This is a genomic window from Albibacterium sp., from assembly GCF_035514885.1.
In the GTDB taxonomy this organism is placed as follows: domain Bacteria; phylum Bacteroidota; class Bacteroidia; order Sphingobacteriales; family Sphingobacteriaceae; genus Albibacterium.
Genome location: NZ_DATJCH010000024.1, coordinates 115,155 through 230,497, shown reverse-complemented (window position 1 = coordinate 230,497; position 115,343 = coordinate 115,155). Strand labels below are relative to the sequence as shown.

Sequence of the window (115,343 nt, the reverse complement as noted above, 5' to 3'; positions counted from 1 at the left end):
GCTTGGTTAAAAATATCTTATCCAAGTTCTCATTGATAATAAAAGAAAGATTGGCAACTAAGATGGGCAAGGAATACCATAACATTTCCTTCATCAATTTCTTATTCGCCTGTAGTTTCAGCTTAGATATTTCCGGAATTAAAAGTATCAAAGTAACCATGCTTGCAATCAGGTTAGCTAAAAACACATAGCCAATCCACTTAGGTCGCAACCATCCACTAAGCCATTCAGCACCCGGAAGATTATTTTTTATTATAAATGGAAATACAAGAATGAGCAGAACGGTAAAAAACACATAAATTAAAATATTTGCCAACTTTATCAAACCAAAGCGCAAAGGCTTTTCCTGAGCGCGTAACTGCGCAAAAGGAATAACAGCCAATGCATCTGCGGTTAAAATAAATGCAAAGTAATAGATATAAATAGTACGTTCCGGACCCTTTTCAGCAAATAACCAATAGGAGATATCGCCAGCAAATAATAATGTTCCAACAATAAAAACGACTGAGGTTAATACTATAAAAAAGAAGGTTGTATTATAAACTCGCTCTTTATTGTCTTCATGCTTTTGCAGGTAACGAAAAAAGGTGGTTTCCATCCCGAAAGCCAGAATAGCATTTAAAATGGCTGCCCAACTATAAAGATTGGTTAAGATTCCATAAACAGAAGTGGGATAAACCTTAACGAGTATTGGTGTTAGAACAAAGTTAAGTAATCGAGCAATTACGGTACTAAGTCCATAAATCAGGGTTTGTCCGGCAAATTTCTTTAATGTAGACAAGCTTTAAGGTTTGAGATTATCTATTTCTTTATAACCTCAAAGTTACGATAGTTTTTGAGTTCAGATTCACTTTGCACAACATTTTCAACGACTGCATTTTCAGGTCCTTCCTTGCACCAATCCAGAAAACTATCAATCGCATAAGGACTTCCTTCTGCCTCAGCATATACTGTTCCATCAGGCATATTTTTAATAATTCCTTTTATGCCAAGCAGATCGGCAACTGCTTTAGTAGATACACGAAAGGATACACGCTGTACTTTGCCGGAAATCACAATATCTAAATGCTTCATCTTTTAATTAAGTTTAACAACGGCCGATTCCTCAGTCAAATTTAAGCCTTCTGTTTTTGTAAGCAAATTTAATCCCGGCTTTTTACCAACCTCTAAACTGCCATACATAGCATCAATACCTAAATACTTTGCACCATTTAAGGTAGCCCACTCAATACTCTTTTCAAGTGGCAAATGTGAAAAATGTGCTAAAAGAGTTTGTATTTCAGACAAGATGCAGAGTTTATCGTTCGAAGCAAGGCTATCTGTTCCAAGTACGATCGGCAGTCTCGAACTCATAAATAAATCAATCTTTGGCAGTCGATCTTCGATATACAGATTGGCATTCGGACATAAACACCAGGTAACATCCCTTTTATAGCGTTCAACAAAATTAATATCTTTAAAAGTAGTATACGTGTTATGCACCAATAAGATATGTTGTGATTGAGGAAGTAACGGAAGTACCGAACGCAAAGAATTTCGCGCCTGCGCTTTAAAAAAATCAATATTCTTATTCAGAAAAGCATAAAAATCTAAGAAATCGCCCGTTTTATAACGGAAGAACTTATTTTCCTCCTCAGATTCCTGATTATGAATGCTTAATAAATGTCTATCCTTATCTTCAAGTACTCGTATATATCGAAATAACTCTTTGGAAACTGAGTAAGGAGCATGGGGAGTAACAGAACTCGGCAAGGGAGAAAACTCTTCACACAATTCAACACCTTTTTTAAAAGCATCTTTCGCAATTTCGGGCTCAAAGCCAAATATTTCTGAAAAGGTATGATAATATATCTTACTGCTAAGTTTCCTCTCCCGTGTATGAATGGTATTAGCAATATCTGCCACCGCAACAATTCCCGCATTATACATCGCTTCATCTGCCTTTTCTATTTCATCGGTGATCAAATCCAAGGTATATTTCGGGCCTCTTGCAACGGCCTTTATAAACTCGATCAAACCCGTCTTCTTAGCAATTTTACCATGTAGGTGGGATAATTCTAAATGGCAATGGCAATTTATAAAGCCCGGTACAATAATGCCTTCATACTTCTCAACAGAGCTATCTTCAGGAACATCATGCTCATCCGAAAGAATGTTAACGATCTCGTCCTTATTATCTAAAACGATAATCCCATTCTTCAGAGGAGCCGAATTTACAGGGATAAGATAATCAGCAGATATATACCTAAACATTTAACGCCATTATTAAATAATAATTCAATTTATTACGAAATTAGCAATTTAATACTCTAAATGAAATACACAAGCTAAATAAGGCACTTCTTTATTTATTTATAATGTTAATAGAAAAGCCGTAACTTTGCCGAAGTGGATAAAATTAATAAAAAATTAGACATTCGTTCTCTGAGCCTCAACGAATTAAAGAATCAACTGGAGAGCTTGGGCGAAAAGTCCTTTAGAGCCAAACAAATCTATGAATGGCTTTGGGAAAAGTCGTGTACCGACTTCGATGAGATGAGCAACCTGAGCAAATCTCTTCGTGAAGTGCTAAAAGAGAAATTCTGCATAAATGCTGTAAAGATTAATACATCCCAGCTTAGTGAAGATAGAACTATTAAGAACGCATTCAAATTATACGATTCTAATATCATTGAAGGAGTATTAATTCCAACAACCGAAAGAATGACCGCTTGCGTCAGCTCTCAGGTTGGTTGTAGTTTGTCCTGTAAATTCTGTGCTACAGGATATATGGATAGAAAGAGGAATGTTAATGCCGATGAGATTTACGATCAAGTAGTTTTAATTAACCGTCAGGCGGAAGAAAATTATAAAAAACCGCTTACTAATATCGTTTATATGGGTATGGGTGAGCCGCTACTGAATTACTCCAATGTATTGCGATCCATTGACCGGATTACTGCACCTGATGGATTAAATATTGCATCCCGCCGAATAACTGTTTCAACGGCTGGTATTGCTAAAATGATTAAAAAGCTGGGAGATGATGAAGTTCGATTCAATTTAGCTCTCTCTCTTCATGCTGCTAATGATAAGAAGCGGAATAAAATTATGCCCATCAATGAGCAGAATACGCTGGAAGCTTTGGCCGAAGCCTTAAAATATTATTACGCTAAAACCAACAATCCGGTTACTTACGAATACATTGTTTTCAATGACTTTAACGACGAACTAAGCGATGCCGCCGAACTTGCAGCTTTCTGTAAGCATGTACCTTGTAAGGTTAATATCATTGAATATAACCCAATCTCTTTTGCGAGTTATACAAATGCCAACGTAGATAAAGTAGAAGTATTTGCAGAATTCTTACGTAAGAAAGGTATTAATACCTATGTTAGGAAAAGTCGCGGGAAAGATATTGACGCTGCCTGCGGACAACTAGCTGTTAAGGAAAAAGCCTAATTATTGATTTATGCAATTCGTTCAGTTTGTAAGAGACGCTTTTGCGCTCTTATTTCCCGAGCTATGTGCTGCCTGCAACCAATCCCTCGTACATCAGGAGAGATGCCTCTGTACTCATTGCATTTATAATTTACCAATTACTCATTTTTATTTAGATAAGGACAATTTAGCGGCCCGACAATTAATGGGACATGCAGCTATTGAAGAGGTTGACTCCTTTCTATATTTCAGTTCAGGCTCCAGTATTCAAAGAATCATCCATCAGATTAAATATAAAAATGGCTATCCAACCGCCGAATTTCTGGGTGAACTATATGGTCTGCAATTAAAAGAAACGTCCATTTTTGAATCGTGTGATCTGATTATTCCTGTTCCACTTCATAAAAAACGTTTACGATCAAGAGGTTATAATCAAAGTGATTATTTCGCGAAAGGCTTAAGTAAAATCATAAATATCCCAACAGATTGCAAGAACTTGATTCGAGCATCCCACAATGAAAGCCAAACCAACAAAAGCCGTTCTCAACGCTTCGAGAATGTTAAAGACATTTTCAAATTAAACCATCCTGAATCTCTAACCGATAAGCATATTTTACTGGTGGATGATGTGTTAACCACAGGTGCAACTCTGGAAGCTTGCTCAGCCGCACTTTTAAAAATTCCTGGTGTAAAAGTCAGCATTGCCACCTTGGCTTTCACAAAATAACCCCTCTAAAACTTATAATACTATTCATCGGATTTCGCACGAATCTTCAAGGGACCTTCTAGGGACTTTAAAGGGATTTGCCCCTATGAAGTCCCTAGAAAGTCCCTAGGAAGTCCGAAGAATATCCCTTTAATTATTGTTCAATAATCATACAATTTATAGCGAAGTAACTTTCAAGTAAGATATAACGGCACGGATTAAACTTATCAGGAAATTTCAACATGCTTGTTAAAGTATGTTAAAACACGAGTATTTAGAGGCTTATTTATTAGGTTCGGGTTTTAATTGCAAAGAAGATACCCTAAACCTAACACAAACTATGACACTTTATCTTAATATGAAAGTTCCACGCATGCTTAATTATATTACGTTGATTTTTCTACTTGGCACCTTAAGTTTTCAAGCGAAAGCACAGGAAAAAACAATTAAAGGCAAAGTTTATGATGATCATGGGAATGTTCTATCATGGGTGAATATTGGCATAAGAAATATGGATGTGGGTACCGTTTCCAAAGAGGACGGAAGCTTTCAGCTTTTGATTCCTGATAGTCTTAAGGATAAATCTTTAACGTTCAGCTTTGTAGGTTTTGAAGAAAACGTAATCCCTGTTAAAAAATTAAACCCTTCTATGAATATGGAGGTTGTTTTGCATGAGAAGACTACTGAACTTCAGGAAGTTACAATTACCAATAAAGAACTTAAACCAAAAACTCTGGGGACAAAACTATATGCACCTTTACTTTGGTTTAATCTGACGGTCAGAGAGCAGGAAGGTTATCTGGAGCCGGCAAAATTAATCAAGATTAAAGAACCGGCTAAACTGCTCAACGCTAACATACGGGTTGCAGGTAATAAGAAAAGCAAAGATTCCATAACATTCCGATTAAACATCTACAAAATAGAAGATGGTTTGCCGGAAGATCGCTTAATAGAAAAGAACATCATTAAAACCTTCCCGCTTTCAACCAAGTTGCTCACGTTCGATTTGAAAGATGAAGATATTATCTTGAATGAAGATTGTGCGATAGCATTTGAGTACATCCCGAAGAACACTGAAAACCCAATACCACTTTATAGTTTCAGAGCAGTTTTGGGATCAACGGATGCTTTTATCAGAAGCTTTAGTACTGGCAAATGGTATCCCATTGATACGGGAAGTCTATCGCTTTTTCTAGAAGTACTTCAGTAATTACTTTAAAACTCTAGCCGTTATTTTACAACATTAAATCGATAACGGGTTTCAGAGCTAAATACATCGCCAACTTTGAGTAAACTGCTAGGGAAAGACTGCTGATTAGGAGCGTCTGGGAATGCTTGTGTTTCTAAACAAAAGGCTCCGTGTTTATGATACAGTTTCCCACTTTTCCCGGTATCATTCCCGGCAAGGAAATTACCGGTGTAGAGCTGTATACCTGGCTGATCGGTATAAACCTCCATCTGGATACCGGTTAAGGGTGATAAGATATAAGCTACAGGTTTTTCCAATTGTTGGGTAGCGTTGTTTAAAACGTAGTTATGATCAAATCCGTCTGCAGCTCGTACTTGTTCATCGTCTTTGACAATCTGTTCTTGGATGGATTTTTCAGACAGGAAGTCGAAGGCGCTATCTTTACATGGCCGTAATTCACCTGTTGGAATCTGAACAGAATCGACTGGTAAATAACTATCGGCATCGATGAATAACCGATGATTGTATATTGGTTCATTTCCCTCACCATTCAAATTGAAGTAAGTATGGTTGGTTAAATTAATAACTGTGTCTTTATCTGCGTGAGCGCGATAATGAATCCTCAATTCATTATCATCGGTTAAAGAATACTGAACAACAACTGTCAAGGTTCCTGGAAATCCATCTTCTCCATCTGGCGATACCAGATGGAAATCAACCTGATGCCTGTTATTTACTCGACGAGACCAAACACGATCATGAAATCCAACTGTGCCTCCATGCAATGCATTTGTACCATTATTGGCTTCAAGTTGATAGGAATTTTCGCCAATCTTAAATTTAGCATTTGCAATACGATTGGCGAAACGACCGATTGTGGCACCGTGATATCGTTCATTTGAATTAACATATTTGTCAATATGATCGTAACCTAATGCTACGTCTACCTTGTTACCGTCTTTATCGGGCACTAATATGCTCACTACCCTTGCTCCAAAATCGCTTAATGCTACTTTCATACCTCGCTTATTTTCCAAAACGACAAGATGAGACTTCGAGTTTTCAAACCATTTCTCAAAGTTCTGCTCCGAGGGAAGGGTATAATTATTCATTCAAAATTAATTTAAATAGGTTGTTGAATTAGTTAATTGACTTAGGTGCTAAAGTTATCAAAAAAGAATATGATAGAGAAAAACAGGTAGCTGATTTATAATTTAAAAAATTCATTGAAAATTATCTCGCTGTTTATCAGTCCTTTATAAAATATTTTGCCTATACATACAACTATGTATTGCATACTACCGTCCTAAACCTATATCTTTGTAATATGATTGCTGAAAATACCCAAACCCAAATGAGGAAAGGAATACTTGATTACTGTATTCTTTCAATAATTTCGCAGGGCGAGATTTATGCCTCAGATATTCTGAGTGAGCTCAAGAAAGCTCGCTTATTAGTAGTCGAAGGCACGCTGTATCCGCTACTTACCCGTCTAAAGAACAATGGTTTGCTCAGTTACAACTGGCGCGAGTCGACCTCAGGCCCTCCAAGAAAGTACTATGAAATTACACCTGCTGGGCTCGATGTACTCAATAAGCTTGATAAAACTTGGAATGAACTGGCCTTTGCAGTCGATACGGCAATGGAACACCGTAGAAATAAATCAACAACAGAAAATCCTTTAACAGAACAATAGCTAAATATCATGAATAAGACAATTATTATAAACATCAACGGTATCATCTTCCATATTGAAGAAGATGCATATGAGGTACTGCAAACCTACATGACGGCGGTAAAAAGACATTTTGGCTATTCTCCTGATAGCAATGAAATTGTAAGCGATATAGAGAACCGTATTGCAGAAATGTTTAGCGAACGCATTAACCAGCAAAAAGCCGTTATCACCATGCAGGATGTTACGGAAGTAACGGCACAAATGGGAGATATCAGTGATTTTGAAGAGTTTGGTGAAGAGGGCGAAGAAAACAGCGATTCTTCTTACCACTATCAAACTTATAGTGGTAGCCGTACCTTATTTCGTGATCCAGACGATAAGGTAATTGGAGGTGTGTGTTCGGGCTTAGGGCATTATTTTGATATCGAAGCGAAATGGATACGCGTAGCATTTATCCTATTATTTGTATTGGGAGGATCAGGCTTTCTGCTATACATTATTCTATGGATATTAACACCTTTAGCACGAACTCGTGCAGATAAAATGTCGATGAGAGGCGAAGAAGCAAACCTGCATAATTTTAAACGAAATTTCGATGAAGAGATGGAGGGTCTTCGGAAAAATTTTTCCGAGGCCGGTCAAAGAATAAAACCCGGCCTAAGAAATACCGCTAGAAGAACAGGCGATGCTGTTGGAGGATTCGTAAATATCATTGTAAAAATCATCGGGATATTAGTAATTATTATTTCGATTATAATAATGATTGGTGCTCTCATAGCTTTACTTGGCTTCTTAGGCAGTCCGGGCAATAGTTTCTTTATTGATAATATTCAACCCACTCGCTTTATAGATCCTGCCTATTATACACTTTTTGTTTGGCTTGTATTTTTAGCTATTTTCATTCCTTTGCTGTCTCTGATCATGCTTTCTATACGAATCATTACAGGATCTAGGATTAATAAATACTTCGGTTATTCGTTATTAATTGTTTGGATAGCATCGGTAGGTTTCTTAGCTTATTACGGCTCGCTTATGGGCATGGACCATTCTATTGATAGTTCTGTAGTAGAAACGACTCCATTAGTGCCCGAAAAGGTATATCATCTTTCCATAAATGATGTGAGAAGCGTAGCTCAACAACGCGATTCAGTTTATAAAAACGGACAAACATACTCTAATCGGATTATTATGAAACGAAGCGGGTCATTCATGGATGTTCGTCCGAGAATCTACATTAATAGATTAATTAATGGAGAAACAGCTAACATATCAAAAGAATATAGCGCAGTAGGAAGAAACTTTGACATTGCGAGTAAGCGTGCACAAAACATGACCTATCATATTAAGCAAGATAGTACAGAACTGTCCTTTGATAGCCATGCTTTAATAGGGGCAAACGATTTATATCGTGATCAGGAAATACGGGTAGATCTGAATATACCGGTTGGTACTCGTTTAATTATTGATAATGAAGTGCGGTACCGTCTTTATAACGTTTCTTTCGACAAATTTAATGATGCTTTTGATGATATGCCAACGCCTGAACAAAGTGAATGGGTTATGACAGATAATGGTCTTGAATATATCTCAGATAGACCAGGACAAGTTGGTTTGGGCAGTGCAGATTCTAGTACCGTTCTCACAGATTCAATAAACCTTAAAATCGATACGACTTTAAAAAAATAGAATTACTTTTACCAGCATAATAGTAATTCTACACTAGCTATGCATTTGAATGAGATTTACAAGGTTTATTTAAGACATCCTATTATATCGACTGACACAAGGAAGATTGAGAAAAACTCAATCTTCCTTGCATTAAAGGGGAGTAACTTTAACGGAAATGAATTTGCAGATAAGGCTCTTGAATTGGGTGCTGCTTATGCAATCATCGATGAAGTCTCTTATAAAAAAGATGATCGTTTTATTTTAGTTCAAGACGTTCTCAGCAGCTTGCAAGAGCTGGCAAAGCATCATCGCGATCAACTTACTATTCCTATTATAGGTATTACAGGATCTAACGGTAAAACTACCAGTAAAGAATTAATACAGGCCGTTTTAAAACAGAAATTCAACGTTTTTGCTACTAAAGGAAACCTGAACAATCACATAGGTGTGCCTTTATCTATTCTTTCGATCAACAAGAAAACGGAGATCGCAGTAATAGAAATGGGTGCAAACCACCAGCAAGAAATCGCCTTTCTATGTACTATTGCCAAGCCAGGATATGGCCTGATAACCAATGTAGGGAAAGCTCATCTGGAAGGTTTTGGAGGTTATGAAGGAGTGAAAAAAGCAAAAGGAGAGCTTTACGCCTGGTTGTCTGAAAATGCAGGGACTCTATTTCTCCAGAAAGATAATCGGGAATTGGTGACAATGGCAAATGCATTTAGATTTAAAGAGATTATCAGCTATGGCTTCAATCCTCAGCATTCCATTTCAGGCAGATTGGTAGAGGATAATCCGCTTTTAGGCTTAGAGTGGACTTTCAATCATGAAAAAACTGTGGTTACAAGTCAGCTAACAGGGTCTTATAACGCTGAAAACATATTGGCAGCAATTGCAATTGGAGTTTATTTTGGATTAAATGGGAATGAAATTAATACCGGTATCGCAAATTATCATCCTGAAAACAATCGCTCTCAAATTATACAAAGTAAGAAGAATACGATTATTTGCGATTATTATAATGCAAATGTTAGCAGCATGGAAGCCGCCTTGCAGAATATTAGCTCCATCAAAACACCTTTAAAAAAGACTCTTATTCTTGGAGATATGTTTGAACTGGGTAAAGAGTCTTTGAAAGAACACAGACTTCTGGTTGAGAAAGCTTTATTACTAAAGGATTGTGACTGCATTTTTATAGGAAAAGACTTTTACGAGTTAAAAAATGATAAAGCTGCATTCTATAAAACAACCGACGAAGCCGTAGATGCCTTAAGAAAGGAAGCTTTAGAAGGCCGGCTTATATTACTAAAGGCTTCACGGGGTATGACCTTTGAAAAGATTTTAGCAGTTATTGAATAAGCACTTGATATTACATAAAGAAAAGCCCGACAAGATTTGATCTTGCCGGGCTTTTTATGTTTTAAATAGGATTAAATAATCGCTACTTTAATCATATTTGTCTTTCCCTTATTCTCAATTGGAATAGAAGCTGTATTAACTACTAATTCTCCTGTTTTTAAAAGACCTTTTTCCTTTAGAATACCATTCACATCTTTAATGCTGTTATCAGTACTTTCAAAGCTATCATAGAAGAATCCGCTTACACCCCAAACAATACTTAACGTATTTAATAGAGATGGTTTGTTTGTAAAGATGTAAATATCAGCATCTGGTCTATGGCTTGAAATCTCAAAGGCCGTATAGCCGGAAGATGTCATTGCAGCAATTGCTTTCGCACCTGTTTTCTGAGTAAGGAATACAGAAGATGCACAGATATGATCAGAAACAAGTGTTTCAGAATCAAAGCTGCTTTTCTTTTCTGCGAAATAAGGATAGGATGTTTTCTCTACATGGGTGATTACCTTAGACATTGTTTCGATTACAATCTCCGGAAACTCCCCTACAGATGTTTCACCACTTAACATTACCGCATCAGCACCATCCAATACAGAGTTAGCTACGTCATTAACTTCTGCACGTGTTGGACGAGGAGTTGTTATCATGCTTTCAAGCATTTGAGTGGCAATAACAACTGGTTTAGCTGCATCTCGGCATTTCTTAACAATCATTTTTTGCAAAACAGGAACTTCTTCCATTGGCATTTCTACTCCCAGGTCTCCTCTTGCAACCATAATAGCATCAGAAGCAGCAATAATCTCATCGATATTAGCAATGGCTTCTGGTTTTTCTATTTTAGCAATAATCCTTGCTGTTTTATTTTGTGTAGCAATATGATCTCTAAGTCGTACAATATCTGCAGCTGAACGCACAAATGACATGGCAACCCACTCTACATCATAAGAGAGAGCAAAGTTTACGTTATCAATGTCTTCATCTGTTAAGCTTGGAATGGAGATTTTAGTGTTTGGAAGGTTCACTCCTTTTCTAGAAGTAAGGACGCCTCCATGAACAACTTCACACTCTACAGTATCTTGACGGTTTGAAGAAAGGACTCTCAATTGGATTTTTCCGTCATCTAATAGAATAATTTCATTTGAGGACACATCATTCGGAAAGTTTTCATAAGTGATATAAATATTATTTTCATCACCTATTAATTCTTTGGTTGTAATAGTAACCTTTTTACCATTTAATAATAGGGCACCTCCTTCTTTCATTTTCCCTATCCGGATTTTTGGTCCTTGTAAATCGGCTAAAATTCCGATCGGGACCTGATTTTCCTCGCTAATTTCACGAATTGTTTTAATAGCGATTAAATGATCCTCCTGGCTACCATGAGAAAAATTAAGCCTGCAAACATCTACACCAAGAGCCACCATGTTTGTAAGCGTTATCTTGTTAATAGATGCAGGGCCCAATGTGGCAACTATTTTGGTCCTTTTTTGAACTTTATTCATATACTTATATTCTACGTTTAATGCGGTTTATTGTATTCTTTTATTGAGTTTTTGTCGTTTCTACTGATAGTGTTCTATATACACTTGAAAATAGTGCGCTAAAATACAAGATTTTCTTTGGATTTCAATTTTTGAGGGTCAATTTCTGTTGCGACTACAATATATGGAATTTCATTGAGTGCTTTATAAAAAGCTTTTAAATCTATATCATCAATAAACTCCTTTATAATTAAAAAATAATCTGATCCACGAAGCTCCGGCAGCAAATACCCTGTATCGCAACCCTTATTCCCAATTAAGTAAAATTCCGTTTCTTCAGTGGTATTTATATAGCTATATTTGGGGAAATATAATGAAGTATTATCCCCAATCCAAGTTTCATGGTCTTCCGTTTTACGTAAATCAAGCGATGTTAGCTTATTTATGTAATAACAAAGGCGATAATCTTTTAAGGGACAGGTGATCGCAATTAGTATAAAATTGAGATCGATTTCATATTTTAAAGTAACTTTATTCAACTATCTTTGCGTTTAATTACGAAGGTAGTAAAACAAAATACATTATTAATTGATTAATTAGATAATATTTCAGACCTATTATTTTTGTTAAAACGTAAAAAGGTTTGATATGTGATTTAATTTATTTTTCTTTGCATTTGATTTATTAAACATTAAACCATAAAAATCATGTCTGATATCGCTTCAAGAGTAAAAGCAATTATCGTTGAAAAATTAGGTGTTGACGAAAACGAAGTTACACCAGAGGCTTCCTTCACTAATGATTTAGGAGCGGATTCATTAGATACCGTAGAACTAATCATGGAATTCGAAAAAGAGTTCAACGTAGCAATCCCTGATGACCAAGCTGAAACTATCAGCACGGTTGGTCAAGCGGTGACCTATTTAGAAAAGAATGTAAAATAACTAATTTAATTAAGCCAAAGATACATGGAGCTTAAAAGAGTAGTTGTAACTGGGCTCGGCGCGCTTACCCCTATTGGGAATACTGTTCCAGAATACTGGGACAGTCTTGTCAAAGGAGTAAGCGGGGCCGCTCCAATCACTCGATTTGATGCAAGTAAATTTAAAACGCGCTTTGCCTGCGAAGTAAAAAACTTCAATCCGGAAGATTTTATGGATCGGAAAGAAGCTCGTAAACTTGACCCATTTGTACATTATGCTCTTGCATCAACTGATGAAGCAGTTAAAGATGCCAATCTTGATTTTGACAAATTAGATACCAATCGTATTGGTGTTATTTGGGGATCAGGAATTGGAGGGCTTAAGACATTCTTGGATGAGGTAACCAACTTCGCGAATAGCGATGGAACACCTCGCTTTAATCCTTTCTTTATTCCAAAGATGATTTTGGATATTGCACCCGGACACATTTCTATGAAATACGGTTTGCATGGTCCAAATTTCTCAACTGTTTCGGCCTGTGCTTCCTCAACCAATGCTCTTATTGATTCTCTGAATTATATCCGTTGCGGATATGCAGACGTCATTGTAAGCGGAGGTTCTGAAGCCATTATCAACGAAGCAGGAATAGGTGGGTTTAATGCAATGCATGCTTTATCAACCAGAAATGATGATCCTGCTACTGCATCTCGTCCTTTTGACAAAGACCGCGATGGTTTTGTTGCCGGCGAGGGCTCAGGTACTATTATTCTGGAAAGCCTGGAACACGCGAAAGCACGAGGCGCAAAAATCTATGCTGAACTGAGCGGAGGGGGAATGAGTGCAGATGCACATCATATCACCGCATCTCACCCAGAAGGTTTAGGTGCCAATCTGGCAATGACCAACGCTATGCGAGACGCTCATATATCTACCGATGATATTGATTACATTAATGTACATGGAACATCGACGCCGGTAGGAGATATTAGTGAAACGAAGGCTATTATGGAATTGTTTGGAAAACACGCTTTCGAATTAAACATTAGTTCAACAAAATCTATGACTGGCCATTTATTAGGTGCAGCAGGTGCTGTTGAATCAATGGCTTGTATTCTAGCTATCAAACACGGAATGGTTCCTCCAACCATTAATCATTTCACAGACGATCCAAATTTAGATCCTCGGTTAAACTTTACATTTAATAAAGCTCAGAAGAGAGATATTAAATTTGCACAAAGTAATACCTTTGGATTTGGTGGACATAATGCCTCTGTTATCTTCAAGAAATACGAAGAATAATGACTTCTTTCTGTGGAAATATTTTAACGTATTGATTTTATTAAAGATTAATGCCTATTTCCAGAATTTATAAACTTTATATTTCTCCCGATCGCAAATACGTTCGGAGTTTAAGAAATCTACTGGGTTTTGTTCCTGGAAATGTGCGTCTCTATCGGATGGCATTTCGTCACAAGTCGGTAGCAGTAAGCATTAAGGAGAATGGCAATGCCAAAAACAGCAACGAACGCTTAGAATTCTTGGGTGATGCTATTTTAGGTTCAGTAATTGCCACTTTACTCTTCAAAAAATATCCATATAAAGGCGAAGGTTTCTTAACAGAAATGCGTTCAAAGATTGTGAGCAGAGCTAATCTTAACATCTTAGCTAAGAAGATGGGTCTAAATGAACTCATTGAATATGATACAAAGATGTTCGGATATAATAGACAAAGTTCGTTACTTGGAGATGCTTTCGAAGCATTAATAGGTGCTATCTATTTAGATAAAGGCTATGCAAAAACCCAAAGTTATATTTTAACTCAAATCATCAATCCTTTAGTAGACATCCATCAGCTTGAGAACACTGAAACTAATTTCAAAAGCAGACTAATTGAATGGTGCCAACATAACAATAAGGAGATCCAATTTCAAAAAGTAAAAAACCAGGAGGATGAGGGTTCCAGATTATTTACCGTTGAAGCATTAATAGATGGCGAAGTAAAGGGCGTAGGGCAAGACTATAACAAAAAGAATGCTGAAAAGATTGCTGCCGAGAAAGCATGCGAAGTATTAAAGGTTCTCTAATACTTATATTTATTTTTCCAATTAGCTCGCAATTTCTCTCTTAATTTATTCTCACTCTGATTGTCTCCCGGATCATATAATTTAGTTCCGCTAATTTGTTCCGGAAGGAACTCCTGCTCTATAAAATTCCCGGTATAGGAATGAGAGTACTTATAATCTTTCCCATAACCAATATTCTTCATTAATTTGGTTGGTGCATTTCTTAAATGCAAGGGTACAGGTAAATCGCCAGTTTGCTTTACCAATGTCTGAGCTTCATTAATTGCCATATATGCTGCATTACTTTTGGCGGATGAAGCCAGATAGGTTACCGTTTGTGATAAAATAATCCTTGACTCAGGCCAGCCGATAACAGATACGGCTTGAAAACAATTGTTTGCTAACAACAATGCATTGGGATTAGCATTTCCGATATCTTCAGAAGCTAAAATCAACAGTCTGCGTGCAATAAATTTAGGATCTTCTCCACCTTCAATCATTCGTGCTAACCAATAAACAGCTGCATTCGGATCGCTGCCTCTTATAGATTTGATAAAAGCCGATATAATATCGTAATGCTGCTCTCCCGATTTATCGTATAAAGCAAGGTTCTGTTGAACTAGCTTTAATACCAATTCATTATCGACTGCCTTTGACTGTAGCTCTTCGCTATTAGAAACCAGCTCTAACAAGTTTAAGAGCTTACGGGCATCTCCTCCAGACAAACGAAGTAACGCTTCATATTCCTTGATTTGAATATTTTTGCCCTTTAATACCAGATCTTCTTGAAGTGATGTATTAATTAATTGGATGAGATCTTCTTTCTCAATAGGTTTTAAGATATATACCTGACAACGTGAAAGTAATGCTGAAATCACCTCAAAAGAAGGATTCTCTGTGGTTGCACCAATCAGAGTAACCAAACCCTTTTCTACAGCACCCAGTAGAGAATCTTGCTGCGATTTAGAAAACCGGTGAATCTCATCTATAAATAGAATGGGTTGCTCTCCTCCTGCACTTTGTACAGCTTGAGCCTTATCGATTACCTCTCGAATATCCTTTACACCAGAATTAATTGCACTTAAACTGAAAAACGGTCTGTTTAAAGAATTTGAAATAATAAATGCCAAGGTAGTTTTTCCGACACCTGGAGGTCCCCAGAAAATCATAGAAGGAATGTTCTTATTGCTGATTGCATTCCGAAGTACTGCATTGGGTCCTACCAGATGCTTTTGTCCGATATAATTATCTAAACTACGCGGGCGCATTCGTTCTGCTAAAGGAGGAAGTGTTGCCATCTAAACAAAAATACGTAATTTTATGTGAAATAGATTTCTGATACGATTAATATGCGATGCTTAATTTTAGCATTTTATAGCATAACATTTAATTACGTAGATTTAATTATATTTGTATAACACAAACAAAAAAGATTGATTAATAAGCGAGTATGAGAAAAGTGTTTCAGATCTGTTCATTACTATTTATAATATCTGCTTTATGGACAAATCACACGCTGGCTCAAACCAATGTCAAACACCCCGTAAAATATAATAAAGAATTTTCGGGAATAGGGCCAGAAGTATATATTCTTCCTCCTCCAAAAACAAAGGAAGAAATTTTACAGGATCAATATTTTATAAAGAAGACAGAACAAGTCACACTTTTACAATTAATAGATAAACAGGAGCTATCTGATAGATTAAAAAGGATCAATAATGCGAATCTGCCACTAGGTACTATTAAGTTATTAAATGGAGATTTTGCTGAAGCGAGAGCTTTGTTCCTTAGCAGTCTAAATACCTCTATGTTAGAGAAAGATCTATACAATCAGCAGATTGTTTTGCAGAATCTGGCTATCCTGGAAGAGCAATCGGGAAATCTACAAACATCTTTAGAGTATTATGATGAATTAGTGAGCTTGGCTAAGAAAGCAAAAGACATACAAAGGGAAGGTTTACTTAATTTATCGATCGCATTGCTTCAAGCTAAATTGGGGAATTATTCTGCCGCACATAACTTAATTATTAAAAGAAGTTTTCCTTTACTGCAAAAAGCCAAATATTTTCCAGATGTTGTCAATGCATTAAATACATTGGCAGCTATCAAAGAATCAGAAGAGAAATTCACTGAAGCAAAATGGATTTATCTGCAAGCTATTGATGTAGCAAAGATTTATAAAGATGAAACGGGCTTAGCTCAAAGTTTATTTAATGTTGCTGAATTGAAGACGCGAATTGGTGACAGCATTTTAGCGATTCCAGATTACAAATTAGCTAAAGACTTAGCTATAAAGTATGGTATGCATACTTTACTGGTAGAAATAGAAGATAGCCTGGGAGATGTATATTTAGATTCTGGTAATTATACGGAAGCTGCCCTTGCTTTAAGTTCCTACAATACGTTAAAGTCAGAATTTATTAACAAACAGATTCTATTGTAAAAAAACTATAGCTTAAAGGATATTTGATCTATACTAAAAGAAGTAATTCATTTTTTTTAGTACATTTAATTCCTTTAATTATTAGGTTTTAATTGTCAAAATTGTCTCTATAAAATTAGGACCCGATAAAGGTTATATTTAACAAGATGAGTTATCAATCGTTCCAAGAAATGTTAAAAAAAGTGTTTTTAGCCCTATTTGTGGCTGCGGCGATTTCATGCAGTGCAGGTCCCCGAGTTAATCTTGATGGAGATGGACCGGGAATGCTAAAGCCTGATGCTGCGCAAAGTGTTATTGTCAAGGATTTAGTGGGTTTGTTTGAAACCGTTCATTACAAGAAAGTTCCATTTAATGATTCTCTTTCTTCTGAAATATATGATAAATATATAAAGACGCTTGATGAAGGGAAAAACTATTTTCTTAAAAGCGACATAGACGATTTTGAATCGTATAGAAACGTGATATTAAGTGACTTAAAAGAAGGTGATTTAAGTTCTATGTTTTATATCTTCAATGTTTATCAAAAAAGATATCTTGAACGCCTAAAATATGCAGAGTCTCAGGTTAAAAGTGATTTCGACTTTACAAAAGATGAAAAATATACCTATAACCGCAAAAATGAGGACTGGTTCTCTTCTAAAGATGAAGCCGATGACAGCTGGAGAAAACGTGTAAAATACGATATGCTTACTTTAAAGCTAAGTCGAACAGGTGAGGAAGTTGAAAATAAGCAAAAGAATATTGAGACCTTAACAAAACGTTACGAGAATCTTATTTCACAAGCTGAAAAGACTAACCATAACGATGCCTTCCAAATTATTATGAACGCCTTTACAGGGGCAATCGATCCACATACTAATTACTTTAACCCTAGTTATGCGCAAGCATTTAATGAGGATATGGCTCGAACCTTTGAAGGTATTGGTGCGCGTTTGGTATTAGATAATGAGGTTGTGAAGATAATGGAAATCCTTCCCGGTGGTCCTGCTTTTAGAGATAAATCTTTACAGGTTGATGATCGTATTGTGGGTGTAGCACAAGGAAATGAAGAATTTGTTGACATTATTGGCTGGCGCTTAGACAATGCCGTAGCCAAAATAAAAGGCCCCAAAGGAACTGTTGTCCGTTTAAAGATTATTCCTGCAGGTCAAGAGCTAACATCACCACCTAAGATCATTTCGCTTACAAGAGATAAAATCGTAATGGAGGAGTCTTCTGCGAAGAAGGAAATTAAAATGGTTACAGGAGATGATGGGAAACAATACAAAATTGGCTTGATTAATATTCCCGGATTTTATCTTGACTTCAAAGCTTATAATGCCAAGGATCCAAACTATAAGAGTACAACACGCGATGTGAAACTTATACTGGATACACTTAAGCAAGAAAAGGTAGATGCTGTGTTAATTGACCTAAGAAGCAATGGTGGTGGCTCCTTAATTGAGGCCATTGAACTTACCGGCCTATTTATTGATTCAGGCCCTGTAGTGCAAGTAAGAGACACTCGTAACCGGATAGAGGTTGATGAAGATGAAGAGCCCGGAACGTCTTATGATGGTCCTTTAGGCATTATGATAGACCGTTTTAGTGCTTCTGCCTCTGAGATCTTTGCAGCTGCGATACAAGACTACGGTCGTGGCATTATTCTTGGCACACAAAGCTATGGAAAGGGAACAGTTCAGTCTGCTATCGATATGTCGCGTGTAATTAGCCCGGCTAACCGCTTGCTCTTAAAAGCACAGAATGTAGATAAGCAAGAAGTAGCTCCCGGTGCACCTGAGTTTGGCCAAATCAATATTACAATGGCAAAATTCTATCGAATTAATGGTAGTAGTACGCAACATAAGGGGGTAACGCCTGATATAGAATTCCCAACGGTTTATCCGGCAGATAAATTTGGAGAAAGCTCAGAGCCTGCTGCATTGCCTTGGGATCACATAAACCCTACGAAGTATTCACCTGTAGCAAATCTATCCAGCTTAATAGCTACATTGGAATCAAAGCATGAGACTAGAATGCAAGCCTCTCCTGAATATAAAAATATGCTGGAAGACATTAAGCTTCTAAACGAAAAAGAGAAGGAGACAGAAGTAACCATTCAAGAGGCTAAGCTTAAAAAAGAACGGGATGAGGCGGAAGCCAGGTCAGTCGCTCGAAATAACCTCAGAAGGAATGCGGTTTTAGCTGGGAAGCTTCCTCTTGAAGCAGAGGATAAAGATTTGGATAAAAATCTGAGAGTCGACTTTGTACAAGATGAAAGCTTGAATGTGATGGCTGACATGATACCTCTTATAAAGAAATAAAGGATAAGGATAAAGAGTGATTATAAATCACTCTTTATCCTTTATTAAAAGCCTAACTGCTCACGCCCTGCAGCAGAAACCTTCTCAACCGTCCATTGAGGATCCCAAACAATATCGATATCAACCTCGCGATCAGGAAAATCTTCATTTAAGACGTTCTTAACTCCAAGACTGATTGCATCACCCATTGGACAACCTGGTGTAGTTAATGTCATCGTTATAATTATTTTACCTTCTGAGGCAAAATCAATATCATACACCAAACCTAAATCCATTATATTAACCATCAATTCGGGGTCTAACACACTATACAGACCATCCATCGCTTTATTCTTTTCCTGAAAAAACGGGTCATTAATTTGCAATTCCATTATTATATTGTTTTTTTATGAAAAAACACCTTTGCTACATTAAATACATAAAGCAAGGCTACTACTATCCATATTAAAAGTCCAAACTTGATAATGATAATCTGCTGAAGTAATATGCCTAGAATTAAGATAATAAAAGCCGCAAGAAAGCTCCAGAACTGATAGAACAAAAGCTTCTCAAAATACAAATCTTTTGGAAGAGGTATATTCTTCCTACCATGCACATCTTTATAATGCATATTCCAAATAATAAATGGAAGAGTTTTAAAGGTTTTTCCGAATATAATTGCGCTTATCCAACCCAAAAATATAAATGTTCCATATAAAACACTCCATTGATTACCAGATACCATTAACACAACCGGAATTAATATTAAAGCTATTAACAAAGATACCATTGATATAAATGTATGTCGCATCTGAATGTCAACTTTCTTTTTTAGCCGCTTCTTATATACATCAACTAAAAAAGCCATCCAAAAAAGAATTCCCATTAAAACCAATATATAATAAATATAGACGCGATCAGATGCACCAATAAAGAAGTCGTCAATAAGAAACCCTAGGAGACCAATGTTCTGGAAAACAAAGGCTACCTTAAGCAGTTTCACGTTATTGGACTTCCCAAATAGAAACATGGGAACGAGTTTAGAACTCACCCCTGTAATCAATTGCAAGAACCATCCTGCAAAACCAATATGTGCATGAAGTTTAAGGATTTCCAGGTGATTAGAAGGTATATATGGATAGTAAAGGTTAATTGCTAATAAAACACCGATGATAACGGTAATAAATAACCAGAACGCTGATACTATCAGAAAAATCTTCTGAATATTAAGAGCCGATTTTACCGCAGTTTTAAAAACATTTAGATTATATAATATTACAGCAATCAAAATAAGACACCCTCCTGTAATCATAAAGAAACCAACTTGAAAGAACCAAAAAGAGGCAATCAGAGTTATTGCTCCTATGAGCAGAAACCAGAAGGAAAGAAATGCCAATCTGGAACTATATAGTTCTTCTTCAAATATTACCGGCATAAGTTGATAAGCAGCCCCAAATATAATCATCGTTCCCCAGCCAAGTGCAGCAGTATGCACCAATGCTAACGTATGCGGTTGAAAGAAATGCTCTTTAAAACTGTCGGCAGCGATAAACATAAGAATCGTTAGACCAAGAAAAAAGATTGTACCCGCTCCATAAAATGGAAGGACAGCAGAATTTCTTGGAGACTTTCCGATACCCAATGTTACCATAACGATCTATTATTTCCAGAACTCATCAGCAAATGTATCCTCTGTAATTTCTGGTTGCAATTGTTTTATTTGTTTCCCTATTTCAATAAGCCTAGGTTCATCAATTGCTTTTTCTAAATGAGGAAAGAGTTCCCTTTCTTCAAACCTAACATGGTTATCAACCAAGTCTGCAATTTTTAAAGCCCAAGAAGAAGCCTTCTCTGCATCTGAAGAATTTAATAGACGAACCGTTTCATTAATCTCGTGGTGTTCATCATAAGCTTTTTTAACAAACGCATCGTTGACTGTCCTAAAAAGAACATCCTCTTCTTTAAAATGAGGAAGAAGATGTTCTTTCCAGAAATAATTAATATAATTTTTAATCCGATCAATTTCTGCTTGGTTCTTGAGACCACTTCTAATTTTCCAACAAAACAATAGACAGAAATGATGCTCTTTTGAAAGTTGAACGATATGTTCGCTTCGCTTGATCGGCTTTCCCATAAATACTAATTACAAGGTAATAATAAAGAATAAAATTTCACTATTTCGTTTCTAAAGCAATCGCCTTAGGAAATAAGATATTGTTCTCTAAATGTATGTGTTTAAAAAGGTCGTCCTCAAATTCCTTTAACTTTTCAAATAAATAATTATATGAATTACAAGCATCTGGAGGTAATGTGTATCCATTTGTTATTTTACGTAAATATTTTAAATCATCACCTGCATGATCATGTTCTATATGCATATTGTCAATGATAGATTTGATGGAAGCTTGGCTTGTTGAACCATTATTTTGATTAGCAACCAAAGATTTAATAGCGGGGAAAAGTACTTTTTCTTCCTTATCTAAATGTGACAGCAAATCATTTAATAATGTATTTGCCCGCTCTGCTAAAGATCCCAATTCGGGATGTTGAGCTCCATGACGTTGAGCAACCTTATCAGCTAAACCTAATATTACAGTTGCATTATCACGAACATATTGGTGATGTGTATTGGCAATAAAATCTGCAAGGAAATCCAATTTCCATTTATTATAATCTTGCGAAGCAGATGCAGTTACAGTATCGGCATTTTCCAATTCTTGTCTCAACTGCTCTTCTGAAATCCCAGCCTCCAAACTAGCATCCTTTAGAGATTTTTCTCCTCCACAGCAAAAATCGATTCCAAACTTTTTAAATACTTCAGCCTTACGATAATCTTTAGCGGCAATAGAACCTACTGTTTCAACATTAACTTCCTCTTCAACTTTGTTCTTAGCAATTTTAACTAAATATGTTCGTGGACCTTCTTCCAAATACTCCCAAGTAAAAATCGCTCCCCTTTCTCCCAATAACTGGTAATAAAGTGGCTTAGGATCATGGTCATTATGGATAACGAAGCTTTCACCCGGTTTAAGTGCATCAAAATGTTCAAAAATTGTAGGATGTTTTAATCTAGGTTCGATTTGAGTAACATCCAAAGTTTCAGTAATAATCATGGTGTTTATATTTAAATAGTTTAATAAATCTATTAATTCAATTCAAAATTAAAGATTATTTAAATAATAAAAGACCATTTTGTCTTTTATTGGAGATGAGGTATAAAAAATGAGCTATTTTTACAAAATATTGATAATAGGCTGATAGTGATTCCTCAGATAAAGGTCTTATAGCAGATTTCTGAAATCGCTATTTTGGTAATGTTTTATTTTTGTTTCAAACATAGTTGCCATTTTATCTGCTCGCCATTTCGCTTCTGATGCAATTCTTCCTTGAAAAAGTTCGTCAACGGTTTGATTGAACAACTTCAACCATGTTTCAAAATGAACATGATCAACAGGAAGCTTTGCATGAGGAACAAAAGGGCTTCCAAAATATGTATGATCTCCTAATAAAACAGTCTGCCAAAAAGTATACATTGTATTTAAATGGCTTTCCCAACGATCTTGTATAATACCGTTAAAAATAGGAGCCAATAATGCATCTTCACGAATTCTATCATAAAAGACATCCACCAACCTCTTAATATCCTCCAGATCTTTAATATCCTTTAAACTCGAAATATCGTTTGAACCTTCCATTATTTTATTATTACCTTATATATCTAAACTTAAAACAACTTTAAATAAGTCAAATTATCTTTCAGGAGCTGACTAAACTCACTAAGTTTCGAGGTATGCAGCATGATTGTAATATCATTACGAATCTTCTTAAAATCATGATGTATCGGACAAGGGCGTTCTTCGGAACAATAACCAAGTCCCAAACCACAGTTTTTGAAAAGTTTATCTCCGTCAATAGCTATAACAATATCGGCTAAAGTAACTTCCGAATCCTTTTCAATAAAGAAGCCTCCATTGGGGCCTTTAAAAGACTGGACTAAATTTTTCCGACCTAAATCTTGCAAAATTTTAGCTATAAAGTGTACGGGGGAATCAATACCACTCGACACTTCTTTTACACCGACTTTAACTCCCTCACTTGATTTTTGAGAAATAAAAATCATTGCACGTATACCATACTCACAGGTTTTTGAAAACATTTTAATCTACAATTCTATCGTTATTCAAAATTAAGAATTTTTTTAACAAAAGAGTTTCTTATCCTCTATTAATCAAACAAATATTCATAAATACAAATAGCTTTCTCGTCTTAAACAATAATAGTTACTTGATTTTAAAAATACTAAAAGTTAAACTCAAACGTTTTGTTAATTGTCTTTTCAGGATAATAATGTACTATTGTATGAGATTAAAAACTTGATTGAATGAAGAAATATATACTTCTGTTATTAATTATTAATGTTGTGCTATTAAGCAGTTGTTCTTCAAAGAAAACTCTTAGTGAAAATAATAATTCCGGAGCTATCAATAACGGAGAATGGAAACCTCATGGTCCTTTATTTTTCATTGCTCCTGCAGGAAAATATAAAGGGGCAATACCCTGCAAAGATTGCCCGGGAATTGAAGTATCCTTAGACTTTAAAGAAGATAATTCAGTAGTTAAAACGATGCGTTATATTCAGAGTACCAACAAGAATTCAAAAAATTTGGGTACATGGGTAGTCACTTCAAATAATATTATTCAAGTTTCATATTCACAGAACTCGACACCTCAAGAATACTATAAAGCTCAAAGCGGAGGACATTTAATTATGCTGAATGATAAAAAGGAACTTAATATTAATCCTTTACAAGCGCAATTCTTTATTTTCAATCCAGACTAGAATCTACCAGAAAACGATTAGAATCTCATTAATCAGATTCTAAAGAAAGCCATATTTCTCTCAATTTGGATTGCTCTGGTGTAACAGTAGCCAAAGGTCGAATAAGATAATCGGCTTTTAAACTTGCGGAAAGAATGACATCCAATTCTTTAATGATTCCATCCCGGGAAACTATTACATGAACTTTGTCTCCAATCTTTGCATTAGATAAAATCCGATCGAGTTCTTTTCCCATATCGTCCATACGATAGCCATTTACAGCAATAAGTTCATCATTAACATTGATCCCTGCATCCCATGCTCCGCTACCTCTATTTACTGACATAATCTTATGGTTTGAAACTCTTACCCCAAATTCAGGAATAGAGTGATCTGCTAATAGATTGACCAATTCCAGACCCACATTATTTAGATATTTATTGTAATTAATAGGTTTAGCTTCATTAACATACTCATATATATCATCTATTGAGACTCCTGAAACTTTCTCGACCATTTGTTTAAATTCCTGATCTGTGAAACCACGATCTAAGCTCTGATAATACTCATCGTACATCGCTTTCATCACATCATCTAAACCCTTAGCCCCTTGGGTAGCATGTAGTGTTTTCAAATCAATCAGCATTCCAATCAACGCACCTTTATTGTAATAAGACACCATTGTATTTATGGAGTTCTCATCCGGGCGGTACTGTCTTATCCAGGCATCAAAACTTGAAAGGCTTAAAGGTTGCACCAAATTACCACCTCTGTTCTCTACAGCTTCTATATCAGCTGCCAAAACTTTCAGATAAGCAGCCTCATTATAAAAGCCACCTCTACGCAATATTAAATTATCATAGTAAGCTGTAAAGCCTTCCGAAACCCAGAGATTCGTAGTATAATTTTCTTTATTATAATTAAAAGGGCCTAAAGCTTCAGGTCTTAATCGTTTTATATTCCAGACATGGAAGTACTCATGAGCAACTAAACCTAAAAAGTTGAGGTAACCGTTTGGATTCTGATAATTAAAACGTGACGCTCCCAAAACTGTTGAGTTTAGATGTTCTAATCCACCCCCACCAGAAGCATAATTATGAACAATGAAAACATAGCGTTTATTCGGATTAACTCCAAAAACCTTTGTTTCATCCTCAATGATTCTTGTCATATCTCTTTTCAACTGCTCTTCATCATAATTACCCTCGCCGACCATGGCAACTTCATGCTTTACTCCTGCAGCTTCGAATCCAAAAATATTCTGATTGCCTACTTCAATAGGAGAGTCAAAAAGTATATCAAAATCTGATGCATAAAAAGTATTTGCCTTTCCTTCAACAGCTTCTAACCCTGTAGAAATTTTCGTCCAGCCTTCATATGGCTTAACTCTCACTTCTACCGGTTGTTTAATAAGGTCATTTACATACATAAAAATTCCAGTCGGAGAAAGAAAAGCATGACTAGCATCTATAAAGCTTGTACGTACAGATATCTCAAAAGCATACACCCGATAATTCACAATTACCCTATTTTCATTATCAGTTTCAACTCTCCAGGTATTTTTGTCAATCTTATGGCTCGCAAGTCCTTTCTTACTTTCAGATTCAGCAGAAAAGCTTTCTACATTTTTAGGAAATTCTCGAACTAAATAAGAGCCCGGTGCCCAAACTGGCATTTTTAAATCCAAATATTTTTCTTTAAATCCGGATAGCTCCATTCTTACTTCAACATAATGCGCCTGAGGTTCTTTAAATGATAGTTCAAACGATATTTTTCTTTGGGCATTCGCTAGCGATACAGTAGTCATCATAGATAGAAGTAAAAAAACAAATCGGATTTTCATAGTCTTTGTTAAAACAGAATAAACAATAAGCTATTCATTGAGTCTCAAATTTAACACTTTCTTATCTAGTATCATTTAAAACCGATATGAATAGACAAAAATAAATCTAAATTAATTCGTAAATTTGATACTCTACTAACATTTATTATGATTATAGTTGTCGATAGCGGTTCTTATAAGTCTGATTGGATGTTTACTCCTCCAAATTCACAACCTTTAACATACAGAACGGTAGGAATCAATCCTTTTTTCACTCCAGAGAAAGAAATCATTAAGATTATACAGCATTTTAAAGAAATAACTCCCTATATCGAAGATGTTACAGAAATATATTTCTTCGGTTCGGGATGTACTTCTCCTGATCGTCGCGAAATCATCTCTAATGCAGTCTCCTTCGTTTTTAAAAATGCATTCGTTTCAGTAGATACCGATTTGATAGGATCTGCCTATGCAACATGCGGAAACATTCCAGGCCTAATAAGCACGATGGGAACAGGGTCTAATATTACATTCTTCGATGGAAAAACTGTACAACCCAACAAACACGGAACGGGATTTATACTTGGCGATCTAGGATCAGGTTCTTGGTTTGGTAAAAAGCTAATTACAAATTACCTATACGACCTGATGCCCTCAGAGCTAGGTATCGACTTTGGTTCTGACTACGAAATAAGTAAAGAAATAGTCATGAATAAGGTTTATCAGGAAGCCAGTTCCAATATCTATTTGGCTTCATTCGCTCCTTTCATGGCTAAACATATTGAACACCCTTTCATCTCCCACTTACTGCATCAAGGTTTTGAAGAGTTCGTAAAAACAAATATTTTCAGCTATCCTGATTTCCATAATCATATCTGTCATTTTGTAGGATCAATAGCCTATTTCTATAAAAGACAATTACGAACGGTGTGCGAAATGAATGGTATAAAAGTGGGTAAAATTATCCGCCAGCCTATTCAAGATTTATATGCGTATGTTTTAGAAAAAGAAGCACAAGAAAAGAACCTAATAATTTAAACAAAAATAAAATGAAAACTTTAATGATTATCCTAAGCTTATTTCTTACCAATCCTCCCGAAAATATCTACCAATTTAAAATGGAAAGTATAGACGGAAGCGTAATTGATTTATCGCAATTCAAAGGGAAAAAGATTCTTGTGGTAAATACTGCATCTAAATGTGGATTTACCCCTCAATACAAAGGCCTGGAAGAATTATCACAGAAGTATAAAAATGATCTTGTTGTAATAGGAGTTCCTGCTAATAACTTCGGCGGACAGGAACCAGGTGCAAATGATGAAATACAAACCTTTTGTGAAGAAAATTACGGAGTGACATTTCTTTTAACAGAAAAAACAAGCGTTAAAGGCGATGATATCAATGCCTTATTTAAGTATTTAACTAGCGCACAAAACCCCGACTTTACTGGTGAGATTAAATGGAACTTCGAAAAGTTCCTAATTGATGAAAATGGCAAGCTAATTCATAGATTCAGGTCAGACGTAGAACCGATGTCTGCAGCAATTCTTGCAAACCTATAAAAAAGAGAAGACCCCTGTGATGAGCAGGGGTCTTTAACTAACCAATTATAAACCTAAATTATTAAAAATACTATAAAAACTTTATCTCAAAAGATGCCTCCTTTTTGATAGTGTAAAAGTAACACTAAGTATCCAACTTTCCAAATCTTTTTTATATTATTATTTTAGGTATATAACTATGCTCTGAACATTAATTAAAATATCATATTAAGATTGAATACAATATGACCATTATTCTCCATAATCAGGTTTCCAGAATAGGTTCTTAAAATCAACCACCTGATCATTTTCTACAACAATCGATTCATTTTCCAATAGCTGTTGCATCATACTTGATGAACCAAAAGCTGACTTACCCGATAACATCCCAACTCTATTTACAACACGATGAGCAGGTATTGGAGGGTAAATTCCCTGAGAAGCACGTAAAGCATAACCCACCATACGCGCAGAGCCTGCCGTTCCTAAAGCTTTAGCTATTGCGCCATAAGACGTAACCCGCCCTTCGGGAATTTGCCTTACTATTTGATAAACCCGATCATAAAATGTCTCCTTTGTTATCATACTATATTTTGTAACATATCATGGATAAATGCGACAAAGGTTTAATGTAAACATAAATTATTTATGTAATATTTAATTTACAATTAAACTTATTTGCTTTAACTGCGTCCTAAAGACTCATAACACAAAAATACAAATGAATATTAGATTCATATATATCATATTACTAGGATTCATATCCTTAAGCGTATCGGCTCAAGAGAATCCCGAAATCATATGGGCAGATTCTATCCACATAGACGGAAATTTAATGGATTGGGAAAACAAAACATATTATACCTTCAAAGATCAAGACTTCAGCTATTCGATTGCAAATGATGCGGATTATTTATATGTAGCAATTCGTATTCCCAATAAAGCTCAACAATTAAAAGCAATCTATAATGGCATCAGTGTCACTATTAATTTAGAAGCCAAAGAAAAATCAGGTCCAACCGTAATCTTTCCTATACCTGATGTTGCTGCCTTAAGAGCACTGAATTCAAAGGAAGAATATGAGAAAGCTGGCAATAGTCTGGAAGCAGGTCTGAACTTAACTCGTGCAATATCTGTAAATGGCTTTCCCTCAATAATCGATGGAAGAATCTCTCTTGAAAATAATTATGGAATAAGAACCTCTGCCAAAATAGATTCAACAGATGGCACTTTAAATTATGAAGCGGCTATCAGTATAAAACAATTAAATATTAATAAAGACACTCCTTTTGCCCTTAATCTTCGAATTAACGATATATCACACACTCGATTTGTGAGTCGAAACAGGGATATGTACGGTCGGTATGTCGGCGAACGTTCGGGTGTAACAACTAAGATTGAACCAGGCGTCTGGAACATTCTCAAACTAGCGAAATCAAACTAAACAAAATCATATAAACTAAATTCTACAATTAAAACAATTATGCGCTCCTATCTAATCCTTTCAATTCTCCTAATCTTAGGAACCTCAGCTTTCGCCCAAACAGGAAAGCAAGTAAGAGGAACCTTACAAGATTCAACGGGCCAAAGTGTAATCTCTGCCTCAATCAAATTAACGTCCACTACAGACGAGCTTACGACGTCTAGTAATTCCGACGGTGGATTTCTATTCAACCAGGTTAAAGGTGATAAATTTACAATTACAGTTACAAGTCTTGGTTATGAAACAAAAGTACTTTCATCTCAATTCACCGAAGGCAACACAAATCTTGATTTAGGAAAAATAATAATTAATGAATCATCACAGCTACTACAAGCAGTAAATATAGACGGAACCCCACTAATCGTAGTAAAGGAAGATACCCTGGAATATAGGGCCAGTAATTATCAGTTAAAAGATGGCGCAATAACTGAAGATTTATTAAAGAAACTAGATGGAGTAGAAGTTGACAAGAATGGTAATGTTACTGCTCAAGGGCAACAAATTACACGTGTTCGAATCAATGGAAAAGATTTCTTTGGTGGAGATGTACAAACAGCAACTAAGAATTTGCCGGCAGATGTCATTGAGAAAATTCAGATAATTGATGATTATGGAGATCAAGCTAATTTAACAGGAAATAGAACAGGAGATCCAGACAGAATATTAAATATAGAGATTGCTCCTTCAAAAAACAAAGGAGATTTCGGCCAGTTCCGTGCAGGTGGAGGAACAGAAGAGCGTTATCAGGCTACTGCTATGTATAACTCCTTTGCAGACACACGTCAATTCTCCGCATTGGCCAACCTAAACAATGTTAATGCCTCACTTTTTGATTTCAATACTCAAGGTGGTGGAGCACGAAGAGGACCTTCAGGTGGAGGCGGTTTTGGCGGAGGCGGTTTTGGTGGAGGTCAGAGTGGCCTAACCAATACCAGCTCAATTGGTCTGAACTACAGAAAATCATTCATGGATGATAAACTTACTACCTATGGTAGCTATAGTTACAGCTATAATGATAATAATACTTTTAGCAACTCTTCTAATCAATATACTTATCCTGGTCAAGAAATCTTTAATCAAGATATTACGAATCAAGGAACTATCCGAAATAATCATCGCTTAGATTGGAACCTGGAGTATCAACCTAATGCTAATAATTATTTCAAGTTTTCTCCATCATTTTCATACAGTGGTTCAGAGGCTTCAACCATACAAAGTTCACAATTCTCAACGAATGATGAATTAACCAACTCTGTTGCAAGAAATAATACTAATAATACTACTACTCCAAATATAGGTTTTAGTGGATTATTTAACCGTAGACTCAATGATAACGGACGAAATATTTTCATGAACTTCTCATTAAATTCCGCAAGTTCCGAAAGCGACCGGGATGAAATTGTAGACACCCATATCTTCGATGTTACACCAAGCAATGAATACCAACGTCAGTTAATTGATTTAACAAATAAACGTTTAAATGGTGGTGCATCCATTTCTTACATTGAACCCTTGGGTGAAAACAGCAATTTAGAAGCTGAATATACCTATGACTTCTCTAATTACGATAATAACCGGATTGCAAATTCGGTAGATACTGATGGGGGCATTACATATAATCCTCTGTTAAGCAATATCTATGACTATTCATTTATTAAAACTAATATTAATTTAAATTACCGTTACAGAACAAGTAAGGTTAATTATACCATAGGAGCCAGCGCTCAACCTTCTACATTAAGAGGAAACACAACAGATACTGATGGAACAGAGATAAACTTTGAAAGAAAAGCTACTAACTTTGCTCCGGTAGCACGTTTCGAATATGTATTCTCAAATTCAAAAAGATTAAGTTTTACCTATAATGGAAGACCTAACGAACCAGGTTATTCACAACTACAACCAGTTAGAGATATCTCTAACCCTCAATTTCCTGTAGTCGGTAACCCAGAGTTAGCAGCAGAATTTTCACATAACTTAAACTTACGTTATAATAACTTTGATTTTGCTTCTGGAAGTTCCCTCTTTGGGATGTTGATGGCAACATTCACAAACGACAAAGTGGTATCTAACAGAATGCAAAGTATGGATCCGGTGAATGGTCTAGTACAAGAAACCAGTTATCTAAACGCAAACGGCTACTATACTGCTCGTGGTTTTTATAACTATTCTAAACCATTCTTAAAACGTAAATACGTAATATCGATAAACGGATCTGCAAATTTCAACAACAATATCTCTTTTGCGAACAACGAAGAAAATATTGCTAAAAACTGGGTATTAAGTCAAGGGTTAAATATTAAAATCACTCCGAACGAATGGTTAGATGTAACCCCGGGTGTACGTTATAGCTACAACACCACACAAAACTCTCTTAGCAATCGCAACAATTCAAACATCAATACGTGGTCATTTGATATAGATAGTAGAGTTTACTTTGTTCCCACTTTGTTATGGGGCTTCGACTTAAGCAAGATGTCTAACACAGGATATGCTCAAAGTGTAGATGCTAACCCATTAATCATCAATACATATATTGAGAAGCAATTTTTGTCTGACAACCGAGGCACAATTCGCTTACAAGCATACGATCTATTAAATCAACAGGTAAATATTTCAAGAAGTATCACAGAAAACAGTCAAATTGATAGCCGTACTAATCGATTAGCTCGATACTTCATGCTAACATTATCTTATAAGTTCCAAAAGTTTGCAGGAGGAAGTACTGCTCCAACCAATCAACAAGGTCCGGGCGGAAGACCGCAAGGCAACTTCAGACCAGGTGGTCAAGGTGGTTTAGGTGGTCCACGAGGCTTTTAGGTTAGGCCAGATATTAAGTCTCAGAATCAGAGATTGCAAGAAACTAATAGGGTCAAATGCGCATAAGTTTTTTGCTACCTTTGCATCCGAATGGATTATCATCTCTTTACTTTATCAAACGGGCTTCGGGTAGTTTTTAAACCCGAAGCCTTGCCTATTGCTCATGCCTGTATTGTAATCAATGCAGGAACACGTGATGAATCAACAGATCAATATGGCATAGCCCATTTTACTGAACATCTTATTTTTAAGAAAACCAACAAAAGGAGCACTAACCAAATATTAAACAGGTTAGAACTAGTAGGGGCTGATCTGAATGCTTATACTACCAAAGAATATACTTGTATCCATGCCTCCTTTTTAAATGAACATCTAAGTAGAACATTAGATCTATTTGAAGATATTGTTTTTCATTCCACCTTTCCGGAGAACGAAATTGAAAAAGAAAAGGGAATTATATTAGATGAAATAGCATCCTATCAAGATAGTCCTGAAGATGCCATCGCAGATGATTTCGAAGATCTTATTTATACAGGCCATGAATTAGGTCATAATATATTAGGAGAAGAAAAGAGCTTGATTGGCTTAGGTAAAAAGGACTTCGAAAATTTTGCCAAGGATTATTATCAACCCGAAAATATGGTGATAGGAATTACAGGTAACTATTCATACAATAAGGTAAAAAAAATTGTTGAAAGATATTATGGTGAACTTACAAACCATAAATCCAATCAAAAAAGAACCGCTCCTTTGGCAAGTTCACCCAATAAATTAATTCTCGACAGGCCTATTAATCAAGTCCATTATATGATGGGAGGTATTGGATATTCCATGCACGATTCTAAGAAAACTGGTCTAATGGTATTAAATAATATGCTTGGCGGAATGGGGATGAGTTCAAGACTAAACCTTGAGATAAGAGAAAAACACGGCATAGCTTATACAATTGAATCAAACTACACCACTTATTCTGACACCGGAATTTTCAGCGTCTATTTCGGTACCGAAACAGATAAAATGGAGAAGGCTCATAAACTCGTTTTAAAAGAATTTAAAAAGCTCCGGGATAAAAAATTAAGTCCGGTTCAACTAAAGCAATCAAAAAACAAATTTATCGGTCAGATCGCATTAGGTGAAGAGAATCGAATTGCATTGATTATAGCAATGGCAAAAAACATCATCGACTATGGTGAAGTTGAAACACTTCCAAAAATCTATGAACGGATAAATAGAGTTACTGCTGAGGATATTTGGGATATTTCAAATGAAATCTTAGACCCTAATAATTTAAACTCGTTAGTTTTCCAACCTGACTTGGATGAAAATTTGTAATTTTGCAATTACTTAGGAATACGACATAAATGAAATTACCAATAATTGCTTACGGAGATCCGGTATTACGTCAAAAAGCTAAAGAAATAGATGCAAGCTATCCTAATTTAGATAGCCTTATCAAGGATATGTTTGAAACCATGTATGCGGCTTCAGGTGTAGGTATAGCAGCACCACAAGTAGGCTTACCTATCCGCTTATTTGTAATAGATGCCTCTCCGTATGAAGAAGATGAACCTATCTTAAAGAACTTTAAAAAAGTATTCATCAATGCTGAAATCGTTGAAGAAAGTGGCGAAAACTGGCTATCAAACGAAGGTTGCTTAAGCATACCTGATATTCGCGAAGATATAGCCCGACATCCCACAATCACCATTAATTATTTGGATGAGAATTGGGAGGAACACGAAGAAACCTACAGTGGTTTAGGTGCCAGAATTATACAACACGAATACGATCACATTGAAGGTAAACTATTTACCGATAAATTAAGTCCGTTAAAAAAAGCCTTAATCAAAGGAAAACTAGATGCAATCACCAAAGGTAAAGTAAACGTGGATTATAAAATGAAGTTCCCAAATCTTAAGCGAAAAAAAAGGTTCTGATCACTCAGAACCTTCTATAAACTATTCGTCTTCCGATTGCTTATCTTTATTTATTTCTTCAAAAATCTTATCCATGTGTTCGACATAATCATTGCTATCGTCTACATAAAATTCCAATACAGGAATGCTCTTTGTCTGGTTCCTGATACGAGTGCCTAATTTATAGCGGACCTCATTCCCATGATGTCTTATTTTCTCAAGAGCTTCTTGAGGATCTTTTACCGGCAAGAAGCTTAGATAAACTCTTGCAATCCCTAAATCTGAGGTAATGCGAACCCGTGTAACAGTTATCATTACCCCCGGCAGCCATATATTTCCTTCGCGCAAAAAGATCTCTGCTAAATCCTTTTGAATAATTCCTGCAAAACGTTGCTGTCTTTTACTTTCTATGCCCATAATGATTCTATTATAATCCTTAATATATATAAATACCTTCTGCGAACCTAATACAATAAACTATCATATGGATACCGCTCTGTATGAATCGCTAATACATGTTTATAAATCAACTTCTTAAGTTCTTCTAAATTCTCTTTCTCCGTAGCAGAAATAAATATTGCCGGACTTTGGTGCTTCTTCATCCAACTGTTTTCGAAATCATCGATCGTAAAAAATTGATCCTCTTCCTCTTCGCTATCTTTCGTTCCTTCATAAGCATCAATCTTATTAAATACTGTAATAATCGTTTTTTCAAGAACTCCAAGTTCCTTCAATGTTTCATTAACAGTGGCAATCTGATCTTCAAAGTTATGATGAGAAACATCTACAACATGAAGTAATATATCTGCTTCCCTTACCTCATCCAATGTTGATTTAAAACATTCTACCAAATGATGGGGCAACTTCCTGATAAAACCAACCGTATCCGATAGTAAGAATGGAAGATTATCAATAACGACTTTTCTAACAGTCGTATCTAATGTTGCAAATAGTTTATTCTCTGCAAAAACATCCGATTTAGAAAGCATGTTCATAATAGTTGATTTACCAACATTGGTATATCCTACTAATGCCACTCGAACCAATTGACCTCTATTCTTACGTTGAGTTTCATTTTGGCGATCAATACTTTTTAACTTTTCTTTCAATAAGGAAACCTTGTTCAATATCAATCGTCTATCTGTTTCTATCTGACTCTCTCCTGGACCACGCATTCCAATTCCTCCTCGCTGCCGCTCAAGGTGAGTCCATAAGCGCGTCAAACGAGGTAATAGATATTGAAGCTGCGCCAATTCAACCTGTGTTTTTGCTTGCGCGCTTTGTGCGCGGCGGGCAAATATATCCAGAATCAAATTGCTTCTATCCAAGATTTTGACCTGTAACTCCCGCTCAATATTTCTTAATTGAGTAGGAGATAGTTCATCATCAAAAACAACAATATCAATCTCCTCAGCATCAACATATGCTTTAATCTCATCCAATTTGCCACTTCCCACAAAAGTCGCCCTATCAGGCTTCTGCATTTTCTGAACAAAAGTATGTATAGTCTCCCCACCGGCTGTGTCTACCAGGAAAGCCAATTCCTCCAAATATTCACGTTCCTGCTCTTCATTCTCACCAGATATAATAATCCCTACCAAAACTGCACGCTCAGGCTTAAGTGCTGTATCAAAAAATTTCTTTATTGCCATTATTTGTTTTTAAAATCTATCCCATAAAGCCAAACTCTAAGGGCTTGCAATATTATACATAGTCTTAACAAAAAGTAAAGATAGGTGTTTGTCAGGAAATTTTTTCCCATCCAATCCCAAACGCGTTTTTAGATAAAAAGTCCCTTAGGAGTCTGTTCTTCTCTAATTCTAAAACCGGGTCTTCTTCGAAAATATCGATTACCTCATTTCTTGCCAATTGTAACAAAGCCTGGTCAGTAGCCAAATTTGCCAATTTAAGCTCCAGAACCCCGCTTTGTTGAGTTCCGGACAAATCACCTGGCCCGCGTAATTTCAAATCAGTTTCGGCAATTTCAAACCCATCTGTCGTCCTTACCATTGTTTCCATCCTGATTTTACTCTCTTTACTTAACTTTTCCTTACTCATTAAAATACAGAACGACTGTTCAGCACCACGGCCAACCCGGCCACGTAATTGATGAAGCTGCGAAAGACCAAAACGTTCAGCATTCTCAATTACCATCACCGAAGCATTCGGAACATTTACACCAACCTCTATTACCGTGGTAGCAACCAATATCTGTGTTTCACCTTTAACAAATCGATTCATTTCAAACTCCTTCTCCTTTGGACTCAATTTACCATGCAAAATACCAATCTTAAACACGGGCAGTGGGAATTCTTGCTCTAAAAACTCTTTCCCCGCGGTTAGATGCAAAAGATCCAACTTTTCACTTTCTTCAATCAATGGATATACGACGTAAACCTGCCTTCCCTTAGCAATTTCTTCACGCAACATACCAAACATCCTCAACCTGCTTCTTTCATGAAAATGCAGAGTAGCAATGGGTTTTCTGCCAACCGGCAATTCATCAATCACAGAAATATCAAGATCGCCATATAAAGTCATCGCTAAAGTTCGTGGAATAGGCGTGGCAGTCATTACAAGCATATGTGGCGGTACGGAATTCTTCTTCCATAACTTTGAACGTTGTTCAACGCCGAAACGGTGTTGCTCATCTATAATCGCCAATCCTAAATTTTTAAACTTTACTTTTTCCTCTAACAACGCATGTGTACCTATCAAAATATTCAAGTCTCCATTCAATAAACCTTCATGGATTCCTTTTCTATCCTTCTGTTTAATAGAACCCGTCAGAAGGTCAATACTAATCCTTTCTTCTCCCAACAATTCCTTTAATCCAGCATAATGCTGTTGAGCTAAAATCTCGGTGGGTGCCATCAGGCAAGCCTGATATCCATTATCAATCGCTAGCAGCATGCTCATTAAAGCAACAATCGTTTTTCCACTGCCAACATCCCCTTGTAACAAACGGTTCATTTGTGCACCATGCAACGTATCTTTCCTAATTTCCCTAATAACTCTTTTTTGTGCATTTGTTAATTGAAAAGGAAGCTTTTTCTCATAAAAATCAGTAAAGTGCTCGCCAACTTTCTTAAAAATAGGGCCTTTAAACTTTTGACTATGAGCTATTTTAGTCTTTAATATCTTCAATTGTAGGAAAAAGAACTCCTCAAATTTTAACCGATGCTGAGATCTTTGGATTGAACCACCGTCATTTGGAAAATGAATACCCCATAAAGCTGAAGGTAAATCTATTAAGTTATATTTAGCTATTATATAATCTGGTAGCGTTTCATAAATATTACCCTTTAAAGAGCTAAATAGTGAAGAAACCAAGCGTTGAATTCCTTTACTATCCAAAGATAGCTTCTTCAACTTCTCTGTAGAAGCATAGACAGGTTGAAATTTAAGCCCTTGTTTGCTCCCCCCGTATGGTTCCATTTCCGGATGAGAGATAGAAATCTGATTATTAAACAAACTTGGACTTCCATAAATAACATAGGCATTGCCTATTGTTAGATTCTTCTCAACCCACTTTATACTCTGAAACCAAACAAGCTGTACAATCCCTGTGTCATCCTTTACGTGTGCTACTAAACGCCGCGACCTACGTTCACCCTGAATGCCAAAATCCAATAGTCTGGCAATAAATTGAACACCCGGTTTGCTAGGATCGATTTGATTAATCTTAGAAAAAACGCTTCGGTCATTATATCGAAAAGGGTAATAATATAGTAAATCCTCAAAAGTGAATATGGCTAATTCTTTATTTAAAACTTCAGCACGTTGCGGGCCAACGCCTTTCAAATAGCCAATAGGGGTTCTCAAGCTGAATTCCTGCACAATTAATCTCTATAAAATTAAATAGGGTCACGTTTAGCTAATTTACTAAAAATTTGACGAATGAAAGCTGAGTTATAAAGTACAATAGCGAATAGTAATAACAAGTAAGCAAGAAATTGACCGATAGAAATAACCTCATTAAAATAGAAAACAGCAACAGCAAATGAAATTATCGGATTAATATAAATTAAAACTCCCATCGTGGCCGATGCAACGCCGTTCAATGCATACATACTTAGAAACAGAGGTATTATGGTAAACAAAATAGCTACCAGTGCAATAATACCCCAAAACAAAATTGAGGATGGGATAGGAGCATTGTTCATCAAAGAAAGTGGCAAAACAATAAGTGAGCAAATAATCAGCTGAACGGCTAAGAAATTAAATTTATCAATCTCTCTTAAAATACGCTGAATAATCATATAAAATGCGTAGAATGAAGCAATTAAAATTGCCCAAAAAACTTCAATCAAAGATGTCTGGGCTAACATAATCACACTCACTAAAGCTAAGCACAGGCTAATCCATTTAATTCCGGATAACCCTTCCTTTAGAATAATGCAACCTGCAAGTGTAGTAATCAAAGGACATATTAAATAAGCAAAAGCAGCTGATTTGATACTTATATTATTTACCGCATAGATAAAGGTAAACCAGTTACCCATAATTAGAATGGAAGAAAGGAAAAGTAGAAAAATTATACGTTTTCTTTCCCTTGGTTGCATTTGCCTAATTCCTTTCCAATCGCGTTTCCAGTCTGAGTATCTAAACAGAATCAGAAATACCCACACAAAAATTAATGAAAAGAAGATTCTGAAATATAGAATTGTATCAGCGGGCCATGCAGATATTAAACGAAGAGGTATAGCAAAAAAGCCCCATATAATATTCGCTGATAATCCGGCAATAAAGTAATTAAGTCGTGAATTACTTGCAGATGCAGTTACGCTCATCTACGATTTATACGCTATCACTGAAATTTCAACACGTACTTTTTTAGGTAATTCCTTAACAGCAACAGTCTCACGTGCAGGTGCATCTTCTTTAAAATACTCTCCGTATACTGCATTAACTTCCGCAAACAGATCCATATCCGATAAAAAAATGGTTGTTTTCACAACATCCTTATAATCATATCCTGCTTGCTTAAGAATAAAACCCAGGTTCTTCATCACTTCCTTGGTCTCTAATGCAATATCTCCCGATACAAGCTCCCCACTAGCGGCTTCCAAAGGTATTTGTCCAGAAACATAAAGTGTATTGCCTGCTTTTACCGCTTGATTATAAGGACCGATAGGTGCTGGTGCAAGGCTGGTATTAATTATTTCTTTCATTAGTTGATTTGAGAAATTAAAATATAAATGATTTAACGAGCTTATAAATAATTGCAAGAACAAAAATAACAATAGCAATCTTGTTAAAGGTATGCATAACCTTTAAATTAAAGCTTTTAGGACGATCGGCGTCTTTTTTTCCAAAGAAATACATATACCAAAGTTACGGTTGATTCATTAATATTCCAATTCACAAAAAATAAAAAGGTCCGATGGAATAACCACCGGACCTTTTTATTTTTTGATCAAAATTTAATCAAATATTATTTTGTGAACTCAACACGACGGTTTTGAATACGTCCTGCTTCTGTTGCGTTAGAAGCAACTGGATTAGCTTCACCATGACCTACTGCATTTACATTGCTAGCAGCAACACCAGAGTTAACTAAGTAGTTCTTAACTGCATTAGCACGGTCTTTAGATAATTGTAAGTTGTAAGCATCACTTCCTTCAGCAGAAGCATATCCTTCTACATTGATTGAACCGTTTGAGTTACGTAAGTCTTGAGAAACTTTATCTAAAGTTGGGTAAGAAGAAGTTTTCAAAACATAGCTATCAAATTCAAATTGAATTGGAGCATAATCTCCTACAGATGCAGAAGCTACTGGCTCAGGAAATTTAATTGGACAACCTGATCCATCAACAACTGTTCCAGCTGGAGTGTTAGGGCATTTGTCAAACTTATCAGCAACACCGTCACCATCAGTATCTTTACCTAATTCAGCAACTGTTCCTTCTAAAGTAGTAACACGTTGTTTTAAAGCTTCAACTTCGTTTCTCAATGCTGGGTCTTTCAACTCGTCATAAAGATTAGCAACTGGGTTGTTCCACTCTAATGTTGGTTTAGATTTGCTTCCTAAGTTAAACTCTAATCCAGCATATCCGTAGCTATATTTATCTAAAGCATGAGGATTAGTATCATAGTTATTATCTAGGTTATCTGCATCTAAGAAGTTCATTTTGTAACCTAAATCTAAGTTAACAACACTACCTAGTTTGAATTTAACACCAGCTCCTACAGGAATAACTTGTTCTGTTCTTGATTCACCATCTACACTTCCACCTGCTGTTGAAGAAGTTACCTCATAATTAGCTAAGTTATAACCAGCTGATAAGTAGAATCCAACAACGTTTTCACGACGTAAGAAATCGATAGCACCGAAATGGTAATTACCAGTTAAACCTGTTTGCCAGTTTAAATCAGTTTCGAATGTATTACCGTAACTTGCATTTTCATTATTTGGAGATTCTTCGTTAGAACCTTTAATCGTTCCTTTTAAGAAATCTGCTTGAACTGAGAAATGTGGTGAAAATTGTTTACGGATATTTGCACCATAACCCAATGAAACTTCAGGTTTTGATTGATCATTATAACCACCAAGGATAACACTTGGAGTTAATGCACCTGCGTTAATACCGATTGACCAAGTTCTGTATTGGCTTCTTCCTCCAAATACCTTAGCAGGCTCTTGTGCGTTAGCTACGTCAGCATAACCAACTGCGGCTACCAACGATAAAGCTAAGGCTGCTTTTTTGATTGTAGAATAATTCATACTCTGTTTTTTTTTAAGGTTAAAATTTTAATTGTATAATTTTTATACAAAAATAGTTAATAGTTTGATTTACGCAACTAAAACAAATTCCGTACCAATATTCGACTCAGCACAAAAAACTTTTACAAATAGTCGAAAGTAGTCATTTCTCTTTTACCTAGCTTTAAATTTACTCCCCTAAACGACTAATTAATAGCTAGTTAAATGTAATATTCAATTAAATAACAGTATCTGCTTTTTAGTACAGTTGGACAGATAAGACATAAAAGAGATTATTAATACTACATTTAAATTCGAAATAAAGCTTAAATATAGTACAATCTGTCCCCATTTAACCCCATTTACGTCTCTATAACTATACTTTCGACCAATATTGTTAATAGTTTTCATTAATAAAGCGGTACAGATTAAAGGAATTTCCCTTCTTCTGTTCCTCCAAAAGATTCTTTAAAGCAGTTTTATCAATATTTCTCATACGCTTCTTCTGAATTAATCGCCAAGCCTTTTCAACTAATAAATTGAGATTTAATATCTTATTTGGAGAAGATGCCTGAGACTCCAGTAATTGAAGCAAATTCTGTACACCTGTTGACCTATCTGCAATTACCTTCAATACAGGAATATCAAGATGCTTCATCTTTAGCATACGCTTCAACTTAGAAGCAAACAGATCCGCTCCTTCTCTATCCGCTTTATTAACAACATATATATCCGCTATTTCCATTAGGCCTGACTTTACATGTTGAATCTCATCGCCACTTTCAGGAACCAATACCACAATGGTTTGATCTGCCAAGCCGATAATGTCTATTTCAGATTGGCCCACCCCAACCGTTTCAATAAGTATGATATCAAAAGGCGCTGCCCTAAGAATATCTGATATCTCTATTGTTTTTTCGGACAAGCCTCCCAAAGCTCCTCTGCTTGCTACTGACCGAATATAGATTTTAGAGTCATTAAATTGAGCATTCATCCGAATGCGATCCCCCAATAAAGAACCTCTATTAAAAGGAGAACTTGGGTCAATCGCCAAAATAGCTACTCGCTTTCCTGCTCTACTAAATTCCTCAGCTATTGCATTTACGAGCGTACTTTTCCCTGCACCGGGAGGACCAGTAATACCTATTATTGGAATATTCTGATTTGAATGCAGTGAACGAAGGATCTCTCCAGAAGAAGCATGCTCATTTTCAACCAAACTAATAATACGTGCCAGCGCTTTATAATCTCCAGCTTGTAATTGTTTTAATAAAGTTGAAACATCTTGCTGCACGTTGAAATGATTACTGCTTCTTAATATTCTTCACTTGTTGTAATATCTTGATCTTTAAATAAACCAATACAATAACAAGTAAGATTGCTCCCGCAAGAATTCCATATTCCATTTTATTATAGGCAATAAAAGCATAATAAAGCGAAACAATAATCCCCAGATTAAGAAGGGTGCTGAATAATAGTCTTTTTAACATATTAATAAACGTCCATATCAGGATCAATATCTTCTTTCCACGCTAAAATACCACCTACAAGATTCGAAAGATTATCATATCCCTCTTTTTCCAAAAGCATAATAGCTTGAGCACTACGCTTACCACTTCTGCAGTGTACAATAACTGGTTTATCCTTCGAAATCTTATCCTTCTCTAAAAGGACAGATGCTAACGGGATATTCTCTCCATCTAAATTAGAAACTTCATATTCAAAAGTTTCCCGGACATCTATTAATTGAAAATCTTCGTTATTATCAATTTTGCTTTTTAGCTCTTCTACTGATATTTCTTTCATTACTATTGATTTTATACCCAAAGATAATATTTTGTATGTATTAATCGTAGTACAAACCATCTTTAAGACAAGCACTCCGTTCTTATTAAGCCTCCATAATTACCAGGCAATATCAAATAATTAAACAAATAAGGTTCAGACGAGGATCAAACAGGGACCAAACAGGAGTAATATGCGAATCTTACTCCTGTTTGGTCCCTGTTTGATCCCTGTTTGGCCCTTGTTTAGTTTATCACAATTATTGAGAATAATTGTATCTGTATTATTCCAGAATGGGAAGCGAATGCATTTTTTATATTTTTTAAAAAACAACGTTTAAATTGTTAATTTTGCAATTAGCAATTGGTTTCTATAATAGATTATGGAAAAATTGCAGACAATTGTTAAAACCATTGCAGATAATAAAAAATAATATGGAAAAGAGAAATCTTAACATTGATCTTGACAGTCTAGATATTCAGATCTTATCAATTCTTATGAACGATGCTTCGGTACCTTATACCGAGATAGCAAAAAAACTAGTTGTTTCAGGGGGGACGATTCATGTACGAATGAAAAAAATGGAGGATCTGGGAATCATAAAAAGCGCGAACTTAACCATTAATCCTCAAAAAATAGGCTTTGATATTTGTGCATTCTTAGGAATCTATCTTGAAAAAGGATCCCAATACAATCACGCAGTTGAAGAGCTTAGAAAGGTTAAAGAGGTAGTAGAGCTTCACTATTGTACAGGTTCTTATAGTATGTTTGCAAAAATTATTTGCAGAGATACCGATCATTTACGTCAAGTACTAAATGAGGGAATTCAGGGCATTAAAGGAATTCAGCGAACAGAGACAATCATATCTTTGGAAGAAAGCATCAGAAGGCAAATCAGCTTATTGGATTAACTCCAACTAAAATTAAAACGTAAAAAAAAGAATAAACAAAAAGGGCGAAATGATCATTTCGCCCTTTTTGTTTATTTATATTATCTATTGACAATTGTATTATTTAACCTTATACAATACATCCTTTACTGCTTTCACTACCCGTTTAACTGATGGCAATGCAGCTTCAAGCAAGGTTGGTGCATAAGGAATAGGCACATCAGCAGAGGTAATACGAGTTACCGGTGCATCTAAATAATCAAATGCTTCACTTTGAATTTTATAAGCAATTTCAGAAGAGATAGATGCTAAAGGCCAGGCTTCCTCAACAATGACCAAGCGATTAGTTTTCTTAACAGAATTAATAATCGTTGCATAATCGATAGGTCTTACAGTACGCAGATCTATTAATTCAGCGTCGATTCCTTCTTTCTGAAGTTCTTCTAAAGCAGGTAGCACAACGCGCGGAACCATTTTACCGAAACTTACAATAGTAACATCCTTTCCTTCTTTAACAACATGTGCCTTTCCGATTTCAAGATAATATTCCTCTTCAGGCACCTGTCCTTTATCCCCATACATAACCTCAGATTCCATAAAGATAACAGGATCCGGATCAAGGATAGATTGTTTAAGAAGCCCTTTGGCATCGTATGGGTTGGATGGAACTACAACCTTTAGACCTGGTGTATTAGCATACCAGTTTTCAAAGTTTTGTGAGTGCTGAGCTCCTAATTGTCCGGCATTCCCTGTAGGTCCTCTAAAAACGATGGGGATAGAATATTGTCCGCCACTCATGGAATACATTTTAGCAGCTGAATTGATCACTTGGTCAATGGCAACTAAAGAAAAGTTAAAGGTCATAAACTCAATGATTGGCTTTAATCCATTCATCGCAGCACCTATACCTATTCCTGTAAATCCAAGTTCTGATATTGGCGTATCAATGATACGTTTTTCACCAAACTCTTCAAGCATTCCTTGGCTTACTTTATAAGCACCGTTATACTCGGCGACTTCCTCGCCCATTAAGAAAATCTTATCATCTTTACGCATTTCTTCGTTCATTGCTTCACGAAGCGCTTCTCTGAATTGTATTTCTCTCATATTCATTAAGGATGTAAAAATCGAAATTATGGAAGGCAAATATAATGTTTATTTATTAAGTTTCACTTGCTTAAAGGAAATTTGACTGCATTGTTAATGTCAAAAAACGATCTCCTTTATGTTAGATCCGACACTTTCATTTTTTAGTCGGTCTAAACTTGTGATTACATAGATATAGGAATGATTCTTTATTACAGAATCATCGGTATAGGTTGTATAGCTGTTATTATAGCTAATTTGAAGGATTTTACGTGCGTCTTCCAAGTCAATTTTATCGCCTGCATTAAACCTATAAATTACATAACCATAAGGCATATCTCCATCGCTGGCGGCATCGGATTTTTGCCAGTGTAGGGTAATTGCTCTATCATTGGTTACCCGAACCGTTAACCCGCGAGGAGGCAGGGGAGAAACATTATCTTTCCAAGACATTGCAGGAGGTAAGGTTTTATAACGATAGAAGTTATATTGCAATGAATCCCTAAAACCACCTAAGTTATTTGTCAATGATTTAGAACTAAAAAATACACTACCCTGCGTATTTATATTTTGTCTTAAAGCTCTTATTTGTCGTGAAAGCTGATCGCGCTCACGCCAACCTTGCCCTTTTTCAAGAGCTCTGTATACTGCCTGTCCGATGTACAAATGCTTACCGAAGCTATTTTTACTCCACCAGTCTAAAAGCACTTCAAATGCTGCCGCCGGATAGTTAAAAGGAAAGTATATCTGAGGATTTATATAGTCTACCCAACCTTCTTGAGTCCATTTTCGGGCGTCTGCATAAAGTTGTCGATAGCCACTAAAGCCTGCTGTCTCCGATCCTTCGGGATGGTTCCTTTTATTATCCCATATTCCAAAAGGACTGATGCCAAACTTAATATAGGGTTTTTCAGCATAAATGCTATCAGAGATAGTTTTTATCAGAATGTTCACATTATCTCTCCTCCAATCATCAATGGATGAAAAACCACTTCCATATTGACGAAATGTAGCGGCATCCGGGATGGGGTTACTTTCAGGATAGGGATAGAAATAATCATCAAAATGAACTCCATCAATGTCATAATTCTTCACGACATCCATCACGACTGAGGTAATGTAAGTACGCACTTGAGGTAAACCCGGATTAAATAACTTTTTACCTCCATAGGTAAAAAACCACTCTGGGTTGGTACGGGTTATGTGATTCGATGCTACCGTATTTCCAGAATCAAAGGTAGCGCGATAGGGATTAAACCAGGCATGCAGCTCCATGCCACGGTCATGAGCTTCTTTTATAACGAACTCTAAAGGATCATAAAAAGGGGAGGGTGCCTGTCCTTGAATTCCTGTAAGGAAACGACTCCAGGGTTCACGAGATTTGGCATAAAAAGCATCTGCAGCAGGTCTGATTTGAAACATAATTGCATTAATGCCGGCTCTTTGATGTGCATCAAGAATAGAAATTAATTCTGCCTTTTGCTGTTCAGTACTTAAGCCCTGCTTAGAAGGCCAGTCAATATTTGCAACCGTTGCAATCCACACGCCACGAAACTCCCTTTTTGGAGCTTCATTCTGCCCTCTCGCAAATGGTATTATACAAAACAGTAAGATTCCTATACAAAGAAAACGCACAAAGTATCTTTCAATCATAATCACTTTTCTACCGGCGATAAAGATAGGTAACCGTAATAATTTAACGAGCATTAAAGTAAATTAAATTTGGAACAATAATTGCTTTGCAATAGGTTTATTATGAGCATACAAGTTTACGAACCATACAAATGGATATAGAAAATGGCGGCTTAGGTGGTGATGATCCACAAATCGAAAAGGCAAAGCCATCTAGCAAAATTTATTTTTTTATAATTGCCATAGCTGCCCTATTGGCTACTAATATATATTATGCTGTTCGATACAAGAACTTAGGCAATCAGGTAGAAGTATTGAATTCTCAAAAGAATCAACTGGAAATTGAAGTTGATCGGATAGAAGCTGAACTAAATAGGGTAACAGGCGAAAACATTGATTTGGCTGCTAATTTTAAATTAGAGCATGATTCAGCGCGTATTTTAATTGCAGATTTACGAAGCAAAATTAATCAGCATGCTGAAATTAGCCCAGAAGAGTTGCAGCATGCACAGCAAGAGATACAGAAATTAAGAGCTGTAGTTGAAAGATACAGTAATGATCTGAAAGACCTTCGAGAAGAAATCAATTTGCTCAAAAATGAGAGAGACCAACTAAAAGAATCTGTAAACACGGTAAACAAACGTGCTAGTTCATTGGAAGAAGATAAGGCAAAGCTACAGGAAATGATTAAAATAGCTTCGCATCTAAAAATATCAGAGATAAACATCAATGCTCTCCGAGTTAGAAGTGAAGATCGGGTAAATATAGAAAGTAAAGCTTCGCGCATTGATCGATTGCAAATTGCCTTTACCCTTGCAGATAATACCTTAACGAAAGTTGGCAAACATACTATTTACTTACGGATTACTGAACCCAGTGGTAATCTTATTACAAACGGTAATGTATTTGAAGTAAACAATGAGGAGATTCAGTATACTGATATGAAAGAAATAGACTTCAAGAACGATGGCAAGCAATATACTTTTGATTGGTCTCCAATCGATTATAAATTCAAAAAAGGCTCCTATACTGTCATCTTGTATACGAATGAGAGTACCATGGGACGGTCAACCATTACTTTAAAGTAAGCAATTATTTACTTCTGGTTTTTAACGGCAATAGAATAAAGAAGGTTGTCCCTTTTGATCTTTCCGTTTTGAAACTAATAGTTCCATTCATGCTTTCGACCGTTTGCTTTACAAAAGCTAGACCCAGGCCAGTTCCGGAACTCTTGGTTGTAAAGTTAGGCTGAAATATCTTTGATCTAACAATCTCATCAATACCCTTCCCATAATCCTGAATGGATATTAAAATATAATCAACTGAATGGGGTTTTACTGTAATTATAATTGTACTTTTTTTATGATGTATTCTGGCTTCAATTCCATTCTTGATCAGATTATTAAAAGTTCGCAATAACTGATCTCTGTCGCCATGTACAATTATTGTTTTATCAACGTAAACCTCCAGTTTTATAGAGAGTTGCGAATCATTACTATAGATACTTATTGCTTGTTCAATTACATCTATGATTTCAACATCATCCAGCTTGGTATCCGGCATTTTAGCAAAATTAGAGAATTCAGAAGCAATATGATCCAGACTTTCTATTTGTTCAATGAAAGATTTACTAAAGCGTTCAAACTTTTCATCAAAGCGAGGGTCTTTTTCTCGCCATGAGCGTTCTAATAACTGTACACCCAAACGTAAAGGAGTTAACGGGTTTTTGATTTCATGAGCCACTTGCTTAGCCATTTCTCTCCAGGCAGATTCGCGCTCGGATCGCATAATCCTATTGGCACTGTTATCAAGAGCTACAATCATATTATTATATTCTTTGATAAGGGAGCCTATTTCATCGTTGCGCTTCCAAAAGATAGGCTCATTCTTCTTACCAATCGTAGTACGAGCCAGGCTTCTTTGTACAAGAGTAAGTGGTGATGTAATTTTATTTGCAATAAATACAGCAAATAGTCCCAGAGCAACCAGCACTAATGCGTATATGTTAATAATTGTATTTAATAGCAAGCCTACTTGCTGATCTAACTCCTTTTGATTAGAAAAATAGGGAAGACTTGCATAGGCAATGGTTTCATTATTATCATTTTTTAAGGGAGCATAGGATACAAGATACTCTAGCCCGCCAATTCTCTCTCGTTGGAAGAACTCTTCACGAGAATAATCATTCAGATTTAACCAGGCATTGGCATTCATAAATCTTGATATGAGACCTAAATCATATATCTTACCCTGGGTACTGTAAATCAACTCACCTTTATTATTGTACAGGTTAAGATCGGAGGCATTTATCTCCGAAGCGTCTTTAAACTGTTGTTCGTTCTCCAATTCTTCTATATTTCCAGAATTTTGTGATAAGCGCATTTCTAACCCTCGGGCAATCTGACTTATTTGTTTGGTTGCTGCTTTCTCCTGTTGAATACTATATTGATTATTCAGACTAAAGAAAGTTATTATACCAGCAATAAACAGAGTTCCTACTACCGCGAATACAACAAAGGCCTGTATCCTTGTACTATAAAGTATGCGATTCTGTAAAATCATTAATGACCATCGCAGGTTCCGAAGGTTAAAATCGTAATCGTTTAATGTAACAAATATCCATCGGATACTGTAGATAACGATAGAGAAGAACAAAAACACCAAAAATAAAAAAGACAAGGATGCAAGCTGTTCCCAGCTGCTTTGAGTTTTAGCACTTATAATAAGTAAATCTGCTTGGTTTGGCCGGTATGCAATATGATTATAAGCTCCATTGTCATTAAACCAAACATATTGACGGACACTAGAAGGGTGAAATAAAGGCTCTACCGGATATACGAAACTTCCTTGCTGCCCCTTTAGTTCACCATTCTGATAATAGACATAAGAGTAGTTTTCATAGTCATCCTGACTATCTATTGTACCACTAAAAAGAATTTCGGGCGAGGATACATATCGTCCTAATGATCTGTTTTTAAGTTCAATCACATAGGTACCAACCAACTCGTCGTTTATTTCTATAGGAAGTAAAGCGAAATAATTAATATATCCGATGTTATTATTTAAACGATAGAAATTAGCAGAGACCTTTCGCGAACCACTTATTACTTTATCTTTAAAATACGATAATCTTGCGAGCGCTATTTCCGTATTTTTTGAACTATCCGTATTTAATATATAGGCACTAAGATCATATTTTGCCAAATAACCGCTGAAATAGGTTTTTCTTAATTCTTCTTTTAATAATGTTGGGTTTTGATATCCAGGATATTTAAAATAATCTAATAATGCTTCGTCATTAACAATTTCCTTCTCTATTTCTAGAAAAAGCAACACAGCATTTGGATCTTCTGAAGACTCTAGTTCCTGCAAAGCAAAGAGCTGATTATTCTGTTGCTTTTTTTCTTGGTACTTGCTTTGTTTAAGAGATGCAATTCCAGCAAATAAAAAAAGGAGAGCAACATAGGCTGCTAAGTTAAATCCTTTATCCGGACTCGCATACCAGCCTTTGATGAAGATAATTATTATAAATAGACCAAAAGAAACAGAAATTCCACCAAACAGACCTTTGATTAAACAACAAACCAGTACAGTTACTATAAACCATATTAATTGTGATTTTTTCGACAGGCCGAGTCCTTCAATAACGGCAAACAATATTTCTATTGCCAAATAAAGTATAAATACAACCATGCACAGCAGCAGAATGCCCACCCAGCTGTAAATATTTAAATTCAATAAATTATTAACCTCAAAGCTTATACTTGAGTCTATTATCAGACTTTTAAAAATATTAATTGCAATGTCACATAGGTAATATAGCAGAATCGCAGAAAGGAAATACACTGCAAATTGAATAACTTTAGAAGATGTCTTTCCGACTATCTTAAGCTCGGAGCGGCAATGATAAATATAACAGATAAGCCATGTTGCCGAAATGATATGCAGTATGAGGGAGCCTAAAGAAGGAAGTATGAAGCTGGAAGCATAAACCCTTGGATCAAAAAAACCGGAGAAGAAATTGTCTGCCAACCATTGGGTTTCAACCCCAACATATCTGAAAGACATCAGAAATAAAGCAAAGGTTAAAACAGACAGTTTTACCCATCCTTTTTTAGCAATCCACAAACATAGGTTATTAATAAATATCGTAAATGTCAGCCCTGCTAAAAGCCACATTATCAATTCAATAGTTGAATAAAATGTTTTAAAATTATTTGTCCTAAGTTTTAAGGAAAGCAAATAAGTGCCATCGCTATTGCGCAGATTATAAACCGAAATATCGTTAAAATTTGCAACCTCTAAATTAGGTGATTTGATAAGGTCTTGCGAAAAATCATTGTTTAAATAACGATTTGTAATTGGATAGTTTGATTTGATAGGAATAAGACAAACCACAGAGAAACCACCTGAACTCTTTTTATAAGATTCGTACCAGCCATTATCCCATGTTATAATACTGCTTCCCTCAGAGATGCCCGCATCAGATCGAGGAACGATTTGTTCTGACCCCCAGAAAACTAAATCATTGTTTGAGTATGCATATATGTATATATCTTTCTCCTCACCGAATGATTCAATAATGTATTTCTTAAATTCAGGATCGTCGTCAATATTTCTGATTCTTTCAAATAAGGCCTTATCATTTAAGAACTCCTTAACAATTGCTTCCTTTTTATGTAAGTTTTCCTCAACCTTATGTCCATCGATGAGGAGGATTTCTTTTTCCTGGTAGGTGAGCCTTACAGTAATAGCTGTTCCAGCAAAACACAGGGTTAGGAGGAGAAGTAAAATACGTATCTTTAATGTATTACTCAAATTCATAAATCAGCTTACGTAAAAGTAATAAAAAACCCCACAGCTTTTCAATCTATGGGGTTTTCTATAAGAGGGAGCCTTTATAGCTTAGCAGCAGATGTTTCCATCTTTCGATCAACCTTTTTGACTAACCCCTGAAGTACATTGCCCGGACCAACCTCTATAAAAGAGGTAGCTCCATCTTCAATCATAGCTTGCATTATCTGCGACCATTTTACAGATCCTGTGAGTTGCTCTATTAGATTTATTTTGATTTGTTCAGGATCTATATGTGCCTTTGCATCAATATTCTGATAAACCGGACAAAGAGGCTTGTTAAATGTAGTGGAATCAATCGCAGATTGAAGCTCAACACGAGCAAGTTCCATCAGTGGTGAATGAAAAGCCCCGCCAACATTCAGCTTTAAGACACGTTTTGCTCCCGCTTCAATTAAAAGCTCGCAAGCACGATCTATCCCTTCAATTGTACCTGAAATCACTAATTGACCTGGGCAATTGTAATTAGCAGGTACAACCACATCACTTATACGCTGACAAACATCTTCTACAGTGAAATCATCCAAACCAAGTACAGCAGCCATAGTAGAAGGCCTGATCTCACAAGCTTTTTGCATGGCATTGGCTCTTGCTGAAACTAATTTTAGTCCGGACTCAAAATCAAGTACCCCTACTGCTACTAATGCGGAAAACTCACCTAATGAATGACCAGCAACCATCTGAGGGTTAAAGCTATCACCTAAAGCCTGTGCTAAAACTACAGAATGTAAAAATATAGCCGGTTGAGTTACATTTGTTTGTTTAAGATCTTCTTCACTACCGTTAAACATAACATCTGTAATACGAAAACCAAGAATTTCATTCGCTCTCTCAAATAACTCTCTACTTTCGTTATTATAATTGTAAACATCTAAACCCATGCCTACAAACTGAGCACCCTGCCCGGGAAAAAGATATGCATTCTTCATTATTAATATTTTTATTTAAGAAGGATATTATTAATCTAAATTAGCTGTAATTAGTCGTAAGAATTCGTTACGAGTCCTTTCTTGAGCAAATTCGCCTGTAAAAGCAGATGTAGTTGTAACAGAGTTCTGTTTTTGAACTCCTCGCATAGCCATACACAAATGCCTGCATTCAATAACTACTGCTACACCCAAAGGTTTTAAAGTATCATGGATGCAATCACGAATTTCATTGGTTAAACGCTCTTGTACTTGTAATCTTCTGGCAAAGGCGTCAACAACTCTTGGTATTTTACTTAACCCTACAATTTGTCCATCAGGAATATATGCAATATGGGCTTTTCCGAAAAATGGCAACATATGATGCTCACATAAAGAATATACCTCAATATCTTTGACTACAACCATTTGGCTATATTCTTCTTTAAACATTGCACTTTTTAAAATCTCTGCAGGATTGATGTCGTAACCATGAGTTAAAAAATGTAATGATTTTGCAACACGTTCGGGTGTCTTAAGAAGCCCTTCTCGGGCTGGATCTTCGCCAAGTGCTTTCAAGATATCTCCATAATGATCAGCAATACGATTTACAGAATCTCTGTTATATTGATCAATCTTTACATAACCATCGAGCAATTCAGGATCAAATGGTGGTTTATCTGTTTTATTCATTTAATGTTTAATTGCTTTGAGACACCAATTATATTAATTCCCAAAATACTCAACAAAGTTATTTTCTGTTTCACAAAGTTTGATACAATGAAGTTGGGCTCCTTGCTCTTCAATCCTTGGTGCCATGCGCTTAAAAATTTCGATAGCAATCATTTCTGTTGAAGCCATTTTACCTTGCATGAAATCGACATCAAGATTGATGTTCATATGATCTAATTTCTCAATTACTTCTTCTTGAATTATTGCTTTTAGCACTCTTAAATCAATTAAGAATCCTGTCTCAGGGTCAATTTCTCCCTTAACTGTTACAAAAAGTTCGTAATTATGGCCATGCCAGTTGGGGTTAGCGCATTTCCCAAAGACCTTTAAATTTTGATCTTCGTTCCAATCATTTCTCGCTAATTTATGGGCTGCAGAAAAGCGCTCTCTTCTTGTTATATAAATCATAGTGCACAAAGATAATACATTCTCCTATTAATTGTACCTTCGTTAAAAATACGAAATGATGAAGCTACTTATTGTTGCTGCAACCAAGCTGGAAATCGAACCTTATTTGGAGTTCATCAGATCAAAACCTGATACCGTTGATATACTTATTGGAGGGGTAGGTATGGTTGCGACGTCTTATGAGTTAGGGAAAAAACTTCTATCAACTAAATACGATGCTTTACTCAATGTTGGGATTGCTGGTAGCTTTGATCCGGACTTGCAATTAGGTACTGTAGTGCGGGTAAAAAGTGATACCTTCAGTGAGTTAGGAGCCGAAGATGCAAATAACTTTTTGTCTATTGATGAAATGGGCTTCGGAAACAGCGCCTATCATGAGAATGCTGCATTGTTTATGAAATACCATTCCATCTCGTCGTTGCGAGAGGTAAAAGGAATAACTGTCAATACAGTCCATGGCAATACTAATAGCATCGATACGGTTTCTAAACGGTTAAAGCCTGAAACAGAAAGCATGGAAGGTGCTGCGGTATTCTATGCGGCCCAAAGAGAAGGTATAAGTTGCATACAGGTGCGGAGCATTTCAAATTTGGTTGAAAAAAGAAATCGTTCAAATTGGCAAGTGGGGTTAGCCATAAAGAATCTGAACGATTGGCTTATATCATTTGACTCTGAGTTTTTCTTGTAAATTAACTTTAAAATTAAATCATCCTGCTTTTGTTTGGCTACTCCTGATTTGAGTTTATTGAAAGATTAGTATTTTTGTTTACAAATTTTTATCCATGAAACTAAGTCTTGGCTTTTCTCCTTGTCCGAATGATACCTTTATTTTTGATGCCCTAATTCATAAAAAGATTGATACAGAGGGAATTGATTTCGACGTCTTTTTTGATGATGTAGAAACCCTTAACAAAAAGGTTTTTAAAAATGAACCTGATATCAGCAAATTAAGCTTTCACGCATTTGCCTATGCAATCAACAATTATGCTCTGCTTGATGCCGGAAGCGCTTTAGGACATGGAGTAGGACCCCTGCTTATTTCAAAAAACAACGAACTTACAGATAGAGAGTATATCAGGCAACATTACAATTTGAAAGTAGGTATACCTGGCGAATTTACTACAGCCAATTTCCTTTTGGGCCTGGCCTTTCCGGAACTTAAGAATAAAAAGATTTTAGTATTCTCGGAGATAGAACAGGCTCTGTTAGACAATACTATTGACTTAGGGCTTATTATCCATGAAAATCGCTTTACCTACCAAGATAAAGGTTTGCATAAAATCATTGACTTGGGAGATTACTGGGAAAAAGAAACAGGTCTTCCTATCCCATTGGGAGGGATTGTTATCAATAGGCGTATTGATCCAAAGATTCAGAGTACTGTAGACAGGCTAATACGAAAAAGCATTGAATATGCCTTTGAAAATCCTAAATCAGCTTTGGATTTTATTAAAAGTCATGCGCAGGAAATGGATGAAAAGGTAATGTATAAACATATTGATCTCTATGTAAATAATTACTCCGTAAGCTTAGGAGCCAAGGGCAGGGAAGCGGTTAACTTACTATTTAAAAAAGCTTCAGAACTAGAGCTTATTCCTTCAATAAATCAACCTCTTTTTGTGGAACGCGTTTCTTAAGATAGTTGCTCTTCTCCTTTAACGCTTAAACGCGAGGAAACAAAAGATGCAATTAAAGAGATGAAAGTAACGGTTAAGAATACAAGTATGAAATCAAACACTTTTATCTGAACAGGGAAAACACTGGTTACTAACTCAATACCTTCCATTTTAATAAGGCCGAATTCCTTCTGCAAAATGCAAAAAGCAAGCCCCAAAGCCATTCCAATTATACATCCAAATAGAGAGATGAACATCCCTTCAGCAAAGAATATATTTTTAATAAAAGAATCGCCTGCACCTAAGCTTTTGAGCACTGCGATATCTTTCTTCTTATCAATAACCAGCATAGTTAAGGAGCCGATAATATTAAAAATGGCAATAATTAATACAAATGTAAGAATAAGGAAGATTGCCCATTTTTCGGAGTTAAGTACTTTGTAGAGTGTGGGATTCTGTTGGGCTCGATCTTTAACTAGAAAATTATTGCCGAGTAATTCCGTTAATTCTCTTTTAAACTCAGTTTGATCAATACCTGATTTTAAATCTATTTCAATTGCAGAAACCTTTTCATATTCACTCAAAACTTCTCGCGCAAACGAAATCGGAACAATCACTACATCATCAAACTGTGGCTGAGCAACCACTACCCCAACAGGTTTAATAGTTCTTACATTAAATTCCTCTGCAGGGTTGATTGAATTTACAGCATCTTTTCTGGGGGAATAAACAGAAAGGACAAGATCCTCGCGCTCCAAGTTAATGCCTAAATAGGCCTGAACGCCTGCACCAACAACAGCGTAATTTGTGTTTTTATCCCTGAGTTTATACTCTCCTTCATTTATTAGACTATCGCTTATAGCTGATTTTTTAGCATCAGGAACTTCGCCTTTTAGAACTGCGATATATTGATTTTGCCCATATCTCAGTAAAACCTTCTCTTGAAGAATTTCACTATAATGCAATACTCGGGGATCCGAATTTAATTTACGAGCTAAAAGAGAATCAGTAACAAATGATTTTCCTTGAGCGGGTTCAACACGCATCTCGGGAGTAAAAGCACTGTACATATTCAAGATCAACATCTCGAACCCGTTAAATACTGATAAAATAATAATTAATGCTGCGCTCCCAACTAAAACACCTAATGTACTGATGCCCGAAATAATGTTAATTGCATTAACAGATTTTTTTGAAAACAAATAACGTTTAGCAATAAATAGGGGCGTATTCATATATCTAATTATCCTCTTACAAAAGGATTGCTTGTTTTTTCAATAGCGATGGTTGTTGTTGGCCCATGTCCTGGATAAACGAGTGTATCTTCAGGTAAGATATAGACTTTCTCTTTAATATTGGATAGTAGCTGTTGATGATTGCCTCCGGGCAAGTCTGTTCTTCCGATACTGCCTTTAAAAAGAACATCTCCCCCAATCAAAAACCCACCATCTTTACTGTAAAAACATAAATGGGCAGGGGAATGGCCGGGGACTGAAATAATTTTCAAAGAATGATTGCTAAATTTAACTTCTCCTTCTGAAGGTAGGAACACTTCGGGTATGGGTGAAACTTCGTATCGTATGCCCATTTGAGGGGCGTAATTTTGAACTTCTATCAGTAAGGGAAGTTCGCCTTCATGAAATTGAGGGATTAATCCAAAAGTATCGTATATAAATCTATTTCCGAGTACATGGTCGATATGACAATGTGTATTTAAAAGAATTTCAGGTCGTAGTTTATTTTCTTTTATAAACGATACAATAGCTTCCTCTTCCTTAGTACCATACATTCCGGGGTCGATTATAGCACAAGATCCTGTTTCATCATACAAGATATAGGTGTTTTCCTGATAAGGATTACATACAAACGTTTTGATAGAGATCATTCACAAAAATACGATTATAAATAATAATCCAGATATACAGAGTCGATTTGGAAAGAAGGTTTAACCTTCCCAGATCTCCCAATTCTTTTCTGCTTGTAATTCTAGCATCTCTTTGCCATTTTTTATAGTAGCGCCATTCAATCTACCCCTTTTCAAGAATTCTGTCTCTTCCGGATTATAAATCAAATCGTACAGGAGATGTTGTTTACCTATATACTCATAAGGAATATCTAAGCATTCATTAACATTCGGATAGGTACCTACAGGGGTTGTGTTAATAATAATAGAATGTTTTTCAATTGTTTCCTTTCTGATCTCCTCGTAAGGCAATTGAATATGGCTGGCTTTGCGAGAAACTACGGTGTATTCAATGTTCAGTTTCCTTAAAACATATAACACAGCTCTGGCAGCCCCGCCGTTTCCTAATACCAACGCTCTTGTATGAGACTTTTTTAATAATGGCTTTAAAGACTCCTCAAAACCATACACGTCTGTATTGTAACCATGCAATCGAACACGCTCCAAGCTACACTCTCCTGAAAATAGATCTTCGAGAGGATCCCTTTTCAGGATTTTAATACAGTTTACCGCATTTACCACTTTAGCCTCCGGGCTTACCCAATCTAGGTAATATAAGACACCAATCTTATGTGGGATCGTAACATTTAAACCACATAGCTTGGGCTCATCTTTTAATAATTGTGGGAGTTCGCTTAAAGCTTGTAATGGGAATAATTCATAACTATGATCGGAAAGTCCAAGGTTCTCAAATTTCTCGGTATAATATTGCTTTGAGAAAGAGTGCACCAATGGATACCCTATCAGTCCGAACTTTTTCATTTTTGAATTTATATTTTAAAGGAAATGACTAAAAGTATCTCCGCGTAAGCCTAATCTAATTGTTTCTAAAGGGATAACTTCTGCTGGTGCGATATTCCCTAAGTTCACATTTGCACCCAACAATTTAATAAACCAGACTTGTTGTGCTTTTAAAGGAGCTTCAAAGATGATGGATTCATACGGAATACGTGTAAGGATTTCATCAATTAACCCTTGACGTACTTCTCCGCTTTCACGATAGATACCAACACTTCCGCTCTCTCTGGCCTCGGCAATTACTTTCCATGAGCCAGCTTGCATCTCTGCTTCAATTAACTCAATCCACCGATAGGGGGCAATTATTTTCTCGTCATCTTTTGATCCTACTTCCGAAATTACGGTTACCTGTTCACTTAGCTTTCGGATATACTCACATTTTTCATCATGAGGAATATCAATAGATCCATCAGAAACTTCGGCATACTCCATTTTATACTTGTCGAGAATTTTACGATAATCATCGAATTGATTTCGAACTACAAAAGCCTCAAAGAGTGTCCCTCCAAAGTAAGCTGGAATATTAGCCTGTCGGTAAACATCCAACTTTTTTTCTAGATTCGGTGTAACATAAGACGTTGTCCAACCCAATTTAACTATATCAGTATGAAATTCATTGATGGAAAGGAAATCCTCAACTTGTCTAATTGATAAACCCTTATCCATTACCATGGTGATTCCTTTTTCTCTTGGCTTTACACTACGGTCTGGTATATTATTAAGGTGAAAATTCATGGGTTGCAAATTTCAAAAAAAAAATCGGATAGTCGCAATTATATGCCAACTAAATAGTCGGATCTACGTAGTGTATTTTTTAATAATATCAACAATAAGTTTATTGTCTTGTAATTGCGGTAAATATTCAAATAATATATGCCGTTTTTCAGTATCTATGTTTAAGGCTATATCTAAAAAATTTAAAGCTTCATTATACTGTCCTGACGCAAAGAGATAAGCTACCATTCTGTAATAAAGTTCTGCAGCATCTGGATTGTGCTTAATAGCTTCTGAAATTACTCCAATTGCATCAGAAAGCCTATTTTGCTCATATATAATGGAAGAAAAATCAAGCCACGCTTCAATATCAATTGGATTTAAATCAACCACTTGCTGATATGCTTCCTCAGCTTCATCCAATTGTTTAAGTTTATAACGAGCATCGGCAATTGCAAACCAATAATCAGGATTTTGATCATCCAGATCTAATGCTTTCTTATAATAATGCAATGATTCAAAGAAACGTTCCTCAAAATCAAGTGTTACTCCAATGCCAAACCATGCATCAGATAAATTACGATCTAATTTAACTGCTTTTTTATAATATGAACGAGCTTCTTCCATTTGTTCCAATTTCTCAAAGCATTCGCCGATTGCACAGTAAGTGTCTGCACTTGGTGGTTCAAATTCAAAGGTTTCCTTATAAACTTTTATCGCTTCTTCATATTTGTCAATATTAACCAAGGCATTACCCTTATTGAAGTATGCGGAAGCAAAATTTTCCTTAATTAAAATTGCATAATCATAAGCATCAATAGCCATTTCATACAATTCCAACTTATGATAAGCATTGCCTAAATTATACCAAGCAGCATAGGAGTAGGGATCACTATCAATGTATTGGAGATAGAACTCTATGCTTTCCTCATGACGGTCCAACACATCGTAACAAAACGCCAATTCATACAAAGCATCTTGATCTTCCATATTGTCTTCAAGACAGAACTTCAGATGTTCAATAGCACCTTCGAAATCCCCTTTACTTTGGAGCATCATAGCAATCTGCATATGAACATCAACAGAGTTCTCTGATAAAGAAAGCGCTATGTTCAATTCACTCATTGCATCATTATAACGCTCAAGCATACTGAAAATACCTGCCCGAATCAAATAGATATCTACCTCAGAAGCTTCGAGTGTCTGTGCCTTATCCAAGGCGTTTAATGCCCTGTCAGTTTGAGAGATCAAAGTAAACAGTTGCGCTTGTTTTATGTAGAAAACAGCAATAAACGGATGCTGACTAACTGCATAATCCACTACTTGTAATGCCTTTACAGGGTCACTTTTTTCTATATAAAAATCAATAATTCCCTCAAAAGCTTGTGAATCAAAAAAATACTGATCCTTATTACGGATCATTTCCTCATATCTCTCTACAGAGAATTTTGGGTCGTCGGAAAAGCCGAAATTATAATCATCTTCCATTATAAGCCATTTTAAGAACTACGGGTTTCCACAAACATTTTATAACAATATCGATAATAACAAATTACTTCATTATTTGTGGATGCCCCAATTTATTTTTAAACAAATCCCGATCCATCTTTTCAAAAACCTTTAATTCAATCTATTAAGTCTGACATAATGTCTAAAACTTATAATAATAGAATAAATGACCGGTGAAGTTATTGGAAGGCGAGACATACAAAGTGTGCAAAGGTACTAATATTCTACTCATAACCGTATGATAACGAAAACTCACACCTAACTTATAAGCAGTTTATACCCTTTTCCATGTACATTAACTATTTCAACACTTGGATCTTCCTTTAAATACTTTCTCAATTTGCTTAAAAAGACATCCATACTGCGACCATTAAAGTAATTATCATCATGCCAGATTTTAAGCAAAGCTTCCTCGCGTGTTAAAACATCGTTTTTCTTTAAACAGAGCATCCGTAACAATTCCGCCTCTTTTGTAGAAAGTTTCTGCTGTTCGCCTTTTCTTTTGATTACTTGTGACATATAATCAAAAAAGTACTCTCCAATCTCAAAAGTATTAACTGTTTCTTCAGGTTCTATTGGTTCTTTATTTACGGAACGCTTTAACAAAGCATTTATTCTCAACAATAGCTCTTCAACACGAAACGGCTTGGTGATATAATCGTCCCCTCCTAAACCAAAAGCGATAGATTTATCTTCCATCATCCCTTTAGCTGTCGCGAATATTAGCGGGATAGTATCATTTACTTTTCTAATATCCTTCCCAAGTGTAAAACCATCCTTTTTTGGCATCATCACATCAAGAATACACAGATCAAATTGCTCACGGTTAAATGCACGCAATGCTTCTTCGCCATCTGTACAAAGTGTCACCTGGAATTTTCCTTTCAGTTCTAAATATTCTTTGAGAATATCACCCAAATTGGGGTCGTCCTCTGCCAATAAGATCTTACTCATGCTTCATTAAGGTTTATATAAAGGTATGGTTATTTCAAATTCTGCGCCCTTATTAATTTCACTCTTCACCTTAATAGATCCTCCAATACGTTTTACAATATCTTGAACATAGCTTAGTCCTAATCCAAAACCTTTAACATCATGAATATTGCCGGTAGGAATACGATAAAATTGATCGAAAATTTTAGATAATTGGTCTTTATTCATACCCATACCGTTATCTCTTAAAATAATATTCAAGTGATTGCCATGAGCCCTTGTCTGGATATAAATATGAGGAGCATGATTAGTATACTTAATTGAATTATCAATTAAATTAAAAATCACATTCGATAAATGCAATTCATCTCCTAGAACAATTAATGGCTCTGCATTCAAATCAAACTCAATTTCAACATTATTCTTTTGCAATTGAAGTGCCATACTATCAACAACAGTCCCTATCAAATCATTTATTTCTATTGGTTCTGATTCGAGCTTAAGGTCTCCTTTTTCAATTCTAGCGATGTTTAAAACCCTTTCTATATGATTACCTAAGCGTATATTCTCATCATAGATAATTCCGGCTAATCTAGCAACACGAGACTGATCTTGCGAGATCTCTGAATCCTTTAAAGACTCACTTGCAATCATAATTGTAGCAACAGGCGTTTTAAATTCATGCGTCATGTTATTCATGAAGTCACTTTTCATTGCCGATAATTTCTTTTGTTTAATGATAGAAAGGATCGTGAAAGTGAAACAAGCTATCAATACCAATAAGAGAGTCGCAGAAGATATCAACATCGCTTTCATATTCCCAATCAGCAAGGATGATTTGTCTGGGAAGAAAACAGATAATACAGCGCGTTCACCCGATAAATCGCTTGGAAACAAAATTGTAGTATAGGCCTCACTTTCGTCGGCTACGGTTTGATTATTCGCAAATTGGAACATGATCGAATCCTTTCTGCCATTACTTATATTAAAATCAAAAGCAAGCTCAATCTTTCGATCTTTAAGTTCTTGCCTCAATTCTTCTTCCATAAACTTCGGATCAATCCTTTGCATCACCGACTTCTTAGATCGCTCAAATTCGTCGGCTAAGTTTTCTAAAGCAGAACCTTCTTTAGGATTAGTAGCTTTTACCGAATCCATATAAACACTTGCCATCCTTATTTTGGCCTGCTGCTCTAATTGTCTAATTTCTCCTTCCAGTTTAGCATCAACCCGGGGAGGCAAAGAAATGACAAACTCACCTACAATGGGATCAACAATAAAATAGCGCACACTGTCATCTTTCGCCTTCTTTATTTGACTTGCTTTTCTATCTGCATAAATCCCGATTTCTTGCTGTTGAAATACTCTTCCAGCTTCATCATAAGCTTGCTGTATAGTAACCTCATATTTCACATGAGATCGCAATACAGGATCTTTCATATAGGTTTCATAAAAATCGTTATCTAATAAAACTGCACCGGGATAGCGCCTTTTTACTTGTTGCTCCAAGACCTTAAAATCAGTTCTGAGTTTTGCTTGCTTCATCCTCATTTTATCGGCATAGGCTGAAGAAACCTCTTCTTGAGATGATCTTATTCTTTCACTTTCGCGCTGCTCACGAGCTTTATTCTCATTAGATTCCCTATTATTAAGAAAACGTAATGCCTCATCTTTCTCAACCTTAAGAGAGACGGTATTAATAGCCGCCATCACAGACTCATCAAAGAGCTGGGTTTTTAATTGATAAGATTGTCTTATAAAGTAATATTGCATGGCCATAACGCCAAGCAAAGCTATACTCATTAAACCAATAATAAGACTGATACTTCTACGATTCATATATTACAAAAATACATAAGCTGCGAGGGTAAAAAAGTCATTTAACATTATTTAACACCTTGAATTAATGAATTTTGCACTTCAAATGACAAACTGCATGATAAGCAAAGAGCCTCCTAAAATTTTAGGAGGCTCTTTGCTTATCATGCAATATAATTTTCTTAGAATGGCAAATCATCCTCTTCATTGTTATCAGAGGATATATCTGCAGGGGCAGGAGCACTATACTGCGCTGCTGCAGCTTGTTGTCCACCAGTAACTTTATTTACGCGCCATGCAACAAGAGAGTTAAAATAAGAAGTTATTCCATCCTTATTTGTCCATGGACGGCCTCGTAAATTAAAAGAAACAGCAACATCATCACCAGCGTTCAAATTATCGAAAAGATTAACCCGATCTTGAGTTGCTTCAAATTTTATATATTCTACAAATTGTGGATTCTCAGCATATTGAATCACTAAATCACGTTTTCTAAAGGTATCTGTAACCTGTTGCACTTGGCCAACTTCATGTACTTTTCCGGTAATTTCCATAATATTTACTGTTATAAACTGTAAAATTAAGGAATTTAAGTCACAATTATCAGTACCTTCGCATAATAATATCTATGCAAGTTTTCAACAATCCATCCAAAGTAATCATTACTTGTAATAACAGACTAGCGTCGTATTTACAAAAAGAGGTTCAAGATTTAGGCTTCTCAATCGTTCGTACCTTCTCAACAGGAGTAGAGCTAAAAGCAAACCTGAACGAGTGTATAAAATTGAATCTGAACCTTCGCTGCGCAAGCCAGATACTATATTCTATTAAATCTTTTGAAGCAAAAAATGCAGATGAATTATACCGCGAAGTTGCAGCAATAGCATGGGAGGATCTCATAGATTTCAATGGTTATGTATCCATCAATTCCAATGTTAATAACGAAAGCATTACAACTCCTCTCTTTGCTAACTTAAAGGTTAAGGATGGTATTGCAGATCGTATTAAGGCAAGAAAAGGACTTCGACCAAATAGCGGGCCTGATTTAAGCAGAACTGTTATTCACCTTTATTGGCAAGAGAATCAAGCAGAAATTTACATTGATTCTTCTGGAGAAACCCTAGCTAAACACGGTTATCGCAAACATCCAGGAAAAGCACCCATGCTTGAAGCTTTAGCTTCAGGTGTTATATATGGAACAAAATGGGATATGAAATCTCCTTTCGTAAACCCAATGTGCGGATCAGGAACATTAGCTATTGAAGCAGCTTTAATTGCCAGCAACAGAAAGCCAGGCCTGTTTCGGATGAACTATGCATTTATGCATATTTTAGGTTACGATGAAGAAGTCTTTTTTGAAGAAAGAAGACAATTGAAAGCTGCTATCCAAAAAAACAGTCAAGTCAAGATAATTGCCTCCGATATTTCTGCAGAAGCAGTAGAGATATCAATTAATAATGCAAAAACTGCAGGCGTAGATACGCTAATCGAATTTACTGTTTGCGACTTCAAAGAGACAAAAATTCCGGAAGAAAAAGGGGTGATTGTATTCAATCCCGAATATGGAGAGAGATTAGGAGTTCACAGTAAGTTAGAAATAACCTATAAAGAGATCGGAGATTTCTTAAAGGGCTATTGCAAAGGATATTTAGGTTATGTTTTTACAGGAAACCCTGAATTAGCAAAGAAAATAGGGTTGCGTGCATCGAGAAAAATAGAATTCTATAATGGCCGCCTCGATTGCCGTCTAATGGAGTACGAACTATACGAAGGAAGTAAGCGAGAAGAATAAGAAATAAAAAAACAGCCCTATGAAATTCATAGGGCTGTTTCATTGAAATATCTTTATTAAACTCTTCTCGATTTGATACGAGCAGCTTTACCAGTTAAGGCACGTAGGTAGTAGATCTTCGAACGACGAACTTTTCCATAATTATTAACCATTATCTTTTCGATATTTGGAGAATTAATAGGGAAGATACGCTCTACACCAACACCATTAGACATTTTACGAACTGTAAATGTTTCGCTGGTTCCAACGCTATTACGTTGAATTACTACACCTTGATATACCTGAACACGCTCTTTGTTTCCTTCGCGAATTTTATAGTGAACACTAATTGTATCACCTGCTCTAAATGCGGGAACTTCGTTTTTTGTTACCGCTTGTTCTTCTACAAACTTTACTAAATCCATGATTGTAAGTAATTAATGACGATTTTTAACCCGTAAAAATCGGATTGCAATATTAGTTATTTTTTTCGAGATATTAAATTCTTATTTTAAAATATATTTAACAATCCCATCTTTCTTAAAATTAATCGTCCAATAAATCTGGACGTCTGTCTCTGGTTCTCTTTAAAGACTCCTCATAACGCCAATTTTCAATGACTGATTGATTCCCACTCAAGAGAATTTCCGGAACCTTGTACCCATTCCAATCTGCCGGACGAGTATAAACAGGAGCGTCCAACAAATCTCCTTGAAAGGAATCAGATAAAGCAGAAGTCTCATCAGACAATACCCCTGGTATCAGCCTTACAATAGCATCAACCAAAATGGCAGCAGGGAGTTCACCGCCGGATAAAACATAATCACCAATCGATATTTCTCGCGTTACATATATATCTCGAATCCGCTGATCTATTCCTTTATAATGTCCACATAAGATAATTATATTCTTACGTATAGAGAGTTCATTTGCCGTACCCTGATTGAGTGTAATTCCATCAGGAGTCATGAAAATAATCTCATCATATTCTCGCTGTGTTTTCAACATCTCAATGCAACTGGCAAAAGGTTGAATAGACATTACCATTCCACCACCTCCACCATAAGGATAATCATCTACACTTTTCTGTTTGTTTTCCGCATAATCTCTTAGATTATGAACCACCACCTCAACCAAACCCTTTTTCTGCGCACGCTGTAAAATTGAATGTCCAAAAGGACTTTCAAGTAAACCTGGCAATACCGTTAGGATATCAAAACGCATCACAAATGAGGATTATAAGTTAAGACTGATTTAAATATATATCTAACAAACCATCGGGTAAATTGATATGAAGCTCCTTCCTCTCTTCATCAATTTCTTCAATGAAATCGTCACTCAATGGAAATAAAACCTCCTGGGATTTATAAGAAACACTAGCTACAAATTGTTGAGGATATTCATTGATTTCAAGAATTATACCCAATTCACCGTAGTTACTGTCAAAGACATTGAAACCTTTCAAATCCTCAATCAAAAACTCACCTTCTTCTCTTTCTGGCATTTTAGAATTTGGAAGAAAAACGCTTTTCCGAAGCAATTCTTGCGCCTTATCAATATGATCAATATCCTCTAAGAAAAAATATCCGGTATTATTAGATTGTAACTTATATGAGGAAACAAAGAAGGGGACTAATTGGCGATTTATTTCAATAAAAATCAGATCCAAGTCGAGGAGTTCTGGGTCATTAAATTCAAAGAATAATTGAACTTCTCCTTTTAATCCACGAGTCTTAGTAATATAACCGATCTTGAAGCTTTCATTATAATCCATAGCGTATTAATAAAAAATGTCATTTCTAAAGAAAACCTCTTGAAATGACATTCTATAATTATAAAGAAAACTATGCTTCTTCAGCAGGAGTTTCTTCTGATGATTCTGAATCAGTCGAAGTCTCTTCAACTACTTCCTCAGCAGGAGGAGTATTTTTTGCAACGATTGCTGCAGCTATGTCTTCCTTCTTCTTTGCTTCTGCAGCTAAAGCAGCTTTTTTACTTTCAGCACTACTATTAGCTAAAGCTTCTTTTTTGCTAGAGACTTTATTCTCTTTTCCTTTTAACCATTCTTCGAAACGCGCTTCTGCTACTGTTTCATCAAAAGCACCTTTCTTAACACCACCTTGTAAGTGTTTCTTATATAAAATTCCTTTATACGAAAGAATAGCACGAGCTGTATCAGTAGGCTGAGCTCCTTTATTCATCCAGTCAAGAGTTTTATCAAAGTCTAATAAAATTGTAGCTGGATTGGTATTTGGGTTATATGAACCTAAGCGCTCAATAAATTTCCCGTCTCTTGGTGCACGAGAATCTGCTACTACTACATGGTAAAAAGGCTTTCCTTTCTTACCGAATCTTTGCAATCTGATTTTAGTTGCCATTATTATTTATTTATGTATTCAACATATCTCCCGGAGCAACATACTGCGGGGCTGCAAAGATAGATAATATTTATAAAAAGATATAATTATTTAAATCATTATATCTCCCCATAATCATCTTATTTTAATCAACAAATAAATCCAGCCCAGAATTGCCAAGATGCCAATTAATCTTCCCAACCAATTTTTAAAATTTTTAGGTGCTTTCTGATAAAAACGAAAGAAAAGCATGGTTCCTATTAAAAAAACGAATGTGAAAATTAATATAATCCGCATGGTTACAAAAGTAAGACATCCATAAGAATATTCACAAACTCCAAACATTTTAACGTATATTATGTCTTATAGTAAATTAAAACCCAATAAAGTTGAGCAAGACAATTATAGTTTCTAACCGGTTACCCGTAAAAATTACACAGGAGAACAATGATTTAATTTTTAACTCAAGCGAAGGAGGCTTAGCCACCGGCTTGGGTTCTATTTATAAAGAGGGTGATAATATTTGGATTGGATGGCCTGGAATGATCATTGAAGAAGAAGCGGAAAAAGACGTAACTGAAAAACTCCAAGCCTTAAACCTTATTCCTGTCTTTTTAGAAGAGTCCGATATTAAACGCTATTATGAAGGATTTTCAAATGAAATCCTATGGCCTGTTTTCCACTATATTTCAGCATATGCACGCTTCGATTCCGATAATTGGCAATCATATAAAGAGGTAAATGAAAAATTTGCCCAAGCAATTTTACCTCATTTAGAACCAGAAGACACCTTATGGATACACGATTACCAACTCTTACTTCTACCTGGAATCATAAGAGAAAAGCATCCTAATATATCCATTGCCTTCTTTCAACACATTCCTTTTCCGTCACAAGAACTTTTCCGAATGATTCCTTGGAGAAAAGATTTATTGAGAGGAATGTTAGGAGCCGACCTTATTGGTTTCCATACATTTGATGATGTGCGACATTTTATCAGTGCAGCAACCCATCTCCTAGATCTGCATGTTGATGGAAGCATGATTCGCTCTGGTGATCGAGCTATTGCTATTGAGCCATTTCCTATGGGTATCGACGCTCAAAAGTTCTCAGACCTGTCGAAGAATGAAACAGTAAAAGAGCATATACGAAGTCTGAAAGAACACTACAAGGATCAAAAAATATTCCTTTCAATTGACAGATTAGACTATAGCAAAGGTATTATTCAACGCTTAGAAGCCTTCGAGCTTTTCTTACAAGAAAATCCCGACTACCATGAAAAAGTAGTTCTATTTATGATTGTTGTGCCTTCACGTGATAATGTAGAAGAATATCAGCGCCTTAAGAATGAGATTGATCGCATTGTCGGCAATATCAATTCACATTACAGAAAACTAGATTGGTATCCAATAGCCTATTTTTACCAAAGCTATCCCGTTGAATTCTTATCTGCTCTATACAATATAGCAGACGTCTGTTTAATCACTCCCATGCGAGATGGAATGAACTTAGTTTGCAAAGAGTATGTCGCAAGTCGGAACGACAATACCGGCGTACTTATCCTCAGCGAGATGGCTGGCGCATCAAAAGAACTCATTGACGCTATAATTGTTAATCCTAACAACATCCATAAGGTTAAGAACGCTTTGATAGAAGCGTTGAATATGCCCGCAAAAGAAATGAGGGAAAGAATGATGGCAATGCGACAAATGGTTTTTAAATACAACATCTATCACTGGGTCAAAATATATATGCAGCGACTGAGAGATGTTAAAAGCACACAGCTTTCAATGAGAGCCGGCAGGGTTAAAGATTCCATAAGAACTCAGATTAAGGAAAGATTCAATAAGTCCGAAAAAAGGCTTATCCTCTTAGATTATGATGGAACACTCGTAGGATTTAAAACTCAAATCGACCTGGCTTCTCCAGATCAGGAACTTTACGATCTCCTGGATTGCTTTACCTCGGATAAAAAAAATCATACCGTACTAATTAGCGGTCGAAAACATGAAACTCTGGAAGAATGGTTTGGTCATAAAGAGTTAGACTTAATTGCAGAGCATGGTGCCTGGCGAAAAAGAATTAAAGGAGACTGGAAGCAGAAAGCTGATTTATCCATGTCTTGGAAAGAGGAAGTCCATCAACTAATGGATGCATTTTGCGATCGAACACCTGGTGCCTTTGTAGAAGAAAAGAGCTATTCATTAGTCTGGCATTACCGTAAAGTTCAAAAGGGTTTAGGGTCCCTGAGAGCAAATGAACTCATGGATAACTTACGTTATATAACTGCTAGCCATGGCCTTCAACTCTTAAACGGTGATAAAGTCGTTGAGGTAAAGAACTCTGAAGTGAATAAGGGAAAAGCAACTTCAAGTGTAATAACCAAATCAGAATATGACTTTATATTGGCCATAGGAGACGATTATACAGACGAAGATATCTTTAAAGCCTTACCTGAAGATGCTTTCAGCATAAAAGTAGGAAACCATATATCGGCTGCTCGCTACTTCTTGGAAGACTTTCATGAGGTTCGCAGCCTTTTGCACTTCCTGTTACAACCTTAATTATTCTTGCTTCATCAGGAAGCTTGGCTTATCAAGCTTTTGAGCTATTCTATAAGCAGCGTTCATTAAACCAACATGACTGTAAGCCTGTGGGAAATTCCCCCATTGGCTGCCGTCATTTTCATCAATATCTTCACTGAATAACATCAAATGATTGCCATAACTTAATAGCTTTTCAAAGGTTTCCTGGGCCTCTTCAATTCTTCCTACACTTGCTAAAGCTTCAACATACCAAAATGCACAGATCAGAAACGTTGTTTTTGGTCTACCAAAATCATCTGAGTGCAAATAACGATAAAACAGCCCTTCAGGAGTTTTTAATTCCTTTTCTAAAGCAATTAAATGATCCTTTGCCCGTTCAGAATTTGGATCTAGATAATTCATCAATATAAGCTGTAGTGTACTTGCGTCCAGATGCGGACTGTCAACTGCATGTGTATAAACTTTTCGATTCGGATCATAACATTTCTCAATGTGTTCGCTAGCCTTCTTAATCAGTATTTTAGCCCGTTCTTGTATTTGAGTGTCTTCAATTGCAATACCAATTTTTAATGCCGCATTACTGCCCGCCCACTGAAATAAGTTGCTATAGCTATGCCGATTAGCAAAATTTCTAAATTCCCAAATACCCGCATCTTTCTCATCAATAGTTTGCTCAATTTTACTTAATAAAAAAGAAACCCACTGACTAGAGTCTGTTCTTTCTCTAAAAACAAAACGATGGTCCGTATAAAGAGGAAGTAAGGAGATCAGAGCTTGGCCATATACATCATTCTGAATGTGTTCATAGGCCTGATTCCCAATACGAACTGGTTGGTTTCCTCGATAACCTGCTAGGTGATCTAGAATTTCTTCTGTCAGTTCTTTCTTGCCTGTAATTCCATATAAGGGCTGGAATCGTCCTCTGGCTTCATAAGATATGTTAGCAATGTAATTAGCATAGCCTTCCATTTCCTCAAATTGCCCAATATGGTTTAATGCAGTTAAAACATAGAAACTATCGCGAAGCCAGCAGTAGCGATAATCCCAGTTCCTACCACTCCCTTCAGCTTCAGGCAGACTGCTTGTTCCGGCTGCAATAATAGCTCCTGTATCTTCATATTGATGGATTTTTAAAGCTAATGCAGAACGAATCACGGCTTCCTGATAAACAGGAGCAATCGTGGTGTGCTTTATCCATATTCGCCAATAGTTAATTGTTTCGCGCAAAAAATGTTCTGCAGTACTAACAATTGGTGCCTCTAGGGGACTTCCATAGGTGAGAAATATATACTTCGCTTCTGTCAATACAAAAGATCTGTCTTCAGCAAAATTACTTAAAGGAATATCTGTAGTCAATCGAATAGGCTCGGGGCCACCGTGAAAAACCAGATGATTACTCCCTTGATAACTATCTAACTGTATTTTACCATAATCGTAAACAGGGTTGCAACGAACTTTAATTTTAGGGCTTTTACTAATGGGTTCAATTTTCCGAACGAGCATTAAGGGTTTAAAATAACGATCATACTGGCTAAAGCGAGGCGCAAAGTCTGTTACCCGATAGGTTCCATCCTCACTTGTTATTTCTGTCCGCAAAACATTCGTATTCTCAATATAATATTGTTTGGAAGTATATTCAGAGGAAATAGGCAAAATAGAGAATTCTCCTCCCTTCTTATCATCCAATAAACTCCCAAATACAAAAGAGCTATCAAAGCGAGGCCAACAGAGCCATGAGATATTGGTATCCTTCTTTATATGAGCCATGAAGGCACAATTTCCAATAATCCCAGTCTCATAGGTTTTAATATACGTCATAATCTACTGTGTTTTTTAAACGATTTACATCCAATTATCATGCCTCCAATGGAAATGTGTACTTTTGCATTCATTAATAATTAAAATATGCGAGCCTTAATTTTTGGAGCAAGTGGTTTGATAGGTAGTGAGTTGCTGAAATTAGCTTTGAATGATCCTTATTTTTCCTCTGTCACTATTATAGTAAGAAAAAGACTATCTCTATCAAATAATAAACTTACTGAAATAATATCAACTTTCGAAGAACTAGAAGAGAATCAGGACATCTTACAGGGTGATATTATATTTTCATGTCTTGGAACTACAAAGAGTAAAACTCCAGATCAAAATGAATATTATAAAATAGATCATGATTATCCTGTGACCGCAAGCAAGATAGCTATTAAAAATGGTGCAAAATACATTCACCTTGTATCATCATTAGGCGCAAATAGCTCATCGTCAAATACTTACCTAAAAATGAAAGGCGAGATAGAAGAGGACATTTCTAAATTACCCTTTCTAGGTGTCCATTTCTACAGACCCTCACTTATCATTGGCAAAAGAAAAGAGAGTCGTCCGTTAGAAGGAATAAGTGCGCTTATTTTTAATATAATCAATCCCTTACTTTTGGGTTCTTTAAAAAAATATCAAAGTATTAAAGCTACGGATATTGCCAAGGCTATGTTATCGCAAGCTAAAAAAGAAATAAAAGGGATTCATATCTATCAATCGAACATAATAAAAGAATTAGCGTGAGTATTTTATCAACAGAACTTCTAGGTCATATTTATAGTGATCGTTGGCTATTTAAAGACCTTTCTTTTGGGATACAAAAAGGGGATCGGATTGCATTAGTGGGGATCAATGGTACCGGGAAATCCACTCTTCTTAAAATACTTGCTGGAATAGAGAACCCAAGTCTTGGAAAAGTTGTTTCAGAAAGAGGAATCAATATAGGTTATTTAGAACAAGACCCAAAGTTCGAAGGATTAACGACCATCAATGATTTTGTATTTAGCGTTGATAACGAACAACAGCAATTAATTAAAGAGTACGAACGTTTGATAGAGATGGATCCTATTCAAGAAGAAAAGCTTGCCGAAGTAACGGAAAAGCTTAGTGCTTCTAATGCTTGGGAATATGAATATCATATCAAGACAGTATTAAGCAGATTAGGACTTAAGAATCTAGATCAGGAAATTAAAGACTTATCTGGAGGCCAACAAAAGAGATTGGCACTAGCAAAGTTATTAATTAACGAACCTGACATTTATATATTAGATGAGCCAACCAACCACTTGGATATTGAAACCATAGAATGGCTTGAAAAGCTATTAACTACCAAACAGAAAACGCTTATTTTTGTAACACACGACCGTTATTTTCTGAATAACATTTGCACAGAAATAAGGGAGTTAGATAAGGGTAAGATTTATAGCTATAAAGGGAAATACGATAATTTTTTAAATATAAAAGAAGAACGAGAAGCCGGAGAATCCATCGCACTAGAGCGAAACCAAAATCTTTTAAGAAAAGAACTCGAGTGGATGCGTCGACAACCTCAAGCCAGAGGAACAAAATCAAAATCCAGAATTGATGCTTATTATGACCTGGAAGAAAAAACTCAAAATAAGAACGTAAAAGAATCTGTTCAATTGAGTGTTAAAATCTCCAGACAAGGTGGAAAAATTTTAGAGATAAACAACCTGAGTAAATCCTTTAATAATCATGTTATTATTGAAGACTTTTCATATACCTTCAAAAAGGGTGACAGAATAGGCTTAGCAGGAAAAAATGGAACAGGAAAATCAACCTTTTTAAATTTAATTACTGGGGTTCTGGACTCTGATCATGGAACTGTAGTAAAAGGAGATACTACTGTATTCGGCTACTACCGTCAACTTGGTTTAAAACTGAATGAAAACGAGCGTGTAATTGACATTGTAAAAAACATCGCTGAATTTATTAAGATGGCTAACGGAGATCTGATAAGTGCATCTCAATTATTGACTCATTTCTTATTTCCACCTGAAAAGCAATTTGGTTTTGTTAATAAATTAAGTGGGGGAGAAAAGAAACGTTTACAACTTTTACGAGTTCTAATTACAAATCCAAATTTCTTAATCCTCGATGAACCTTCAAACGATTTAGATATAGATACATTAAATGTATTAGAAGAGTTTTTGGAAAACTATTCAGGGGTTTTAATACTTGTTTCACACGATAGATATTTATTGGACCGACTTACGGACCAGTTATTCATATTTACAGATTCACCTGAACTTAAAGTCTATAATGGAAATTACTCCGACTATAAACTAGAACAGGAATTAGAAGAAAAAGAAACCAAAGAAAGAGCAACGAAAGTCGAAAAACAAAATACAATTATTCATAAGCCTGTATTAAAAGTTCAAAAGAATGTAATTACCTTTAAAGAAAAACAAGAACTAAAAGCACTCGAAAAAGAAATACCCCAACTTGAAGAACAAATACAAGAAAAGTCAAAAACCATGAATACAGTTAGCGACCATAATGTATTAATAGAGATTGCACAGGAAGTTGAAAATTTAAATAAGCAGCTATCAGAAAAAGAAGATCGTTGGCTCACTTTATTGGAAAAAGAAAATTAACGTTTCACGTGGAACATTTTTCCAATGTTCCACGTGAAACCATATCACAAAATCATGTTTAAGAAATATAATGTAATTGTTGTTGGAGGTGGCCATGCCGGTTGCGAAGCTGCCATTGCTGCATCCAACTTAGGTTCGAGCGTATTATTAGTTACCATGAATATGACAACTATCGCGCAAATGAGCTGCAACCCAGCTATGGGTGGAGTTGCCAAAGGTCAAATATTACGAGAAATTGATGCGATGGGAGGATTATCAGGAATTGTATCTGATAAGACAACCATTCAATTCAGAATGTTAAATCAATCTAAAGGACCTGCTATGTGGAGTCCCAGAACGCAAAATGATAGAATGCGTTTCTCGGAAGAGTGGCGTCTACAGCTTGAAAACAGAGAGAATATTGATTTTTGGCAGGATACAGTAAAGGAAATTCTTATTGAAAATGGTAGAGCTGCAGGAGTTAAAACATCTTTAGGAATCGAAATACCCGCCGATTCCGTTGTATTGACCAATGGAACTTTTCTAAACGGCTTAATTCACATTGGCGAAAAAAGATTCGGAGGAGGAAGAGCAGGAGAGAAAGCTGCTACCGGACTTACCGAACAACTCATTAGTCTTGGCTTTGCTTCTGGAAGAATGAAGACAGGAACGCCGCCTCGCGTTGATGGCCGTAGTCTCAACTATTCCTTGATGGAAGAACAATGGGGAGATGAGAAAAAAGGGAAATTTTCTTATACTGACGTTGAAACTCCAAAAGAACAACGTTGTTGTTGGATTACTTATACTAACGAAAGCGTACATGAAACATTAAAGGAAGGATTCGAAAAATCGCCAATGTTTACTGGTAGAATTAAAGGATTAGGTCCGCGTTATTGCCCATCTATTGAAGATAAAATAAACAGATTTGCCGGTAGAGATCGTCACCAAATATTTGTTGAACCTGAAGGCTGGAATACAGTAGAAATTTATGTGAATGGCTTCTCTACATCTCTTCCCGAAGATGTTCAATATAAAGCTTTACGAAAGATCCCAGGATTTGAAAACGCAAAAATGTTCCGCCCTGGTTATGCAATCGAATACGATTTTTTCCCACCAATGCAGTTAGATGCCACATTGGAAACCTTCTTGATTAAGAACCTTTTCTTTGCAGGACAAATTAACGGAACTACCGGATACGAAGAAGCAGCCAGTCAGGGTATGATCGCAGGTATCAATGCACATCAAAGAATAAACGATCAACATGAACTAATACTTAAGAGGAGTGAAGCGTATATAGGTGTCCTTATTGATGACCTGGTTACCAAAGGTACAGAAGAGCCCTACCGCATGTTTACTTCTCGTGCAGAACATCGTTTACTATTACGACAAGATAATGCAGACGAACGTTTAACTCCATTAGCCCATAAACTAGGACTTGTTTCACAAGACAGGCTTGATAAGGTTAATGAAAAAGTAGATAATGCAAACACGGTTATAAAATATTTAAGAAAGACGTCAATAGATAAAGATCTAATTAATCCAATCCTTGTAGAAAACAACAACAGTCCATTGACACAAAACAAGAAAATGGTCGATCTATTAACCAGGCCGCAATTAAATATTTATGACCTTGCCAATTCAAATTCGGAATTTAAAGAATTACTAAATAAATATGATGAAGAAACAATTGAGCAGACCGAAATAAAAGTAAAGTATGAAAGTTATTTTCAGAAAGAATTTGAATTAATCAATAAAATGAAAAAGATGGAAGATCAAATGATCAATCCAGAATTTGAATATTCAAAACTAAATTCTTTGTCTAAAGAGGCGAGAGAAAAATTGAACAAAGTGAAACCACGAACAATTGGGCAAGCATCAAGGATTTCAGGAGTTACGCCTTCAGATATATCAGTTTTAGTCGTTCATTTATCATAAATAACTCATTATCAAAGAATTAATCTAATAAAAATATAATTTATTTAAAAGGCGTAGAAGTAAATAACTTTTAAAAAATGAATCATAATATCAAAAATCATAAAAGTGGCTTAAATCGATTAAAAATAGGCTTAAATCAAATATTATGCTTTTTGATGTTCGCTTTTATACTTTCAGCCTTTATTACCGGTTGTGCAAGCATGCAACAACCAACTGGAGGACCTAAAGATTCTATTCCACCAAAAATAGTAAAAGAGACACCAGCTAATCTCACAAAAAACTTTGCAAGTCCAGAGATTGAAATTGAATTTAATGAATATGTAAAACTCAATAATCAGTTTACAGAATTCAGTATCTCTCCGGATGTTGATGTCACACCAGAATTAAGAATTAAAAAAAAGTCGCTGTTCATCAAATTACCTGATTCACTAGCAGAGAATACAACTTACTCTTTAAACTTTGGAAAAGGCTTAGTCGATGTGAATGAAGGGAACCCATTACTTAACTACAGCTATGTTTTCTCGACCGGTAATGAAATAGATTCTCTAACAATATCGGGGAATGTTATAAACTCCTATATTTTAGAGCCTGAAAAAGACATTGTGGTTCTGCTGATTCCAATTAAGCAAGATTCAATATTTGGAAAACGGAAGGCAAATATATTTACAAGAACCGATAGCTCTGGAAACTTCCAATTTAAAAATCTAAGCGAAAACACCTATCGAATCTATGCATTAAAAGAAACCAATAATGATCGCATCTATAACAGTCCGGATGAAGAGATAGCATTTCTTAAAGATAGCATCGTATTAGATAAAAATATAAGTGGTATAAAACTAAGCACCTTTAAAGAAATACCGGCTAATTTTAGAATAATAGAAAACAAAATTGAAAGTACCGGACGGATTCTACTCTCGTTCAATAAGCCAGTCGAAAATCCTACACTTAAAATCTTAAACAATACCGAGTTAGATAACAACAAGTTAACCGAGTTTACTAAAATGCGCGATAGCGCCTTCATATGGTTACCTGAACTAACCTTCGATACCCTCGAAGTTGAATTAAGCCAAAATTCTACACCTCTTGATACAATATTATTAAGACGCGGTAAAAACGATAAATATGATCGTAGCATAATCATCTCCGATAATCTATCTTCACAAAGAGTAGATGCGGTAAAGAATATTGTATTTACCGCGGCGGCACCCATAGAATCTGCCGATATTTCAAAAATTAAACTACTTGAAGATACTACTCGGGTTAATAATTTTCAACTAACGCTGGATAATAATAACCAGCGAAAAGCCAATTTAACTTTCCGTTGGCGACCAAGAAGAACCTATCTGTTAGAATTAGAAGAGGGAGCATTTACAGGTCACTTCGGTGAAAAATCTCAAGCCGGACAAAGAAAGTTCACATTCGACGATACCGAAAACTATGGCGACATCATTCTAGATGTAAAATTACCAGATTCCAACAACTACATTGTTGAATTAATTAAAGAAGATAAAACTCAGGTAGCAGCTGTTCACACCATAAATTCTTCACAAAAGATAAGCTATAAGCAATATCCCGGAGGAAATTATTCGGTCCGAGTAATCTACGATGATAATAATAATCAAAAATGGGATACAGGAAACCTTCCAGAAAAGAAACAAGCTGAACAATTATGGTATTGGAATAAGATAATAACTATCAGACCTAATTGGGAGCAAGAAGAGATCGTAACCGTTCCAGCCAAAGGAACCAGCAGTAATTCACCTCCTCCACAAACAGAAGTAATAGAACAACCGAATCCTGAGAATGATGGTACAGAAGAGCCTTTTATCAAATCAGGAACCATAACACCGAAAGAAAGCGACTAATACCCTTTATTCAAACCAGTTTGAATACATCACATAATTATGTGGTAAGGTATTTAACATATCTCTTTGTTTATCACTAATGGCTTTAATTTTCCGAGCAGGTATCCCGGCATAAATAAAGCCAGATTCACAAACCGTATTCTCTAAAACAATAGCTCCGGCAGCAATAATAACATACTCTTCTACAAGAGCATGATCCATCACAATGGCACCCATTCCTATCAATACATGATCCTTTATTACACAGCCATGTACAAGCGCATTGTGCCCAATAGAAACATAATTACCAACGCTTGTAGAAGCCGTTTTATAAGAACAATGAATAACAGCACCATCCTGTACATTACTATGATGTCCAATCCTTATAAAATTAACGTCTCCACGGATAACAGCATTAAACCAAACAGAACAATTATTTCCTAGGATAACATCCCCTACAATAGTAGCATTTTCCGCTACAAAACAACCTTCAGGAATAACTGGATGAACACCCATTACAGGAAGAAGTAAAGCCATATTATATAAACAGATTAAAATTAAAACAAAGTATCATGGATCTCCTCAGCATGCTTTGGGTAGTCAGTAGTATAATGTAAACCGCGACTTTCCTTTCGTAGCATAGCACTCTTAATAACAATATAAGCTACCTGAATTACATTCCTTACCTCACATAATTTAACAGACAACTTTGTATTTTTATAAAAACTCTCCGTTTCCTCATACAACAAACCCAATCTTCTTATCGCCCTATCTAAGCGAAAATCAGAACGTACTATACCCACATAATCACTCATAATCTTCTGAGTTTCACGTAAATTATGAATTACCAGAATATCCTCATTCGATAATTGTGTATTAGAAGAATCCCAGTCAGGAATATTTTCAGGAATAGTATATGATTCAAATTTCTTGATAGCATCTTCATAAATTCGATGAGCAAAAACTGTAGCTTCTAATAAAGAATTAGATGCCAATCTATTTGCGCCATGTAAACCTGTAGACGCACATTCCCCACAAGCATATAAACGATTAATACTGGTTTGTCCAACCTCATCTACATAGATTCCTCCACATAGATAATGAGCAGCCGGAGTTACGGGAATAAAATCTTTACTCAAATCAATTCCAATACTTAAACACTTCGCATATATATTAGGAAAATGAGTCAACAGATCATTCTTAGACTGATGGGTTATATCGAGATAAACATAGTCTTCACCAGACTTCTTCATCTCTGCATCGATGGCCCGAGCTACTATATCCCGAGGTGCTAAAGAACCACGCTCATCATACTCAAACATAAATTCCTCACCATTTAACCTTCTAAGAACAGCACCAAAACCACGTAAAGCTTCAGAAATTAAAAAAGCAGGATACTCACCAGGATTATATAAGGCAGTAGGATGAAACTGTATAAATTCCATATTTCTAACTTTACCTTTTGCACGATAAACCATTGCAATACCATCACCGGTAGCAATAACCGGATTTGTAGTACTCGAATATATATGTCCCGCACCACCACTTGCAATAACTGTAACCTTACTTAAAAACTTTTCAACCTTATTCTCCTTCGTATTAAGAGCATAAATACCATAACAATTAATATCATGTGAATACCTATCCACATGCTTTCCTAAATGATACTGGGTAATAAAGTCAACAGCAAAATAATGAGTAAGAATACTAATATTCTCATTTTCATGCACTTTAGCCAATAAAGCCCGTTCTATTTCAAAACCCGTTATATCCTTATAATGTAGAATACGATTCTCCGAATGACCACCTTCCTTTGCTAAATCGTATTTACCCTTAAGTGTCTTATCAAAATGAGTTCCGTACTCTATAATTTCATCAATTCTAGAAGGTCCTTCCTTCACAACGATTTCCACAATTTTTTTATCGCATAATCCATCGCCAGCATTCAGAGTATCAGCTATATGCTTTTCAAATGAGTCTGACTTATCCACAACTGCAGCCACACCACCCTGAGCATACTTCGTATTTGATTCATCTTCATTTGCTTTCGTAATGATAAGAACCTTACCATGTTGGGCTGCTTTTAAAGCAAAACTAAGGCCTGCAATACCTGATCCTACAACTAAGAAATCAACATTATTCATTTTTAAAAATTAAATTAAATTATCCACTGGTATTTTCGTGGATAACTATCATAAAGGTGTGAAATTTATGTGAACTAAACGTTAGTCAATAATTAGAAATTCAAAAATTGACATAAAAATCAAAACTCTCTACAAAAAACAAAAAGTTATACAAGAAAAATTAGCAGTTATACACTCTCCACATCTATGAAAGAAATTCACATATAAATTTAAATGAAAATATTAGGTTATAAAGGAGCAATTGAAATTCAAGTAATTAAGTGTCATATGAATGTTAAGAAATTGTTAGTTTAAAACTACAAACAGAATTCAAAATAAAAAAGGGCTTTCTTTTTAACAATACCAACATCTTAATAAACAATAAAAGAATTTTATATAAAAGAGTTTTTACTATTGTTGTAGATGTTCAAAGATGAAAATATTGAATTCATTAAGATTATGTATTTTTGTGAAAGAGTTTAAAATAAGGAATGGAAACTTACGAAGTTGATTTGAATGAAAAAGGATTTGTTGATGAACCAATTGATCCTTCTTTAGATTTAGTAGAAGCAATTAAGCAATTAAAAATTGAGAAGAATGCGGTTATTTTAGCGCATTATTATCAAGATTCTGAAATACAAGATGTTGCTGATTATATTGGAGATAGTTTAGGCCTATCTCAAGAGGCAGCTAAAACAGAAGCTGATGTTATTGTATTTGCAGGAGTACATTTTATGGCTGAAACCGCAAAGATCTTATCTCCAAAAAAGAAAGTTCTATTGCCTGATTTAAAGGCAGGATGCTCATTATCAGATAGCTGTCCGCCACATTTATTTGCAAAATTTAAGGAACAGTACCCAGATCACTTGGTTATTACCTATGTAAATTGTACAGCAGAATTAAAAGCTTTAAGTGATATTGTTTGTACTTCCTCAAACGCTGTTCAGATTGTTCAAAGTTTACCTTTAGATCAAAAGATTATCTTTGGTCCGGATAAAAATTTGGGTGATTATGTAATTAAAAAAACAGGTAGGAATGATATTGTTTTATGGAATGGAGCCTGCATGGTTCATGAAATATTCTCTCAGGAAAAAATTAATAAATTAAAAGAAGAATATCCATTAGCAAAATTAATAGCACACCCTGAATGTGAAAACCATATCCTTCAAAATGCTGATTATATTGGTTCAACATCAGGACTATTAAATTATACCAAAGAAAATCCGGCTCAAACATTTATTGTAGCTACTGAAAGTGGTATTATCTACCAAATGCAAAAAGCCAATCCGGACAAGACATTTATACCAGCACCTCCAAATAATGCATGTGCTTGTAACGATTGTCCGCATATGAAATTAAATACCCTCGAAAAACTTTACAACTGCATGAAGTATGAACTTCCAGAGATTGATTTAGAACCTGAAGTTATAGAACGCGCCAGAAAACCAATTGAAAGAATGCTTGAAATATCGGCACAATTAGGTTTATAATAATTATTAGAAAGAAACAACATGTTTGATAATAAAGAAAGAACGAATTTAGAAGAATTGGGTGAATTTGGTTTAATTGAACATTTAACAAAATCAATTGTACTAAATGAAAAATCAACTGTTAAAGGTATTGGTGATGATGCTGCAGTATTGGATTTTGCCGATAAAAAAACACTAATTTCTACTGATTTATTATTGGAAGGTATTCATTTTGATTTACGCTATGTGCCTTTAAAGCATTTGGGTTATAAAGCCGTTCAAGTTAATTTAAGTGATATCTATGCCATGAATGGTATAGCATCTCAAATTACATTTTCCATCGGTTTATCCAGTAAATTTCCATTAGAAGCTGTTGAAGAAATTTATGAAGGAGCTTTAATAGCTTGTAAAAAATATAATGTTGATTTAGTAGGAGGGGACACCTCTGCTTCTGCCCAAGGTTTAGTGATTAGTGTTACCAGCATTGGTTACGCAGATCAATCAAAAGTAGTTTACCGGAGCGGAGCTAAAGAAGGCGATTTAATATGCGTTTCAGGCGATTTGGGCGGTGCTTATGTAGGTTTACAGCTATTGGAAAGGGAAAAGAAAATATTCTTGGATAATCCTAACATCCAACCCGATTTAGAAGGCAAAGATTATATTGTAGAAAGACAATTAAAACCGGAAGCAAGAAGAGATATCGTAGAATTATTAGCAGAAAAAGATATATTACCAAGTTCTATGATTGATGTATCTGACGGCCTAGCATCTGAAATACTTCATATTTGTAAACAATCTGATAAAGGCTGTAAAATTTATGAAGAAAAGATTCCTATAGATCCAATGACATACGATACTGCTTTTGAGTTTGGTTTAGATCCTACTGTTTGTGCTCTAAGCGGTGGTGAAGATTATGAGTTATTATTTACCATTCCACAAAGTGATTATGATAAAGTTAAAGGTTTATTAGATATTACCGTTATCGGGCATATTACTGAGCCATCTGCAGGATGCGATATGATTTCTAAATCTAATAAAGTACATCCACTAATTGCTCAAGGATGGAATTCACTTAAGAAAAAGGAAGAAAATTAACAGCTTTATTGAACTTGATCTATTAAGTCTTCATCCAGGTATTTTGGATCAAGCCCTTTACTTGTTTTTGCTCCCAGAGTTTTAAGCTTTTCAATTTTAGAAATTATATTACCCCTACCGGTTTCTAATTTCTTACGAGCATCTTCGTGTGTACGGCTAAGCAAATTAATTTGTTTTTCAACCTTATCCATATCTTCTGTAAAACCTACAAACTTATCATATAATAGTCCGGCCTCTCGAGCAATTTCGATAACATTCCTATTTTGACGTTCTTGTTTCCATAAACCTGCAATAGTTCTTAAGGTTGCCAAAAGAGTTGACGGACTAACAATTACCACACGTCTATCCCAGGCAAAATTAAATAGATCGCTATCTAAGCTGATAGACATACTAAAAGAAGACTCAATTGGAATAAACAGTAGCACAAAATCCGGAGAGTTAATTTGGTAGATATCACAGTAATTTTTTGAAGAAAGCTCTATTATATGATTTTTAACTGATTGAAGGTGCTGTTTAGAATATTCAATTTTTTCTTCTTCAAGCTCACTATTAATCCATCTTTCATAGGCAATCAAAGAGACCTTTGAATCAATTACTAAGTTTTTCTCATCCGGTAAATCAATAATAGCATCAGGTTGTAAACGTTGTCCTTCATTATCTGTGAAACTAGCCTGCAAGCGATATTCCCGATCTTTCAATAAACCAGAACGTTCTAATACACGCTCTAAAATTACTTCTCCCCAATTACCTTGCTTTTTATTATTGCCTTTCAAAGCTCTGGTTAAGCTATTTGCCTCATCCTGAATTTGCTTACTCTGTTCAATCAATAATTCAACTGCTCCTTTCAATGAATTTCTATCCTTGGTTTCTTCTGTATAAACCTTATCTACTTTAGCTTCGAAAGTTTTAAGATTCTCCTTTAAGGGAGCTAAAATTTGGAAAAGATTTTTATGATTCGACTCTGCAAAGCGATCTGATTTCTCTTGTAAAATACGATTAGCAATCAATTCGAAATCTTTATTCAATTGATCTTTAATGGATTTTATCTCTTCCTTTTGCTCATTTATTTTTTCAGTTTGGGCATTAAAATAAGAGCTTATTTTTTCCAGCTGCTTTTGCGATTGGATATGTTCTTCTCTTTCTCTTGTTAAATCATTTCGTAATTGATCGTTGTCTTGTTTTAGAAGAGCAAGCATATTTTTTTTTTCTTCTTGTAAGCTAATAACCTCTTGTTCAGATCGCGCTAGTTGTAGAGCTAATTCATCCCGATCTTTTTTTATCAGATCAAACTCCACACTTTCACCATTTTTTGTAGTACCTGTTTTTTTAAAGAACAACAAAATCACGAATAGAAATAAAGTAAGAAGAAGTGCGATGATTAAATAATCCATTTGATAAAAATATTAGTAAAATCAAAGGTAGTAAAATTGATGATGAAATAGAACTCCTGATATTTTGTCAGTATTTGATTTTTTTAAAAGTCATTATCAGTCTTATTCATTAAAATATTACATAATAGGGCGCTTTTTGCTCATTTATTCTGTTATTTTTACAACGGTATATAATTTGATAGCAGTTTAGTATAAAATTGAAATTTAAAAAATTAAAAAGAAAATATGGGAATGATATTATTCATCGCGATTGCGATTATCAGTTTCGGAGTACAGTGGAAATTTAAAAATAAATTTAAGAAATACTCAGAAACTCCGTTGGCAAGTGGAATGAGTGGAAAGGACATTGCTTTAAAAATGTTGCACGATAATGGAATCTATGATGTTCAGGTATTATCGGCTCAAGGAAGATTATCGGACCATTACAATCCGGCCGATCGTACTGTTAACTTAAGTCCTGAAGTTTATGAAGGTAGAAGTGTTGCATCAGCAGCAGTTGCAGCCCATGAATGCGGACACGCAGTTCAACATGCCAAGGCATACTCTTGGCTTACTTTACGTTCTGCCGTAGTTCCAATGGTTAATATTGCATCTAAGATGACCTCCATAGTATTGTTGATCGGTGTTCTGATGTTCTTTTCATCAGGTAATCCATTGTTGTTGGCAATTGGAGTAGGAGCTTTGGGAATCACAACTATGTTTACCTTCATTACCTTACCGGTTGAATTTGATGCCTCTAAAAGAGCATTAGCATGGCTTCAGTTGAATCCAGGTGTGATGGGTGACAGTGTTGAGCATGGCGGCGCTAAAGACGCTTTAAAATGGGCAGCTATGACCTATGTAGTTGCAGCATTGGCTTCATTAGCAACCTTGCTTTATTATGCAAGCTTCTTATTTGGAGGACGTGATTAATTAATTCAGTTTATTAACCGAATTAATACAATTGAAAAACTTGCTTTTACTTTTATAGCAAAAGCGTAATAAAAATAAACAGAAAAGCTGTTCCAATCCGGAACAGCTTTTTTTGTTTAGAATCAATTTCAAATTCCTATTCATCACGAATTTATCATCGATTAGTTTGTCTTAATTTTTTTAAAAAGGTTGAGAGTACAAAGACATTTCAATGTAATTAGTTCTATAATTCAAGGGACTTTCTTGAGACCTTCTAGGGACTTCATAGGGACTTCATAGGGGCAAACCCGTATAATGTCCCTACGAAGTCCCTTGAAAATTATAAGGAAGTCCTTTGTATGTATTTAGAATTGTAAAATCAGGATAAAACAATGATAAGAGAAGGTAATAGTCCTTTAGTAATTGAATTACTTTCTTTAGAAAAAATGAGGATATGATGTAAAAGGGGGTATTCTTCCTTAATTAGAAATTGCGACTATTCAAATAATGATCTTCTTTTGAAGTCATAAGTGTTTTATCTTTCGGTGTTTTATCAAGAAAACCAATCAGGTGCAATACGCCGTGAATTATTACCCGATGTAATTCTGTTTGTAGGTCTATCTTAAGTTGGGAAGCATTTTCTGTAACTCTTTCTGCGCTGATAAATATATCGCCGGATATTTCATCTTCTTCCTCACTGCTATCAAAAGTGATGATATCTGTATAGGTATCGTGATTTAGATATTCCTGGTTAATTTTTAACAGGTATTCATCTGAACAAAAAATAAAATTAAGCTCTCCTACAAATGCATTTTCAGCTTGGACGCTGTCGATAATCCATTTTTTAAGAATTGTTTTATTTTTTAATTTAAACTCGATATCTTCTGTAAAGAAATGAATTTTCGGTTTCATTTGTGCTTCTTAGTTTTGAGTCAAAGTCCATGACTTAATATGTTGCGAATTTATTGTTTTTATTTCAACTTTTAACTGACACTTTTGAAGGGGCATAAATGTTATCTTTGCCCGCATGGAAAAGCAGCTTTACAATCCTTTTGATGGATTTTCTTTCGATAATAATACGTGTTTTTTAAGCGGGGTTAAACTTGATCAGCCTTCTTTTTATACTGTTTTTCCAGATTGGATTTTAAAGGAGCATAATATTGATGATCAACCTTTTAAAATGCTGGACGAAAGTTATAAAAATTACAGTGATTTAAAATTGCCTTGCTCTCCGGATGTTTATAAACGGTTAAGTGAGTTGGATGAGCATGTTCGTATTGCTTTTGAAAAAGGTTATGAAGGCGTGAAGGAATTAGATAAGCTAACGCTATTTCAATGGATCTCGAAATGGGTTTACGGTATTATTTTTAATGAAATACAAGTAGGGATCAAGCAACAGGTGTTGAGCGGTGAGGATATGAATTTTTCTCAGACTTTGGTTCATAAGTTTAGAAACTTACATGTCATGTTGCAGTCACTTATTGAAGATATCGAGTACGAAACGGTTCTTCCTTTCAGTATCTTAGTTTATGAGGTTGATAATCCGGAGAACACCTATAATTACCGCGATGAAATCAATACCCTGGTTTATTCTTTACGGATCAAAAATTTGGGTATTATTGCTTGCTTACAAGATAATGGAGCTAATCTAACCTATCACGAAGATATTTTATCTGTTGTAAAAGATCAGAAACTGCATCCCATCCAGTTTGAAGAACTATGCGGACGGTTCTTTTATTCTTGCTATCTTTTTAATCGTTTGCCTGATTATATGATCTCTTCTATCGATGATCGTTTTTATATTGAACCGATGTCTTTATTAGGTGTTAATTCAAGGCCTATATTTGATAATTGGCAAGCCAAAACCTATGGCCAGGTGATTGAGAATTTCTGGAAACCCTGGGGTTATACTCTGTTTGAAATTATCAAGGATCCGGAGAACCCAATGTCTTTTATCACAGATAAAGATCATCAGTTTATTCCTTTAGAAGATGTGAAAAAGCTTTTGAAGGAATAGTATTTTTAGCTCTAAAAGCTAATTCAACATTCCTAATACTTCGTTAATGAAGTGCCCAATAATTTGAGGGTACATGAGTATCGTTATACTTAATCCACTTAATGCTCCATAAAAGTGAGCATCGTGGTTAATGCTGTCTCTTGCTGCATTAGCTGCCCATACACAGTAAACCAAGAATAATGGACCGAATATTACTGCCGGGATAGGAATTGGAATAAAAAATAAATAGAGGGACATCGTTGGATTGAACAGGATATAGCTAAACAAGACGGCAGAAATAGCACCAGAAGCTCCTAAACTATGATAGCGATAATTATGTTTTTCCTTTATAATGGTTGTGATATCGCTTAAAACTAAGGCTACAACATAAATTAAGAGGAATTGAATATGTCCCCAATTGCTGAGTTGAGCCAGTAATCGTTCTAATGGAAAGGCAAAGAAGAAGAAGGTCAGCATATTGAAAGCAAGATGCATCCAATCCCGGTGAATAATACCGCTTGTTAGAATGGTGTATATATTTTTGCCTCTACTGACACTGTAGGGATGGAGCATCAATTTTCCAAATAGTTCAGGATTTGAAAATGTATAAATGCTTGTTATTAAGGTAAATACTAATATAATACTTGCTACTGGTGTTTGTAAAATATACTCCTGCATATGATTGTTTAAAAGCAATTTGTTTGCTGTGATTTGCAAAGCTTGAAAGGTAATAAAATTTAATGGCTTGCTATTTTATTGATTAAAACATTTTCAATTGCTTCCCCTGTTTTGGTGTAAATAATTCATTACATAAAGGAGGTAGATGCGCTTCACCCATATATCGTTTGCGCGAAATATTGAAAAGTTTATGGATGCTTTCTGCCATCTGACCACTTCCTCTTGATCGCCGGGACCATTCTGAATCATTTAGTTTTCCTCCATGGCTTTCTGCGATTCCATGAAGAACTTTCTCTGCCCGGTCGGGATAGGCTTTATTTATCCAGTCTGTGAATATTTCAGCGATTGCTCCATTAAGTCTTACAAGGGTGAAGCTGGCAGATTTTGCTCCGCATTCAGCTGCAGATTTAATCAACTGTGGCATCTCATCGCTATTTAATCCGGGTACAATGGGTGCGCACATTAACATAACCGGAATACCGGCGTTGCTCAGTTTCTCAATTACTTTTAATCTTCCTTTGGCTGTTACGGTTCGTGGTTCCATTTTCATTCTTAGCTCTTCATTTAAAGAGTTGATAGTGATGGCTACATGCACCAGATTGTTTTTTGCAAGTTCAGTCAGTATATCAATATCACGGAGTATGAGGTTGTTTTTAGTGATAAGAGACACTGGATGATGATAGCATTGAAAAACCTCAAGTAAAGAACGTGTTATCTTCAGTTTTCGTTCAATGGGCTGATAGCAGTCGGTATTACCAGACAACATAATGGTGTCTGCCTGATAGCCCTTTTTATTAAAGGTTTCTTCAAGTAAAGTAGCTGCCTTATGTTTTACAATGATTTTTCGCTCGAAATCTAATCCGGCACTAAAACCCCAGTATTCATGTGAATTCCGAGCATAGCAATATATACAGCCATGTTCACAGCCTTGATAAGGATTAATGGATCGTCTGAAAGAGAGATCGGGGCTATTATTGATACTGATTATTTTCTTTGGTGTTTCCTTATAAAATTGAGTGGATGAATTCTCCAAGAGCTCTTCGTCGAGCCCTTCAATAAACTCAGTCTTATATTTGTTTTGCGCAAATTTATTGTTTGGATTTATTTTTGATCCTCTGCCTTTTAAATATTCTCTTTCTGAATCCATCATTCAAATTTACTAATTTATTTAGCATTTAAGAATAATAAAATAAATTTAGAAGATTAGCGGATTAGTGTTACAAGGCTAATACTAACGTGTATAAACTTTGCAAAAAGGGAGTAAAAACGAGAAATTATATGAAGTGATTTGTCTTGTTTAGACATTTACAATAGAATCGTCGAGGAGGAAAAGGTATAAGTCTCGTGGTCCGTGAGCTCCTAATACGAGTGTTTTTTCAATGTCTGCTGTGCGACTAGGTCCGGTAACCAAGCTAATCATGGATGGGAGTTCGTTATTATATTTTGCTCTTAAAAGCTCTAGGCTGTCTTTTATATCGCCGACTAGTTGAGAAGTGTAAGCAATAACTACATGTATGGATGGATAGATGCTCAGGCGTCTTCCTGCTCCAGAAGCATTGCTAAGCAGAATACTCCCATTCCGTGCAACCAATGCTTCGCAAGAGGTGATTCCTGCATCCGCTTTGTCGAAGTCAGTATCCGTGCTGTAAAATGGGAAGCCATACTGATTTAAGAGCTCTTGTAACCTTGGCTCCCAAACATACATCTTTCGTAATGAATGTTTCTCTGCCAATGCTAAAAGATTCTCTACCAAATCAATTTCTCCATCACAGAAAACAAATTTTCCAGCAACGGCCGAGAACTGAGTCGCAAATACAATTTCCAGTGGATCCTCAAATGGAGGATATAGGGGAGTTTCTTCGAGGTTCGAATAAGGGTTATCTCTCTTTTCGAGTAAGGCGGCTCTTACTTTTTTTAAGATCTGTTCTTTAGAGGTAGATTCTTTCATAGATCGAAGAAAAGGCTAAGAGTGTTTTACTCTTAGCCTTTAATTTTATGGATTATCACTTTTTGGTGAATCGCTGTTAGGTATATTTTCTACAGCGTCTGGATTGTCTGAAACAGTTTCCGGAATTAGCTTTTTAGCAAGCTGTTCTTGATCGTCTCCGCTATTTACAAACTCATCGTATGTTGTACGCGTGTCAAATGGTCGTTTGCCTAATATGTCTTCTAAATCTGATTGGAATAGGATTTCCTTATCCAATAGTTTATCTGCGAGTTTCTGCAAACCTTCCTTATTATCTAATAACAACTTTCTGGTTCTTTCATATGCATCAGCAATTAGCATACGTACCTCATCGTCAATCAATTCGGCAGTTTTTTCAGAATAAGGCTTATTGAACTGATTGCCTTCTTGTACTTCATTGAAGGAAACGTTTCCAACGCGATGGTTCATGCCATAAACAGTTACCATGGCATAAGCCAATTTGGTGGTTCTCTCTAAGTCATTTTGAGCTCCTGTCGATATCTTTCCAAAGGTTATGTCTTCAGCTACACGACCACCCATGGTCATACAAATACTATCAATTAATTGTTCAGTAGTATATAAGAACTGTTCTTTTGGTAAATATTGGGCATATCCCAATGCAGCGATACCGCGGGGCACAATGGATACCTTGACCAAAGGATCAACGTGTTCTAAGAACCAACCGGCGATAGCATGACCTGCTTCATGGAAGGCTACAATGCGCTTCTCCTCAGGAGATATTATTTTATTTCTCTTTTCTAATCCGCCGATAACCCGGTCAATAGCATCTTGGAAGTCTTGCATATCTACCGCTTCTTTATTGCGACGTGCAGCAATAAGGGCTGCTTCGTTACATACGTTAGCAATTTCTGCACCAGCGAACCCAGGTGTTTGAGCAGATAATTTTTTGGCGTCTACCCCTTCTGCTAACTTGATAGGCTTTAAGTGAACTTTGAAAATTTGCTCTCTGCCTACTAAATCAGGTTTATCGATGGATATCTGTCTATCAAATCGACCTGGACGCAGTAAAGCTGGATCCAGAACATCCGGACGGTTGGTTGCAGCAAGGATAATAATTCCTGAATCAGTTCCGAAACCATCCATTTCAACTAGTAATTGGTTGAGTGTATTTTCTCGTTCATCGTTACCTCCCATCATGCTGTTTTTTCCACGAGCACGACCAATGGCATCAATTTCATCAATAAAGATAATACAAGGAGCCTTTTCTTTCGCTTGTTTAAATAGATCTCTTACACGGGATGCACCCACGCCGACAAACATTTCTACAAAGTCTGAGCCCGATAGAGAGAAAAATGGAACTTGAGCTTCGCCGGCGACGGCTTTTGCTAACAAAGTTTTACCGGTTCCTGGTGATCCGATTAAAAGGGCACCCTTTGGAATTTTACCTCCAAGATTGGTGTACTTTTTTGGATTTTTAAGAAAGTCTACAATCTCCATTACCTCTTGCTTGGCTTCTTCTAAGCCTGCAACATCATTAAAGGTGATGTTAACTTGTGATTCTTTATCAAATAACTTAGCTTTTGATTTGCCTATATTGAATATTTGTCCACCAGGACCGCCACCACCGTTCCCCATTCTACGCATCAAGTATATCCAGAAGGCAATAATTAATACAAATGGCAGAAGCGTAAGTAACCAGCCTGTCCAAGGACTGTTTCTTTCTTCAAGCCTTAAGCTTACTCTCTGATTTGGAGGTATTTCTGCTTGTGCAGCATTTAGTTTCCGTTCTAGTGCATCGAACGAACCATCCGTAAAAATATATTGTGGACCTGCTTCTGCAGATACATTCAAGGCATTGGGCTGAGGTTTAACATCCTTATATTTAGGGTCGTCTAGTTTATCTTTTTTAATATAAACTTCAACTGCAATAAGTTCATTCTTTTTGAATGCTATCAGGTGATCAACATCACCTGTGTTTAACATATCTTCTTCGAATTGTTGATAGGTGATGGATTTTGCATTATCTCCACTAAATACATATTGAAGGACGAAAAAACCTAATAATAGAGCCATCCATACCCACATAATATTGAACCGAGGCGGTTTTGGAGTAATTTTTTTACTTGGAATCTTTTTTCTTCCACTAGCCTGGTTTGAAAATTTTTCTTTCATTCTTGTACTGTTAGATTATTACAACACTTAATGGTTGCTCTATATTTTTTTATTTTCCTTTAGATAAGGGATTAAGCACTCTTATAATTTTCAAGCTTGGCATCTCCCCATAGATCTTCGATACCGTAGTGTTGGCGTTTTTCTGTTTTAAAGATGTGTACAACAACATCTACATAATCAAGTAACACCCATTCGCCTTGCTCAAATCCTTCTTTATGCCAAGGATCTTGATTTAAGGCCTTATAAACTTCCTTCTCTACGCTATCTGCTAAGGCACGAACTTGAGTGGAGGACTCTGCATGACAGATTACAAAATAATCTGTCACTGAACTGTTTAATTTTCTTAGGTCAACTCGTACGATCTCATTCCCTTTTTTCTCTTGAAGACCATGTATTATGATTTCAGAAATGTATGTTGATTCATTTGGATTTCTACTTTTTGTCATTAATTATATTAGTTTTGACAATTATTTACTCATTTTAACTGAACACTTGCAAAGTAACACTTTTTCATCATTTCTTAATGGTCAAAAATTTATTACATTGAAGAGTATTTCTTCAACAAATGATTACTTTAAAGTAGAACTGTCAAAATCTACGCCATTTAGTGAAGGTACTGTTATAATGGCAGAGGATCAATTTGGAGGAAGAGGGCAGTCTGGGAATAAATGGTTCTCTGAACCAGGTAAAAATCTCACGTTTAGCATTTTATTAAAACCATCTTTTTTAAGTCCGGTCCAACAATTTAATATCAATATTATAATTTGCGTTGCTATTTATGAAGCACTTTATCCCCTGCTTGGAGATGAACTAACCATTAAGTGGCCAAATGATATTTATGTAGGTGATCGTAAATTGGGAGGAGTATTGATTGAGAATATACTGCAAGGAAATGAGTGGAAGGAGTCTATTGTAGGTATTGGCATTAATGTGAACCAGGAAGATTTTGCAGGAATAAAAAATGCTTGTTCTATAAAGGAATTATTACATCGTGAATACATACTAACTGACTTATTATACGAACTTTGTAAGTTGATTGATAAGAATTATTTTCAATTGAGGAATCAAGGTATTGCAGATCTGCGAATAGCCTATAAGAAAGTGCTCTACGGGTTAAACGAGGTTAGAGGTTTTAATCTGGAAGGCGTATTTGTTAAGGGTAAAATTATTGATGTTGCAGACGATGGACAGTTAATTGTTGACTTTAATGGTCATTCCGCAAGATTTAATTTTAAAGAGATTGAATTTGTGTTTTAAGAAGAGGTTTATGAAGAAGATTTTTTCTGTAGTCATTTTACTTTTTTTAGGTTTATTTGCCAGTGCGCAAATATATACGCCTGTTAGCTGGAAGTTCGGTGCTGAAAATATTACGAAGAACAGTGCGACGCTCGTTATTACCGCAGATATAGCTCCTGGCTGGCATGTATATTCTCAATTTATTGAGGATGGCGGACCTATTCCTACTTCATTTACCTTTGAAAAAGGTACGGGTTATATACTGGATGGAAAGGTAAGTGAGAGCCCGAAGGCAGTAGGTGGTTTTGATCCAACGTTTAAGATGGATATTGCTTGGCATAAAAAGCAGGTTAAGTTTTCTCAGAAAATAAAGCTGACTCAGCCAAAGGTTACTGTAAAGGGTGTTTTGGAGTTTATGACTTGTGATGATAGTCACTGTTTACCTCCTGAAGAAGTTCCTTTTACCATTTCTGTAGATGCTTCTAATGCTGCTCCGCTTGCTGGCTCAACTTCGGTTAAACCAGATGTGGTTTCGAGTGTCGGAAGCTTGAGTAGTAGTGAGTCTACTAATATTGTATCATTACCTGAAAGCATGCAGGATTCTGATGCTGCTGAGGTAGATTCTTCTTTATCGAAGTCTGATTCTTCTTTAGCGAAAGACTTGAACTCGATTGACTCAGAAGCAAGCACTATGGTCAATAATCAGGACGATGCGTCTCAGAATCAAAGTTTATGGGGTATTTTTATTGCTGGTATAATTGGAGGATTCGCGGCATTCTTAATGCCTTGTATCTATCCGATGGTTCCATTGACGACCTCTTACTTTACAAAACAGAGTGGTAGCCGGAGAAAAGGGATTTGGAACGCAGTTATCTATGGAATCTCAATTGTCGTGATTTACGTAGCTTTAGGAATGATTGTGACACTTATTTTTGGTGCTTCTGCATTAAACGAAGCGGCAAGTAGTGCGGTATTCAATCTGTTATTTTTTGCTATTATTCTTATTTTTGCTATCTCCTTTTTGGGGGCATTTGAAATTACTCTTCCTTCCCGTTTTGTAAATAAAATGGATGAGAAGTCTGATAAAGGGGGATTGATCGGTATATTCTTTATGGCTTTTACATTGGCATTGGTATCTTTTTCATGTACCGGTCCCATTATCGGTTATTTGCTCGTAGAGGCTGTGTCGAAAGGAACTTTACTGGGCCCGGCTATTGGTATGCTAGGTTTCTCTATTGCTTTGGCTATTCCGTTTATAATCTTTGCACTATTTCCGGCTTTCTTAAAAGAGATGCCGAGATCAGGAGGATGGTTAAATACTGTTAAAGTATCTTTAGGCTTTTTAGAACTTGCTTTAGCGTTTAAATTCCTTTCTAATGTAGATTTGGCATATCATTGGGGTTTATTAGACCGAGAAGTGTTTTTAGCTCTATGGATTGTAATCTTCGGGGTATTCGGTTTGTATCTATTAGGAAAAATTAAGCTCTCAGCATCGGATGATATTAATGTATTGTCTTTGCCGCGCCTGTTTTTTGCAATGTTGGTATTCTCTTTTACGATCTACATTGTTCCGGGAATGTGGGGTGCTCCGTTAAAGGGAATTAGTGCTTGGTTACCTCCACAAACTACACAGGATTTCGATTTGAATAAGTTGACTTATGGAAACATTGGTGGCATAAGTAAGGGTGACACAGATGAGCACGTATCGGATAGGAAATATGCGAACATATTTCACGCGCCTCATGGTTTAGATGCGTTTTATGATTATCAGGAAGGGCTTGACTATGCCCAGAAGGTTAATAAACCTGTTTTAATTGACTTTACAGGTTGGAGTTGTGTTAATTGCCGGAAAATAGAAGCCTCTGTTTGGCCCGACCCCGAAGTTCTGAGAAGGCTTAAGCAAGACTTCGTTTTAATATCACTTTATGTAGATGATAAAACTGAATTGGAAGAGTCAGAAAAATATGTCTCTGAATTCAGCGGTAAAAAGATAACAAGAATTGGTCAGAAATGGAGCGATATGCAAGCTTCGGTTTTCGGAACTAATTCTCAGCCTTACTATGTAATTGCAGATTCTAAGGGGCAAAAGCTTGTTCCTGCCCACGCTTATGACATGAGTATCCCTAATTATATAGAATTCTTAGATAGTGGATTGAAGGCTTATCGTGCCGAAGATCTTTAAAATAAATTCCGCTTCTTTTATATAAGTTCATTAGTTATAGGCTAATTTTTCTTATAATAGTAGCATTAATAATGAAATAGAGATTTTGAATGAAACAGATTAAAAGTATTGGTCTTTTTACCTCGGGTGGAGATGCGCCTGGAATGAATGCAGCTATTCGAGCTGTAGTTAGAACAGGTTTATATTATGATTTAAAGGTTTTCGGAATTACCAGAGGGTATGATGGATTAGTTAAGGGAGATTTGTTTGAGATGGACGCTAAGTCTGTTGCAAATATCATTCAGCGTGGGGGTACAATTCTTAAAACTGCCCGGAGTACGGAGTTCCTTACCATAGAAGGAAGGCAACAAGCATATGATAAATTACAGGAGGCGGGGATTGATGCCTTGGTTGTAATTGGAGGCGATGGTAGTTTTACGGGTGCTAAGAAATTTATCGATGAGCATGGTGTTCCGATTATTGGTATTCCAGGAACAATTGATAATGATTTGCAGGGAACAGACTTCACGATCGGTTATGATACTGCGATTAATACTGTAGTAGATGCAATTGACAAAATTAGGGATACAGCTGAATCACACGATCGTGTATTCATTGTTGAAGTGATGGGCAGAGACTCTGGGTTAATAGCACTGAGAAGTGGAATTGGTATAGGAGCTGAAGCTATTTTGATTCCTGAGGCTAATCTTGATTTTAGTGATACACTAAGCCGTATGGATAAAACAAGGAAGAATAAATCATCTAGGATAATTATTGTTGCTGAAGGTGATGATGGAGGTGGGGCTTTTGAGGTTGCCGATCTTGTTAAGAGTCGTTTTCCTCATTATGATGTACGAGTTTCTGTATTAGGTCATATTCAACGTGGGGGTAAGCCTTCCTGTATGGATCGCGTGCTTGCAAGTCGTTTAGGGGTAGCTGCAGTAGAAGGTCTTTTAGCTGGACAATCAGGCGAAATGGCAGGTTTGATAGGTTCTGATGTTTGTTTTACTCCTTTCGATAGAGCAATTAAGCATATCCGGGAAGTAAATCCGAATCTTTTGAAGATAGCTAATATCCTTTCTCTTTAGTATCATTTTCGTTTACATCATGTTCAATTTCTGTTTGTATAACCCGAACAGCAAATCTAGAGGGTAAAATCTCTCCACAGGTCCATTTCGTGTAAACCTTTGTAAACTCTGCACCAAAGTATAAGATAGCAGAGGTGTAATAGACCCAAAGTAGAATAATAATAATTGAACCAGCTGCGCCATAAGCACTTTCTGGCGCAGTAAATTGCATATATAGGCTAATCAGGTATTTGCCGATAATAAAGAGGATTGCTGTAAAAAGGGCTCCACCTCTAACGTGTTTCCATTTAATTTCTGCATCGGGAAGGAACTTGAAGATAACTCCGAAAAGAATGGAAATGACTATGAATGTGATTCCAAAGTTTATGAGCGTGAATACGATGGCAATCGTATCTGGAAAAATCGTTAGAAGATAACTGCTCAGTAATTCAATAACCGTACTTATTATTAGGGAAACAATGAGTAGAAAACCTAAGCCTATGACAATAGAAAAGGAAAGTACACGGTCTATTAACATTTTTCTTAGTCCTTTCTGAGGTTTGGCACGAACACCCCAGATGGCATTAATTGAATCTTGAATTTCAATAAAAACCGTCGTGGAACCTATAACTAAGGTTCCTATTCCTATAACAATTGCAATTCCTGATTTTTCTGAAACACTAATTTTTTGAATAATTTCCTGAACTTGTTGGGCTGCGACAGATCCAACGATATCATTCAATTCATTGAATATGCGTCCTTCTATAGCATCTTCTCCATAGAAGAAGCTTACAGTCCACATAATAATCAATAAGAGTGGTGCTAAGGAAAAGATAGTATAGTATGCTAAAGCTGCACTTTTCTTCATTATTTTATCTTCTGCAAAACCTGAGAGTGTTTGCTTTACAAGAGAGAAGTACCTTTTAAAATAATTTATATTAACCTTCATATTAATCCTGCTTTAATAACGGTAAAAGATGGATTTAGTTTTCTAACGATGAGAAAAGGCTATTAGTTCAAGGTCTTTTGGTGTAATGTTGAAACGGTCGCCAATATCTTTATTGGTTAATGCGCCTTGGTATAGGTACACTGCATTTCGTATTCCAGGCCTGCTCCAAATTAAGTTTATCATGCTTCCCATTTCCCCCATTTCCAGTAATATAGGGGTGAAAATATTAGTCATTGCGTAGGTGGCTGTCCGCGCAACCCTAGAAGCAATGTTTGGAACACAATAATGGATTACATCGTGCTTTCTAAATGTTGGTTTTAAGTGATTGGTAATCTGTGAAGTTTCGAAGCAACCGCCTTGATCGATGCTTACATCGATAATAACGGAATTGGGTTTCATTTTCTCCACAGTAGCTTCTTCAATAAGACATGGACATCTTCCATTAACCGAGCGAACGGCTCCAATTACAACATCCGAAGAAATAATTGCCTTTCGTAAAACAATTGGTTGAATAACCGATGTAAAAACTAAGCTGCCAATATTAGTTTGCAGGCGGCGTAATCTGTAGATTGAACTATCGAAGACTTTAACCTGCGCTCCTAAGGCTAAAGCTGTTCTTGCGGCATATTCACCTACGGTTCCTGCTCCTAAAATGACAATTTCTGTTGGCGGAACTCCTGTTATTCCACCAAGCATTAAGCCTTTTCCGTCAAAAACATTACTTAAATATTCAGCAGCAATAAGAATAGAAGTGGCGCCTACAATCTCACTCATAGCTCTTACGACGGTAAGTATATTTCCTTCGTCTCGGAGGTATTCATAGCTTATTGCAGTAATTCGTTTCTTCATCATTGCCTGTAGTTGCTCAAGACTTAGAAAGGAAGGTTGTTGAGATGAAAACAAAACCTGTCCATTTTTCATCATATCAATCTCTTCCATAGTTGGAGGAGATATTTTAATAATGACGTCTGCTTTATAGATGCTCTTTTTATCAGGAATAATTTCGGCACCCTGTTCGCTGTAATGATGATCTAGAAAATTTGCAGCAGCTCCTGCTCCGCTTTCCATAATGACACGGTGGCCATTTTCTACTAATAAAGCCACCGATAGGGGTGTTAGTGCGATTCTGTTCTCCTGAAAAGACGTCTCCTTGGGAATCCCAATGAATAATTGATTCTTTCTGGTACCAACTTCTTGTAAAACTTCCTGTGTTTGTCTTAAAGCCTGGTGGGCTAAGTTAGAAAATTCGCTCATACCTTAGATTCATGCATAATGAAGCGATTAAGGTACGAAAAAGAAATTAAAAAGCTTTAGTTCCAAGCTTACACGTCGATTTTTAATAATCGATTCTGATCTATCAGATCAATCTTAATAAGAAAAGCGTCTTCTGGCAACAATGAGCTTATCTTTTGTGGCCACTCCACAAAACAGTAATTCCCTGAATAGAAATATTCCTCATACCCTAAATCATAAGCCTCTTTCTCATTCTTTAATCGATAGAAGTCGAAGTGATAAATAGGTCCACCTTCTCCCGTATATTCATTTACTATTGAAAATGTAGGACTCGTAATGGATTCTGTTACAGCCAGTTGTTTACACAGTTCTTTTATTATGGTTGTCTTTCCGGCCCCCATAGGAGCTTCGAATAGAAATACTTTTTTATCGCCGGCTAGTTTTAGGAGCTGTGACGCAATTTGAGGTAACTGACTAAGTTGTTTTAAAATAATCTCTTTCAAGTTATTTGGTGCTATATGAAATATATGGAATAATAATCTCCTCCATTGATATTCCTCCATGCTGGAAAGTTTCGTTATAGTAATTAACAAATTGATTGTAGTTGTTAGGGTAAACGAAATAGGTATCCTCCTTTGCGAAAATAAAGCTAGAGCTTACATGCAATTTTGGTAACATGGCATCGTGTGGATTCTTTATATGAAAAACGTCTTTCGCGATAAAATTAAGATTTTTTCCTTGTTTATACCGTAAATTGGTATTAGTATTTCGGTCGCCTATTACCTTACTTGGATGTTTTACACGAATAGTTCCATGGTCGGTCGTAATAACTATACGAACGTTTTTCTGTGAAAGCCTTTTTAGTGTATCCAGAAGAGGTGAATGTTCGAACCAAGAGAGTGTTAAAGACCGGTAGGCAGATTCATCACTGGCTAATTCTCGAATCATCGCCATATCTGTTCTTGCATGCGAAAGCATATCCACAAAGTTGTAGACCAATACATTTAAGTCGTTTTCCATTAAATTGCTTAGGTTCTCAGCAATATCTCTTCCTTGTTCGAGGGTAAGGATTTTATTATAGGAGAATTTACTGTCTTTACGCATAATGCGTTTAATTTGGTCAGCTATAAAATCTTCCTCGTGTAAGTTTTTACCTCCTTCGTCTTCGTCATTTTGCCACATTTCAGGATACCGCTTCTCCATATCCAATGGCATTAATCCACTGAAGATAGCATTTCTTGCATACTGCGTAGCTGTTGGTAGAATACTATAATAGTGACCTTCTTCGTCCAGATGGTAGTAGTTACTAAGAATCGTATTAATAATACGCCACTGATCGTACCTAAGGTTATCTATTAAAAAGAAGAAAGTAGGTTTCTCCTTTTTCATAGAAGGGAAGAGTTTTTTAGCAAATAGCTGATGCGATAATATAGGTCCTGTTTCAGGAGATTTTATCCAGCTTAAATAGTTATTTTCAATAAACTTTGAAAATTGAGCATTTGCTTCTGCCTTCTGGAGTGTGAGAACTTCATGCATTCCGGCATCTTCTAATTTTTCCAGAGAAAGCTCCCAATAAACAAGTTTTTTATAGACTTCTGCCCATTGTTCATGATTTAAACGATCGTTGAGAGTCATGCCTAATACACGAAAATCTTGTTGATAAGCAATCGACGTTTTTTCACTTACCAATCTTTTATTCTCTGTAAATTTCTTTATAGTCAATAGAATCTGTTTTGGATTGACTGGCTTTATTAAATAGTCGTCTATTTTTGCTCCAATAGCATCTTCCATCAAATGCTCCTCTTCATTTTTTGTAACCAATACCATGGGGACGGCAGGATTAATGCTTTTTAATTGCGCTAAGGTTTCTAGTCCTGTTAATCCGGGCATGTTTTCATCTAAGAAAACTAAATCGAAATATGATGTTCTAAAAGCTTCTACAGCATCTGTTCCATTTGTTACAGTTTTTACAAAGTAACCTTTCTCATTTAAGAGCATGATATGCGGCTTGAGTAAATCAATTTCGTCATCAGCCCATAATATATTTGTTTCTTGCATTGTATTTGTTTACTAAGTAAAGTACGAACTTAAAGAATGTTTAATTAGAGTATCTATAATTTAACAAAGATTAACAGAAAAGTGTTCCTTACTAAGCAGAAATATTTTTTTAAAATAAAAAATAGCACCTTTGTTGAAACTTATTTTAGAAATTGAAGAAGAAGAAAATAGTCAACGATCCTGTATATGGTTTTATATCAGTTCCTGGCGGATTAATCTTTGATTTGATTGAGCATCCTTATTTTCAGCGATTGCGATATATCAAACAAGTGAGTTTGACTCATATGGTTTATCCCGGAGCTCTTCATACGCGTTTTCAGCATGCTTTAGGAGCGATGTATTTAATGGGTTTAGCAATTGAAACCCTTCGTGGAAAAGGTGTAACGATAAGTGCAGAAGAAGAAGAGGCAGCTTTAATTGCAATATTATTACATGATATCGGACATGGTCCATTTTCCCACTCACTTGAGCACTCCATAGTTGAAGGTGTTTCGCATGAGGATATTTCGGGACTGATAATGGATAAGCTGAATGAGGAGTTTGCTGGTCAGCTAACAATGGCGATATCCATTTTTAGAAATGACTATCCGAAATTCTTTTTACATCAATTGGTGTCGAGTCAGTTGGATACAGATCGAATGGACTATCTTATTCGAGATAGCTTTTTTACCGGTGTAACAGAAGGTGTGATTAGTTTTAATCGGATCATAAAAATGCTGAATGTGTTTGATAATGAGCTTGTCGTTGAAGAGAAGGGGATCTATTCGATAGAGAAATTTTTAATAGCACGGCGGTTGATGTATTGGCAAGTATATTTGCATAAAACAGTTATTAGTGCTGAGCAAATGTTAGTTAAAATCCTTCATAGAGCTAAACACCTTAGCTTACAAGGGGAGGAACTATTTGCTACACCGTTTTTGAAACATTTTTTAACTACACAAATTACTAAGGAAGCTTTCGAAACGAATCCGGAGCATCTAGCTGCTTTTGTAGAATTAGATGATGTAGATATTTTAGCTAGTATTAAAGTTTGGACTAACCATCCTGATAGGACTTTATCTTTGTTGTGTAATCGATTAATGAACCGACAATTGAATAATGTTGAAATGAGCAATGATAAACCTGATGAGGAGTTGTTGTTAAGACTCAGGAAGGCTGCGGTAGATTATTTTGATATTCCGGAGTCAGAAGTTGACTATCTTGTTTATTCAAAAACAATATCGAATAGTGCTTATCAGGTTGGAGATGGGAGCATTAAAATTTTAATGAAGAACGGATTACTTAAGGATATAACCCAGGCTTCGGATTTATCCAACTTGGAGGTATTATCTAAAAAGGTGCAAAAATATATTGTGTCTTTTCCAAAAGATCTTCGTTCAAAAGGTTTATTTTAGCACCCTGATTTCAATATGGTAATTTTTTCTTCATAAATTAGTAACATATATAAATTTGCAGATGCAATTTACCGCACAACAAATTAGTGATTTAATAGATGGGACAATCGAAGGTGATGCTGAGGTTGCGGTTTCTGAGATATCAAAGATAGAAGAAGCTAAGTCGGGGAGCATTACATTTCTTTCCAATCCAAAATATGAATCTTATTTATATAGTTCGGAAGCTTCTATCGTAATTATTAATGAAGATCAACAGGTTAAGCGTCCTGTTCAATCTACTTTGATACGTGTAAAGGATGCTTATACTGCTCTTTCTGTTCTTTTGGAGATTTATAATCAATTGAGATTTGATAAAAAGGGAATTGAAGAGGGTAGTTTTATTCATCCAACTGCAACGATTGGTAAGGATGTTTATATTGCTGCTTTTAGTTATATAGGACCGCACGCAAAAATCGGAGATTATTGTAAAATATATCCTCATAGTTATATTGGCGATCATGCTATTTTGGGGAGTTATTGTACAATTCACGCGGGAGTAAAGATATACTACGACTGTGTTTTAGGAGACCGTGTCATGGTTCACTCGGGTGCGGTTATAGGAAGTGATGGATTTGGTTTTGCTCCTCAGAGTAATGGATCTTATAAGAAGATCAATCAAATTGGTAATGTAGTAATTGGTAATGATGTAGAAGTGGGCGCTAATACAACTATTGATCGCGCCACTCTCGGGTCTACAAAGATAGGCAATGGCGTGAAATTAGATAATCTAATTCAATTGGCACATAATGTTGAATTAGGAGAGAATACTGTGATAGCTGCTCAGACAGGGGTTTCTGGTAGTGCTAAAGTTGCAGAAAATGTTGTGTTGGGCGGACAAGTAGGAGTTGCCGGCCATATTACAATAGCTAAAGGTTCTCAGGTACAAGCCCAATCTGGAATAAATAGGTCCATAGTTGAATCAAATAAGAAATGGGCTGGAACGCCGGCTTCTAACTACGCTTCTCAAATGCGTATTCAGGTTACTTTGCAAAAGCTGCCTTTGATTGAGAAGCGGATTGCAGAATTAGAAAACTTAATAAATAAAAAGTAACTTTAATCTTAAATCGTCGATTGACGAAGAGTTTGAAAGAATGAACGAGAAACAAAGAACCATTAAAAACGAAGTAAGTATTTCCGGTGTAGGTTTACATACTGGCAGATCAGCTTCATTAACGTTTAAGGCTGCACCAGAAAATCACGGTTATAAATTTCAAAGGATCGATTTAGATGGAAAACCTGTTATTGACGCTGATGTTGATAACGTTACTGATACATCCAGAGGAACTACTATCTCTCAAAACGGAGCAAGTGTAAGTACCATTGAGCATTTATTAGCCTCTTTGGTTGGTATGGAAATCGATAATGTATTGATTGAAATTGATGGTCCGGAAGTTCCGATTATGGATGGAAGCTCTTCATTCTTTACGGAAGCTTTAGATAGAGCTGGTTATGTTATTCAGAAATTGGATAGGGAATATTATACAATCCCTCATAATATGCATTATACCGAGCCTGAACGGGAGGTAGAAATGGTAGCGATGCCGTTGGAGGGTTACCGTTTAACTTGTATGATCGATTATAATTCTCCTGTTTTGGGAAGCCAACACGCTTCTATCTCAAGTATTGATGAGTTTAAGACGGAAATTGCAGCATCTAGGACCTTTTGCTTTTTGCATGAGCTGGAAACATTGGTCGATAATAACTTAATTAAGGGTGGTGATTTAAATAACGCGATTGTAATAGTTGACAAAGATGTGAACGATAGTGAATTAACATCTTTGGCAAAACTATTTAATCGTAAAGACATTAAAGTAGCAAAAGAAGGTATTCTGAATAATATAGAATTACGTTATCAGAATGAGCCAGCAAGGCATAAGCTGCTTGATATGATAGGTGATTTGGCTCTAATTGGCGTGCCGTTAAAAGGGCATATTATGGCAGCGAGGCCAGGCCATGCAGCGAATGTAGCTTTTGCGAAAAAAATTAAAGCCGCTATCAAAAAGGAAAGAAGCAAAAAGAGAGTTCATCTCTATGACCCAGGTGCAAAGCCGCTGTATGATGTTGTACAGATTATGGATATTTTGCCTCATCGTCCGCCATTCCTTTTTATAGATAAAATCTTAGAGCTATCAAAGACGCATGTTGTGGGAGTGAAGAATGTAACCATGAATGAAGACCTTTTTCAAGGTCATTTTCCCGGCACACCTGTTTTTCCAGGAGTTATACAAGTTGAAGCGATGGCTCAAACGGGCGGTATTCTAGTATTAAGTACTGTTCCGGATCCTAGAAATTATATTACTTTATTTTTAAAAATAGACAACGTCAGGTTTAGAGCACAAGTGTCTCCTGGTGATACTATTGTTTTTAGATGTGACTTGATGGAACCGATAAGGAGAGGAATAGCACAGATGAAAGGAGTTGGTATGGTTGGTGAGAAGATTGTGGTTGAGGCAGAGATGATGGCTCAAATTACGAGAATTAAAGAAAGCGAAACTACATTATGATTCAACCTCTAGCTTATATACATCCGGAAGCAAAGATTGCTAACAATGTGGTTATTGAACCTTTTGCTACTATTTATAAAAATGTTGAAATTGGGGAAGGCACCTGGATAGGGCCCAATGTGACGATAATGGAAGGCGCCCGAATTGGAAAAGGTTGTAGAATTTTCCCAGGAGCCGTTATTTCAGGAATTCCTCAGGATCTAAAGTTTGACGGCGAGGAAACTACAGCAGAAATTGGTGATAATACGACCATAAGAGAATGTGTTACTATTAATCGTGGAACAAAAGATCGCTGGAAGACCAGTGTAGGTAAAAATTGTCTTATACAAGCTTATAGCCATATAGCCCATGATTGTATCGTTGGTGATAATTGCATTTTCTCAAATAGCAGTACGTTGGCTGGGCATATTACTGTAGGTGATTATGTAGTATTGGCAGGAATGGTTGCTGTTCATCAGTTCTGCAGCATTGGTTCTCATTCCTTTATTGCTGGTGGTACTTTAGTAAGAAAAGATGTACCTCCTTTTGTGAAAGCAGCACGCGAACCTATCGCTTACGTTGGTATTAACTCAGTTGGTTTACGTAGAAGAGGCTACTCTTCTGAAATGATAAATGAAATTCAGGATATCTACCGTACTTTATTCGTGAAGCATAACAATCTGACAAAGGCGTTGGGCATTATTGAAACAGAGTTTACACCAACAGAAATTAGGGATGAAATTCTTGATTTTGTTCGTAATTCCAACCGTGGAGTAATGAAGGGTTTTGGACAAGGGAAACTGGGAGCGATGTAATTCTGTGTATTTTGAAAATTGAGCTTGAGAATATAGGAAGAAGGTTTAATAAGGAATGGATCTTTAAACAAGTCAATTATCAATTTATTCAAGGAGAAAGCTATGCTATCTTAGGTCCGAATGGGTCTGGAAAGTCAACTTTCATGCAAGTTATTGCCGGGAATCTAAGTCCATCCGATGGAAAAATAAGCTATTCTATCGATAACAGAATTCTAGATGTAGCTAAAGTCTTTGAGCATTTATCATTAGCGGCTCCCTATCTTGAACTGATTGAAGAATTTACACTTCGTGAATTAATAACTTATCATTTTCGATTTAAGAAACTAGTTGAAGGTTGGGATACTGATCGGATAATGCAGTTGCTGGATCTGAATAAATCAGAGAATAAAGAAATTAAATACTTCTCTTCCGGAATGAAGCAGCGGACAAAACTTGCTTTGGCATGCTGTGCTGATACTCCCTTGCTTTTCCTGGATGAACCTACGTCGAATTTGGATAATCAAGGTATTGAATGGTATCATCAGCTTATTAATGATTTTTCGAAACAGCGAATGCTTATCGTATGTTCTAATCAGCTTCATGAGTATAGCTTCTGTACAAATCATTTGACCATTCAAGATTATAAATAATTGTGCCCACTGTTGGTTTTTGCAGATAGGTATTAAACGATTATATTTGTTAGGAAATATTATTGAATCAAATAAATTATAATTAAATGGCAAAGGCTTCGGACGTAAAAACAGGGAATGTTTTAAGATTTAATGGCGAGTTAGTTACAGTTGAAGAATTTATACATCGGACTCCTGGAAATCTACGAGCTTTTTATCAAGCCAGAATGCGAAATGTTAAAACAGGCAAGATTGCTGAATATCGATTTCGTACAGATGAGGAAGTAGAAATAGCTCGTGTTGAAACAAACGACTATCAATACTTATATGATGAAGGCGATTTCTTTGTTGTAATGGATAACAGCAGTTATGAGCAATTTAATATCCCTAAGCATCTGTTTGGTGATACAGCACGATTCTTAAAAGAAGGAATGGATGTGATTGTTGCTTTTGAGAGTGATGAACCTATCATCGCAAGTGCGCCTACAAGCGTAGAGCTTGAAATTACATATAGTGAGCCTGCTGTTAAAGGAGATACTTCTACAGGTGCTCTTAAAAATGCTACTGTTGAAACCGGAGTTGAAATTAAGGTTCCGTTATTTATAAATCAAGGCGATCGTGTTAAGATAGATACACGCACAGGTAATTACATTGAACGCGTAAAGTAGATTTTATGTATTTAAATGGCGACTAAAAAGGAATTACGAGCGCAATTTAAGAAGACACGTCTACTTTTAACTAAGGAAGAAGAAGATTCGCTCAATAATGAACTGCTGAGACAATTTCAGCAGTTCAATTGGTCAAAGTTCACTTATATACATATATTTTTTCCAATAAAACACTATAGAGAACCCAATACTGTTTTATTGATTGATTGGCTTCAATCTGCTTATCCTCAAATACAACTGGTACTATCTAAATCCGATATGGAATCTTTGGCTATGCATCATTATGCATGGGAGAAGGGTCAATTACTTGAATTAAATGAATGGGGCATTGAGGAACCTAGATCAGGGAAAGTAGTCTTATCCGAACAACTTGATATTGTGTTACTCCCTCTTTTAGCTTTCGATAGGATGGGTAATAGGGTAGGTTATGGCAAGGGATTCTACGATCGTTTCCTTTCTACTTGTCGCCCTGATTGTTTGAAGGTTGGTCTTTCCCTGTTTGAGCCGGTTAATTCAATTGAAGATACTAATGCATTGGATGTGCCATTGGATTATTGCATTACTCCAAACACTATCTGGGAATTTAAAGGCTTTTAATATACCTCCTTTGGTATACATGTTGTTGTAGCCGTTTTTCTTAACTCAATAGGAATGTGGCTATAGCGGTTTTCGAGATATAGTGAATCGCTTGTTTGCTGAGCTATTTTAAAGCGAGGCAAATACTGGCCAATGTGGTGGCACCCCGTCAGTTTCTGTCGCCAGTTTTCATGGGTGTAAGTGGCTTCAATTATTAAACTATCTCCCCGAACTACATAAACGCCTCTTGCATATTCACTCCATTCACCATTTCCATAGCAGGAATCTATATCCATTTTCGTTTTAGAGAATGTTTTGATCTTTACATAAACAGAGTCACAATTGAATTTGAAATCGTAAAGTTCATAGCGCTGCAGTTTGTCCTGATTCGGAACACTTTCAGCTATCCAAGATCCCTGGAGAAATTCTGCTCCAGGGTTTTGCATTTTTGAATTGAATTTGCAAGAAGTTATGAAAAGCATCAGAATCATGGAGATACTAATGCTCAATCTTGTTTTGATTATTCGGTTAATACTTTTGCCCATGCTATTTTAAACCGCCAATCATATCTTCCGGTCTTACCCATTCATTGAATTGCTCGTCAGTTAATAGGCCAAGTGATATTGCGGCTTCCCGAAGAGATGTATTTTCTTTATGAGCTTTTTTCGCAATTTTGGCTGCATTTTCATAGCCGATATGAGGATTCAATGCTGTAACCAACATTAATGAGTTTTCTAAATGCTTTTTGATACCATCATAGTTAGGTTCAATACCAATAGCACAATGATCGTTGAATGAAACGCAAGCATCTCCAATTAACCTGGCGCTCATTAAGAAATTTGCAGCCATTACGGGTTTGAAAACATTGAGTTCATATTGACCATTTGATCCCCCTACAGAGATAGTAACATCATTTCCCATAACTTGGGCAGCTACCATGGTTACAGCCTCACATTGGGTTGGATTTACCTTGCCTGGCATGATGGATGAACCGGGTTCATTTTCGGGAATAATGATTTCACCAATTCCTGACCTTGGACCTGATGCCAGCATTCGAACATCATTCGCAATTTTCATTAGGGAAACCGCGATTTGTTTTAATGCGCCGTGGCTTTCTACAATAGCATCGTGCGCTGCTAGGGCTTCAAATTTATTTTCTGCTGTAATAAATGGTAGTTCTGTAAATTGAGCAATGTATTTAGCTACATTCTCAGAATATCCTTTTGGAGTATTGATGCCTGTTCCTACAGCAGTACCACCAAGTGCTAATTGCGATAAATGTGGCAATGTGTTTTTTAGAGCATTTATTCCAAATGTTAATTGAGCCACATAGCCAGAAAACTCCTGGCCCAAAGTAATCGGTGTAGCATCCATTAAATGCGTTCTTCCAATTTTAACTACTTTGGAGAACTCTTCAGATTTTGATTTTAATGTATCTCTCAGTTTCTCTATTCCGGGAATGGTTGTATTTATCAACATTTTATATGCAGCGATATGCATGGCTGTTGGATAGGTGTCATTTGACGATTGAGATTTGTTTACATCGTCATTGGGATGGATAAATGGAGTTCCTTCTCCAAGCTTATGACCTTGTATAGCATGAGCACGATTCGAAACAACTTCATTAACGTTCATGTTCGACTGGGTCCCTGAACCGGTTTGCCAGATAACTAATGGAAACTGATCCTGTAATTTTCCTTCCAGGATCTCGTCACATACTTGAGCAATAAGATCTCTTTTTTCTGAAGACAAGATTCCCGCATCTGTATTGGTGTAAGCTGCAGCTTTCTTTAAATAAGCGAAAGCTTCAATAATTTCTTTGGGCATAGAAGCCGGAGACCCAATTTTAAAGTTATTTTTTGAACGTTCAGTTTGAGCACCCCAATATTTATCTGAAGGAACCTTCACTTCCCCCATTGTGTCGTGCTCTATTCTATATGCCATAATATTAATATTTATTTTATACACAAAGTTAAAAATATAAACCTTTTAGAGTAAGACTCTTTCCTCTAAATTGAATTAATATTGTCAATATCGTGACAATAATTAGGTGTGTGATCAGATATGATTTTATTAGATGCTAATAAACTCGGATTTTTAAATTTATTTACGCAATTTCGTCGTTGTTAAAGAGCGAAATCCCTTTGGAAATATGTTGAAAATTAAAAACCTTTTTGTTTTTGTTATCCCCTTAGCCTTAATTGCCTGTTCTTCTGCAGAAAGTAAAAGAGTTAAGATTGAGGAAGAGCAAAAGATTACAGACAGTATCCGACTTGTTTATTCTCCAGAAAATGCAGACAAACGAATCGATGAATTTATGAAAAAACTGCATAGTCGTTCTGCTTTTAATGGGAATGTGCTTATTGCAAAAAAAGGAAAGATTATTTATAAGAATTCTTTTGGCTGGGCCGATTATTTACATCGCGATAGTTTAACCATTAATTCTCAATTTGAACTGGCGTCTGTTTCTAAACCTTTAACGGCCACCGCAGTTTTGATGCTGATAGAACGTGGTAAATTGCGACTGGATCAAACCGTTAATGATTTTTTCCCTGAGTTCCCATACGAAGGAGTTACTATAAAGCAACTTTTAAGTCATAGGTCGGGCTTACCTAATTACGTTTATTTTGTAGATGGAATCTGGAAAGATAAAAAGAATGGCTTAACAAATAGACAAGTAATGGATCTCCTAATTCAGCATAAACCCGGACGGTATAATGTGCCTGATGCAAGATTTCTTTATAATAACAGTAATTTCATGGTTCTAGCCGCTATTGTTGAAGTGGTTTCAGGTCAGTCTTTTACTGTTTTTATGCAAGAGAATATTTTTAAACCGCTGGGGATGAAAAATACGGCGGTGTATTCTAAGGCTGATTATGAAACTATTCCAACAGGGGTTATTGGCCATGATAAAGTTTGGCGACGTTCAGTAGTACAGAACTTTTTAGATGGCCCGGTAGGGGATAAAGGAATATATAGCACGGTAGATGATTTATACTTATTTGACAGAGCCTTAATAGAGGGGCGGGTGTTGGGTAAAGATTTATTAGACTCTGCTTATGTGGGGAGAAGTAAGCCAACTAAAGAGGTTTTTAATTATGGTTATGGATGGCGATTGTATGAGAAAGGCAACCATGTTATAGCATACCATACCGGTTGGTGGCATGGGTTTAAAAATCTGTATATCCGTGATTTTAAGAACGATATTACCATTGTTCTGTTATCTAATATGGCGAATGCGAGTTTAAATCATTTAGATGGTTTATATGAAATATTAGATATGCCTGTTATTCGTCAGGGAGCTTATTCCGGAAATGGGGAGTTGCTGGATAATTAAAGTGATGACTGTGTAAATTTTGTATTTTTAATAAAGCAATATAATATGTTCGATAAATTGTTCCAAGCACAGCAGAAAGCTGAAGAGATAAAAAAAAGACTTGATACTATTAGTGTTTCCGGAGAAGTTGAAGGAGGAAAAATTAAAGTTATTTCAACTGCAAATAAAGAGATTAAGAATATAATAATTGATCCTCTATATTTTAAGGAAGCTGATAGTGAAGAACTGGAAGAATTGTTAGTAATAGCAATTAATAAGGCGCTGAAGCAGGCAGAAGATATTAGCCAAACCGAGATGCAGGCAGCAACAAAAGATATGCTTGGCGGACTTGGAGGCATGTTCAATAAATAAAGTAGGATGGAAGCGGTATATTATGGCCACTCAACAGTGGGATTAAATTTGAATAATATTGAGGTCTTGTTCGATCCCTTTATTACTCATAATAAATTAGCGGCACACGTTGACTTAGGAGCTTTAAAACCTGATTATATATTTTTAAGCCATTGCCATGGAGATCATGTTGCGGATTTGGTGGAAGTTCAAAGAAATGGGAATTCACAAGTTGTTTCTATTGTTGAATCTGCTGCATGGGTTAAGAAACAAGGAATTGCAACGGATAAGGTGACAGGGATGAATTTTGGTGGAACTATTTCAACTGATTTCGGATCAGCAAAAATGGTGTATGCTTTGCATACAAACAGCACTCCCGAAGGCGGATACGCAGGTGTAGCTGCCGGTTATGTATTAAAATCTGGGGATAAAACTATCTATTTTGCCGGCGATACTGCTCTTACGCTTGAAATGCAATTATTGGCTGATCAAAACCTGGATTGGGCTTTTTTACCGATCGGAGGCTTTTTTACAATGGATGTTGAGGATGCAATAAAGGCTGCAGGATTGATTAATTGTAAGAATATAATCGGCATCCACTACAATACATTTCCTCCAATAGAAATTAATACAGAAGAAGCGATCGAAAAGTTTCGTAAAGCCGGATTTAACTTGCATTTACTGAAGGTTGGAGAAAAAATCAGTTTATAAAATCCTATTTATTTAATTTTCAAAAGAATAAGTACTTCACTTAGAATCTGCTTTAATCCTTGGCTTGTTCGTGTCCTTAGTGAGGTATAATCGTTACATTTGTGCATATGGCAAAGCTTAAACCTACTTTAGCAAAAGGGACTCGTGATTTTTCTCCACTAGTAATGGAGAAGCGTAATTATATTTTCAATACTATTAAAACGGTTTTTAAGAAGTATGGTTATAGTGAAATACAAACACCATCTTTTGAAAACCTAGATACCTTAACAGGTAAATATGGAGAAGAGGGAGATCAATTAATCTTTAAGATATTGAACTCCGGAGATTATCTATCTAAGATCTCTAAAGATCAATTGAGTACAATTGCTTCAAAAGGGTTAACTCCAATTATTTCAGAGAAGGCTCTTCGTTATGATTTAACGGTGCCCTTTGCCCGCTATGTGGTTATGCATCAAAATGAGATAACGTATCCATTTAAGCGCTATCAGATTCAACCCGTTTGGCGTGCTGATCGGCCTCAAAGAGGTCGATATCGTGAGTTTTATCAGTGTGATGCGGATGTTGTTGGGTCAGCGAGCCTTCTGAATGAGGCGGAGTTTATAGCCATTTATTTCGAAGTTCTGGGGAAATTTGGTTTAAAGGACTTCAGCATAAAAATAAATAACAGAAAGGTTTTAGCGGGCATCGCCGATGTATTAGATCGGAGCGATTTATTAATAGAGATGACTGTTGCTATCGATAAGTTGGATAAAATAGGTGTTAAAGGTGTTGAAAAGGAGTTGATTGAGCGAGGCTTTACAGAGAGTAACGTAGAGAAACTAAATCCGATATTGCAGTCGTCAGGAAGCATTGATGATCAATTATTATTGCTAAACGCCTTTTTAGAGAATTCAATAATTGGTAAAAAAGGAATTGAGGAAATTGAAGAAGTTATTTCGTATGTAAATATCCTTGATCCGCAGATTTTAAACAAGCTCCAATTAGATATTACATTAGCGCGAGGATTAAACTATTATACCGGAACTATTTTAGAAGTTAAAACCAATGAAGTGGTGATGGGAAGTATAGGAGGCGGTGGGCGCTATGATGATTTAACCGGGATGTTTGGATTAGCAGGTTTAACTGGTGTCGGTATTTCTTTTGGAGCTGATAGAATATACGATGTTTTAGAAGAACTCAATCTGTTTCCTCAAGATACTGAAGAAGGGACAAAGGTATTAATTAGTAATTTTGACTTAGCTGCAGAGAAATATTCATTACCGCTTTTGCAAAGATTGCGGAAAGAAGGGATTGCTGCTGAAATATATCCGACCGCTGCTAAATTAAAGAAGCAGATGTCTTATGCGCATACAAAGAATATTCCTTTCGTTATTCTTGTAGGTGAAGAAGAGATGCAAAAAGGACAGTATACACTTAAGGATATGAAAAGTGGTGATCAACAGCAATTGACTGAATCGGAACTATTGAAGTACTTTGGAGAAGAGTAAAAAGCGCATTCTGAGAGTACTTTCTAACGATTTATTACTTTTAAGAGACTAGTTCTTTTAATGCCTGATTCACCTTGTCAAAATTAAATGAGCTGTAAACCATATCAAACTGATCTTTGATCTGTTCGTTGCAAAGATTTCCGATACTTCCTTCGTGTGTATGATTAACTTCTCTTTGAGGTTTAAAGGTGCCGTTTTCTATAGACATGCCAATATTCTTGTATGCTTCACGAAACGGGACGCCTTTTAATACTTCATTATTTACGACTTCCACACTGAACAAGTAGTCATATTTTGTATCGTCGATGATATTATTTTTAATAATTATATTTTCCAGCATGTGATTACACATAGTTAGAGATTCGTTTAAGGATTCGAATGCTGGAAATAGATTTTCTTTTAGCAATTGTAAATCGCGATGATATCCTGAAGGCAAGTTTGTTGTCATCAAAGCAATCTCATTTGGTAAAGCTTGAATTTTATTACAACGAGAACGGATTAGCTCAAACACGTCCGGATTCTTTTTATGAGGCATGATGCTTGATCCGGTAGTTAACTCATCTGGAAAAGATAGAAAACCGAAGTTCTGATTCATGTATAGACAAATATCCATTGAGAACTTAGCAAGGGTTGCTGCGATAGAAGACATCCCCTGAGCTAAAATACGCTCAGTTTTACCTCTCCCCATTTGTGCGTATACTACGTTGTAATTTAAAGTGTCAAAACCCAACAATTCGGTAGTAAGAGTACGGTTTAAAGGAAAGGAAGATCCATAACCTGCTGCAGAGCCAAGAGGATTCTTATTGCAGACCTTCCAGGCTGCTAACATCATCTCTAAGTCGTCAATTAAACTCTCGGCATAAGCCCCGAACCATAGTCCGAAAGAAGAAGGCATTGCTATTTGAAGATGTGTATATCCAGGGATTAATATAGATTTATGTTTTTCGCTTAAACTAATTAATTGATTAAAAAGCAGATTTGTATTATTAACAATATGCTCAATTTCACTTCTGAAGAATAATTTTAAATCAACAAGAACCTGGTCATTTCTTGAACGGCCACTATGTATTTTCTTGCCAGCTTCACCTATACGCTGAGTTAAAAGGAACTCTATCTGAGAATGTACATCTTCAACATCATCATCGATTTTGAAATTTCCCTTCTCTACTTCTTTAAAAATGGATTTTAATTCTTCCTGAATCTGTGCTAACTCCTCTTTAGACAATAAACCAATACTTTCTAACATTTGAGTGTGTGCTAATGAGCCTAATATATCAGCAGCAGCTAAATTAACATCTAATTCCCTGTCGTGGCCTACGGTAAATTTATCTACAGCATTTTCGGTTTTTGTGTTTTTTTGCCAGAGTTTCATTTCAATTATCTTTATGGTAGATCGTGTATAATTAGAGTAGTATGGAATTAAGTATTTGAATGTAGAATTTTATTCCTTCTTCAATTTCATGAATATAAATATATTCATCCGCCATATGGGATCTTGCCGAATCTCCAGGGCCTAATTTTAAAGAAGGGATATTTAGTAATGCTTGATCGCTGGTAGTAGGTGAGCCATACGTTTCATGACCTAAGGCAAGGCCAGCTTGAACTATGGGATGGCTCAAAGGTATAGAAGATGGTTTTAACCGTGTGGATCTGGCAACTGCTTGCGAATCTATATGCTGTTGAATAATTGCAAGGACTTCTTCATTACTATAAGCATCTGTAACCCGAATATCAACAGTAAATTTACAGCTTGCAGGAACTACATTGTGTTGCGATCCTGCTTCGATGACTGTTACATTCATGGAAATAGGTCCGAATACAGTTGATTCTTTTGGGAATCGGAAGGTTCTGAACCAGTTAATGTCTTCAATTGCTTTATAGATGGCATTTTCTCCCTCATTTCTTGCAGCATGCCCAGCTTTCCCGGTTGCCTCACAATCGATTACCATTAATCCCCGTTCAGCTATTGCTAATTGCATTAAGGTTGGCTCTCCGACGATTGCGAAATCAAGATCTCCCAAGTCATCTAGTATAGATTCAATACCGTTTCTTCCAGAGATTTCCTCTTCTGCAGTAGCAGCATAGCAAAGGTTATATTTTAAATCTTTCTGATCATTGAAATAGCGGAACGCAGCTAATAAGGATACTAAACTGCCTCCGGCGTCATTGCTTCCTAAGCCGTATAGCTTATTTTCTTCAGTAGTAGATAGAAAAGGGTCTCTTGTATAGCCCGAATTGGGCTTAACAGTATCGTGATGTGAATTTAGCAGAATTGTTGGCTTATCCGGATCAAAGAATTTATTATGACACCAAATATTGTTACCTTTTCTCTGGTATGATATTTCAGTCGAATTTAAAAATCGGATTATTTCTAAGGCAGTTTTATCTTCTTCCTTACTAAATGAAGGTATACAAATTAGAGATTTTAAAAGAGAGATACTCTCGTCTGTAAGGTTCTGTATACTTTGCATAAATTATGAACTAATTATCGGCACTATACAAACCACCCGCTTTGAGAGCTGATAATTTTATTCCTTTAATAAGCGATGAACTGTACCCGTTATGTTCCATTTCATTCAATCCGGCGATGGTACATCCTTTCGGAGAGGTTACTTTATCAATCTCTCTTTCTGGGTGACTTTGTGTCTGTAAAAGTAAATCGGCTGCGCCTTTGGCTGTTTGTACAGCCATTTTTAATGCTTCATCTGCATGAAATCCTACTTCTACTCCTCCTTGAGATGCAGCTCTGATTCCCCTTAGGAAAAAAGCAATACCACATGAACATAACGCAGTAGCTGCAGTCATTAAATCTTCGTTGATTTTCATCACAGCACCCACGGTCTCAAACATGCGGATTACTTTCTGCATGTTTTCTTTGGAAGTATCTTCACATGCAATGCAGGTCATAGATTGACCGATTGATATGGCTGTATTTGGCATTGCGCGAATAACCTGAATGTCCTGTCCAAGCTTATTCTTGATATCTTGGCAAGTTACGCCTGAAATTACCGAAACGATTAATTGCTCCTTTGAATTTAAATGATCTTTTATTTCTCCTAATACATCATTTAATTGTTGTGGGAGAATAGCTAAAACAATGGTATGGGCTCCTTTTATCGCTTCTGCATTATTTGAACTAACTTCAAATCCAAGACTAATGGCTTCGGTTAAATGCTGCAGGTTTCTACGGGTAAGGGTTACTTCCTTAGGAGAACAAAAGTTTTTATTAGCTAATCCTTTTGCTAAAGATAGACCGATATTTCCTGATCCGATAATCGTAACTTTTTTCATTGTCTTATTTATTTCAATATTCGTGAGCCAAATTTATTGTCTTTTAGAAGAGGAAGATCTGAAGCCTGACCTATTAGAACTTCTTTAACTCCTTTATTAATTGCATCAAATGCATTATGAAGCTTCGGAATCATTCCATCAGTTATAGTACCGTCTTGTTGTAAAGGGATAAAATCTTTTTCTTTTATTTCTGAAACAACGGAACTATCGTCATTGACATCTCTTAAAACGCCCTTTTTCTCAAAACAATAAATAAGAGAAGTTTCAAAATGTGATGATAGAGCAACAGCTATGCTTGAAGCAATTGTATCTGCATTGGTGTTTAATAGTTGACCTT

At 36.0% G+C, this 115,343-nt stretch carries 109 protein-coding genes (2 of these 109 cut by a window edge); 46 read left to right on the top strand and 63 right to left on the bottom strand.

The window, feature by feature from the left end; genetic code table 11:
- The 3 genes in view from VL047_RS12135 to VL047_RS12125 are tightly spaced (at most 20 nt apart) and all read right to left on the bottom strand, a layout consistent with a single transcriptional unit that may run on beyond the window.
- A protein-coding gene (locus tag VL047_RS12135; RefSeq protein WP_325360926.1) for a lipopolysaccharide biosynthesis protein crosses the window boundary here: on the bottom strand, nt 1–781 show its 5' portion. It extends 725 nt beyond the left edge of the window; the window shows 781 of its 1,506 coding nt (coding positions 1–781); its start codon is at nt 779–781; its stop codon lies off the left edge, out of view.
- Between the two features lie 20 nt (nt 782–801).
- The gene (locus VL047_RS12130; protein WP_325360924.1) at nt 802–1,074 is read right to left on the bottom strand and encodes an acylphosphatase; all 273 of its coding nucleotides are present in this window, start codon (nt 1,072–1,074) and stop codon (nt 802–804) included.
- A gap of 3 nt (nt 1,075–1,077) precedes the next feature.
- Nucleotides 1,078–2,253 carry an amidohydrolase family protein gene (locus VL047_RS12125; RefSeq protein WP_325360922.1) on the bottom strand — a complete coding sequence of 392 codons (1,176 nt, stop codon included), beginning with the start codon at nt 2,251–2,253 and terminating at the stop codon, nt 1,078–1,080.
- Between the two features lie 135 nt (nt 2,254–2,388).
- Between VL047_RS12125 and rlmN the strand changes: the two genes are divergently transcribed.
- The 3 genes from rlmN (at nt 2,389) to VL047_RS12110 (ending at nt 5,336) form a co-directional block, all read left to right on the top strand.
- Nucleotides 2,389–3,441 (top strand): 23S rRNA (adenine(2503)-C(2))-methyltransferase RlmN, encoded by a 1,053-nt coding sequence (rlmN, locus tag VL047_RS12120; RefSeq protein ID WP_325360920.1) that lies wholly within the window; start codon nt 2,389–2,391, stop codon nt 3,439–3,441.
- A gap of 10 nt (nt 3,442–3,451) precedes the next feature.
- Nucleotides 3,452–4,147: a ComF family protein gene (locus VL047_RS12115; RefSeq protein WP_325360918.1), complete on the top strand. Its 696-nt coding sequence runs from the start codon at nt 3,452–3,454 to the stop codon at nt 4,145–4,147.
- A gap of 235 nt (nt 4,148–4,382) precedes the next feature.
- On the top strand, nt 4,383–5,336 hold the full coding sequence (locus tag VL047_RS12110) for a carboxypeptidase-like regulatory domain-containing protein (protein WP_325360916.1): 954 nt from the start codon (nt 4,383–4,385) through the stop codon (nt 5,334–5,336).
- Between the two features lie 20 nt (nt 5,337–5,356).
- On the opposite strand, the gene VL047_RS12105 is transcribed toward VL047_RS12110, so the two are convergent.
- On the bottom strand, nt 5,357–6,427 hold the full coding sequence (locus VL047_RS12105) for an aldose epimerase family protein (RefSeq protein WP_325360914.1): 1,071 nt from the start codon (nt 6,425–6,427) through the stop codon (nt 5,357–5,359).
- A 215-nt stretch (nt 6,428–6,642) separates the two neighbouring features.
- On the opposite strand from VL047_RS12105, the gene VL047_RS12100 reads away from it, so the two are divergent.
- The 3 genes from VL047_RS12100 to VL047_RS12090 are packed head-to-tail and all read left to right on the top strand — an operon-like array spanning nt 6,643 to nt 10,020.
- Nucleotides 6,643–7,011, top strand: a complete 369-nt coding sequence (locus VL047_RS12100) for a PadR family transcriptional regulator (protein WP_325361278.1) — start codon at nt 6,643–6,645, stop codon at nt 7,009–7,011.
- 9 nt (nt 7,012–7,020) lie between these two features.
- Nucleotides 7,021–8,679 (top strand): PspC domain-containing protein, encoded by a 1,659-nt coding sequence (locus VL047_RS12095; protein WP_325360912.1) that lies wholly within the window; start codon nt 7,021–7,023, stop codon nt 8,677–8,679.
- A 39-nt stretch (nt 8,680–8,718) separates the two neighbouring features.
- Nucleotides 8,719–10,020 (top strand): UDP-N-acetylmuramoyl-tripeptide--D-alanyl-D-alanine ligase, encoded by a 1,302-nt coding sequence (locus VL047_RS12090; RefSeq protein WP_325360910.1) that lies wholly within the window; start codon nt 8,719–8,721, stop codon nt 10,018–10,020.
- Between the two features lie 71 nt (nt 10,021–10,091).
- On the opposite strand, the gene pyk is transcribed toward VL047_RS12090, so the two are convergent.
- Together pyk and VL047_RS12080 are read right to left on the bottom strand one after the other, a co-directional pair.
- The gene (gene pyk, locus VL047_RS12085) at nt 10,092–11,519 is read right to left on the bottom strand and encodes a pyruvate kinase (RefSeq protein ID WP_325360908.1); all 1,428 of its coding nucleotides are present in this window, start codon (nt 11,517–11,519) and stop codon (nt 10,092–10,094) included.
- Between the two features lie 98 nt (nt 11,520–11,617).
- A complete protein-coding gene (locus tag VL047_RS12080; protein ID WP_132223530.1) occupies nt 11,618–12,037 on the bottom strand; it encodes an IPExxxVDY family protein in 420 nt (139 codons plus the stop codon).
- Between the two features lie 168 nt (nt 12,038–12,205).
- On the opposite strand from VL047_RS12080, the gene VL047_RS12075 reads away from it, so the two are divergent.
- The 3 genes from VL047_RS12075 to rnc are packed head-to-tail and all read left to right on the top strand — an operon-like array spanning nt 12,206 to nt 14,505.
- Nucleotides 12,206–12,442: an acyl carrier protein gene (locus VL047_RS12075; RefSeq protein WP_118193557.1), complete on the top strand. Its 237-nt coding sequence runs from the start codon at nt 12,206–12,208 to the stop codon at nt 12,440–12,442.
- Between the two features lie 24 nt (nt 12,443–12,466).
- Nucleotides 12,467–13,720 (top strand): beta-ketoacyl-ACP synthase II, encoded by a 1,254-nt coding sequence (gene fabF, locus VL047_RS12070; protein WP_325360902.1) that lies wholly within the window; start codon nt 12,467–12,469, stop codon nt 13,718–13,720.
- A 50-nt stretch (nt 13,721–13,770) separates the two neighbouring features.
- Nucleotides 13,771–14,505, top strand: a complete 735-nt coding sequence (gene rnc / locus VL047_RS12065) for a ribonuclease III (RefSeq protein ID WP_325360900.1) — start codon at nt 13,771–13,773, stop codon at nt 14,503–14,505.
- Here the strand turns inward: rnc and VL047_RS12060 are convergent.
- Nucleotides 14,502–15,782, bottom strand: coding sequence for a replication-associated recombination protein A (locus tag VL047_RS12060; RefSeq protein ID WP_325360898.1), 1,281 nt, complete (start codon nt 15,780–15,782; stop codon nt 14,502–14,504). The genes rnc and VL047_RS12060 overlap by 4 nt on opposite strands.
- 152 nt (nt 15,783–15,934) lie before the next feature.
- Here VL047_RS12060 and VL047_RS12055 point away from each other — a divergent pair, with 152 nt between their 5' ends.
- On the top strand, nt 15,935–16,927 hold the full coding sequence (locus tag VL047_RS12055) for a tetratricopeptide repeat protein (RefSeq protein WP_325360896.1): 993 nt from the start codon (nt 15,935–15,937) through the stop codon (nt 16,925–16,927).
- 146 nt (nt 16,928–17,073) lie between these two features.
- Entirely contained in the window at nt 17,074–19,230 is a 2,157-nt protein-coding gene (locus VL047_RS12050) for a carboxy terminal-processing peptidase (RefSeq protein WP_325360894.1), read from the top strand.
- A 44-nt stretch (nt 19,231–19,274) separates the two neighbouring features.
- Here the strand turns inward: VL047_RS12050 and VL047_RS12045 are convergent, their stop codons facing one another.
- The 6 genes from VL047_RS12045 to VL047_RS12020 form a co-directional block, all read right to left on the bottom strand.
- The gene (locus VL047_RS12045) at nt 19,275–19,601 is read right to left on the bottom strand and encodes a metal-sulfur cluster assembly factor (RefSeq protein ID WP_325360892.1); all 327 of its coding nucleotides are present in this window, start codon (nt 19,599–19,601) and stop codon (nt 19,275–19,277) included.
- 2 nt (nt 19,602–19,603) lie between these two features.
- Nucleotides 19,604–20,860, bottom strand: coding sequence for a hypothetical protein (locus VL047_RS12040; RefSeq protein ID WP_325360890.1), 1,257 nt, complete (start codon nt 20,858–20,860; stop codon nt 19,604–19,606).
- Between the two features lie 9 nt (nt 20,861–20,869).
- Nucleotides 20,870–21,343 carry a hemerythrin domain-containing protein gene (locus VL047_RS12035; protein ID WP_325360888.1) on the bottom strand — a complete coding sequence of 158 codons (474 nt, stop codon included), beginning with the start codon at nt 21,341–21,343 and terminating at the stop codon, nt 20,870–20,872.
- 40 nt (nt 21,344–21,383) lie between these two features.
- Complete coding sequence (gene ric / locus VL047_RS12030; RefSeq protein ID WP_325360886.1) at nt 21,384–22,322, bottom strand: iron-sulfur cluster repair di-iron protein; 939 nt, start codon at nt 22,320–22,322, stop codon at nt 21,384–21,386.
- Between the two features lie 168 nt (nt 22,323–22,490).
- Nucleotides 22,491–22,904: a group III truncated hemoglobin gene (locus tag VL047_RS12025; RefSeq protein ID WP_325360885.1), complete on the bottom strand. Its 414-nt coding sequence runs from the start codon at nt 22,902–22,904 to the stop codon at nt 22,491–22,493.
- 29 nt (nt 22,905–22,933) lie between these two features.
- Nucleotides 22,934–23,365 (bottom strand): Rrf2 family transcriptional regulator, encoded by a 432-nt coding sequence (locus VL047_RS12020; protein WP_325360883.1) that lies wholly within the window; start codon nt 23,363–23,365, stop codon nt 22,934–22,936.
- A 225-nt stretch (nt 23,366–23,590) separates the two neighbouring features.
- Between VL047_RS12020 and VL047_RS12015 the strand changes: the two genes are divergently transcribed.
- Nucleotides 23,591–24,049 (top strand): copper resistance protein NlpE N-terminal domain-containing protein, encoded by a 459-nt coding sequence (locus VL047_RS12015; RefSeq protein ID WP_325360882.1) that lies wholly within the window; start codon nt 23,591–23,593, stop codon nt 24,047–24,049.
- Between the two features lie 28 nt (nt 24,050–24,077).
- Here VL047_RS12015 and VL047_RS12010 read toward each other — a convergent pair whose 3' ends face one another.
- Nucleotides 24,078–25,838 carry a M61 family metallopeptidase gene (locus VL047_RS12010; protein WP_325360880.1) on the bottom strand — a complete coding sequence of 587 codons (1,761 nt, stop codon included), beginning with the start codon at nt 25,836–25,838 and terminating at the stop codon, nt 24,078–24,080.
- A gap of 180 nt (nt 25,839–26,018) precedes the next feature.
- Here VL047_RS12010 and VL047_RS12005 point away from each other — a divergent pair, with 180 nt between their 5' ends.
- On the top strand, nt 26,019–26,888 hold the full coding sequence (locus tag VL047_RS12005; RefSeq protein ID WP_325360878.1) for an N-acetylglucosamine kinase: 870 nt from the start codon (nt 26,019–26,021) through the stop codon (nt 26,886–26,888).
- An 11-nt stretch (nt 26,889–26,899) separates the two neighbouring features.
- Nucleotides 26,900–27,412 carry a glutathione peroxidase gene (locus VL047_RS12000; protein ID WP_325360876.1) on the top strand — a complete coding sequence of 171 codons (513 nt, stop codon included), beginning with the start codon at nt 26,900–26,902 and terminating at the stop codon, nt 27,410–27,412.
- 231 nt (nt 27,413–27,643) lie between these two features.
- On the opposite strand, the gene VL047_RS11995 is transcribed toward VL047_RS12000, so the two are convergent.
- On the bottom strand, nt 27,644–27,976 hold the full coding sequence (locus tag VL047_RS11995; RefSeq protein WP_325360875.1) for an MGMT family protein: 333 nt from the start codon (nt 27,974–27,976) through the stop codon (nt 27,644–27,646).
- Nucleotides 27,977–28,112: 136 nt separating this feature from the next.
- Between VL047_RS11995 and VL047_RS11990 the strand changes: the two genes are divergently transcribed.
- From VL047_RS11990 to def, 4 genes are all read left to right on the top strand, one after another.
- Complete coding sequence (locus VL047_RS11990) at nt 28,113–28,835, top strand: hypothetical protein (RefSeq protein WP_325360874.1); 723 nt, start codon at nt 28,113–28,115, stop codon at nt 28,833–28,835.
- A 39-nt stretch (nt 28,836–28,874) separates the two neighbouring features.
- Nucleotides 28,875–31,694 (top strand): TonB-dependent receptor, encoded by a 2,820-nt coding sequence (locus VL047_RS11985; protein ID WP_325360872.1) that lies wholly within the window; start codon nt 28,875–28,877, stop codon nt 31,692–31,694.
- Between the two features lie 90 nt (nt 31,695–31,784).
- Nucleotides 31,785–33,026 carry a pitrilysin family protein gene (locus tag VL047_RS11980; protein WP_325360867.1) on the top strand — a complete coding sequence of 414 codons (1,242 nt, stop codon included), beginning with the start codon at nt 31,785–31,787 and terminating at the stop codon, nt 33,024–33,026.
- 29 nt (nt 33,027–33,055) lie between these two features.
- On the top strand, nt 33,056–33,631 hold the full coding sequence (def, locus tag VL047_RS11975) for a peptide deformylase (RefSeq protein ID WP_325360862.1): 576 nt from the start codon (nt 33,056–33,058) through the stop codon (nt 33,629–33,631).
- A 21-nt stretch (nt 33,632–33,652) separates the two neighbouring features.
- Here the strand turns inward: def and VL047_RS11970 are convergent, their stop codons facing one another.
- The 10 genes from VL047_RS11970 to VL047_RS11925 form a co-directional block, all read right to left on the bottom strand.
- Entirely contained in the window at nt 33,653–34,027 is a 375-nt protein-coding gene (locus tag VL047_RS11970) for a ribosome-binding factor A (RefSeq protein ID WP_325360861.1), read from the bottom strand.
- Nucleotides 34,028–34,074: 47 nt separating this feature from the next.
- A complete protein-coding gene (gene hflX / locus VL047_RS11965; RefSeq protein ID WP_325360859.1) occupies nt 34,075–35,262 on the bottom strand; it encodes a GTPase HflX in 1,188 nt (395 codons plus the stop codon).
- A gap of 91 nt (nt 35,263–35,353) precedes the next feature.
- A complete protein-coding gene (gene recG / locus VL047_RS11960) occupies nt 35,354–37,450 on the bottom strand; it encodes an ATP-dependent DNA helicase RecG (RefSeq protein ID WP_325360857.1) in 2,097 nt (698 codons plus the stop codon).
- Nucleotides 37,451–37,467: 17 nt separating this feature from the next.
- Complete coding sequence (locus tag VL047_RS11955; protein WP_325360856.1) at nt 37,468–38,403, bottom strand: EamA family transporter; 936 nt, start codon at nt 38,401–38,403, stop codon at nt 37,468–37,470.
- Nucleotides 38,404–38,784, bottom strand: coding sequence for a RidA family protein (locus VL047_RS11950; RefSeq protein ID WP_325360854.1), 381 nt, complete (start codon nt 38,782–38,784; stop codon nt 38,404–38,406). It abuts the gene before it with no gap.
- A gap of 16 nt (nt 38,785–38,800) precedes the next feature.
- Complete coding sequence (locus VL047_RS11945; RefSeq protein WP_325360852.1) at nt 38,801–38,938, bottom strand: DUF6728 family protein; 138 nt, start codon at nt 38,936–38,938, stop codon at nt 38,801–38,803.
- 109 nt (nt 38,939–39,047) lie between these two features.
- Nucleotides 39,048–40,337, bottom strand: a complete 1,290-nt coding sequence (locus VL047_RS11940) for an OmpA family protein (protein WP_325360850.1) — start codon at nt 40,335–40,337, stop codon at nt 39,048–39,050.
- Nucleotides 40,338–40,713: 376 nt separating this feature from the next.
- Complete coding sequence (gene meaB / locus VL047_RS11935; protein WP_325360848.1) at nt 40,714–41,610, bottom strand: methylmalonyl Co-A mutase-associated GTPase MeaB; 897 nt, start codon at nt 41,608–41,610, stop codon at nt 40,714–40,716.
- 10 nt (nt 41,611–41,620) lie between these two features.
- On the bottom strand, nt 41,621–41,806 hold the full coding sequence (locus VL047_RS11930; RefSeq protein ID WP_325360847.1) for a DUF6358 family protein: 186 nt from the start codon (nt 41,804–41,806) through the stop codon (nt 41,621–41,623).
- Nucleotide 41,807: 1 nt separating this feature from the next.
- Nucleotides 41,808–42,122 (bottom strand): rhodanese-like domain-containing protein, encoded by a 315-nt coding sequence (locus tag VL047_RS11925; RefSeq protein ID WP_325360845.1) that lies wholly within the window; start codon nt 42,120–42,122, stop codon nt 41,808–41,810.
- Between the two features lie 413 nt (nt 42,123–42,535).
- Between VL047_RS11925 and VL047_RS11920 the strand changes: the two genes are divergently transcribed.
- On the top strand, nt 42,536–43,012 hold the full coding sequence (locus tag VL047_RS11920; protein ID WP_132223447.1) for an Lrp/AsnC ligand binding domain-containing protein: 477 nt from the start codon (nt 42,536–42,538) through the stop codon (nt 43,010–43,012).
- A 99-nt stretch (nt 43,013–43,111) separates the two neighbouring features.
- Here VL047_RS11920 and VL047_RS11915 read toward each other — a convergent pair whose 3' ends face one another.
- On the bottom strand, nt 43,112–44,098 hold the full coding sequence (locus VL047_RS11915; RefSeq protein WP_325360842.1) for a pyruvate dehydrogenase complex E1 component subunit beta: 987 nt from the start codon (nt 44,096–44,098) through the stop codon (nt 43,112–43,114).
- Nucleotides 44,099–44,197: 99 nt separating this feature from the next.
- The gene (locus VL047_RS11910; protein WP_325360840.1) at nt 44,198–45,784 is read right to left on the bottom strand and encodes a glycoside hydrolase family 10 protein; all 1,587 of its coding nucleotides are present in this window, start codon (nt 45,782–45,784) and stop codon (nt 44,198–44,200) included.
- Nucleotides 45,785–45,861: 77 nt separating this feature from the next.
- Here VL047_RS11910 and VL047_RS11905 point away from each other — a divergent pair, with 77 nt between their 5' ends.
- Nucleotides 45,862–46,797 (top strand): hypothetical protein, encoded by a 936-nt coding sequence (locus tag VL047_RS11905; protein ID WP_325360838.1) that lies wholly within the window; start codon nt 45,862–45,864, stop codon nt 46,795–46,797.
- A 4-nt stretch (nt 46,798–46,801) separates the two neighbouring features.
- On the opposite strand, the gene VL047_RS11900 is transcribed toward VL047_RS11905, so the two are convergent.
- From VL047_RS11900 to VL047_RS11885, 4 genes are all read right to left on the bottom strand, one after another.
- Entirely contained in the window at nt 46,802–50,533 is a 3,732-nt protein-coding gene (locus tag VL047_RS11900; RefSeq protein WP_325360836.1) for a HAMP domain-containing sensor histidine kinase, read from the bottom strand.
- A 74-nt stretch (nt 50,534–50,607) separates the two neighbouring features.
- Entirely contained in the window at nt 50,608–51,492 is an 885-nt protein-coding gene (fabD, locus tag VL047_RS11895) for an ACP S-malonyltransferase (protein ID WP_325360834.1), read from the bottom strand.
- 30 nt (nt 51,493–51,522) lie between these two features.
- Nucleotides 51,523–52,161 carry a GTP cyclohydrolase I FolE gene (gene folE / locus VL047_RS11890; RefSeq protein ID WP_325360832.1) on the bottom strand — a complete coding sequence of 213 codons (639 nt, stop codon included), beginning with the start codon at nt 52,159–52,161 and terminating at the stop codon, nt 51,523–51,525.
- 33 nt (nt 52,162–52,194) lie between these two features.
- Nucleotides 52,195–52,608, bottom strand: coding sequence for a 6-carboxytetrahydropterin synthase (locus tag VL047_RS11885; RefSeq protein ID WP_325360830.1), 414 nt, complete (start codon nt 52,606–52,608; stop codon nt 52,195–52,197).
- Between the two features lie 55 nt (nt 52,609–52,663).
- On the opposite strand from VL047_RS11885, the gene mqnB reads away from it, so the two are divergent.
- Nucleotides 52,664–53,296, top strand: coding sequence for a futalosine hydrolase (mqnB, locus tag VL047_RS11880; RefSeq protein WP_325360828.1), 633 nt, complete (start codon nt 52,664–52,666; stop codon nt 53,294–53,296).
- A 94-nt stretch (nt 53,297–53,390) separates the two neighbouring features.
- Nucleotides 53,391–54,245: a 1,4-dihydroxy-6-naphthoate synthase gene (locus tag VL047_RS11875; RefSeq protein WP_325360826.1), complete on the top strand. Its 855-nt coding sequence runs from the start codon at nt 53,391–53,393 to the stop codon at nt 54,243–54,245.
- On the opposite strand, the gene VL047_RS11870 is transcribed toward VL047_RS11875, so the two are convergent.
- The 8 genes from VL047_RS11870 to VL047_RS11835 all read right to left on the bottom strand — a co-directional run bounded on the left by VL047_RS11870 (nt 54,242) and on the right by VL047_RS11835 (nt 62,513).
- Nucleotides 54,242–55,459: an FtsX-like permease family protein gene (locus tag VL047_RS11870; RefSeq protein ID WP_325360825.1), complete on the bottom strand. Its 1,218-nt coding sequence runs from the start codon at nt 55,457–55,459 to the stop codon at nt 54,242–54,244. The two genes, VL047_RS11875 and VL047_RS11870, sit on opposite strands and share 4 nt — an antisense overlap.
- Before the next feature lie 8 nt (nt 55,460–55,467).
- Complete coding sequence (locus tag VL047_RS11865; protein ID WP_325360823.1) at nt 55,468–56,109, bottom strand: MBL fold metallo-hydrolase; 642 nt, start codon at nt 56,107–56,109, stop codon at nt 55,468–55,470.
- Between the two features lie 60 nt (nt 56,110–56,169).
- Nucleotides 56,170–56,949, bottom strand: coding sequence for a shikimate dehydrogenase (gene aroE, locus VL047_RS11860; protein ID WP_325360822.1), 780 nt, complete (start codon nt 56,947–56,949; stop codon nt 56,170–56,172).
- A 15-nt stretch (nt 56,950–56,964) separates the two neighbouring features.
- Nucleotides 56,965–57,720, bottom strand: a complete 756-nt coding sequence (locus VL047_RS11855) for a phosphosulfolactate synthase (protein ID WP_325360820.1) — start codon at nt 57,718–57,720, stop codon at nt 56,965–56,967.
- A 63-nt stretch (nt 57,721–57,783) separates the two neighbouring features.
- Nucleotides 57,784–59,187 carry a tetratricopeptide repeat protein gene (locus tag VL047_RS11850; RefSeq protein ID WP_325360818.1) on the bottom strand — a complete coding sequence of 468 codons (1,404 nt, stop codon included), beginning with the start codon at nt 59,185–59,187 and terminating at the stop codon, nt 57,784–57,786.
- A 279-nt stretch (nt 59,188–59,466) separates the two neighbouring features.
- Nucleotides 59,467–60,162: a response regulator transcription factor gene (locus VL047_RS11845; RefSeq protein ID WP_325360816.1), complete on the bottom strand. Its 696-nt coding sequence runs from the start codon at nt 60,160–60,162 to the stop codon at nt 59,467–59,469.
- Nucleotides 60,163–60,168: 6 nt separating this feature from the next.
- Entirely contained in the window at nt 60,169–61,980 is a 1,812-nt protein-coding gene (locus VL047_RS11840; protein WP_325360814.1) for a HAMP domain-containing sensor histidine kinase, read from the bottom strand.
- 161 nt (nt 61,981–62,141) lie between these two features.
- Nucleotides 62,142–62,513 (bottom strand): DUF3127 domain-containing protein, encoded by a 372-nt coding sequence (locus VL047_RS11835; RefSeq protein ID WP_325360812.1) that lies wholly within the window; start codon nt 62,511–62,513, stop codon nt 62,142–62,144.
- 74 nt (nt 62,514–62,587) lie between these two features.
- Here VL047_RS11835 and VL047_RS11830 point away from each other — a divergent pair, with 74 nt between their 5' ends.
- On the top strand, nt 62,588–63,751 hold the full coding sequence (locus tag VL047_RS11830) for a class I SAM-dependent RNA methyltransferase (RefSeq protein ID WP_325360811.1): 1,164 nt from the start codon (nt 62,588–62,590) through the stop codon (nt 63,749–63,751).
- A 56-nt stretch (nt 63,752–63,807) separates the two neighbouring features.
- Here the strand turns inward: VL047_RS11830 and rplS are convergent, their stop codons facing one another.
- From rplS to VL047_RS11810, 4 genes are all read right to left on the bottom strand, one after another.
- A complete protein-coding gene (gene rplS, locus VL047_RS11825; protein WP_349255193.1) occupies nt 63,808–64,155 on the bottom strand; it encodes a 50S ribosomal protein L19 in 348 nt (115 codons plus the stop codon).
- Nucleotides 64,156–64,276: 121 nt separating this feature from the next.
- The gene (trmD, locus tag VL047_RS11820) at nt 64,277–64,954 is read right to left on the bottom strand and encodes a tRNA (guanosine(37)-N1)-methyltransferase TrmD (RefSeq protein ID WP_325360809.1); all 678 of its coding nucleotides are present in this window, start codon (nt 64,952–64,954) and stop codon (nt 64,277–64,279) included.
- A gap of 19 nt (nt 64,955–64,973) precedes the next feature.
- Complete coding sequence (gene rimM / locus VL047_RS11815; RefSeq protein ID WP_325360807.1) at nt 64,974–65,504, bottom strand: ribosome maturation factor RimM; 531 nt, start codon at nt 65,502–65,504, stop codon at nt 64,974–64,976.
- A gap of 70 nt (nt 65,505–65,574) precedes the next feature.
- A complete protein-coding gene (locus VL047_RS11810; protein ID WP_325360805.1) occupies nt 65,575–66,108 on the bottom strand; it encodes a 30S ribosomal protein S16 in 534 nt (177 codons plus the stop codon).
- A gap of 368 nt (nt 66,109–66,476) precedes the next feature.
- On the opposite strand from VL047_RS11810, the gene VL047_RS11805 reads away from it, so the two are divergent.
- Nucleotides 66,477–68,651 carry a bifunctional alpha,alpha-trehalose-phosphate synthase (UDP-forming)/trehalose-phosphatase gene (locus VL047_RS11805; RefSeq protein WP_325360803.1) on the top strand — a complete coding sequence of 725 codons (2,175 nt, stop codon included), beginning with the start codon at nt 66,477–66,479 and terminating at the stop codon, nt 68,649–68,651.
- On the opposite strand, the gene VL047_RS11800 is transcribed toward VL047_RS11805, so the two are convergent.
- Nucleotides 68,652–70,451 (bottom strand): glycoside hydrolase family 15 protein, encoded by a 1,800-nt coding sequence (locus VL047_RS11800; protein ID WP_325360801.1) that lies wholly within the window; start codon nt 70,449–70,451, stop codon nt 68,652–68,654.
- 87 nt (nt 70,452–70,538) lie between these two features.
- Between VL047_RS11800 and VL047_RS11795 the strand changes: the two genes are divergently transcribed.
- The 4 genes from VL047_RS11795 (at nt 70,539) to VL047_RS11780 (ending at nt 76,842) form a co-directional block, all read left to right on the top strand.
- Nucleotides 70,539–71,189 carry an NAD-dependent epimerase/dehydratase family protein gene (locus VL047_RS11795; RefSeq protein ID WP_325360800.1) on the top strand — a complete coding sequence of 217 codons (651 nt, stop codon included), beginning with the start codon at nt 70,539–70,541 and terminating at the stop codon, nt 71,187–71,189.
- Nucleotides 71,186–73,063, top strand: coding sequence for an ABC-F family ATP-binding cassette domain-containing protein (locus VL047_RS11790; RefSeq protein ID WP_325360798.1), 1,878 nt, complete (start codon nt 71,186–71,188; stop codon nt 73,061–73,063). The genes VL047_RS11795 and VL047_RS11790 overlap by 4 nt, the downstream gene beginning before the upstream one ends.
- Nucleotides 73,064–73,117: 54 nt before the next feature.
- Nucleotides 73,118–74,977, top strand: a complete 1,860-nt coding sequence (gene mnmG / locus VL047_RS11785) for a tRNA uridine-5-carboxymethylaminomethyl(34) synthesis enzyme MnmG (protein WP_325360796.1) — start codon at nt 73,118–73,120, stop codon at nt 74,975–74,977.
- A 77-nt stretch (nt 74,978–75,054) separates the two neighbouring features.
- Entirely contained in the window at nt 75,055–76,842 is a 1,788-nt protein-coding gene (locus VL047_RS11780; RefSeq protein WP_325360794.1) for an Ig-like domain-containing domain, read from the top strand.
- A 6-nt stretch (nt 76,843–76,848) separates the two neighbouring features.
- Here VL047_RS11780 and VL047_RS11775 read toward each other — a convergent pair whose 3' ends face one another.
- Nucleotides 76,849–77,358, bottom strand: a complete 510-nt coding sequence (locus VL047_RS11775) for a gamma carbonic anhydrase family protein (protein WP_325360792.1) — start codon at nt 77,356–77,358, stop codon at nt 76,849–76,851.
- A gap of 20 nt (nt 77,359–77,378) precedes the next feature.
- Entirely contained in the window at nt 77,379–78,965 is a 1,587-nt protein-coding gene (gene nadB / locus VL047_RS11770) for an L-aspartate oxidase (RefSeq protein WP_325360791.1), read from the bottom strand.
- 470 nt (nt 78,966–79,435) lie between these two features.
- Here nadB and nadA point away from each other — a divergent pair, with 470 nt between their 5' ends.
- Nucleotides 79,436–80,434 carry a quinolinate synthase NadA gene (gene nadA, locus VL047_RS11765; RefSeq protein WP_325360790.1) on the top strand — a complete coding sequence of 333 codons (999 nt, stop codon included), beginning with the start codon at nt 79,436–79,438 and terminating at the stop codon, nt 80,432–80,434.
- Nucleotides 80,435–80,455: 21 nt separating this feature from the next.
- Nucleotides 80,456–81,508 carry a thiamine-phosphate kinase gene (thiL, locus tag VL047_RS11760; protein WP_325360788.1) on the top strand — a complete coding sequence of 351 codons (1,053 nt, stop codon included), beginning with the start codon at nt 80,456–80,458 and terminating at the stop codon, nt 81,506–81,508.
- Between the two features lie 5 nt (nt 81,509–81,513).
- Here thiL and rmuC read toward each other — a convergent pair whose 3' ends face one another.
- On the bottom strand, nt 81,514–82,899 hold the full coding sequence (gene rmuC, locus VL047_RS11755; protein ID WP_325360787.1) for a DNA recombination protein RmuC: 1,386 nt from the start codon (nt 82,897–82,899) through the stop codon (nt 81,514–81,516).
- Between the two features lie 225 nt (nt 82,900–83,124).
- On the opposite strand from rmuC, the gene VL047_RS11750 reads away from it, so the two are divergent.
- The gene (locus VL047_RS11750) at nt 83,125–83,811 is read left to right on the top strand and encodes a zinc metallopeptidase (RefSeq protein ID WP_325360786.1); all 687 of its coding nucleotides are present in this window, start codon (nt 83,125–83,127) and stop codon (nt 83,809–83,811) included.
- Between the two features lie 462 nt (nt 83,812–84,273).
- On the opposite strand, the gene ybeY is transcribed toward VL047_RS11750, so the two are convergent.
- Nucleotides 84,274–84,702, bottom strand: coding sequence for an rRNA maturation RNase YbeY (gene ybeY, locus VL047_RS11745; RefSeq protein WP_325360784.1), 429 nt, complete (start codon nt 84,700–84,702; stop codon nt 84,274–84,276).
- 115 nt (nt 84,703–84,817) lie between these two features.
- Between ybeY and VL047_RS11740 the strand changes: the two genes are divergently transcribed.
- A complete protein-coding gene (locus tag VL047_RS11740; RefSeq protein ID WP_325360783.1) occupies nt 84,818–85,807 on the top strand; it encodes a hypothetical protein in 990 nt (329 codons plus the stop codon).
- Nucleotides 85,808–85,825: 18 nt separating this feature from the next.
- On the opposite strand, the gene VL047_RS11735 is transcribed toward VL047_RS11740, so the two are convergent.
- The 5 genes from VL047_RS11735 to rsfS all read right to left on the bottom strand — a co-directional run bounded on the left by VL047_RS11735 (nt 85,826) and on the right by rsfS (nt 91,009).
- Nucleotides 85,826–86,464: a rhomboid family intramembrane serine protease gene (locus tag VL047_RS11735; RefSeq protein WP_325360782.1), complete on the bottom strand. Its 639-nt coding sequence runs from the start codon at nt 86,462–86,464 to the stop codon at nt 85,826–85,828.
- An 82-nt stretch (nt 86,465–86,546) separates the two neighbouring features.
- Complete coding sequence (locus VL047_RS11730) at nt 86,547–87,614, bottom strand: PA0069 family radical SAM protein (RefSeq protein WP_325360780.1); 1,068 nt, start codon at nt 87,612–87,614, stop codon at nt 86,547–86,549.
- A gap of 147 nt (nt 87,615–87,761) precedes the next feature.
- Nucleotides 87,762–88,412 carry a LutC/YkgG family protein gene (locus VL047_RS11725; RefSeq protein WP_325360778.1) on the bottom strand — a complete coding sequence of 217 codons (651 nt, stop codon included), beginning with the start codon at nt 88,410–88,412 and terminating at the stop codon, nt 87,762–87,764.
- A gap of 45 nt (nt 88,413–88,457) precedes the next feature.
- Nucleotides 88,458–90,563, bottom strand: a complete 2,106-nt coding sequence (gene ftsH / locus VL047_RS11720) for an ATP-dependent zinc metalloprotease FtsH (protein ID WP_325360777.1) — start codon at nt 90,561–90,563, stop codon at nt 88,458–88,460.
- A gap of 71 nt (nt 90,564–90,634) precedes the next feature.
- Nucleotides 90,635–91,009, bottom strand: coding sequence for a ribosome silencing factor (rsfS, locus tag VL047_RS11715; protein WP_325360775.1), 375 nt, complete (start codon nt 91,007–91,009; stop codon nt 90,635–90,637).
- Nucleotides 91,010–91,106: 97 nt separating this feature from the next.
- On the opposite strand from rsfS, the gene VL047_RS11710 reads away from it, so the two are divergent.
- The 3 genes from VL047_RS11710 (at nt 91,107) to pfkA (ending at nt 95,048) form a co-directional block, all read left to right on the top strand.
- Nucleotides 91,107–91,820, top strand: coding sequence for a biotin--[acetyl-CoA-carboxylase] ligase (locus VL047_RS11710; RefSeq protein ID WP_325360773.1), 714 nt, complete (start codon nt 91,107–91,109; stop codon nt 91,818–91,820).
- Nucleotides 91,821–91,830: 10 nt separating this feature from the next.
- Nucleotides 91,831–93,981 carry a protein-disulfide reductase DsbD family protein gene (locus VL047_RS11705; RefSeq protein ID WP_325360771.1) on the top strand — a complete coding sequence of 717 codons (2,151 nt, stop codon included), beginning with the start codon at nt 91,831–91,833 and terminating at the stop codon, nt 93,979–93,981.
- 89 nt (nt 93,982–94,070) lie between these two features.
- Nucleotides 94,071–95,048 (top strand): 6-phosphofructokinase, encoded by a 978-nt coding sequence (pfkA, locus tag VL047_RS11700; protein WP_325360769.1) that lies wholly within the window; start codon nt 94,071–94,073, stop codon nt 95,046–95,048.
- On the opposite strand, the gene VL047_RS11695 is transcribed toward pfkA, so the two are convergent.
- The 4 genes from VL047_RS11695 to VL047_RS11680 all read right to left on the bottom strand — a co-directional run bounded on the left by VL047_RS11695 (nt 95,029) and on the right by VL047_RS11680 (nt 99,267).
- The gene (locus tag VL047_RS11695) at nt 95,029–95,976 is read right to left on the bottom strand and encodes a YihY/virulence factor BrkB family protein (RefSeq protein ID WP_325360767.1); all 948 of its coding nucleotides are present in this window, start codon (nt 95,974–95,976) and stop codon (nt 95,029–95,031) included. The two genes, pfkA and VL047_RS11695, sit on opposite strands and share 20 nt — an antisense overlap.
- Before the next feature lie 42 nt (nt 95,977–96,018).
- On the bottom strand, nt 96,019–97,230 hold the full coding sequence (locus VL047_RS11690; protein WP_325360766.1) for an alanine dehydrogenase: 1,212 nt from the start codon (nt 97,228–97,230) through the stop codon (nt 96,019–96,021).
- Nucleotides 97,231–97,298: 68 nt separating this feature from the next.
- Complete coding sequence (gene tsaE, locus VL047_RS11685) at nt 97,299–97,712, bottom strand: tRNA (adenosine(37)-N6)-threonylcarbamoyltransferase complex ATPase subunit type 1 TsaE (RefSeq protein WP_325360764.1); 414 nt, start codon at nt 97,710–97,712, stop codon at nt 97,299–97,301.
- A 1-nt stretch (nt 97,713) separates the two neighbouring features.
- Entirely contained in the window at nt 97,714–99,267 is a 1,554-nt protein-coding gene (locus VL047_RS11680; RefSeq protein ID WP_325360762.1) for a bifunctional response regulator/alkaline phosphatase family protein, read from the bottom strand.
- Nucleotides 99,268–99,419: 152 nt separating this feature from the next.
- On the opposite strand from VL047_RS11680, the gene VL047_RS11675 reads away from it, so the two are divergent.
- The 7 genes from VL047_RS11675 to VL047_RS11645 all read left to right on the top strand — a co-directional run bounded on the left by VL047_RS11675 (nt 99,420) and on the right by VL047_RS11645 (nt 105,871).
- Nucleotides 99,420–100,661 carry an HD domain-containing protein gene (locus tag VL047_RS11675; protein WP_325360760.1) on the top strand — a complete coding sequence of 414 codons (1,242 nt, stop codon included), beginning with the start codon at nt 99,420–99,422 and terminating at the stop codon, nt 100,659–100,661.
- Nucleotides 100,662–100,722: 61 nt separating this feature from the next.
- Nucleotides 100,723–101,751: a UDP-3-O-(3-hydroxymyristoyl)glucosamine N-acyltransferase gene (gene lpxD, locus VL047_RS11670; protein WP_325360758.1), complete on the top strand. Its 1,029-nt coding sequence runs from the start codon at nt 100,723–100,725 to the stop codon at nt 101,749–101,751.
- A 40-nt stretch (nt 101,752–101,791) separates the two neighbouring features.
- Entirely contained in the window at nt 101,792–103,204 is a 1,413-nt protein-coding gene (locus VL047_RS11665) for a bifunctional UDP-3-O-[3-hydroxymyristoyl] N-acetylglucosamine deacetylase/3-hydroxyacyl-ACP dehydratase (RefSeq protein WP_325360757.1), read from the top strand.
- Nucleotides 103,201–103,998 (top strand): acyl-ACP--UDP-N-acetylglucosamine O-acyltransferase, encoded by a 798-nt coding sequence (lpxA, locus tag VL047_RS11660; protein WP_325360755.1) that lies wholly within the window; start codon nt 103,201–103,203, stop codon nt 103,996–103,998. Before VL047_RS11665 ends, lpxA begins: the two co-directional genes overlap by 4 nt.
- A gap of 11 nt (nt 103,999–104,009) precedes the next feature.
- Nucleotides 104,010–104,627, top strand: a complete 618-nt coding sequence (locus VL047_RS11655; protein ID WP_325360753.1) for an ABC transporter ATP-binding protein — start codon at nt 104,010–104,012, stop codon at nt 104,625–104,627.
- 86 nt (nt 104,628–104,713) lie between these two features.
- Nucleotides 104,714–105,274 (top strand): elongation factor P, encoded by a 561-nt coding sequence (gene efp, locus VL047_RS11650; RefSeq protein WP_325360751.1) that lies wholly within the window; start codon nt 104,714–104,716, stop codon nt 105,272–105,274.
- Nucleotides 105,275–105,289: 15 nt separating this feature from the next.
- The gene (locus VL047_RS11645) at nt 105,290–105,871 is read left to right on the top strand and encodes a 5-formyltetrahydrofolate cyclo-ligase (protein WP_325360749.1); all 582 of its coding nucleotides are present in this window, start codon (nt 105,290–105,292) and stop codon (nt 105,869–105,871) included.
- On the opposite strand, the gene VL047_RS11640 is transcribed toward VL047_RS11645, so the two are convergent.
- Nucleotides 105,868–106,296 carry a fumarate hydratase gene (locus VL047_RS11640; RefSeq protein WP_325360748.1) on the bottom strand — a complete coding sequence of 143 codons (429 nt, stop codon included), beginning with the start codon at nt 106,294–106,296 and terminating at the stop codon, nt 105,868–105,870. The genes VL047_RS11645 and VL047_RS11640 overlap by 4 nt on opposite strands.
- A gap of 100 nt (nt 106,297–106,396) precedes the next feature.
- Nucleotides 106,397–107,794: a class II fumarate hydratase gene (gene fumC / locus VL047_RS11635; protein ID WP_325360747.1), complete on the bottom strand. Its 1,398-nt coding sequence runs from the start codon at nt 107,792–107,794 to the stop codon at nt 106,397–106,399.
- Nucleotides 107,795–108,002: 208 nt separating this feature from the next.
- On the opposite strand from fumC, the gene VL047_RS11630 reads away from it, so the two are divergent.
- The 4 genes from VL047_RS11630 to hisS all read left to right on the top strand — a co-directional run bounded on the left by VL047_RS11630 (nt 108,003) and on the right by hisS (nt 111,715).
- Nucleotides 108,003–109,187: a serine hydrolase domain-containing protein gene (locus tag VL047_RS11630; protein ID WP_325360745.1), complete on the top strand. Its 1,185-nt coding sequence runs from the start codon at nt 108,003–108,005 to the stop codon at nt 109,185–109,187.
- Between the two features lie 45 nt (nt 109,188–109,232).
- Nucleotides 109,233–109,538 (top strand): YbaB/EbfC family nucleoid-associated protein, encoded by a 306-nt coding sequence (locus tag VL047_RS11625; RefSeq protein WP_325360744.1) that lies wholly within the window; start codon nt 109,233–109,235, stop codon nt 109,536–109,538.
- Nucleotides 109,539–109,544: 6 nt separating this feature from the next.
- Entirely contained in the window at nt 109,545–110,228 is a 684-nt protein-coding gene (locus VL047_RS11620) for a metal-dependent hydrolase (protein WP_325360742.1), read from the top strand.
- 107 nt (nt 110,229–110,335) lie between these two features.
- On the top strand, nt 110,336–111,715 hold the full coding sequence (gene hisS / locus VL047_RS11615; protein ID WP_325360739.1) for a histidine--tRNA ligase: 1,380 nt from the start codon (nt 110,336–110,338) through the stop codon (nt 111,713–111,715).
- Nucleotides 111,716–111,755: 40 nt separating this feature from the next.
- On the opposite strand, the gene argH is transcribed toward hisS, so the two are convergent.
- The 4 genes in view from argH to argB are tightly spaced (at most 31 nt apart) and all read right to left on the bottom strand, a layout consistent with a single transcriptional unit that may run on beyond the window.
- Complete coding sequence (gene argH / locus VL047_RS11610) at nt 111,756–113,087, bottom strand: argininosuccinate lyase (RefSeq protein WP_325360737.1); 1,332 nt, start codon at nt 113,085–113,087, stop codon at nt 111,756–111,758.
- A gap of 31 nt (nt 113,088–113,118) precedes the next feature.
- On the bottom strand, nt 113,119–114,186 hold the full coding sequence (locus VL047_RS11605) for a M20 family metallo-hydrolase (RefSeq protein ID WP_325360736.1): 1,068 nt from the start codon (nt 114,184–114,186) through the stop codon (nt 113,119–113,121).
- 10 nt (nt 114,187–114,196) lie between these two features.
- Nucleotides 114,197–115,006, bottom strand: coding sequence for a pyrroline-5-carboxylate reductase (gene proC, locus VL047_RS11600; protein WP_325360735.1), 810 nt, complete (start codon nt 115,004–115,006; stop codon nt 114,197–114,199).
- 8 nt (nt 115,007–115,014) lie between these two features.
- A protein-coding gene (argB, locus tag VL047_RS11595; RefSeq protein WP_325360733.1) for an acetylglutamate kinase crosses the window boundary here: on the bottom strand, nt 115,015–115,343 show its 3' end. Its footprint extends 460 nt past the window's final position; the window shows 329 of its 789 coding nt (coding positions 461–789); its start codon lies beyond the right edge, outside the window — the gene reads right to left on this strand; the stop codon is at nt 115,015–115,017.

Bases quoted from the DNA above. Each gene is read 5' to 3' on its own strand.
- VL047_RS12130 (WP_325360924.1), bottom strand. From the start codon at position 1,074: ATGAAGCATTTAGATATTGTGATTTCCGGCAAAGTACAGCGTGTATCC.
- VL047_RS12125 (WP_325360922.1), bottom strand. From the start codon at position 2,253: ATGTTTAGGTATATATCTGCTGATTATCTTATCCCTGTAAATTCGGCT.
- VL047_RS12115 (WP_325360918.1), top strand. From the start codon at position 3,452: ATGCAATTCGTTCAGTTTGTAAGAGACGCTTTTGCGCTCTTATTTCCC.
- VL047_RS12110 (WP_325360916.1), top strand. From the start codon at position 4,383: ATGTTAAAACACGAGTATTTAGAGGCTTATTTATTAGGTTCGGGTTTT.
- VL047_RS12105 (WP_325360914.1), bottom strand. From the start codon at position 6,427: ATGAATAATTATACCCTTCCCTCGGAGCAGAACTTTGAGAAATGGTTT.
- VL047_RS12100 (WP_325361278.1), top strand. From the start codon at position 6,643: ATGATTGCTGAAAATACCCAAACCCAAATGAGGAAAGGAATACTTGAT.
- VL047_RS12095 (WP_325360912.1), top strand. From the start codon at position 7,021: ATGAATAAGACAATTATTATAAACATCAACGGTATCATCTTCCATATT.
- VL047_RS12090 (WP_325360910.1), top strand. From the start codon at position 8,719: ATGCATTTGAATGAGATTTACAAGGTTTATTTAAGACATCCTATTATA.
- pyk (WP_325360908.1), bottom strand. From the start codon at position 11,519: ATGAATAAAGTTCAAAAAAGGACCAAAATAGTTGCCACATTGGGCCCT.
- VL047_RS12075 (WP_118193557.1), top strand. From the start codon at position 12,206: ATGTCTGATATCGCTTCAAGAGTAAAAGCAATTATCGTTGAAAAATTA.
- fabF (WP_325360902.1), top strand. From the start codon at position 12,467: ATGGAGCTTAAAAGAGTAGTTGTAACTGGGCTCGGCGCGCTTACCCCT.
- rnc (WP_325360900.1), top strand. From the start codon at position 13,771: ATGCCTATTTCCAGAATTTATAAACTTTATATTTCTCCCGATCGCAAA.
- VL047_RS12060 (WP_325360898.1), bottom strand. From the start codon at position 15,782: ATGGCAACACTTCCTCCTTTAGCAGAACGAATGCGCCCGCGTAGTTTA.
- VL047_RS12055 (WP_325360896.1), top strand. From the start codon at position 15,935: ATGAGAAAAGTGTTTCAGATCTGTTCATTACTATTTATAATATCTGCT.
- VL047_RS12050 (WP_325360894.1), top strand. From the start codon at position 17,074: ATGAGTTATCAATCGTTCCAAGAAATGTTAAAAAAAGTGTTTTTAGCC.
- VL047_RS12045 (WP_325360892.1), bottom strand. From the start codon at position 19,601: ATGGAATTGCAAATTAATGACCCGTTTTTTCAGGAAAAGAATAAAGCG.
- VL047_RS12040 (WP_325360890.1), bottom strand. From the start codon at position 20,860: ATGGTAACATTGGGTATCGGAAAGTCTCCAAGAAATTCTGCTGTCCTT.
- VL047_RS12035 (WP_325360888.1), bottom strand. From the start codon at position 21,343: ATGGGAAAGCCGATCAAGCGAAGCGAACATATCGTTCAACTTTCAAAA.
- ric (WP_325360886.1), bottom strand. From the start codon at position 22,322: ATGATTATTACTGAAACTTTGGATGTTACTCAAATCGAACCTAGATTA.
- VL047_RS12025 (WP_325360885.1), bottom strand. From the start codon at position 22,904: ATGGAAGGTTCAAACGATATTTCGAGTTTAAAGGATATTAAAGATCTG.
- VL047_RS12020 (WP_325360883.1), bottom strand. From the start codon at position 23,365: ATGTTTTCAAAAACCTGTGAGTATGGTATACGTGCAATGATTTTTATT.
- VL047_RS12015 (WP_325360882.1), top strand. From the start codon at position 23,591: ATGAAGAAATATATACTTCTGTTATTAATTATTAATGTTGTGCTATTA.
- VL047_RS12010 (WP_325360880.1), bottom strand. From the start codon at position 25,838: ATGATGACTACTGTATCGCTAGCGAATGCCCAAAGAAAAATATCGTTT.
- VL047_RS12005 (WP_325360878.1), top strand. From the start codon at position 26,019: ATGATTATAGTTGTCGATAGCGGTTCTTATAAGTCTGATTGGATGTTT.
- VL047_RS12000 (WP_325360876.1), top strand. From the start codon at position 26,900: ATGAAAACTTTAATGATTATCCTAAGCTTATTTCTTACCAATCCTCCC.
- VL047_RS11995 (WP_325360875.1), bottom strand. From the start codon at position 27,976: ATGATAACAAAGGAGACATTTTATGATCGGGTTTATCAAATAGTAAGG.
- VL047_RS11990 (WP_325360874.1), top strand. From the start codon at position 28,113: ATGAATATTAGATTCATATATATCATATTACTAGGATTCATATCCTTA.
- VL047_RS11985 (WP_325360872.1), top strand. From the start codon at position 28,875: ATGCGCTCCTATCTAATCCTTTCAATTCTCCTAATCTTAGGAACCTCA.
- VL047_RS11980 (WP_325360867.1), top strand. From the start codon at position 31,785: ATGGATTATCATCTCTTTACTTTATCAAACGGGCTTCGGGTAGTTTTT.
- def (WP_325360862.1), top strand. From the start codon at position 33,056: ATGAAATTACCAATAATTGCTTACGGAGATCCGGTATTACGTCAAAAA.
- VL047_RS11970 (WP_325360861.1), bottom strand. From the start codon at position 34,027: ATGGGCATAGAAAGTAAAAGACAGCAACGTTTTGCAGGAATTATTCAA.
- hflX (WP_325360859.1), bottom strand. From the start codon at position 35,262: ATGGCAATAAAGAAATTTTTTGATACAGCACTTAAGCCTGAGCGTGCA.
- VL047_RS11955 (WP_325360856.1), bottom strand. From the start codon at position 38,403: ATGAGCGTAACTGCATCTGCAAGTAATTCACGACTTAATTACTTTATT.
- VL047_RS11950 (WP_325360854.1), bottom strand. From the start codon at position 38,784: ATGAAAGAAATAATTAATACCAGCCTTGCACCAGCACCTATCGGTCCT.
- VL047_RS11945 (WP_325360852.1), bottom strand. From the start codon at position 38,938: ATGTATTTCTTTGGAAAAAAAGACGCCGATCGTCCTAAAAGCTTTAAT.
- VL047_RS11940 (WP_325360850.1), bottom strand. From the start codon at position 40,337: ATGAATTATTCTACAATCAAAAAAGCAGCCTTAGCTTTATCGTTGGTA.
- VL047_RS11930 (WP_325360847.1), bottom strand. From the start codon at position 41,806: ATGTTAAAAAGACTATTATTCAGCACCCTTCTTAATCTGGGGATTATT.
- VL047_RS11925 (WP_325360845.1), bottom strand. From the start codon at position 42,122: ATGAAAGAAATATCAGTAGAAGAGCTAAAAAGCAAAATTGATAATAAC.
- VL047_RS11920 (WP_132223447.1), top strand. From the start codon at position 42,536: ATGGAAAAGAGAAATCTTAACATTGATCTTGACAGTCTAGATATTCAG.
- VL047_RS11915 (WP_325360842.1), bottom strand. From the start codon at position 44,098: ATGAGAGAAATACAATTCAGAGAAGCGCTTCGTGAAGCAATGAACGAA.
- VL047_RS11910 (WP_325360840.1), bottom strand. From the start codon at position 45,784: ATGCTCGTTAAATTATTACGGTTACCTATCTTTATCGCCGGTAGAAAA.
- VL047_RS11905 (WP_325360838.1), top strand. From the start codon at position 45,862: ATGGATATAGAAAATGGCGGCTTAGGTGGTGATGATCCACAAATCGAA.
- VL047_RS11900 (WP_325360836.1), bottom strand. From the start codon at position 50,533: ATGAATTTGAGTAATACATTAAAGATACGTATTTTACTTCTCCTCCTA.
- fabD (WP_325360834.1), bottom strand. From the start codon at position 51,492: ATGAAGAATGCATATCTTTTTCCCGGGCAGGGTGCTCAGTTTGTAGGC.
- folE (WP_325360832.1), bottom strand. From the start codon at position 52,161: ATGAATAAAACAGATAAACCACCATTTGATCCTGAATTGCTCGATGGT.
- VL047_RS11885 (WP_325360830.1), bottom strand. From the start codon at position 52,608: ATGATTTATATAACAAGAAGAGAGCGCTTTTCTGCAGCCCATAAATTA.
- mqnB (WP_325360828.1), top strand. From the start codon at position 52,664: ATGATGAAGCTACTTATTGTTGCTGCAACCAAGCTGGAAATCGAACCT.
- VL047_RS11875 (WP_325360826.1), top strand. From the start codon at position 53,391: ATGAAACTAAGTCTTGGCTTTTCTCCTTGTCCGAATGATACCTTTATT.
- VL047_RS11870 (WP_325360825.1), bottom strand. From the start codon at position 55,459: ATGAATACGCCCCTATTTATTGCTAAACGTTATTTGTTTTCAAAAAAA.
- VL047_RS11865 (WP_325360823.1), bottom strand. From the start codon at position 56,109: ATGATCTCTATCAAAACGTTTGTATGTAATCCTTATCAGGAAAACACC.
- aroE (WP_325360822.1), bottom strand. From the start codon at position 56,949: ATGAAAAAGTTCGGACTGATAGGGTATCCATTGGTGCACTCTTTCTCA.
- VL047_RS11855 (WP_325360820.1), bottom strand. From the start codon at position 57,720: ATGAATTTTCACCTTAATAATATACCAGACCGTAGTGTAAAGCCAAGA.
- VL047_RS11850 (WP_325360818.1), bottom strand. From the start codon at position 59,187: ATGGAAGATGATTATAATTTCGGCTTTTCCGACGACCCAAAATTCTCT.
- VL047_RS11845 (WP_325360816.1), bottom strand. From the start codon at position 60,162: ATGAGTAAGATCTTATTGGCAGAGGACGACCCCAATTTGGGTGATATT.
- VL047_RS11840 (WP_325360814.1), bottom strand. From the start codon at position 61,980: ATGAATCGTAGAAGTATCAGTCTTATTATTGGTTTAATGAGTATAGCT.
- VL047_RS11835 (WP_325360812.1), bottom strand. From the start codon at position 62,513: ATGGAAATTACCGGAAAAGTACATGAAGTTGGCCAAGTGCAACAGGTT.
- VL047_RS11830 (WP_325360811.1), top strand. From the start codon at position 62,588: ATGCAAGTTTTCAACAATCCATCCAAAGTAATCATTACTTGTAATAAC.
- rplS (WP_349255193.1), bottom strand. From the start codon at position 64,155: ATGGATTTAGTAAAGTTTGTAGAAGAACAAGCGGTAACAAAAAACGAA.
- trmD (WP_325360809.1), bottom strand. From the start codon at position 64,954: ATGCGTTTTGATATCCTAACGGTATTGCCAGGTTTACTTGAAAGTCCT.
- rimM (WP_325360807.1), bottom strand. From the start codon at position 65,504: ATGGATTATAATGAAAGCTTCAAGATCGGTTATATTACTAAGACTCGT.
- VL047_RS11810 (WP_325360805.1), bottom strand. From the start codon at position 66,108: ATGGCAACTAAAATCAGATTGCAAAGATTCGGTAAGAAAGGAAAGCCT.
- VL047_RS11800 (WP_325360801.1), bottom strand. From the start codon at position 70,451: ATGACGTATATTAAAACCTATGAGACTGGGATTATTGGAAATTGTGCC.
- VL047_RS11795 (WP_325360800.1), top strand. From the start codon at position 70,539: ATGCGAGCCTTAATTTTTGGAGCAAGTGGTTTGATAGGTAGTGAGTTG.
- mnmG (WP_325360796.1), top strand. From the start codon at position 73,118: ATGTTTAAGAAATATAATGTAATTGTTGTTGGAGGTGGCCATGCCGGT.
- VL047_RS11780 (WP_325360794.1), top strand. From the start codon at position 75,055: ATGAATCATAATATCAAAAATCATAAAAGTGGCTTAAATCGATTAAAA.
- VL047_RS11775 (WP_325360792.1), bottom strand. From the start codon at position 77,358: ATGGCTTTACTTCTTCCTGTAATGGGTGTTCATCCAGTTATTCCTGAA.
- nadB (WP_325360791.1), bottom strand. From the start codon at position 78,965: ATGAATAATGTTGATTTCTTAGTTGTAGGATCAGGTATTGCAGGCCTT.
- nadA (WP_325360790.1), top strand. From the start codon at position 79,436: ATGGAAACTTACGAAGTTGATTTGAATGAAAAAGGATTTGTTGATGAA.
- thiL (WP_325360788.1), top strand. From the start codon at position 80,456: ATGTTTGATAATAAAGAAAGAACGAATTTAGAAGAATTGGGTGAATTT.
- rmuC (WP_325360787.1), bottom strand. From the start codon at position 82,899: ATGGATTATTTAATCATCGCACTTCTTCTTACTTTATTTCTATTCGTG.
- VL047_RS11750 (WP_325360786.1), top strand. From the start codon at position 83,125: ATGGGAATGATATTATTCATCGCGATTGCGATTATCAGTTTCGGAGTA.
- ybeY (WP_325360784.1), bottom strand. From the start codon at position 84,702: ATGAAACCGAAAATTCATTTCTTTACAGAAGATATCGAGTTTAAATTA.
- VL047_RS11740 (WP_325360783.1), top strand. From the start codon at position 84,818: ATGGAAAAGCAGCTTTACAATCCTTTTGATGGATTTTCTTTCGATAAT.
- VL047_RS11735 (WP_325360782.1), bottom strand. From the start codon at position 86,464: ATGCAGGAGTATATTTTACAAACACCAGTAGCAAGTATTATATTAGTA.
- VL047_RS11730 (WP_325360780.1), bottom strand. From the start codon at position 87,614: ATGATGGATTCAGAAAGAGAATATTTAAAAGGCAGAGGATCAAAAATA.
- VL047_RS11725 (WP_325360778.1), bottom strand. From the start codon at position 88,412: ATGAAAGAATCTACCTCTAAAGAACAGATCTTAAAAAAAGTAAGAGCC.
- ftsH (WP_325360777.1), bottom strand. From the start codon at position 90,563: ATGAAAGAAAAATTTTCAAACCAGGCTAGTGGAAGAAAAAAGATTCCA.
- rsfS (WP_325360775.1), bottom strand. From the start codon at position 91,009: ATGACAAAAAGTAGAAATCCAAATGAATCAACATACATTTCTGAAATC.
- VL047_RS11705 (WP_325360771.1), top strand. From the start codon at position 91,831: ATGAAGAAGATTTTTTCTGTAGTCATTTTACTTTTTTTAGGTTTATTT.
- pfkA (WP_325360769.1), top strand. From the start codon at position 94,071: ATGAAACAGATTAAAAGTATTGGTCTTTTTACCTCGGGTGGAGATGCG.
- VL047_RS11695 (WP_325360767.1), bottom strand. From the start codon at position 95,976: ATGAAGGTTAATATAAATTATTTTAAAAGGTACTTCTCTCTTGTAAAG.
- VL047_RS11690 (WP_325360766.1), bottom strand. From the start codon at position 97,230: ATGAGCGAATTTTCTAACTTAGCCCACCAGGCTTTAAGACAAACACAG.
- VL047_RS11680 (WP_325360762.1), bottom strand. From the start codon at position 99,267: ATGCAAGAAACAAATATATTATGGGCTGATGACGAAATTGATTTACTC.
- lpxD (WP_325360758.1), top strand. From the start codon at position 100,723: ATGCAATTTACCGCACAACAAATTAGTGATTTAATAGATGGGACAATC.
- VL047_RS11665 (WP_325360757.1), top strand. From the start codon at position 101,792: ATGAACGAGAAACAAAGAACCATTAAAAACGAAGTAAGTATTTCCGGT.
- lpxA (WP_325360755.1), top strand. From the start codon at position 103,201: ATGATTCAACCTCTAGCTTATATACATCCGGAAGCAAAGATTGCTAAC.
- efp (WP_325360751.1), top strand. From the start codon at position 104,714: ATGGCAAAGGCTTCGGACGTAAAAACAGGGAATGTTTTAAGATTTAAT.
- VL047_RS11645 (WP_325360749.1), top strand. From the start codon at position 105,290: ATGGCGACTAAAAAGGAATTACGAGCGCAATTTAAGAAGACACGTCTA.
- VL047_RS11640 (WP_325360748.1), bottom strand. From the start codon at position 106,296: ATGCAAAACCCTGGAGCAGAATTTCTCCAGGGATCTTGGATAGCTGAA.
- fumC (WP_325360747.1), bottom strand. From the start codon at position 107,794: ATGGCATATAGAATAGAGCACGACACAATGGGGGAAGTGAAGGTTCCT.
- VL047_RS11630 (WP_325360745.1), top strand. From the start codon at position 108,003: ATGTTGAAAATTAAAAACCTTTTTGTTTTTGTTATCCCCTTAGCCTTA.
- VL047_RS11625 (WP_325360744.1), top strand. From the start codon at position 109,233: ATGTTCGATAAATTGTTCCAAGCACAGCAGAAAGCTGAAGAGATAAAA.
- VL047_RS11620 (WP_325360742.1), top strand. From the start codon at position 109,545: ATGGAAGCGGTATATTATGGCCACTCAACAGTGGGATTAAATTTGAAT.
- hisS (WP_325360739.1), top strand. From the start codon at position 110,336: ATGGCAAAGCTTAAACCTACTTTAGCAAAAGGGACTCGTGATTTTTCT.
- argH (WP_325360737.1), bottom strand. From the start codon at position 113,087: ATGAAACTCTGGCAAAAAAACACAAAAACCGAAAATGCTGTAGATAAA.
- VL047_RS11605 (WP_325360736.1), bottom strand. From the start codon at position 114,186: ATGCAAAGTATACAGAACCTTACAGACGAGAGTATCTCTCTTTTAAAA.
- proC (WP_325360735.1), bottom strand. From the start codon at position 115,006: ATGAAAAAAGTTACGATTATCGGATCAGGAAATATCGGTCTATCTTTA.